This window comes from Roseicyclus sediminis (assembly GCF_025515305.1).
Classification (GTDB): Bacteria; Pseudomonadota; Alphaproteobacteria; order Rhodobacterales; family Rhodobacteraceae; genus Roseibacterium; species Roseibacterium sediminis.
Genome location: NZ_JAOPHT010000007.1, coordinates 54,686 through 167,319 on the forward strand (window position 1 = coordinate 54,686; position 112,634 = coordinate 167,319).

Here is a 112,634-nt window from a genome sequence, read left to right on the forward strand (position 1 = left end):
AGATATCCCAGGTGCCGTTGACCGGGTTGTAGACGTCGATCGACGGGTTGTAGCCGTTCGTATCGTCGTTGAACCACCAGTTGCCGGTGGAATCGTTCACCAGCAGGACCGTGTCGCAGTTGCCGTTCACACGGATGTTGAGACGATTGTAACCCTGGAGCCCGTCGAGCTGGAATTCGAAGTCGGGGCTCGAGATCACGTAGCCGGTGTAATTGAAACCGCAGTTGCGAAGCGCCACGTTGCCGCCCGCGGTGACGGAGTAGCTGTTGGGCGACCAGAGGTCCTGGCCGGTCGTGTAATAGGACTGGACACCGGGGTTCTGCCAGTTCGGGCAGGCCGCGGCGACGCCGGTCATGCCGACAAGGATAAGGAAAGCTGCAAACAATCTTTTCATCTTTTTTTCTCCTGAAATTGCCTGTGTGCTCTTGTTGTTTTTGGGGGATGCCGGGGGCGATCTTGCCGCCCCCGGCGTGTCTTTTGGACCGGGCGAGCCTTACGGCGAGTTCCAGGTCTCGAATTCGACGCTCGCCGGGCAGCTCTGGTTTCCGTAGGTGCCGACCCAGACGTCGATCCGACCGTTCAGCCCAGCCATGTTGCGCAGGTTCAGCGTCGGCATGAGGTTTCCGCCGCTGTCGTCGTCGAAATACCACTGGCCGAAGGCGTCGCGGACCAGAAGCGTGGTGTCGCAGCTCGAGTTCACCTCGATCTCGAGGCGCCCGTAGCTTTCCATCCCGCTCAGGAACATGGTGAAGTTTGGGACAGCGGAGGCGTAGCCCGTGCCGGGAAGCCCGCAGGAGCCGATATCCGCGCCGCCCGAGGCCATGGTCTGGAACGTGTCAGGCCCGTAGAGGTCGCTGCCGGTGGTGTAGATCGGCATCCCCTGCAAGGCGGGGTTCGGGCAACCGCCGGCCGGAGTGGGCTGCGGGACGGGCTGTGGCATCGGCTGCGGCAGCGGCTGGGGAACCGGCTGCGGCATGGGTTGCGCCATGGCCACGGCCTGCATGTAGATCGTCGCCTGGCAGCTATCGCCGCCGAAGGTGCCGATCCACACATCGAGCCGCCCGTTCAGCGAGCCCGAGGGCACGGTGAGACGCGGCTGAAGGCTGCCCGCGCTGTCGTCGTCGAAATACCAGATACCGTCCGGCCCGCGGGCCAGCAGCGTCGTATCGCACTGGGCCTGCACCTCGAGCGTCAGGTCAAAGCCCTGCATGCCGGAAAGGTAGAGGCTGGTCTGCGGCGCGACGGTCGCGGTTCCACCGCCGTTCACGCCGGGGCACTCGGACAGGCGCGTGCTGCTGCCCATGGCCGTGAGGATGTAGCCCTGCGGCTGGAACATCTGCGCCGCGGCCAGCGAGATCGGGGGCCCGCCGATCATCGGGTTGGGGCAGTTCGCCGCCGGGAGCGGGACCGGCACAGGCTGCGGAGCCGGCGCGGGAGCTGGTGCAGGCATCGGGACGGGGACAGGGACGGGCGCCGGTGCAGGTGCAGGTGCAGGTGCAGGCGCAGGCGCAGGTGCAGGTGCAGGTGCAGGTGCAGGCGCCGGCATCGGCATCGGCGCGCCACCGATCGCCTGGTCGGCGACGTTCAACGTCACGGCACATTCGCCGCCCGCGAAGGTGCCGACCCAGACATCGACCCGCCCGTTCAGCGCGGCCGCGTCCGAAATGATCAGGCCGGGGTCGAGACCGTCGTCATCGTCGTTGAACAGCCACTGGCCATCGGCGGTGTTCACAAGCAGCGCCGGGTCGCAGGTGCTGTCGACGTCGAGAACAAGCTCGCGCCCCTGCATGCCCGACACCGAGAAGCTGAAATCGGGCGCGGACCGGAACTGACCCGTGCCGATCATGCCAAGGCCGCAAGCCTCGAGCGTCTGGTCGCCGCCGGCCATGACCGACAGGGTCTGGGCCGGACCTCCTGCCGCCACGGGCATGGGCCCGGAGGCAAGCGAGGGGTCCGGACATGCCATTGCCGCGCCGCCGAGGCACATGAAGCCGATAGCCGGCACAATCAGGTATTTCATGATCGCGGGTCCTTTTGTTTTCCGCTCCGCCGAGGTTCTCCACAAGGCGCCGCGCGCTGTATTGTCCCTCTCTTGTTGGCGTATCTGTGAGAGAGACATGGCGAAACTGCGGAAACCCTGACCTTCGAACCACGGCCGAGGTTAGCGGATTCGCGGCGATTTCCATAGCTGAAACCATTCAGCGTCATAGGTATCGCCAAATCCCGGGACCTGTTCGCACCCCGCGCGCGGGAGAACCCCCGCCTTCTGTCCATCTCACCAGCGCCGGCCTTGCGATTCGAGAAACGCCAGCGCCTCGGCAAGCGGAAGCTCGGCGACGACCGCCCCCGTTCCCTGCGTCCGCACGACCCAGCGCAGCCCCTCGCCCCCTGCCCCGACCGGCGTGGAGGCAGCGGCGACGGAAGACGCCGCCCGCGTCCCCGCGATCCCCGTCTCCGCATCGGGGCGGGGCAGCGGACGCAGGCCCGGGCGCGCAGGTTCGACGGCGGCAACGGTCTGCGGACGGGGCGCCGGACGCAGCGGGTCCGATGAGGGCGACGTTCTAACCGCGGCAGGTGCCGGCGCGGCGACAATCGTGAGGCCGACAGGCTCGGGCGCGTTGATCGTCCAGGCCTCGCCCAGGAGATCGATCGCCGAGGCGGCAACGGGTTCTGCCGGAGCAGGCGCGTCGGGCCCGCGCTGATTGCCGAAGACGAGGATCGCGGCAAGGGCTGCCGAAAGGGGGACTGCAAGTCTCAGGAACATCGGGACATCTCCGCCGGTCGAAGCGGCCATCTTCGCCGCGCCATGACGACGGTGATGACCCCAAAGCCCCGTGTTATCCAATATCAGGGCCCGTCGCCGGGAACCTGCCCGCGACCATCGCCCAGAAAAAAAGGGCGGCCCCGCAGGACCGCCCCTTTTCGCAATTCACCAACCGGCGATGGGGATCACTCGTCCTCGAGCGCGTCCACGGCCTTCTTGAGGTCGTCCTTGCTGACTTCCTTCTCGGTCACCTCGGCCATCTCGAACACGAAGTCGACGACCTTGTCCTCGAAAAGCGGCGCGCGGATCTGCTGCTGCGCGCCCTGGTTCTTCTGGATGAACTCGAAGAAGGCACGTTCCTGGCCCGGATACTGGCGGGCCTGCGCCATGATCGCCTGGGACATCTCGGCGTCCGAGACCGTGATCTCGTTCTTCTGGCCGAGTTCGGCAAGCAAAAGGCCCAGTTTCACGCGCCGCTCGGCAAGCTTGCGGTGCTCGTCCGTCGGCTCGATCTCGGGATGGTCGTGGCCATGGACGTCCGGGTTTTCCTCGTGCCACAGCTGGTGGGCGATCTGGTTCGCCTCGGCATTCACGAGCGAGGGCGGAAGCTCGAAATCCACCTTCTCGTCAAGCTGGTCGAGAAGCTTGCGCTTCATCACCGCGCGCGCGGCACCCGCGTATTCCGCCTTCAGCCGCTCGGAGATCTGGCCTTTCAGCGCGTCGAGATCCTCGGCGCCGTATTTCTTGGCCAGTTCGTCGTCGATCTCGGCGGGAACGGGCTTCTTCACTTCCTTGACGGTGACTTCGAAGACCACGGCCTTTCCGGCAAGGTTCTCGGCGCCGTATTCCTCGGGGAAGGTGATGTCGAGGGCCTTCTCGTCGCCCTTCTTGGCGCCGACCAGCTGTTCCTCGAAACCGGGGATGAAGCTGCCCGATCCCAGTACGAGGGGATAATCCTCGGCCGCGCCGCCCTCGAAGGCCTCGCCGTCGAGCTTTCCGACGAAGTCGATCACGACCTGGTCGCCATCGGCCGCCTTGCCCTTTTTCGTATCGAAGTTCTGGACGTTCTTGGCGAGGTTCTCGAGCGCCTCGTCCACGTCGGCGTCGGCGGGCGCCACGGTCAGGCGCTCCAGCTTGATCACCTTGTAGTCGACATCCGGGATCTCGGGGAGCTTCTCGTAGGCCATGGCCACGATCACGTCGTCGCCTTCCTTCCAGTCCTCGTTCACCATCTTGATGTCGGGCTGGGTCGCAGGACGGTCGCCGGTCTCGTCGAGATGGCCCTGCATGGCCCCGTCGACGGCTTCCTGCATCGCCTCGCCCATCAGGCGGGGGCCGAACTGCTTCTTCAGAAGCGCGATCGGCACCTTGCCCTTGCGGAAGCCCTTCATCTGGATTTCGGGGCGCGCCTCCTCCAGCTTCTCGGCCACCCGGCTCTCCAGATCGCTGCCGGTGATGGTGATCTGGTACTCGCGCTTGAGGCCTTCGTTCAGGGTCTCGGTGATCTGCATGGGGTTCCTCACGGGCTGCTGCGCCGCGGTCCTTTTCCCCCCACGGCGCGCTGGTCGGCTTGAAAATCAGGGGCCCTTCTAGGTCTGGCGCGCGGGGCTTGCAAGCGCAAAGGGGCGAGGGTTCCACCCTTGCCGGATCCACCCCACGAACGCCGCGCCGGGGTCGGCCGGCGCGCCTGCCTTGATGGTGCGGGTGAAGGGACTCGAACCCCCACGCCTTGCGGCGCCAGAACCTAAATCTGGTGCGTCTACCAGTTCCGCCACACCCGCCCGGGATCTTTCCTAGCAGAGCCTTCCTTCGCAGGCGAGAGGCCAAACGCGCCGATCAACCCGCCGCCCCGACGACCCCGCGCAAAACCCCCGGCAGGGCCTCGGGCAGATCCTCGGCGATCAGGCCGGGACCGATCGCGCGCGCGGCCTCGACATGCAGCCAGGCCGCCCAGGCCGCCGCATCCTCCGCGGCGTGCCCCCGCGCCATCAGCCCCGCGATCATCCCGGCGAGAACATCGCCGGATCCTGCCGTGGCGAGCCAGGGCGCCGCGCGGTCGTAGGCGGCCGCATTGATCCTGGTGCGCCCCCCGGGCGTGGCGATCACGGTGTCCATGCCCTTGAACAGCACGGTGCATCGCGCCCGCTCGGCCGCCGCGCGCGTCGCGTCCACCCTCGAGAAGGCCGGCCCGCGCACCGGCGGTTCCTCCAGCCTGTCGGCAAGATCGGGAAAAAGCCGCGCGAACTCGCCGCCATGGGGGGTGAGAACGCAGGCTTCGTCCAGCATGGCAAGAAGCGCATCGGGTTCGTCCGCGAAAGCGGTCAGCGCGTCGGCATCGAGGACAACGCCCCTCCGCCGCCCCCCTGCGCCTCCGGCCTCCCTGCGCCGAAGCGCAGCCGTCACGAGATCGCGCGTCGCCTTCCCCGTGCCCAGGCCCGGACCGAGGCAGATCGCGTTGATCCTGTCATCCGCCAGCAACGCGCCCAGCGCGGTGGCTCCATCGACCTGCCGCAGCATGATCGCGGTCAGTTGCGCGGCGCATTCGGCCATCGCATCGCCCGGCGCGCCCAATGTCACGAGACCGGCCCCGACCCTGAGTGCGCCCCGCGCCGCCAGCCGCGCCGCTCCGCTGCGGCCGAAGCGGCCGGACAGGACCAGTGCATGGCCGTAGCTGTACTTGTGCCCGAGACGCTTCGCCAACGTCGATGCGGGAGGCGACGCGACGAGGCGTACGGAACCGCCTTGGCCCCCCTCGATCAACCCGATATCCGCGACCGCCAGTGCACCGCAAAGGGCGGGACCATCGGCCAGGAAGTGGCCGAGCTTGGGCCGGTGGAAGCTCACCGTCAGGTCGGCACCACCGCAGGCCGCGCGGCCGTCCTCCGCGTCATCGCCATCCGCCGCCAGAACTCGTCCGCTGTCGGCACACAGACCGCTCGGGATGTCGACTGCAACCACGAGCGGCGTCCCAGCTTCGATGCGCCTGGAGATCGGGCGCCCTGCACCACGGTCCAAGCACTCGGCGATATCGCGCAACGCCCGGCGCAGCGCCGTGCCGGTGACAGCACGGGCCAGCCCGGTTCCGAAAAGGGCATCGACGACGACGGCAGTGCCCGTCCTGATCGGCAAACCCTGTTCCGGGACCGGGCGCACCTCGCCGATCGCGCACCAGCGTTCGAAATTCGTCCGCGCGTCCGGCGGGAGCCTGTCGGGGTCACCGTGGAGAAAGACCTCCACCCGCCAGCCCCAGTCCTTCAGGACCCGCGCGATCACGAAACCGTCGCCGCCATTGTTGCCGGGGCCGCACAGCACGACGGCCGCCTGCGGCGCGGCGGCAAGTTCGGGCCAGCGATCGAACGCCGCCGCCACGACGCCACGGCCCGCGCGCTCCATCAGTTCGAGCCCGGTGACCGCACCGGACCCCATCGCTTGCTGCTCGATGGCGCGCATTTGCGCAGCCGTCAGCGCCTCGCCTCCGGAGCCCGATTCAAAATCGCCCATCTTTTATGCGCTCCGCCTAATTTTCGATCTCACGCTTCGGAATCCCGATGGATGCCGCAACTCGATCAGGCTACCCGATGGACGCCCCTCTCACAAAGTGGTGTCACCGGCTACGCGGCGCGGCGGCGAGGAGGAAGAAGCCCCATGAAAAAGATCGAGGCGATCATCAAGCCCTTCAAGCTCGACGAGGTGAAGGAAGCGCTCCAGGAAATCGGTATCCAGGGGCTCAGCGTCACCGAGGTGAAGGGGTTCGGTCGCCAGAAGGGCCATACCGAGCTTTATCGCGGCGCCGAATATGTCGTCGATTTCCTGCCCAAGGTGAAGATCGAGGTCGTTCTCGCCGACGATATGGCCGACGCGGCCATCGAGGCGATCATCGACGCGGCCAAGACCGACAAGATCGGCGACGGCAAGATTTTCGTATCCGACATCAGCCAGGCGATCCGCATCCGGACAGGCGAGTCGGGCGAGGACGCGCTCTGACGCACCTTCGGGGCGCGGCATAGGCGGACGGCACAACCATCAACCCATGCGGGCACCGGCCCGCGGATCAGACCAAACGTCAAGGGAAGGTCACGATGAGCAAAGACAGCGTTTTGAAGATGATCAAGGACGAGGATGCGGCCTATGTCGACATCCGCTTCACCGACCCGCGCGGCAAGCTGCAGCACGTCACGGTGATGGCCGAGCTCGTCGACGAGGACTTCCTTGACGAAGGCTTCATGTTCGACGGCTCGTCGATCGCGGGCTGGAAGGGTATCGAGGCATCGGACATGAAACTCATGCCCGACACCGACAGCGCCTATGTCGACCCCTTCTATGCCGAGAAGACGATCTGCATTCACTGCACCGTGGTCGAGCCCGACACCGGCGAACCCTACAACCGCGACCCGCGCGGCACCGCGCTCCTGGCCGAGGCCTACCTGAAGTCGACCGGCATCGGCGACGCGGCCTATTTCGGCCCCGAGGCCGAGTTCTTCGTGTTCGACGACGTCCGCTATGCCGTGACGATGAACAAGGTGTCCTTCGAAGTCGACGCGGTCGACGGCGCCTGGAACACCGACACCGAGTACGAGATGGGCAACATGGGCCACCGCCCGGGCGTCAAGGGCGGCTATTTCCCCGTGAACCCGATCGACCCCGCCCAGGACCTGCGCTCGGAAATGCTGTCGACGATGAAGCGCATCGGCATGAAGGTCGACAAGCACCACCACGAGGTCGCGTCGAACCAGCACGAGCTGGGCCTGATCTTCGACTCGCTGACCAAGCAGGCGGACGAGCTTCAGAAGTACAAGTACATCATCCACAACGTGGCCCATGCCTACGGCAAGTCGGTGACCTTCATGCCGAAGCCGATGGCCGGCGACAACGGCACCGGCATGCACGTCAACATGTCGATCTGGAAGGACGGCAAGCCGCTCTTCGCGGGCGACAAGTACGCCGATCTCTCGGACGAGGCGCTGTACTTCATCGGCGGCATCCTCAAGCACGCCAAGACGCTCAACGCCTTCACCAACCCGTCGACGAACTCTTACAAGCGCCTGATCCCGGGCTTCGAGGCCCCGGTTCTTCGCGCCTACTCGGCTCGCAACCGCTCGGGCTGCGTCCGTATCCCGTGGACGGAAAGCCCGAAGGCCAAGCGCGTCGAGGCCCGTTTCCCCGACCCGTCCGCGAACCCCTACCTGGCGTTCTCGGCCCTTCTGATGGCCGGCCTCGACGGCATCCAGAACAAGATCCACCCCGGCGATCCGTCGGACAAGGACCTCTACGACCTGCCCCCCGAGGAGCTGGCCGACATCCCGACCGTCTGCGCGTCGCTGCGCGAGGCGCTGGAGTCCCTGGAAGCCGATCACGACTTCCTGCTCAAGGGCGACGTCTTCACCAAGGACCAGATCGAGGGCTACCTCGCGCTGAAGTGGGAAGAGGTCTACGCCTTCGAGCACACCCCGCACCCGGTCGAGTACAAGATGTACTACAGCTGCTGAGCTGCGGTCGCGATCACACGAAAAGGGGCGCCCGAGGGCGCCCCTTCTTCTTTTGTCGGCGGCGTCCCGGGTTCAGTGCCGGCTCGACTGCCATTCGCCGGGGACGTGGCGGACGTTGCGCTGCGCGCGCTCGGCCTGCTCGGCCTTGAACGCCGCCAGTGCGCGGTCATAGCTGCTGCCGCGCGCGATGCGGTTGAGATGAAGGTGCTGCCCAACGTTCTCCGGACGGGGAACGAGTTGCAGGATCCTCTGCACGATCCGTTGCATGCTCTGCCTCATGTTTTTTTCTTTTGTTCTGCGGGTCTGGCCCGGCTCACAGGTGTCCGCGCCAATTGTGGCGGAATCTGGGCAGCCGCCACCGGATGCCGATGGCACGACGACGTGTGTGGCCGCAGCGCCACCGGGGCGCGCGGCCGATGCCACGAAAAGAAGGAGTGCGGAAGGCGCCGGTCAGAAGCGCCCGATACGGCGCGCAAGCCGCATGGCCTGCCGGGCATTGCGCTTGGTATTGCGCACCTGCGCGCGCTGCTCACCGCTCAGTTCGGCCTGCTCGCCGCCACCGCCGGTGCGCCGCGCCATCTGTTCGGCCCCGAAGTCGATGCCCTTGCCCACGACGCGGGACACGACCTGGCGCATGACCATGTTGATGAGACGATCCATCATTCCTGCCCGATGTTTTTTTCCTTGCCAGCATCATAGCGGCAATTGTGGCGAAAATCAGACTTCGTCCTCGTCGCCGGGCTCCTGCTCATCCTCGAAAAGCTCGCCCGTCTCGTCTTCGGGCAGGTCCGGTGCATCCTCGCCCGGGGGCCGGCTTTCCAGCAGGCCCGCCTCGCGCAGTTCCTTCAGCCCCGGCAGGTCGCGCGCGCTCTCCAGCCCGAAATGATCGAGGAAGCCCTGCGTCACGACATAGGTCACGGGACGCCCGACCGTCATGCGACGCCGCCCGAAGCGGAGCCATCCAAGCTCGATCAACTGGTCCACCGTGCCCCGGCTGACGGACACGCCGCGGATCTCCTCGATCTCGGCGCGCGTCACCGGCTGGTGATAGGCGATGATGGCGAGCGTCTCGATCGCCGCGCGGGAGAGCTTCCGCGTTTCCACCGTCTCGCGCGCCATGAGATAGCCGAGATCTGCAGCCGTCCGGATCGCCCAGGCATCTCCGACGCGCGCCACCGTCACGCCCCGACCCTCGTAGCGGCGGCGCAACAGCTGCACCGCCTCCGCCGGGTCGCAGCCATGGGGCATCCGCGCCGCCATCTCGGCCACGCTCATCGGCTCGGCGGAGGCAAAGAGCAGCGCCTCGACCATCCGCTCCTGCTCGGCCAGGGGCGGCGCGCGGAACAGGCTGTCGCGCGGGGCCTCCTCGGTGGTGTCCTCGGGACGGTCGTTCACCTCAATCCCTCCGTTTCAGCTGGATCGGTGCGAAGGTCTCGGACTGGCGCAGCTCGACCTTGCCGGCCTTGGTCAGTTCCAGCGCCGCGGCGAAGTTGGCGGCCGTGGCCGAGCGGCGGCGCTTGGGGTCCGTCTCCCATCCCTGGGGCAGGAAGCTCATGAGATCGGTCCACTCCGCCGCGCTGCCGATCAGCGGGCGCAGCCGGTCGAGCGCCTGCTCCATCGTGAAGACCGACTCCCGGTCCATCGCGTAGGGGCGGAAATCGTCACGCGTGCGCACGCGCGCGTAGGCTTGCAGAAGGTCGATCAATCCCGCCGTATAAACCACGCGCCGCGCCGTCGAGATGCTCTCGGGCATGCCGCGCACGAAGCGGTCCTGCCCCAGCCGGTCGCGCCCCATCAGCCGCGCCGCGCAGTCCCGCATCGCCGCCAGCCGCTCCAGCTGATAGGCCAGATGCGCGGCGAGGTCCTCGGCGCTCGGCCCCTCCTCGCCCGGCTCGGGCGGCAGCAGCAGCCGCGACTTCAGATAGGCGAGCCATGCCGCCATCACGAGGTAGTCGGCGGCCAGTTCCAGCCGCATCGCGCGCGCCTTCTCGATGAAGGCGAGGTATTGTTCGGTCAGAGCGAGGATCGAGATCTGGCGCAGGTCCACCTTCTGGGTGCGCGCGAGGTTCAGCAGAAGGTCGAGCGGACCCTCGAACCCGTCCACGTCGACGACCAGCGCCTCCTCCGCGCGGCGCGAGGCAACGGCATCCCAGTCCTGCGCGTCGTTTGCCGGAACCGGCGTGTCAGCCATGACCGTCCCCATCGAGAAGGTCGGCAAGGTCCGCCTCGACCGCCTCGATGTCAAGCGGCTCGGCCCGGGCCCTGAGCGCGAGCGCCGCATCGCCGCGCGCCAGCTGGTCCTCGTCGAGCGCGCCCGCCTCGGCCAGCACCTCCTCCATCTCCGGGCGCCTGCCGTTGCAGTGCAGGATCAGGTCGCAGCCCGCCGCCCGCGCCCGTGCCGCGCGCTCGCCGATGGGTCCCGGCAGCGCCCCCATCGACAGGTCGTCCGTCATCAGGAGACCGGAAAACCCGATATCCTCGCGGATCAGCCGGATCATGTCTGGCGAAAGGGTGGCGGGCCGCTCCGGGTCGAGCGCCTCGTAGACGATATGCGCCGTCATGCCGAGCGGCAGGTCCGCAAGCGGCCGGAAAGCGGCGAAATCGACGGCCTCCAGTTCCTCCCGGGGGGCGGTGACGCGGGGCAGCGTCTCGTGGCTGTCCACCTCTCCGAGCCCATAGCCGGGAAGGTGCTTCACGACGGGAACCACTCCCCCCTCGATCAGGCCCAGCGCGACCGAAAGTGCGGCCTCGGCCACCGTCTCGGCGTCGTAGCCGTAAAGGCGGTTCAGCAAGACGGGGTGCGTGCCGGCCCGCGCCACATCGGCCAGTGGGGCGCAGTTCACATCGATGCCGACATCCCGAAGCTCCGCCGCGATCAGGCGCGAGCGCAGGTACATCGAAGTCGGCCCGTGCTCGGGCCCGGCCTTCGCCATCTGCTCCAGCGGCGGCGACCATTCGCGCCAGTGCGGGCCGCGCAGGCGCTGGACCCGGCCACCCTCCTGGTCGATCAGGATCGGCGCATCGCGCCCCACGGCCTCGCGCAGGTCGGACGTCAGACGGCGCAGTTGCGCCGGGGTCTCGATGTTGCGCGCGAAGAGGATGAAACCCCAGGGCTGGGCGGCGGCGAAGAAAAGCGCCTCCTCCGCCTCGAGGATCGGACCCTCCAGACCGAGGATCGTCGCGGATACCGGTGTGCTCACCCCCTGCCCGCCCGCGCCCTAGCGAACCGTCACGGGGATGCAGGCGACCCCCTCGGCCACGAGCACCGCGCAGAAACGACGCGAGGCCGCGAGGTCGTCGAAACCGGCGGCCCGCAGCCGGAAGAAGCTCTGCCCTCCCGACGCCGCCTCCTCGATCACCCGGGGCCGGTCGGCGAAATAGTCGGGGAAACGCAGGGCGAGCCGCTCCCATTCAGACCGCGCGATATCCGTCGTGTCGAAGGCGCCAAGCTGAACCAGCCGCGTGCCGTCCGGCAGCTCCGAGACGGGGATTTCCACGACCGCCGCCCGGGCCGCCGCCTCGGTCATCGGCGCGGCGGAAGTGCGGACGACGGCGCTCATCGGCCGGAAGGCGGGGCGCAGCGACCGGGCGACGCCGGGCACGGAGGCCGGGATCACCTGGAGGCTCGCCGGCGCCGCGGCGGGCGGCGTATCGGGCGCGGCGGCGACATCTTCCCCGGCCGCGGCCGGCGCGGGCCCCTGAAGGCCCGGCTGTGCTTCGCGCAGCAGACGCTCGATCAGGGCCGCGGTGTCCGGCGTGGCCGATGTCGAGGCGCTGTCGTCTTCCGGCGCGGGCGCCCCGAGGGCGGCAACAGCGGTCTCCTGGCCGGATTCGGCCACGGGCTCCGCCGCCTGGGGACGTGGTGGCGGAGGCAAGGTGCCCGCACTCCCCGTCTCGAAGCGGATTTCCTGAAGCTCCACGGGCGGCGGCGCCAGCACGAGGCGGTCGGGCACCGGCTGCGCCTCCTCGCCTTCGGCGATACGGTTGACGGCAAGCCCTTGGTGCGGGGCCTGCGTGCCGCCGGGATCGGCGGGCGGCTCGCGCATCGGGCCCTCGATCGCCTCGATCACCGGCACGCCCGAGACATCGCGCATCATCAGCTGGACGGCCCAGACGCCCATGCCGAGCACGAGGCCCAGAGACACCAGGGCCCCCGCCCAGTTCACCAGCGCGCCAAGCCGCGACGCGGCCGGGGCCGCGGCGCTGGCGCGCGCATGCCCGGCGTCGAACTCGAAGCCATCGTCGAAATAATCGGTGTCTGCCATGCCTGACCTCATGCCGCCCGGGTCCCGGACGCATGAAGGATCACGCCCGCCGGATCTGATTATTTCTGCTCGATCCGGCCTGTCGGAGGGTTCGATCCCCTACATCTTGTCGGCCGGTTTGACACCCAAGATACCAAGACCGTTCGAAATGACAATCGCCACGGCCCGGATAAGCGCCAGTTTCGCGCGGGTTGTGGCCACATCGTCCTCCTGGAAGAAGCGGAGCTCGGCCTGCGCGTTGCCGCGGTTCCACAGCCCGTGGAACTCCGAGGCGAGGTCATAGAGGTAGAAGGCGATGCGGTGCGGCTCATGGCCCTGCGCCGCGATCTCCACAAGACGCGGCCATTCCGAGACCTTCGCCACAAGCGCGAATTCCGCCGGGTCGGCGATGGCCGAAAGGTCCGCAGGCTCGCCTGCGTCGATGCCCGCCTCGGCCGCCTTTCGCAACACCGACGAAATCCGGGCATGGGCATACTGCACGTAGAAGACGGGATTGTCCTTCGACTGCTCCAGCACCTTGTCCACGTCGAAGTCGAGCGGCGCGTCGTTCTTCCGCGTCAGCATCACGAAGCGCGTGACATCGGGGCCAACCATCTCCACGACATCGCGCAAGGTCACGAAGGTGCCCGAGCGCTTGGACATCTTCAGCTCCTCGTCGCCACGCTTGAGCTTGACGAGCTGCATCAGCTTGATGTCGAGCGGCACGCGGTTCCCGCTCAGCGCCGCGACGGCGGCCTTCATGCGCTTCACGTAGCCGCCGTGATCGGCGCCGAAGATGTCGATCAGCTCGTCGAAGCCGCGGCGCACCTTGTCGTAGTGGTACGCGATATCCGGAGCGAAGTAGGTCCATGACCCGTCCGACTTCATCACCGGCCGGTCGACGTCGTCGCCGTACTCCGTCGACCTGAACAAGGTCTGGACCCGCGGCTCCCAGTCCTCGGGCGTCTTGCCCTTGGGCGGCTCCAGCGTGCCCTCGTAGATCAGGCCCTTGCCCTTCAGGTCCGCGATCGCCGCCTCGATCAGGCCCGTGCCGTAAAGCGACTTCTCGGAATAGAAGACGTCCATCCCGACGCCCAGCAGCGCAAGATCCTGCCGGATCAGCACCATCATGGCCTTGGTCGCGAACTCCCGCACGGGAACCAGCCAGTCGCCTTCATCTTTCCCCAAATACGCATCGCCCACCTTCGCCTTGAGCGCTTCGCCGACCGGAACGAGATAGTCGCCGGGATAGGTCCCGTCCTCGAAGGCCACGTTCTGTCCGTGCGCCTCGAGGTAGCGCAGGTAGACCGACCGCGCGAGCACGTCGACCTGCGCGCCGCCGTCGTTGATGTAGTACTCCCGCGTCACCGCGTGCCCCGTGAAGTCCAGAAGCCGCGCAAGCGCGTCGCCGAAGACCGCGCCGCGCGTGTGCCCGACATGCATGGGCCCCGTGGGGTTCGCGGAGACGAATTCGACGTTCACCCGCCGCCCCCGCCCGAGGTTCGAGCGCCCGAATTCCGCCCCCTCGGCCAGCACCGACAGGACCACGCCCCGCCACGTCTCGCCCGAAAGCCTGAGGTTGAGGAAGCCCGGCCCCGCCACGTCGGCCGAGGCGATGCGCGCGTCCTGCGCCAGCTGTCCGGCCAGCGCCTCGGCGATGTCGCGCGGTTTCATGCCCGCGGGCTTTGCCAGGACCATCGCGGCATTCGTCGCCATGTCGCCATGGGCGGCATCGCGCGGCGGCTCCACCGCGACATTCGACAGGTCGAGCCCGGCGGGCAGCGTCCCGGCCGCCATCATCGCGTCGAGCGCGGCGATCACGGCCTCGCGGATATCGGAGAACAGGTTCATCTCGGGGATACCTCGGGTTGACGCCCGGCGGTGTATCACGGGCAGGGCCGAGGTCAACGCCGCTCGGGGTCCGCCTCAGGCGTCTTCCAGCGGCGGCTCGGCCCTGCAACTCGACAAGGTCATGCCGAGCCCGCGCAGAACGACGACCACGGACCCGGCCTCCGGCCCCTCTCCGAAGAAGATGCGGGCCTCGAACTCCGTCCCGTCCTCGGCGGTGCAGGCGCCGTCGTAGAGGAACTGTTCGGGCAGGCCCCGCAGCCGCGTGGGGTTCGACAGGGCGCAGCAGGCGCCATCGAAACAGAGCTCGGGGAAGGCCAGGCGCGCCTGCGTCGTACCGGCGGCGCCCTCCCCCTCGCCCGCGCATTCCTCGAAATAGGTGCCGTCGATCGGGAAGGCCGCGACCGTGCGAACGATGGCGACGGCGGCAAGGGCCGCCAACAGCGGCAGAAGGACGATCCGTCTCATTTCGGTGTCTCCGGGGCTCGCTCCTCGGGCGCCAGTGTGCCGAAGGCGGGCTTCGGGATCAACCTCGCTGGCCGGCGTGCACCCTGGCGCCCCGATATCAGCCCTCCGCGCCGCAGACGAAACGTTCCTCCAGCTCGCCCGAGCGCATCACGAGGTCACCGTCGGCATCGAAGAACAGCACCGCCGTGTCGGGTTACGGTCCCGATCCGTGGTCGCAATTCATCGTGTACTGCACCGCGCCCGCGGGGTCGCCAGAGGACGCGCATCGCTCAGCGTGCAGGGCGTCTCTTTGCAGGCGACCGTCTCGCCCTCGATGGTCAGGGCGGCGCAGGGCCGATCGTCACGGAAGCCGCATTCGCAGACGCCGTCGAACCCCTCGGCGAAGGCCACGGGCCCGGCGAGGGTCAGGACGGCGACGGCGCAGATGGTGCGCGGTCCGGACATGACGCGTTTCCCTCCCGACGACACTCGGAACCCAGCGTCTTTTTCGGCAGCGTTCGCTAGAGGTTTTCCATGCCGCCCAGGCCCGGAACGCTGCGTCCGAAGACCCGCGCATGGGTCTGCAGCGCGAAGCGGTCGGTCATGCCGGCGATATAGTCCGAGACGATCCGCGCGAGCGCCGTCTCGTCGCCCGAGATGGCCTCCACATCCTTGCGCCACTGCTTGGGAAGTTCCTCGGGGTTGTCCATGAAGAAGGGGAAGAGGTCGGCCACGACACTCGTGACCTGCGCGCGCATCTCGACCACGGCGGGCGCGCGGTACATCCGGCGGAAAAGGAAGGCGCGGATGACCTTGAGATCCGCGAAGAGCGCGTCGGAGAAACACACCACCGGCCGTCCGGCGGCGCGGATGTCGGTCACGTTCCGGGGGGCGAGTTCGGCGAGGCGCGCGGCGGACTGGGCCAGCACGTCCTCGACCAGAAGGCCGAAGAAACGGCGCAGCGCCTCGTGGCGGCGACGATAGTAGTTCAGGCCGGGATAGGCCCTGTCCACCTCGGCGAAACAGGCATCGAGGATCGGAAGCTCGGCCAGCTCGTCGGTCGAGAAAAGCTCGGCCCTGAGCCCGTCGTGAAGATCGTGGTGGTTGTAGGCGACATCGTCGGCCAGTGCCGCCACCTGCGCCTCGGCGCTCGCATGGGTGGCGAGTTCGAGGTCGTGATGCGCGCAGTATTCGGCCAGCGCCCAGGGCACGGGCTCGGCCACGGGACCATTGTGTTTCGCAATCCCTTCAAGGGTTTCCCAGGTGAGGTTCAGGCCGTCGAACTCGGCATAGTGACGCTCGAGGTGGGTCACGATTCTGATCGCCTGCGCGTTGTGGTCGAAGCCGCCATAGGGCGCCATAGCAGCCGAGAGCGCGTCCTCGCCGGTGTGCCCGAACGGCGGATGCCCGAGGTCATGGGCCAGCGCCACGGCCTCCGTCAGGTCCTCGTCGAGGCCGAGCGCGCGCGCCATGGTTCGGGCGACCTGCGCCACCTCCAGGGAATGCGTCAGGCGGGTGCGGAAATAGTCGCCCTCGTGCTCCACGAAGACCTGCGTCTTGTGCTTCAGCCGCCGGAAGGCCGAGGCATGGATGATCCGGTCGCGGTCGCGCTGAAAGGGCGAGCGAAACGCGCTTTCCTCCTCGGCCACGCGGCGGCCGCGGCTCTGGCCGGGATCGCAGGCATAGATGGCGCGCATGTTCCGTCTCCTGTCGTCGGACCGGCACGGGCGCTCCTTGCCCGGCCTGCCCCTCTCCCATATATTTCATGAGCGCGGAAATCGACCGTTCCCGACAGGAGCCCCCTCCAATGACCCTGACGCTGACCATGCCTCCGAAAGTCACCGACCGCGCCTTCGCGCGTCTGGCCGAGATCAACGAGGCCGCAGGCGAGGCCAAGGCGTTGCGCGTCGCGGTCGAGGGCGGCGGCTGCTCCGGCTTCCAGTACGAGATCAAGCTCGACGAGCCGACCGACGACGACATGGTGCTGGAGGGACAGGGCCAGAAGGTCGTCGTGGACAGCGTCTCGCTGCCGTTTCTCGCGGACGCCGTCATCGACTTCACCGAGGAGCTGATCGGCGCGCGCTTCACCATCGAGAACCCCAACGCCACCTCCTCCTGCGGCTGCGGCACGTCCTTCTCGATGTGATCCCCTGCCCGCTTGGCTTCGCGCGTCCGAGCGGGCAAGACTGGCCCCGAAACACGAGGGACGGGCCATGAAGATCGCGACATTCAACATCAACGGTGTGAAGGCCCGGATCGAGGCGCTTCTCGCCTGGCTTGAAGAAGCGCAGCCTGACGTCGCTCTGCTGCAGGAAATCAAGTCGGTCGACGAGACCTTCCCGCGCGAGCCGATCGAGGATCTGGGCTACAATGTAGAGACCCACGGCCAGAAGGGTTTCAACGGCGTGGCGATCCTCTCGAAGCTTCCGCTCGAGGACGTGGTCCGGGGCCTGCCCGGCGACGACGGCGACGAGCAGGCACGCTGGATCGAGGCCACGGTGACCGGCGACAAGGGGGCGGTGCGGGTCTGCGGGCTCTACCTGCCCAACGGCAACCCCGCGCCCGGTCCGAAATACGACTACAAGCTCTCGTGGATGGCGCGGATGCGCGACCACGCGGCGGCGCTCCTGGAAACCGAGATGCCGGTCGTGCTCGCGGGTGACTACAACGTCATCCCGCAGGACGAGGACGCCGAGAAGCCCGAGGCGTGGCGGGCCGACGCGCTCGCCCTGCCCGAAAGCCGCGCGGCCTTCCGGCGCATCCTGAACCTCGGCTACACCGAGGCGATCCGCACCCGCAGCGCCGCCCCCGGCCTCTACACCTTCTGGGACTACCAGGCCGGCGCGTGGGAGCGGAACAACGGGATCCGCATCGACCATCTGCTGCTCAGCCCGCAGGCTGCCGACCTGATGACCGACGCGGGCGTCGACCGGCAGGTGCGGGGACGCGAGAAGCCCTCCGACCACGTGCCGGTCTGGATCGACCTCGCAGCCTGAAGGCGGCGCCCCTTGCGAGGGGGCCTTGCCCCCTCGCGCTCCCCCGCGCGTATTTTCGGAAAGATGAAGCAGGCGGAGCCCGCAAGCGGATCATGTTGATTCGACGGGATATCGCGGGGCGTGTCCGGCGCGCGCTGGGGGGGGGGCGCACAAGGCGCGAGGCGCGATTCCTTTCTGTCTTGCAAACGAAATCCGTCGCCGTAACACTTCCGTCACATAACACCGATAACGAGACCACCGGGGGCGGCGACTGCCGTGCCCGGCACCTGAAGACATTGTAACCGACAGGATGGCCGGTTGTCCGTACGACCCGGCCGGAGGAGAGACACATGACCTTCCGCGTAATCGCGGCGGCCACGGCCGCCAGCGCGCTGGCCTTTTCTGCGCAGGCCCAGGACCGCACCGAGATCCAGTTCTGGCACGCCATGGGCGGCCAGCTCGGCGAGCGCACCGACGCATTCGCCACGGATTTCAACGCCATGCAGGACCAGTGCACCGTCACCACCGTCTACCAGGGCGACTATACAGAGACCATGACCTCGGCCATCGCCGCCTTCCGCGCCGGCGAGCAGCCGCAGATCGTGCAGGTCTTCGAGGTCGGCACCGCCACGATGATGGCCGCCGCCGCGAACGGCGCGGTCTACCCGGTTCACCAGCTCATGGCCGACCAGGGCATCGACTTCGACGAAAGCTCCTACCTGCCCGGCGTGATCTCCTACTACTCCGACACCGAGGGCAACCTCCTGTCGCTGCCGTTCAACTCGTCGACGCCCGTCATGTGGGTGAACCTCACGGCCTTCGAGGAGAACGGCCTCGAGATCCCGACGACCTGGGACGAGGTCATCGAAGCGGCCCGCGTGCTCAAGCAAGCCGGCTTCGCCTCGCCCTTCGGCCAGGGCTGGCAGAGCTGGACCATGATCGAGAACTACTCGGCCTGGCACGACCTGCCGATCGGCACGATGGAGAACGGTTTCGCCGGAACCGGCACCGAGCTCCTGATCAACAACGAGCATGTCGTGAACCATATCCAGCGCCTCGCCGACATGGCCGAGGAAGGGCTCTATGCCTATGGCGGCCGTCGCGGCGACTCCCGTCCGCAATTCGTCAACGGCGAAGCGGCGATGTGGATCAACTCCTCCGCCTATTTCGGCGGCTTCCTGAACGACATCCAGGACTTCGAGTTCACGCAGGTCCCGATGCCCTACGACCCCGCCGTCCGGTCCGAACCGCAGAACTCGGTCATCGGCGGCGCGACGCTCTGGGTCCTGCGCGGCCATGACGACGCCGAATACGCCTGCACGGCCGCCTTCCTCGACTTCCTGGCGACCGCCGACCAGCAGGCCGAATGGGCCATGGCGACCGGATACGTTCCGATCACCACCGCCGCGGCCGACCTGATGGAGAGCCGGGGCTTCTTCGCCGAGAACCCGGGCACCGATGTCGCCATCACGCAGCTGACGCTCAACGAGCCCACGCCCAACAGCCGCGGCCTGCGCTTCGGCAACTTCGTGCAGATCCGCGACGTGATCAACGAAGAGCTGGAAGCCGTCTGGTCGGGTCAGAAGACCGCGCAGGAAGCGATGGACGCGGCGGTTTCGCGCGGCAACGAGCTTCTGCGCCGCTTCGAAGCCGCCAACTGAGACCGTGATCAAGGAGCCGGGCGGGGGAAGATCCTCCGCCCGGCCTCACCTGCCACGAACGGACCCCAATGCAAAAGCGCGTCGTCTTCCGCAACTGGTGGCTTCCCTACCTTCTCGTCGCGCCGCAGGTCGCGGTGACGCTCGTGTTCTTCATCTGGCCGGCCTACCAGGCGCTCGAATCCTCGCTCTACATCGAGGATGCCTTCGGCTTCTCCCGCAACTTCGTCGGACTTGAGAACTTCGAGGCGCTCTGGCGCGATCCCTCCTACCTGCGCTCGTTCCGGACCACGCTGGTCTTCGGCCTGTCGGTCACGGTGCTGTCGATGGGCATGGCGCTGGCGCTCGCGCTGGCGGCCAACCGAGTGATCCGCGCGGCCACGACCTACCGTACCTTCCTGATCTGGCCCTATGCCGTCGCCCCGGCGCTGGCGGGCGTGCTGTGGTTCTTCATGATGAACCCCTCGCTCGGCATCGTCGCCTACTGGCTCGAGGCGGTCTTCGGCTACGACTGGAACCACTACGTCAACGGCAACCAGGCCCTGATCATGGTGATCATCGCGGCGGCGTGGAAGCAGATCTCCTACAACTTCCTGTTCTTCCTTGCGGGTCTCCAGTCGATCCCGAAATCGCTGATCGAGGCCGCGGCGATCGACGGCGCCTCGCCCGCGCGACGCTTCTGGACGGTGGTCTTCCCGCTCCTGTCGCCCACGACCTTCTTCCTGCTGGTGGTGAACCTCGTCTACGCCTTCTTCGACACCTTCGCGATCATCCACGCGACGACGAGCGGCGGGCCCGCGGATTCGACTTCGATCCTCGTCTACAAGGTCTACAACACCGGTTTCGTCGGCCAGGACTACGGATCCTCGGCGGCGCAATCGGTCGTGCTGATGGTGCTGGTCATCGCCATGACGGCGATCCAGTTCCGCTTCGTCGAGCGAAAGGTCACCTACTGATGGTCGAGAACCGCCCGCTCCTGACGTTCCTCACCCACGCGGTCCTGATCCTCGGGGTCGCTTTCCTGTGCTTCCCGGTCTGGATGGCGCTGGTGGCCTCGACCCATCCGGGCGAGGCGCTCAGCCGGTCGCCCATTCCGCTTTGGTTCGGCGACCAGGCGGTGGAGAACTACACGCAGCTTCTGACCGGCGGCGTTCCCGCCACCGGCGGCGTGCCGCTGTCGCAGATGTTGTGGAACAGCTTCGTCATGGCCATCGGCATCACGGTCGGCAAGATCGCGATCTCGCTGACCACCGCCTATGCCATCGTGTATTTCCGTTTTCCGTTCCGGATGGTGTTCTTCTGGCTCATCTTCATCACGCTCATGCTGCCGGTCGAGGTGCGGATCCTGCCGACCTATGATGTCGTGGCCTCGCTGGGAATGCTGAACACCTATTCGGGCCTGATCATCCCGCTGGTCGCCTCGGCGACGGCGACCTTCCTCTTCCGGCAGTTCTTCCTCACCGTACCCGACGAGCTGGTGGAGGCCGCGCGGATCGATCGCGCTGGGCCCTTGCGGTTCTTCTGGGACATCCTTCTGCCGCTCAGCCGCACCAACATCGCAGCGCTCTTCATCATCCTCTTCATCTACGGCTGGAACCAGTATCTCTGGCCGCTCCTCATCACCACCGACCAGGACCTCTATACCATCGTCATGGGCATCCAGCGGATGGCCAACGTGGGCGAGGAGGTGCCGATCTGGCACTACACGATGGGCACGGCGATCCTCGCGATGATCCCGCCCGTCTTCGTCGTCCTGGCGATGCAGCGGCTCTTCGTGAAGGGCCTCGTGGAAAGCGAGAAGTAAGACATGGCCGAGCTGACGCTGAACAACGTGGGCAAGATCTATCCGGGCGGCGTGACGGCCGTCTCGGGGGCGAGCTTCGACATCGCCGATGGCGAGTTCATCGTTTTGGTCGGCCCCTCGGGCTGCGGCAAGTCCACGATCCTGCGCATGATCGCGGGGCTGGAGGAGATCACCGAGGGCGAAGTCTCGATCGGCGGCCGGGTCGTCAACCGGCTGGAGCCGGGCGAGCGCGACATCGCGATGGTGTTCCAGAACTACGCGCTCTACCCGCACATGACGGTGCGGCGGAACATGGAATACGGCCTGCGCAACCAGGGAATGCCCCGCCCCGAGATCGACCGCCGCATCGCCGAGGCCGCGCGCACGCTCCAGATCGAGCCCTATCTCGACCGCAAGCCCCGCGCGCTGTCGGGCGGGCAGCGCCAGCGCGTCGCCATGGGCCGCGCCATCGTGCGGGAGCCTGCGGTGTTCCTCTTCGACGAGCCCTTGTCGAACCTCGACGCCAAGCTGCGGACCCAGCTGCGCGCCGAACTGAAGGACCTTCACACGCGGCTGGGCGCGACCTTCGTCTTCGTCACCCACGACCAGGTCGAGGCGATGAGCCTCGCCGACCGGATCGTGATCATGTCGGCGGGCCGGATCGAGCAGATCGGCACGCCGATGGAGCTTTACCGAACCCCCGCGAGCCGCTTCGTGGCCGAGTTCATCGGCGCGCCGCCCATGAACGTCTACGACCTCGGCAGCCCCGGCGGTCAGGCGCTGGCCACGCTGGCCGGATCGATCCCTCAAGGGGCGAAACTGGCGGGCGTCCGGCCCGAGGCGCTGTACATCTCGCGCGAGGGGCCTTCGGGCGACGTGATCCTGGTCGAGGCGCTGGGCGCCGAGAGCCTCATCCACCTGCGCATGGGCGAGGACCGGATGATCCTGCGCGGCGGGCACGACAGCCGGACGGTGGAGGGCCAGACGCTGCACATCGGCGCGGACAGCGGGGCGATCACCTTCTTCGACGGAAACGAGCGCGCCATGGAGAACGGGGCGCCGGCACTCCGGGTGGTGGAGTAGGAAAGAGGCCGTTTTCGGTCAGGATGCACCCCGACGGCCCGGGCCCTGCCTGCGGCGCGTCGAGCACGGCAACCGGTGGCCTGCGCCGCGCCAGGACGTGCCGCCCACTGCGGGGCGAACGCGTGCCGGAAACCGCCCGATCCTGTCCGGCCCGAGCCTTGTCGTGCAACGGACGAGCAGGAGCTGCGGGCAAATCCGGGCTGCCTCTTGTCGGCGAGGCGCACCGGTTCCCCGGCCTGTCGCGGACCTTGTCCTACTGCACCCGCTGGAAGTTCACCTCGCTGCTACCGGCGATCGTGGCATGGATCCTCATGCCGTCGAAATAATCCACGATCCACGTTTCCGAAGGCGGCGGGGCCATCGCGCGTCCCAGGTAGGTCTTCGGTTCGTAGTCCGTGGGATAGAAGTGCAACCAGTTCTGTGCGACTTCCCAGTTGCCCCATTGCATCGCCATAAGGTCTCCCAGGACCGACAATCGCTGGTAGGTCCCGTTCGGAAAAAAGATGACCTCCGAGCCGATCGTGGCCCCGCCCATGACGGTTTCGTAGCCCTGCCACCGGCCAGCGAGTCTTCCTGCGTCCAGCATCTGCTGGCCCACGGCCGGACCCGCGACCAGCGCCACACACGCGGCGAGGAGAACGGCACGTATCGCGTCCAACGAAAAAGCACTGCGCATTTCCCACCTCCCAAGTGCACATTCGCCATGACGTTGAAGAATGTCCTTTCGGCGGTTCGCCTGCGTTGATCAATGTCAATCAACCGATCCGCCCGGCAGCGACCTGTGGTCTTCGATCGGTCCAGCTCCGACCGGATGCCTCAGCGCCTGGTCAGGCAGGACCGATGATCTGCGGATGGCGGATCGGCGGCCTTGTGCGCGCGCCACACCGGGTTGCACCTGTCTGGCGAAAGCGGTGGCTCGGCAGAGAGGCTCCCCTCACGCCACCGCCAGCCCCTCGTCGCTCAGCCCGTCCAGCCTCGGCATCAGCGACAGGAGGTGCTGCGTATAGGCATGCTGCGGATCGGCAAACAGCGCCTCCGTCTCTGCCACCTCCACCAGAACGCCGTCCTTCATTACCCCCACCCGGTCGCACATCTGGCGCACCACCGGCAAATCGTGGGAGATGAACAGCATCGTCAGGTTCAGGTGCTCCTGCAGATCCTTCAGGATGTTCAGGATCTGCGCCTGGATCGACACGTCGAGCGCGCTCGTCGGCTCGTCGCAGATCAGGAATTTCGGCTGGGTCGCCAGCGCGCGGGCGATGGAGATCCGCTGCCGCTGACCGCCGGAGAATTCGTGCGGATATTTCAGCCCCGCCTCCGCGCCGAGGCCGACCCGGTCGAGAAGCTCGCCCACCCGTGCCTTGAGCGCGTCGCCTGCGAGAATGCCGTGATGCTTCGCGGGCTCCGCCACGATGGCGTCCACCCGCATCCGGGGATTGAGCGAGGAATAGGGGTCCTGGAAGATCATCTGGATCTCGCGGCGGTACCAGTCGGGCACGCCCATCGGCCCCGCCGTCACGTCCTGCCCCCTGTAGCGCACCGTGCCCCCGTCCACCGGGTAGAGCCCCGCGATCATCCGCGCGATGGTCGACTTGCCCGAGCCGCTTTCGCCCACGAGGCCGAAGACCTCGCCCTGCCGGATCTCGAACTTCGCCTGATCGACGGCGGTGAAATATTCCCGCCGCGACGGCAGGATCGCGGCCTTCGACACGAAGCGCTTTGTGATCCCGTCGGCCTCGATCAGCGCGCGGCCCCGCTCGGAGGTGTCGGTTGGCCAGCTCCGCGCAAGGTCCTCGATGGCAAAGCCCGTGATCCGCCCGCCATAGGCGATGAGCGGGAAGCGGTGAAGCTTCACCGTCGGACGCGGCACGGCGGCGATCAGCGACTTCGTATAGGGATGCTGCGGGCGGCCCAGCACCTGCGCCGTCGGCCCGCTTTCCACCACCTCGCCCTGGTACATGACGGTGACGACATCGGTCGTGTCCGCGATCACGCCCATGTCGTGGGTGATCAGGATCACGCCCACCTGCCGCTCCCGCGCGAGTTCTTTTATAAGATCGAGGATCTGCGCCTGGATCGACACGTCGAGCGCAGTCGTCGGCTCGTCGGCGATGATGACGTCGGGCTCCGAGCACAGCGCAAGCGCGATCACCACGCGCTGTCGCATGCCCCCCGAGAACTGGTGCGGATACTGGTTGGCCCGCTGCGCCGGGTTCGGGATGCCGACCCGGTCGATCAGGTCGACCGCGCGCTTCTCCGCATCTGCGTCGCTCAGGCCCAGATGCGCCTGGATCGTCTCGACGAGCTGCTGCTTGACGGTGAAGAGCGGGTTGAGCGAGGTCAGCGGGTCCTGGAAGATCATGGAGATCTTCTTGCCCCGGAGTGCCTGCATCGCCTCGGCGTCGAGGCCGGAGATCTCTTCGCCCCGGAACCGTATGATGCCCCCGGAGATGCGCCCCGGCCGCTCCAGCAGGCCCATGACGGCGGCTCCGATGGTGGACTTGCCCGCCCCGCTCTCGCCCACGAGGCCGTGGATCTGCCCCGGCTCCACCGTCAGGTGCGCGTCCTTCACCGCGACGAAGGTCTGACGGCGGGTCGGAAACTCGACCGTGAGGTTCTCGATTTCCAGCAAGGCCATCAGCGCAGCCTCGGGTTCAGCGCGTCGCGCAGCCAGTCACCCAGCAGGTTCACCGCGAGCGCAAGGGCCAGAAGAACGCCGGCCGGGAAGAACAGGATCCACCACTCGCCCGAGAACAGGAAGCCCTGCCCGATCCGGATCAGCGTGCCGAGCGACGGCTCCGTCGGCGGCGCCCCCACGCCGAGGAAGGACAGCGTCGCCTCCGCGATGATGGCCAGCGCGAGCGAGATCGTCGCGATCACCAGTACGGGGCTCAGCACGTTGGGCAGGATGTGCCGCATCATGATGGCGAAGGGTGAGCGCCCGATCAGGCGCGCCGCCTGCACGTATTCCTTCGATTTCTCCACCAGCGTCGCCCCGCGGACTACGCGGGCGAACTGCACCCAGTCCGAAAGTCCGATCGCGATGATCAGCACCCAGATCGCCACCTCGTTGCGGTATTCGGGCGGCGTGATCCCCTTGGCGATGCCGAAGATCAGCATGGCAACGAGGATCGCGGGGAACGTCAGCTGCACATCGGCGATGCGCATGATGACGGTGTCGATCCAGCCCCCCACGTAGCCCGCGATCAGCCCCAGGGTCACGCCGAGGATCAGCGCGAAGGCCACCGCGGCGAAGCCCACGAATAGCGAGATGCGAAGCCCGTAGAGGATGGTCGAAAACACGTCCCGCCCCTGGTCGTCGGTACCCAGCAGGAACGTCTCGCCGGTGAACATGTTGGCCTGCCCAGGGGGCGTGAAGCCGTTCATCAGGTTCAGCGTGGCGGGGTTGAACGGATCGTGCGGCGCGATCAGCGGGGCAAAGACCGCCGACAGGATCAGCAGAAGCGTGACCGCCGCCGAGATCAGCGCCACCGGCGAGCGGCGGAAGGAATGGGCCACGTCGCTGTCCCAGGCCATGGCGATGCGGGAACGGGCGCGTTCCGCCTGAACGGTGTTCGGGCTGTCTGTCATGACGTCTTCCCGTCGATGCGAAGCCGCGGGTCGATCGCGACATAGAGGAGGTCCACGACCAGGTTGATCGCCACGAACATCACCGAGATGAGCATGAGATAGGCTGCCATGACGGGGATATCGACGAACTGGATGGCGTTGATGAACAGAAGGCCGACGCCGGGCCACTGGAACACCGTCTCGGTGATGATGGCAAACGCGATGATCGACCCCAGCTGCAGACCCGTCACCGTGATGACCGGCACCAGCGTGTTCTTCAGCGCATGGCGGAAATGGATCGTCCGGTCCTTCAGCCCGCGGGCGCGCGCGAAGCGGATGTAGTCCTGCCGCATCACTTCCAGCATCTCCGAGCGCACCAGCCGCATGATCAGCGTCATCTGGTAAAGGCCCAGCGTGATAGACGGCAGGATCAGCGCGATCAGCCCCGATTTGGTCAGGAACCCCGTGGACCAGCCGCCCAGGTCCACCACCTCACCGCGCCCGAAGGACGGCAGCCAGCTGAGTTCCACGGCGAACACGTAGATCAGCAGGATGCCGATCAGGAAGGTCGGCAGCGACACCCCAAGCAGGGACAGCGTCATGATCGCGTTGGCGGCGAACCCGTCCCGCCGGATCGCCGTGAAGATGCCGAAGACGATCCCGAAGAGCAGCGCGAAGGCCCCCGAGACAGCGGCCAGTTCCAGCGTGGCGGGCAGGCGTTCGGCGATGATCTCCGCCACCGGCCGCCCCTGCCGGTAGGAGATCCCGAGATCGCCCTGCACCGCGCGGACGAGAAAGTCCCAGTACTGGATGAAGAACGGCTTGTTCAGCCCCAGGCTCTCCCTCAGCCGCTCGATGTCCTCCATCGTGCGTTCCTGCCCCAGCATCGTGTCGATCGGATCGCCCACGAAACGGAACATGGCGAAGGCCACGAGGCCCACGACCAGAAGGACGAGCACCGACTGCAAGACCCGTCTCAGGATGTAGCTGAGCATCTGCCTGGCTCTCCCATTCGCGTCCCGCCGTGCTGCACGCTGCCGGCCACGCGGTCAAGTCCCGAGCGGGCCGGCGCCCCCCGCCTCCCCCGCGCTGCCCGTGTTCCAGTCGATCTCCGGCCCGGCGGGCACGATCCCCAGCGGATTGCGAAGCGCGGAGGGCGAGAAATAGCCCCGTTTGTAGATGTCGAAGTCGACGGTCGCCGCGACGCCCGGCCGGCGATGGATGCGCCGCGCATAGTCCCAGAGGCGCGGATAATCCACGAGCCGCCGGATGTTGCACTTGAAGGCGTAATGATAGGCCACGTCGAACCGCGCCAGCGTGGGAAAAAGGCGCAGGTCCGCCTCGGTATACCGGTCCCCGCACAGAAACGGCCGGTCCGCCAGCGCCGCCTCGACCGCGTCGAGCGTGGCGAAGACATCCGCGACCGCCCGGTCATAGGCCTCCTGCGTCCGGGCGAAACCGGCGCGGTAGACGCCGTTGTTGAGGTCGCGGTGGATCCGCGCGTTCCAGCCCTCGATCTCGTCCAGCAACTCCGGCGGCGCGAGATCGGGCCCCGGAAAGGCGTCGTTCAGCATCCGCACGATCTCGGCGCTCTCGTTCGACACCGCGCGCCCGGCCACCTTGTCCCACAGAAGCGGCACGGTCACCCGCCCCGTGTAGGGCGCGGCCTCCCTCGCATAGACCTCGTGCAGCGCCGCGACCCCGAGCGCGGGGTCGGAATACGCCCCCTCCGCATCGAAGACCCAGCCCGCCTCGGTCCGCCTGGGCCTGGCATGGGCGACGGAGACCGCGTCCTCCAGCCCCTTCTCCACCCGCATCAGCAGCGCCCGGTGCGCCCAGGGGCAGTTCCAGGCGGCATAGAGGTGATAGCGCCCCACCTCCGCCGGAAAGCCCGAGGATCCGTCGCGCGTGATCCGGTGCCGGATCGTCGCCTCGGCGCGCCGGAACTCCCCACCCTCGACAGTATCGGGCCCCGGATCCTCCACATGGTAGACCCCGCCGATCATCACGCCCAAGCGCCCGCTCCTTCATCTTTCTCCAAATACGCATCCGGCCGGAGGCCGCCGGCGCGGCGACGGCCCCGCACGGGGCCCGAGCCGGGCCGGGATCCTCACGTCACTCCATACGCACCCGGCGCGGGATAAGGAAGTTGTCGGGCCGCCGCGTCACCTCGACCCCGTTGCGCGCCCCACAGAAGCGGCCGCACGTAAAGCGGCACGTGGACCATGCCCTCCTCGATGATGGGCGCTCGAGGAGCCGCCGAAGTTCAAGGTCCCCGGCGACCAGCCGGGGAGATACGTGTCGGAATTGTCCTCGCGCGGCTGCCGCCAGCCGTTCGACACCGGCATCGCGTCGAGCGTCGCGGTCCCGCGGACAAAAAGGAAGGGGGCCGGACGGTCCACCCGTCCGGCCCCCGCCTTCCGCATCGAAACGGCGTCAGTTGGTCTCGAAGTACTTGAACTTCACCTGGTCGTCGGCATCGACAAGGGTGCTCCAGCCGTCCGAGATGCCCCAGTTGAGGATCTGGTTGTGGATCGGGATGTAGATCGTCTCGGCCTCGGCCATCGCGAACAGTTCGGCGATCGTGGCGTTGCGCGCCTCGAGGTCCACGTTCGAGGCGAGCGACTCGATCATCGCGTCCATCTCGGGGTTGGAATAGCCCGTCCCGTTCCAGCTGCCGCGGCCCTCGTCCCTCGTGTGGTAGAGGAAGTTGAAGATGTATTCCGCGTCATAGGTCGGAACGCCCCAGCCGAGCAGGTAGAAGTCCGTTTCGCTATTGGCGATCAGCGGGAAGTGCTGCGCGCGCGGCAGGGCCGAGAGGTTCGCCGTGATCCCGATCTGGGCCAGCATGCCGACCGCCGCCTGGCAGATCGCCTCGTCGTTGATGTAGCGGTCGTTGGGGCAGTCGAGCTGCACCGAGAACCCGTCCGCATAGCCCGCCTCGGCCATCAGGGCGCGCGCGGCCTCGATGTCATAGGCGGGGTATTCGTCCAGTTCCGGCGTCCAGCCGTTCACCGGCGGCGGCGAGATCACGCCCGCGGGGACCGACTGGCCGCGCATCACGACCTGCTGGATGGCCTCGCGGTTGATGGCGATGTCCATGGCCTGGCGCACGCGGACGTCCGCGAAGGGGTTCGCGCCCTCCACGTTGTCAAGCTCGAGATCGTCCGAAGCCACGTCCATGCCGAAGAAGATCACGCGGTTCTGCGGCGCGGTGATGACCTCGATCCCGTCGGCCTCGGCCACGCGCTGAAGGTCCTGCACCGGTACGTCCTGGATGAAGTCGACCTCGCCCGTCAGAAGTGCCGCGACGCGGGTCGCGGGGTTCTGGATCGGGGTGAAGACGATTTCGGAGGCCGCGAGCGGGAACTCCCCGATGCCCCAGTAGTCGGGGTTGGCGGTCAGGACGGTGCGCACGTCCGCCTCGCGACTCGTGAGGACGTAGGGCCCGGTGCCGTTGGCATTGCGCGCCGAGAACGTGTCCTCGCCCGCGGCGTAGTCCTGCGCCGCTTCGGCGCCGTTCGCCACGGCCCAACCCTCGTCCATGATCATGATGTTGGTGAGGTTGTTCGGCAGCAGTGGGTTCGGTCCGTCCGTCACGATCTCGACCGTGTAGGGCCCGGTCGCGCGCACCTCGGTGACCGAGGACAGGAGTTCCTTGAAGTTCGAGGTCTCCGACATCGCGCGGTTCAGCGAGAAGACCGCGTCGGCGCTGTCGAACTCCTCGCCGCCGTGGAAGGTGACCCCTTCACGGAGCGTGAAGACCCAGACGTTCGGATCGTCCGCCGAAGGCCCCCACGAGGTCGCGAGCGCCGGCTCCATCTCACCGGCCATGTTGCGCAAGATGAGGGGCTCGTAGATCTGATGCATCAGCGTCGTGGTCGGCCCCTCGTTCTGCGCATGCGGATCGAGGGTGAGCGCCTCGGCGGCCCTTGCCCAGCGAAGCGTCTCGGCGGAGACCGCCGTCGCCGTGAGGGCCGTCGTGGCCAGAAGCGCCGCGCCGAAGGCGGCAAAGCGGGTATTCATTGGAAGGCTCCCTGTTCTTCTTGGTTTCCCGGGGCGCGAGTATGGTTAGGAAATCCGGCTTGTCCAGCAACCCCCGCCCATTCCCGGCCGCGGGGTCCGTGTGACGGGGGATGCATTTTGCCTCCGCTCGGAATAGATGCATGATGCGGCATATTTCACCGGGGAGAGGTCCGGACATGGCGGCCATCGCGCAAGACGAGGACTGGACCACCCGGTTCACCGGGCTCTCCCGGCTGGAGCCGCGCATCCGCGAGGTCCTGACCTCGCGCAGCCAGGTGATCCGGGTGCCCGCCGACACCGTCATCTTCGGCCCTGGCAAGTCGCCCGAGAACATGCTTTTGCTGCTGGAAGGGACCGTGCGGGTCCAGCAACTGGCCGAGAACGGGCGCGAAGTTGTGCTCTACCGCGTCACGGCCGGCGAAAGCTGCGTGCTGACCACGGCCTGCATGCTGGCCTACGAGGACTACTCGGCCGAGGGCGTGGCCGAGACCGACATCGTCGCGGCCGCCGTGCCGCGCGCGGTCTTCGACGACCTGGTGTCGACCTCGAAGGAATTCCGGACCTTCGTCTTCACCGCCTATTCGCGGCGGATGACGGACCTCTTCCACGTCATCGAGGATATCGCCTTCCGCCGGATGGACATCCGCCTGGCACAGAAGATCATCGAACGGGCCGATACGGGCGTGCTGAAGGCGACCCATGCCCAGCTCGCCGCCGAACTCGGCACCGCGCGCGAGGTGATCTCGCGCCAGCTGGCCGAATTCCAGCGCCGGGGCTGGGTGACGCTCGGGCGCGGCACGGTCGAGATTCTCGATTGCGACGCCCTTAGAAAGCTCTCCGAAAGCTGAAACCGCCTGTTCCCGGCAGCCGAAAGCCTGGTTTTCGCGCATCTCCGGCGCACGGTTTTCGATTTTCATGCCTTTAAAACAATCGGTTGCCAGCCATTCCCCGCTACATCGGCCGTTATGTGACTAGATCACTGATAGGCCCGCGGAGAATCGCTATTCATCATCCAGCGAACAGGCAGGGGCCGTCGGCGACGCCCCCGCTCACAGATATCGATGCGCGACCGCGCGGGATGGGAGAACCGAATGTTTGAAACCGCCTTTACACCATGGGCCTCGCTCGGAGGCGGCGCCCTCATCGGGCTGGCCGCAGTCCTGCTGATGCTCGTCCTCGGACGGGTGATGGGCGCCACCGGCATCCTGGCGGGCGTCTTCGCCCCAGCCTCGGTCTATGACCTGAGCTGGCGCGTCGCGATCCTGCTGGGCATGTTCACCGGCCCGACCGTCTACTGGCTGGTCACCGGCGGCATGCCCGAGATCACCGTGCCCGCCTCCATGCCCATGCTGATCGTCGGCGGCGTGATCGTCGGCGCCGGCGTCACCTACGGCTCGGGCTGCACCTCGGGGCATGGTGTCTGCGGAATGGCACGGCTTTCGCCCCGGTCGATCGCGGCGACGCTGACTTTCATGGCAACCACCGCGGCGACGGTCTTCGTCGTCCGCCACGTGATCGGAGGCTGACCGACATGCGCCTGATCCTCGTTTACCTCATCGGCGTGATCTTCGGCACCGGGATCGTCGTCTCCGGCATGGCCAACCCGGCCAAGGTCATCAACTTCTTCGATGTCGCCGGCAGCTGGGATCCCTCGCTGGCCTTCGTGATGGGCGGCGCGCTCGTCGTCACCGGCATCGGCTACCGCCTCGTCTTCGGGCGTCAGCGCCCGCTTTTCGAGGGCAGGTTCAACCTGCCCACCGCCCGCAACCTCGACGCGCGCCTGATCGGCGGCTCGGCCGTCTTCGGCGTCGGCTGGGGCATCGCGGGCTTCTGCCCGGGCGGCGCGCTGCCCGCGCTCGGCACCGGACGGATGGACGTCATCGTGTTCGTCGCCGCCATGCTCGCGGGCATCTTCGGCGCCCGCTACCTGCAATCCCTGTCGCGGCCCAAGGCGACCGCGACCTCGTGACCTGACCTGGAGGAGACTGAAAATGTCCGACTTTCCCGTTAACATGAACATCCGCCCCGAGGTCGAGCCCTTCTTCGACCCGGCCACCAACACGATCTCCTACGTCGTGAAGGACCCCAACTCCGACAGCTGCGCGATCGTCGACAGCGTCATGGACATCGATTACGCCGCCGGCCGCATCACCTACGACAGCGCCGACGCCATCATCGCCTACGTCAAGGAGAAGGGCCTCAAGGTCGAGTGGCTGATCGAGACGCATGTCCACGCCGACCACCTCTCGGCCGCGCCCTACATCCAGGAGCAGCTGGGCGGCAAGATCGGCATTGGCAAGAACATCACCGTGGTGCAGGACACCTTCGGCAAGGTCTTCAACGAAGGCACCGAGTTCCAGCGTGACGGCAGCCAGTTCGACGCCCTGTTCGAGGATGGCGACACCTACGAGATCGGCGGTATGCGTGCCTTCGCGATCTACACGCCCGGCCACACGCCCGCCTGCATGACCCATGTCATGGGCGACGCGGCCTTCGTGGGTGACACGCTGTTCATGCCCGATGGCGGTTCGGCACGGGCCGACTTCCCCGGCGGGGACGCGGGCACGCTCTACGACTCGATCCAGAAGGTCCTGAGCCTGCCCGACCAGACCCGGCTCTTCATGTGCCACGACTACGGTCCGAACGGCCGCGACATCCAGTGGGAAACCACCGTGGCCGAGGAGAAGGAGTTCAACATCCACGTCGGCGGCGGCAAGTCGAAGGAGGACTTCGTCAAGTTCCGCACCGAGCGCGACGCGCAGCTCGACATGCCCAAGCTCATCATTCCCTCGCTGCAGGTGAACATGCGCGCGGGCGAGGTGCCGAAGGACAAGGACGGGCGCCCCATGCTGAAGGTTCCGGTCAACGCGCTTTGACCGGCCCCCGGACGGGGGCGCAACCCGCGCCCCCGTCCCGCTTTCCCTGAATAGCGCCAGGTTTCATTGGAGGAGGCTCCGGTCATGGACGCCAGAACGATAACGGCCGGCCTTTCGGTCGCCCCGCAGATTTCCCCCGAGGACGTGCAGACGATCGCCGATCACGGGTTCCGGTCGATCATCTGCAACCGCCCGGACGGCGAAGGCATGGACCAGCCCAACTTCGAGGAGATCGAGGCGGCGGCCCAGGCCATCGGTCTGCAGACGCGCTACCAGCCGATCACGGCGGGCAAGGTGCAGGACGAGGACGCGGAGGCCTTCAAGTCCCTGATGACCGAGCTTCCGGGGCCGATCCTGGCCTATTGCCGGACCGGCACGCGCTCGGCCACGCTGTGGTCGCTGGCCGTAGCGAAGGAAAAGCCGGTCGCCGACATCCTCGCCGCGACGCAATCCGCGGGCTACGACATGGGCGGCGTCGTGCGGCGCATCGCCAATGGCGGCAAGACGCCGACCGACCGGGCCGACGCCCGCTTCGACGTGGTGATCGTGGGCGGCGGTGCCGCCGGCATCGCGGTCGCCTCCTCGCTCCGTGCGCGGCAGCCGAACCTCGAGATGGCGATCATCGACCCGGCCGACATCCACTACTATCAGCCCGGATGGACCATGGTCGGCGGCGGCATCTTCGAGGCCTCGACGACCGCGAAGACCATGGGCAGCCTCATCCCCCGCGGCGTGCACTGGATCAAGTCGGCCGTCGCCGCCTTCGAACCCAAGGACAACGCCGTCATCCTCGATGCCTGCCGCGTGGTGAAGTACAAGCGCCTCATCGTGGCGCCGGGGCTGAAGCTCGACTGGCATCGGGTCGAGGGCCTTGTCGAGACGCTGGGCGAGAACGGCGTGACCTCGAACTACCGCTACGACCTCGCGCCCTACACCTGGGAGCTCGTGAAGGGCCTCAAGAAGGGCCGCGCGATCTTCACCCAGCCGCCGATGCCCATCAAGTGCGCGGGCGCGCCGCAGAAGGCGCTCTACCTCTCGGGCGACCACTGGCACCGCGAGGGCGTGCTCAAGGATATCGACATCCAGTTCATGAACGCGGGCGGAGTCCTCTTCGGCGTGAAGGACTACGTGCCGGCGCTGCAGAGCTACATGAACCGCTACAAGGCCGAGCTGAACTTCTTCCACAACCTCGTGGCGGTGGACGGCCCGGCCAAGAAGGCCTGGTTCGAGGTGAAGAAGCCCGACGAGGACGTCCGCACCGTCGAGGTGGAGTTCGACATGCTCCATGTCGTCCCCCCGCAGGTCGCGCCCGACTTCATCCGCGTCTCGCCGCTGGCCGATGCGGCGGGTTGGGTCGACGTGGACCAGGCGACGCTGCGGCACAAGACCTACGAGAACATCTGGTCGCTCGGCGACGTGATGAATGCGCCGAACGCCAAGACTGCGGCCGCCGCCCGGATGCAGGCCCCGATCGTGGCCGAGAACGTCTCGGACGACATCGAGGGGCGCTCGCCCACGGCGATCTACAACGGCTACGGCTCCTGCCCGCTGACGGTGGAGAGGGGCAAGATCGTGCTGGCCGAGTTCGGCTATGGCGGCACGCTCCTGCCGTCTTTCCCGAAATGGGTGATCGACGGAACCAAGGCGACCCGCGCGGCGTGGTTCCTGAAGGAAACCGTGCTTCCGCCCTTCTACTGGAAGGCGATGCTGCGCGGAAAGGAGTGGATGGTGAAGCCCGAGAAGGTCACCGTCCGCTGAACCGGACAAGAGGTGGCGGCCCCGCGTGAGGGGCCGCCCGAGCACAGAAAAGGCCGACTGGCATGAAGACCGACATCCTCGCCATCGCGAAGCGCTATATTCCCGTCCTCGACTGGGGCCGCGACTACAACCGCGACGCGTTCCAGAACGACATGATCGCGGCGGTGATCGTGACGATCATGCTCATCCCGCAGTCGCTGGCATATGCGCTGCTGGCGGGTCTGCCGCCCGAGGCGGGTCTCTACGCCTCGATCCTGCCGATCATCCTCTACGCGATCTTCGGCACCTCGCGCGCGCTTGCCGTCGGACCTGTCGCCGTCGTCTCGCTGATGACGGCGGCCGCGGTCGGACAGGTGGCCGAACAGGGAACCGCGGGCTATGCCATCGCCGCACTGACGCTCGCGGTCCTGTCGGGGGGCATCCTGCTGACCATGGGCCTCCTGAAACTCGGCTTTCTCGCCAATTTCCTCAGCCACCCGGTCATCGCGGGCTTCATCACCGCCTCCGGCGTCCTGATCGCGGCGAGCCAGCTCAAGCATATCCTCGGAATCGAGGCGCACGGGCATACCCTGCCCGAGATCCTCTACACGCTGAACGAGCACATGGTCGACGTGGACCCGGTGACGCTCGCCATCGGTATCGGGGCGACCGGGTTCCTGTTCTGGGTGCGCAAGGGTCTGAAACCCCTCCTCATTTCGCGGGGCGTGAAGCCGAAGCTGGCAGATGTGGCGCAGAAGGCCGGCCCGGTGGGCGCGGTCGTGGCCACGACGCTGCTGGTCTGGGGCCTCGGCCTTGCCGACCGGGGCGTGGCCATCGTCGGCGAGGTGCCGCAGGCCCTGCCGCCGCTGACGATGCCGGGGCTGTCCTGGGACCTCGTCAGCGCGCTCTTCATTCCGGCGCTTCTCATCTCGATCATCGGCTTCGTCGAGTCGATCTCCGTCGCGCAGACGCTCGCCGCCAAGAAGCGGCAGCGGATCGACCCCGACCAGGAACTGATCGGCCTCGGCGCGGCCAATATCGGCGCTGGCTTCACCGGCGGCTACCCGGTGACCGGCGGCTTCGCGCGCTCGGTGGTGAACTTCGACGCGGGCGCCGAGACGCCGGCGGCGGGCGCCTACACGGCCGTGGGCCTCGCCATCGCGGCGCTGGCGCTGACCCCGCTCATCTACTTCCTGCCCAAGGCCACGCTCGCGGCCACCATCATCGTCGCGGTCCTGAGCCTCGTGGACTTCTCCATCCTGACGCGGACCTGGACCTATGCGCGCGCAGACTTCGTGGCCGTGGCCGCCACGATCCTCCTGACCCTCGGCCTCGGCGTCGAGGCGGGCGTCTCGGCGGGCGTGCTCCTGTCGATCGGCCTGCATCTCTACAAGACGTCGAAGCCGCATGTCGCGGAGGTCGGTCTCGTCCCCGGCACGCAGCACTTCCGCAACATCCTGCGCCACAAGGTCGAGACGCATCCCGAGGTCGTGACGCTCCGCATCGACGAATCGCTCTACTTCGCCAACGCGCGCTTCCTCGAGGATCTCGTGCAGGACCGCGTGGTGGAAAACGGGCCGGTGAAACACGTCGTCCTGATGTGCTCGGCGGTGAACGAGATCGACATGTCGGCGCTGGAAAGCCTGGAAGCGGTGAACGAGCGGCTCAAGAGCATGGGCGTCAAGCTTCACATGTCCGAGGTGAAGGGCCCCGTGACCGACCGCCTGAAACGCTCGCATTTCCTCGACGAGATGACGGGACAGGTGTTCCTGTCGCAATACGACGCCTGGCGGACGCTGACGAAGGAAGACCCCGAGCCAGCGCTCGAAGCCGCGCAATAGGCGCCCTTGCGCCGGGCGGCGTGCCTTGCGACGCTGCCCGGACATTGCGGAGGGGAAGAGCATGCCACAGCCCGATCACGTCTCGATCTACGACCTGCCGGAGTTCGACGCCCTCGACCCGGAGACGCAGCGGTATTTCGAGATCTGCGTCGAGAAGCTCGGCCTCGTGCCGAACGTGCTCCGGACCTTCTCGCGCAATGTCGAGAAACTGCGCGCCTTCTCGCAATACTACAACACGCTGATGCTCGCCCCCTCGGGGCTGTCGAAGCTGGAGCGGGAGATGGTGGCCGTCGTGGTCTCCTCGGCGAACCGCTGCTTCTACTGCCTCGTGGCCCATGGTCAGGCGGTGCGGAAGCTTTCGGGCGATCCGCAGCTGGGCGAGATGCTGGTGATGAACTACCGCGTGGCGGAACTGTCGCTGCGCCAGCGCGCCATGCTCGACTTCGCGTGGAAGCTCACGACGACGCCCGCCGAGATCGTGGAGGCCGACCGCGAGGCCCTGCGCGCCGCCGGTCTCGGCCCCGACGAGATCTTCGATCTCGCCGACGTCATCGGCTTTTTCAACATGTCGAACCGCTTTGCCATCGCGTCCGACATGATGCCGAACCCGGAATATCACGCGATGGATCGCGGGGCGGATTAAACCCTTCGGGTCAGCGCGTTACGGCGCGTTCTTCAGGTAACTTACTGCGCCAGCGCCCGCGCCGCGCCCAGGGTCATCGGCCCGACCTGACCGTCCAGCGCGCCCTGGTAGAGCCCGCGCTCCTGCAAGATGCGCTGGAAGGCGATCGCCGTGGCCGGGTCCCATGGCGGGACGGCTCCGTTCACCGTTCCGCGCATGGTTGCGGGATCGACGCCCCCTGTCTCCAGCGCACGGACATATTCCGCCGCCGCACGCTCGGGATCGGCCACGACGCCGATCCCCCGCTCGATCAGGAAGGCCCGGAGCGCCATCGCCGGCGCGTCGCCCTTGTCGGCGAGGAAGCTCACCCAGCGGAGCTGCCGGGCGGGGTTGGGCGTCAGCCCCTCCGCCCCCGTAGCATAGAGCTCGGCCAGCTCGCGCGCGGCATCGTCGTTGCCCGCCCTTGCCGCGCCCGCCAGCAGCGGGATCGCCCGCACCGGGTCGGGCAGGCCGAGGCCCGCGACCGCGTCATCCGGCACGCCATCGCCGTTGAGGTAGGTCTGCGCCAGGCGGTATTGCGCGAAGTGGTAATCCTCGGCGGCGGCCTGCTGCATCAGAGCGATCATGCGCTCGGGGTCGCGCGGCACGCCACGACCGAGCTGATGCATCATGGCGAGTGTCGCCGCGGCCGCAGCATCGCCCTCCGCGGTCGCCTGCTCGTAGAGTTCGACGGCCCGAGGCACGTCCTCGCCGATCGGGCGGATACCGAAATTGTAGTAGTCGCCGAGCCGGGTCAGCGCCGCGGGCACGCCCGCCTCCGCCGCGCGCTCGTAAAGCCGTACGGCCTGCCGATGCTCGCCCGTTGCCTGCGCGATGGTCGCCAGGTGGTAGAGCGCGGGGCCCGCCTCCGGCAGGGCCTGCACAGCGGCCTCGCAATCGGCGCGTGCCGCCGCAAGCGCGCGGAAAAGGGCACGCTGCGCGTCTTCGGACACCGGCACTTCGGCCGAAGGCGGCCCTGCCGTTTCCACGCAAGCCGCAAGCGTGGCTTCTGCCGCGGCGCGCGCGGCCTCCGCCTCGGCCGCAATCCGCGCCGCTGCCTCCTCGGCGGCTATCCGTGCGGCTTCCTCCTCGGCCGCAATCCGCGCCGCCTCCTCCTCGGCGGCTATCCGCGCGGCTTCCTCCTCGGCCGCAATCCGCGCCGCTTCCTCCTCAGCCGCAATCCGGGCCGCTTCCTCCTCAGCCGCAATCCGGGCCGCTTCCTCCTCAGCCGCAATCCGCGCCGCTTCCTCCTCAGCCGCAATCCGCGCCGCTTCCTCCTCAGCCGCAATCCGCGCCGCCTCCTCCTCGGCGGCTATCCGCGCGGCTTCCTCCTCGGCCGCAATCCGCGCCGCTTCTGCCTCGTCGGCCTCGTCGGTCGGGGATGCCTCTGCCGCCTGGCGCGCGCCGATCGCGGCGGAGAGCGCGGCAATGGCCCCATTCGCGACCCGCCGCGCCTCGGCCGCGGCGTCCGTCAGGCGGGCAAGCTCGGCCTCGGCCGCGGCGCGGGCCGCATCGGCCGCCTCGGCCGCGTCCCAGGCGTCGCGGGCCGCAAGCCGGGCCTCGGCCTCCGCGGCGCGCAGCGCGTCCAGTGTCGCGACCGCCGTTTCCCCGGACGTCCCCCCGACCTCCTGCGCCAGCACATGCGTGGGCGACATCGCCAGCACGGCCACCGCCATCCAACCCGATATGCGACCGATCCGTGCCACGGCAAAAACCTCTTTGAAATCATGAAGCCGGTCGAGACGATAGCGATGCAGATTGGCCATGTCGATAGCGCGATCCGCCAGAAACCTCTGGTCAAGCCATCCCCTTGCGGGCAATCATTCCGCAGGCGACGACCCAGGGAAAAAACGGCATCCTCGAGCAGCAGATGACCCCTGCCCTATCAGCACATGACGATGGCGCGATCCTGCCGGACGCGGCGCGGAGCGGTCTCGTTCTGGCCGTCGACCTCGATGGCACGCTTTTGCGCTCGGACATGCTGCACGAGACGATGTGGGCGGCGCTGGCGACACGCAGCCGGCTGTTCCTGCAATCGGCCGGCGCGCTCCGGAACGGAAAGGCCGCGCTCAAGGCCGCGCTGGCCGACCGGGTCACGATCGACCCCAGGACCCTGCCCTACGACAAGCGCGTGCTCGACCTGATCAAGGCATGGCGCGCCGATGGCGGCGAGGTCGCGCTGGTGACGGCGACGGATGTCCGCCTTGCCGAGGCCGTGGCCGACCATCTCGGCCTGTTCGACATGGTGCACGGGTCGACGCCCGAGCAGAACCTCAAGGGCGCGGACAAGGCGGCGCTGCTTGTCGCGGAATACGGGCCGCGCGGTTTCATATACGTGGGCGACAGCCGTGCGGACCTCGCCGTCTGGGACAAGGCCGCGGGCGCGATCACGGTCGGGGTCTCGCCGGCGGTCCGGCGGGCGGTCGACGCGATGGGCCGGCTGGCCGAACACCTGCCGGCACAGGGCAACGATGTCGCCTCGCTCATACGGGCACTCAGGCCCCATCAATGGCTGAAGAACCTTCTCGTCTTCGTGCCCATCGTCGCCGACCCCGCCCATGGCGGCTGGCAGTGGACGTGGGTTCTCGCCACCTTCGCCGCGATCAGTCTGGTCGCCTCGGCGGGTTACGTCATCAACGACCTGCTCGATCTGGCCGACGACCGCAGCCATCCGCGCAAGCGCAACCGTCCGTTCGCCTCGGGTGCGCTCTCGGTATCGACCGGAACGCGGCTGGCGCCGGCGCTGCTGCTGCTGGGACTGGGCATCGCGGGCATGGTCTCGCCGGCGCTGCTGACGGTGGTGGTGATCTACTTCATCCTGACGATGGCCTATTCCGTCCGGCTCAAGCGCTACGCGATTATCGACATCTGCATGCTGGCGGGCCTCTACACGGTCCGCATCGTGGCCGGCGGCGTTGCCATCGGCGTCGGCCTGTCGGTCTGGCTTCTGGCCTTCTCGATGTTCACCTTCTTCGCGCTGGCCGCCGCCAAGCGGTTGGGCGAGTTGTCTGATGCCGACGCGGCGGGACGCACCGTCACGCGCCGCGGCTATTCGCTGGAAGACCGGCGCATCCTCAGCCAGATGGCGATCTCGGCGGGCTACATGGGGGTTCTCGTTCTCGCCCTCTACATTGACGAGCCCTACGTGCAGGAGCGCTTCGGCGCGCACCGGATGTTCTGGGGGGTCTGCGCGCTGCTGATCTTCTGGATCAGCCGCCTCGTGCTCATCGCCAACCGCGGCCAGATGGACGACGACCCGCTCGTCTGGGCGATCACGGATCCCATCAGCCGCGCGACCGTAGCCCTCATCGCCATCCTGATCGCGCTGGCGGTATTCCTGTGAGCCGCAAGACGCTGATCCTGCGCTATGGCGCTTTCGCGGTGCTGGCCGTTCTGGCCAACCTCGCTACCCAGCGTCTCGCGCTTTTCGGGGCCGACCCCGTGACAGGGCCCCGCCTCGCGGTGGCCATCGGCGCCGGAACGCTGGTCGGGCTGGTCGTGAAATACCTTCTCGACAAGCGCTGGATCTTCTTCGACGACACGACCGGAATGCGCGGGCACGGGCGGCTGTTCTTCCTCTATTCGCTCATGGGTGTCGCGACGACGGCGATCTTCTGGATCACTGAGACGACGTTCTGGCTCCTCTGGCAGACCGAGGCGGCCCGCGAGGCCGGCGCGGTCCTGGGCCTGACGATCGGCTACGTCACCAAGTACGCGCTCGACCGCCGCTTCGTGTTCCGGACCGCGGCGAGGCCGGCATGACGCGCCTTTCGGGATGGGGTCGCACGCCGGTCGCCGAGTGCCGGGTGCGGAAGGCGCGCAGCGAGGCCGACGTGGCCCGTGCCGTGGCCGAAGGGCCGATGATCGCGCGCGGCAACGGGCGGTCCTACGGCGACCCCGCGATGAGCCCGGGCCTGACACTCGACATGCGGGGCATGGACCGCTTCCTGGCCTTCGACGCGGAGACGGGCATCCTGGTGACCGAGGCGGGCGCGCTTCTGTCCGACGTGATCGAGACGTTCCTTCCGCGTGGCTGGTTCCCCTTCGTCACGCCGGGCACGAAGTTCGTGACCATCGGCGGAGCCATCGCGGCGGATGTGCATGGCAAGAACCACCACGGCGACGGCAGTTTCCGCGCCTGCGTCGAGTGGGTCGACGTGATGGAGGCCGACGGGTCGGTGACCCGCGTGACACAGGACGACGACACGGGGCGCTTCGGCACGATCTGCGGCGCCATGGGCCTGTCGGGCGTGATCCTGCGCGCCGCCATCCGCCTGCGGCCGGTCGAAAGCGCGTGGATCGTGCAGGAGACGATCCCGGTCCAGACCGTCGAGGCCGCGGTCGATGCCTTCGAGGCCCGGCTCGACGTGCCCTATTCGGTGGCGTGGATCGACTGTTCAAGCGGCCCTCCGACCCTCGGCCGGAGCCTCGTGATGCTCGGCCGGCACGCCCGCGCCGACGAACTTCCCACGTCGAAACGCAAAGCGCCATTCAAGGTCGCGCGTCCCCGCAAGCTCGCCGTGCCGGTGGATTTCCCGAGCTTCGCGCTGAACCGCCTGAGCGTGCGGGCCTTCAACGCGCTCTACTACCGCATGGGCGCGCGCAACGCCGGCGAAACGCTCGTCGACTGGGACCGGTACTTCTATCCGCTCGACGCCATCTCGGGTTGGAACCGGATCTACGGGCGGCGGGGCTTCTACCAGTTCCAGTGCGCCCTTCCACTACCGACCGCGCGCGAGGGGCTCGAGCGGCTTCTGACCGACATCTCGGCCACGGGTCTCGCCAGCTTCCTGTCGGTGCTGAAACGCTTCGGCCCGGACGACAGCCCACTGTCCTTTCCCTGCGAGGGATACACGCTGGCGCTCGACTTTCCGGCGGGCGCGCGCAGCCTCGCGCTGCTGGAGCGGCTCGACCGCATCACGCTCGAACATGGCGGGCGCTTCTACCTCGCCAAGGACGCGCGCATGACGGGCGAAACCGCACGCGCCGCCGACCCGCGCCTCGCCGCCTTCCGCGACCTCAGGCAGGCGCGCGGCTGGGCCGGGCATTTCGTTTCGCATCAATCTGAAAGGCTGGGATTGTGAGCAGATCCGTCCTCATCCTCGGCGCGGCCTCGGGCATGGCGCGGGCCATCGCGCGCAGTTTCGCCGCCGAAGGCCATGCCATCAGGCTGGCCGCACGCGACCCGGAGCGGCTGAAGGACGACCGCGACGACCTCGTCACGCGCTACGGCGTCGAGGTGACGCTGCACCCTTTCGACGCCCTCGATCTCGCATCGCATGCGGGCTTCGTCGCGGGCCTGCCGGACCTGCCCGAGGTGGTTGTCTGCGCCGTCGGCACGATGGGCACGCAGGAAGAAAATGCCGCCGACCCCGAGGCCGGCGCGATGGTCATGCGCGCGAATTTCGAAGGCCCGGCCTCGATCCTCGGGCACCTCGCAAACGCCATGGAGGCGCGTGGCTCCGGCACCATCGTCGGCATCTCGTCGGTGGCGGGCGAACGCGGGCGGGCCTCGAACTACGTCTACGGCTCGGCCAAGGCCGGGTTCACCGCCTTCCTGTCGGGCCTGCGCAACCGGCTGGCGAAAAAGGGCGTGCACGTGGTGACGGTGCTGCCGGGCTTCGTCAACACGGCGATGACCGAGGGCCTCGACCTGCCCGCGCGCCTCACAGCCGAACCGGAGGAAGTGGGCGCCGCCGTACTCAAGGCCGTGACGTCCCGGCGCAACGTGGTCTACGTCCGGCCGATCTGGCGAATCGTGATGGCCGTGATCCGCGCGATCCCCGAACCGGTCTTCAAGAAGACGAGCCTCTGAGCCTGCAATCCGGGCGCCCGCATGGTGGGCATCGGCGGATATCGGCGCGAATCCACGCCAACCGGGCTTCGCGACCGGCGGGATTCCGCCAAGTGCTCCATCTCTCAAGACATTTCCACCCGGCGTTGTTGCGGGAGCAACACTTTGCGCTTATCGCCGATTCCCATGAATGGGACAGTCTACGCATCGCTCGCGGTGCGTTTCAGGGGCATCACCGGCATAGGCCAGACCAGTGGCCGTGGCACGGGCCAGGCATCGGTCGACGCCGTCATCGCGACGGTGGCCGTTTCCTCCGTCGTGTCGGCGCTGTGCAGCTTCGTGGTCGTGTCGAACGTCTACGACGCGCTTCATGGCGCGCGCGCGGTCCCGGCCGCGGTGGTGGAAACCGCGGAGGCGGAGGCGACGCCCCCGGCCGCCGAACCGCGCCGCTATCCCGTGGCCGAGGCGGCGCCCGCCGCTCTCACCCGCTTCACCGATGCCTTGCCCGCCAGGCAAACGCCGGTCCGCCCGGGCGATGCCGGCGCGATCCTTGCAGCGCTGCCGGACGTAAGCGGCCCGCTTGTCGCGGATAGCCGCGACACTGCGGAGGTCGAACCGCTCCTGCGCGCCGCCCGCAGCCTGTCGCCCGAGATCGCGCTGAGCCTGCGCACCCCGCTCGCGCGCCCCGAGGGCGTGACCGAACTCGCGGCCGTGGCGCCCGAGGTGGCGGCCCCGCAAGCCGCCGTGAACCCACTTCTGCTCGATGTCAGCCCACGCCCCGCGCTGCGGCCCAGCGGCCTCGCCGACCGTGTTCCGGCGGCCATCGCCACGCGCGCGCCGGCCGCGGCCGCCACGATCGAGGTCGCGCGGGCCGAGGCGCCCGACGCGGCCCTTCCCCCGGCACGGCTGGGCGATGCCGACCGCGGCCGCCTTTTCCCGCCGCGCGCGGGCGCCAACCCCTGCTCCAACCGCCTGGCCCGAGCGATCCCGCGCCGTTCCGGAGGCGCGGCCGGCGGATCGGCCATCATGGCGCGGGTCGGCAACGGGTCGGGCTCGAGCCGCGACAGCGCCATCGTCGCCGAGGCCCTGTCAGGCAACGTCCCCACGCATCTGCGCGAGCTCCAGCCCGTACGCTTCACGGGATCCGTGGGTGGACGCCAGACGGAAATCGTCATCTGCGTGACGCCCGACTACCTGGCCGTCGGTTCGGATGGTGACCACGTGCGCGTCCCGCTCGGCCTGCCCGCCGCGCTGCGCGTGGCGGATGCCTTCGACATGATGCTGCCCACGACGCGGATGGTCGATGCGATCTATGCGCAGGCGGATCTGCGCGTGTCGCCTCGTCCCATGCCACCGGGGCCGCAGATGTCCTCCACCGACTATTTCATGCGCCACGACGCGACGCTCGACGCGCAGTTCGCCGAAGCGGGCGCGCGGGACGGCCTCCTCGTCGCGGGGCACAAGAAGGACCTCGTCCTCGCCAACCGCCTGTCCAACAACCGCGGACGCGTCGCGATCTATGGCTGGCACCGCGGCAACGGCGACCCGATCCAGCCGCTGTCGACCGTGCATGGCGAGTACTACGCCGACTACAGCCACGGCATCCGCCTGGTCAGCCGCACGGCCTATGTCGATGGCAGGCCGGTCGACCTGCGCGGCCTCCTGACCGACGGAACCTACGCGGGTCTGCTCAACAGCGAAGGCCCGCTGACTTCGGCGACGATCCGGCTCGCGTCTCTCTGAACCTTTCCGCAGCGCGCCGTCCTTGCAAGGACGGCAGAAGCGTCTTGCAAGACGCTTTCCCGCGCTCCCGCGCGGGAGGCAAAGCCTTGCAAGGCTTTGCCCAAATCCCTTGCACGGGATTTGCCCCGTGCGATCAACGCCTCAGCGGATGTCCCGGAAGCAGCGGAACCCGAGGTGATAGTTGCGGTGGCTCGCCTCCGACATCACCCGGCTGCCATGCCAGAACGGCGCCCGCCAGCGGGCCCAGTGCTCATGCGCGCGGATCGTGTCCCAGATGAACCATGACCCCTTCATCTCGGTCACGCCAAGCGTGGTCGAGCCACGGCTGGCCATCTGGTCCTCCGAAAGGGGGAGGTTCATATGCTCGGCCGCGTTGCCGTCGATGTCGTAGACCCCGAGCGGGCTGCGGCAGTCCGGGAAGGAGCCGGCAGGATAGGTGTTCGAGCCGCATCCGGTGAAGCTGCCGCCATTGCAGGAGGCGTTCTTGAAGCTGCCCGTGGCGCAGACGCCCGAGCGCCAGGCACCGATCGAGTAGGTGCCGCTGGTCGAGGCGTAGCGGTTGTTGTGCCACGAGCGCATCGTGTTCACCGCCGCCGAGCCGCCCATGCCGCGGATCATGTCGAACGGGTAGTCGGGCGGCAGAAGCTGGCCGGCCGCGGCACCTTCCCATTCATGGGCGTCGCCCATCCGCTTGCCCTCGGCAGCACACAGCTGCGCGGCCTCGTTGGCGCGGACCCAGACGACCGGGTAGACCATCGGGATGTTGGGATACTCGAACATGTCGGCGCAGACGGTGGCATCCTCCGGCCGCTGCGTGGCGGGATCGTAGAGCGGCACCATGTAGCGCTCGCCGCAGATCCGCTCGTACTGGCGGTTGCGGTAGCTCTCCTGGATCTGGGCGACCGATCCGCCGAGGCGTGCGGCGGCCTGCTCGGGGCTGAGGGGGTGCTGCGTGACGGCGGGGTTGCCCTGGCCCATCCAGCCATTTGGCGAGGCCGCGAAGATCTGGCGGATGCGCTGGATCTCGCTGCCCGAGACGCCGCGAACCTGCTGCATCTGCTGGAACATGATCTCGTTGCGCTCGGCCAGGGACTGCGCTTGCGCCGCCCCCGCGCCCATCGCCGTCAGTGCCACCAGCGCGGCGCCGAGCGCGCGGCGGCTCCGTCCCAGCAGGTCCATGCCCATCGTTCCCCCCATCAGTCCCTCCTTACCAGGTAGAAGAAGTCTCGGTTGTCCGGTGCGCTGACGAAGCGCGGGATGCGCGTGCCGCGGCTGCCGCGCACATCGACGTCGGCCATGCCGGACACCAGATGGCGCGGTTCGATCTCGTCGCCTTCGTGCAGGTAGAGCGCCATGTACGTCAACTCCTGGCTGTTCATGTCGAGGAGCATTGCGTAATCGCACTGGTAGGCCTGGAACGTGCGCGCCATGGCCGACGGCGTGGCGGTCGAGAAATAGGCGTAGATCAGGAAGGGCCGGTCGCCGACCGTCCGCAGGCAGGCGCCGGCGCGCAGGGTGCGCAGGTTCGCCTCGGCCGAGCCGGACCAGTTGCCGCCGCCCCAGGACGTCACGCGGTCGCCCGGCACGCCGTTCTCGATCAGCGGCACACCGTTCTGCCGCGCCATGACAAGCTCGGGCAGGACCTCGGCGTGGCCTTCCGTCCACGTCTCCATGTGAACCTCGCCGTCATGCGTGACGTAAAGCGTCGCGAGATTGGGCCAGAGCCGCGACAGCATCACGCCCTGCTGCACGAAGCCGTAATGGTGGCCGAAGTTGAAGGTCGCGTAGTCGCCGAAGCGCCACGCCCCGTGGTCGCGCTTGAACCCGCCGGTGAAGGCCGCTGCCACGTCTTCCACGAGCGAGGGGCTGAGCGTTCCGTTCAGGACCAGCGGATCGGGCCGCGAGAACCCGTCGGGCCCGGCGCCGCCATGGCGGTTGGAGGGCCGTGAGGACCAGCCGAGGTCGGGGTGATCGGTGCCAAGCTCGTAGCCGATGTCGAACCGCGCCATGTCAAAGGCGACGAGATAGACGTCCGCCCCGCTTTCGACCCCGTCGAGCCAGTTTGCGCCGGGCACGTCGAAGACCGATTGCGCGATCATGCCGGGCTGCATGACGCTGGCGTAGATCCCGGGCGCGCCGTCGACCTCGTACCAGCTTCCGGCCTGCATGCCGGCCTCGGCGCCGAGAAGGTCGAAGCCCATCGCCGGACGCATCACCGGCGCCCGGTCGAGAAGCGCGGTTCCCAGAAGCTCGACGCCACTGACCTCCTCGGCGGTATCGAGTTCCTCTGAGGAGACCATGAAGGCGTCCTCGTAGAAGGCGCCCTTGATGAGGTTGACGATACTGTCGCCGAAGATGACGTTTTCGCGCAGGAAATCCGAGACCGCCTCGCGCGTGGTGCGGTTGCCCTGCACCGGATTGCGCAGGAAGAGGCTCCAGTCGCAGACCGGCGCATAGGGCAGACCGGTCGCGCGCGCTTCGGCAAGCTCTCCGGCCCAGGGATCGCAGAGGACGACATCGCCCAGATCGTCCTCGAGCCGCAGGCGCGGACCGTTTTCCGTTTCCGCCAGCGAAACCTGCCACAGGTCGGCGTCGGCGTTTTCCAGGTGGTAGAAGGCGGAGCGCCCCCCGGCCGGGGCCACTTCCAGCACGAACCAGGAATTCACCCGCGGATTCAAGGAGGTCAGGCGGTAGAGCGTGCCCTCCGCGTCGGTTGCCTCCTGAGCGTTCATCCAGGGCTGAAGCGCCCAGATCGACCCCGGAACCGGGGAATTCAGAACCTCGAGGCGGGCCTCGACCGTGGCGGCGTCGGGCGGCGCGATACCTTCGGCCACCACCCCCCCGGCAGGGAGGACGAGGGCAAGCGCGGCGGTCGCGATGCGGGAAGCGGCAAGAGGTCTCGGCACGAAAGGCTCCATTCGTAAATGCGGGTTCGGAACCGCCAGTCGTGGCGCAACCGTTGGGTAAAACTCGGGCCGGATTGTTGCAACAACTCGGCAAATGACGCAACGGCGGGAACCCCAACCTCGGGGCTTTTCGCGAAGACGTTACGACGCCGCCCGAAAACCCGGCACGCCGGGCGCAATCGCACCTGCGATCCATCCCGACGCAACGGTCATTAACGAAGTATTAACCGACCGCCGTCTTTTCTAGGTGTCGAGGGAACGCCTCGCGCCACAATCGAACGAGATCCAGCACCGTCTTCTGCGGACGGCATGCCTCGTGCGTCCGGGTGCGCAACGGGTGTGACCGAACTGGGGTGGACACTGGACTTCGGGGGCATTCGATGAGTGGCGAAGCCGGCTCGGCGAGGCGGATCGAGCGGTCGGGAATCACGGCCGCGCTTTCGGAAGGAGATCTGAGGCTGGCCGCGCGCCTGTCCGAACAGGGTCTGGGCACGAGGCCGGGCGATCCGGACCTTCTGCGGCTGCTGCTGCTGACGCAGCTCGGGCTGCGCGAAGTGCAGGCGGCGCAGGACACGGCGGACAGGCTCTCGCAGGCCCCGCTGACCGCGGCGGCGCTCGACGCGCTCATCCCGGCACGGCTGGCCGCGGGACGGGTCCGCGACGCGCGCGATCTGGTCGCCCGCGCCGACCGCGAGCGGACGGCAGACCCAGCATCGCTCGAGGCGGCGCGCGCGCGGATCGCGATGCACCATGACGACCTGATGGCGGCGCGCGCGATCCTCGTCCGCGGGCTGGAACGGACGCCCGAGGCGACTGGTCTGCGCGCGCTCATGGCCGAGGTCCTCATGGCCGATGGCGACGCCGCACACGCCCGCGAGGTGATCGCGCGTCTGGGGGAGCCGCCGACCGCGCCGGGGCCCGAAGCCGCGCTCGGCTCCAACGCGCCATCCCAGCGGCAAAGCCGCGAGGCCTGATCCGCGCGTCAGGCTCCGGCGAGGTTCCGGGCCAGCGCCCAGAGCGCGTCGGGCACCTCGACGGGATCGAGATGTCGGCGCGGCACGCCCGGAATGCGCGCGCCCGGATCCTCGTCCAGCGCCTCGGCCACACGGGCGAACCGGGCGCCGAAGGCCGGGTCATGGGCGCCCGGATCGATCAGGATGTAGAACTGCCCCAGATCGTGCGGCGGCCCATCGGGCGACTTCAGCCCCTTCACGTCGAGCGAATTGACCGACCCGGTGAGGCCCGCCGCGAAAGCCTCGACCATCAGCCCCAGCGCCCATCCCTTGTGGCCCGCGGCCGACAGCAGCGCGCCGGCAAGCGCCGCTTCGGGGTCGGTCGTGGGCCGTCCCTCCGCGTCGACGGCCCAGCCCTCGGGGATCGGCTCGCCCGCCGCTTTCGCCATCGTGATCCGTCCGAGCGCGACTGCGGAGGTGGAGAAATCTGCATGAAGCGCGGGCGCGCCGTCCCCGGGAATGGTCACCGCGAAGGGGTTGGTGCCGAGCACGGGGCGACGGCCGCCGGGGCCCGCCACGATCGCGGAGGCATTGGTCATGCCCATGCCGATCAGCCCCTCGGCGGCGATGCGCTCGGTAAAGAAGCCAAGCGAGGTGCAGGTGTGCGAATGGCAGACGGCGAGGCTCGCGATGCCGCCGGCGCGGGCGGCGGCGACAGCCTCGGGCAGTGCCCGCGAAAAGGCGGGCTGCGCGAAGCCCAAGCGGGCATCGGCGCGAACCACACAGGGGCGGGGATGCGAGACGTTGGGCTCCGCCCGCCCATCGACGCGGCCCGAAACCAGCTGCAGGCAATAGGATTCGAGATAGTAGAGGCCGCAGATCACGTTGCCCGTTTCCTCGGCTCGGGCGATGGCGCGTGCGACCTCCGCCGCCTGCCACGACCCCGCGCCATGGGCGATCAGCGCCGCGCGGCTCGTTTCCTCGATCTCGGCGATGCCGACCAGCATGGGACCTCCTGTCAGGTGTCGGGGCCCGCACCCGCGCGGCGCGAGGCTTCGGTTTCGGGAACGAGCGTCCGCGCGGCGAGCGCCTCGAGCGCGGCCCAGTGGGCGGGATCGACGGGGCGGCTGCGCCAGTCGGGCGGCCGGGGCACCCCGGTGCCGAGCGCAACGGTCTCGACCGACAGGCCTTCGGCGATCGCGGCGTCGAGCGCGCCGTCGGCCACGACGCCGCCGCCGCTGCAACCGATATCCGCCCCCTCCCATCGCAGCATCGCCGCCGCCCCTTTCCGTGCGGCCATCAGGAGCGGCGCGGCCAGCAGCAGTGGCGCGGCGACGTGCCCCTTCGGCACGGCACGCGGATCGTCGGACAGCGCCGCCATCGCCTTCAGCCCGCATCGCGGTGCCGCGCTGCAACCCGGCTGGCAATCCCTCGGCCCCTCGAACAGCCGCGCGAGCACCGACACGCCCGGCAGGCCGTGCGCCTCGAGCACCCGCACCGCGAGGCCCGCCTCCTCGGCCAGGCCCCAGGGGCATCCCGCCCCGCGCGCGGCCTTGGTGCAGGTCGCGCGGATCTCGGCAAGCGTGCGTGTCCCGCTCATTCCGCGGCCTCGGCGAGGCGCGCCCCCGCATGGTGCAGCCACCCATCCGCCGGGATCGCGTGCAACTCGTCGGGATAGGGCGCGCCCTGGTACATCGTGATGCGCAGCCAGCGGTCCGAGCGGGGATCGAAATTCGTCGCCCCGAAGAAGGCGAGCTTGCAGCGCAGCATGTCGATCGGGCGCATGTCGGCGGACAGCAGGTTGTCGCGGATCTCGCGATAGGGCGCGCGGTCGAGCGCCTGCACCCGCCGGACGATGCGGCGATGGCGGGGATACGCGGCCAGGAAACCGGCTACACTCGCCTCGCCTGCGCCGTCCAGATCGCGCTTCAGCGCCGCGGCGGCCCGCGCGATGTCGAGCGGCTGTTCGAGCTCCGCCCCCGGTTCGGCGTAGCGCTCGCCAAGGCGCGGCTCCAGCTTGGCCTCGGAGACATACCAGAACCGCGCAGAGGCCTCCGCCGCCGCGTAATCCGTCCCGAGCGCCCAGCCGAAGCCATCGCTCAGCATCTCGCGCAGCAAAGACAGCGGTATCGCCCCGTCGATCGCGAACCCGGCGATCTCGTCGGCGCCCATGGTATCGGCCAGGTCGTCGACAAGCTCACCATGCGGCTCCAGCATCAGCGACAGGCACATCTCCTGCCCCTCGAGGCCGAGACTGTCCTCGGCCCAGCGCCAGAGAGCGTCCCAGGGGGCTGCCCCGGCGAGGGCGCCGTCGGCGACATGGCTGGAAAGCCGCGCCATGTCGCGGCGTAGGCCGTCCCATTTCGCCGCCTGCACGGGGTCGCGCGTGCGCCAGCGGAGCGCGGCCTCCTGTGCCCCGGCGAGCGCGCGGGAGAAGGCCGCACGACTGTCTGCGGACGCAACGGGCAGGTCCCGCACCCGCCCGAGCGCCGTCTCGCGCGCGGCGATCCAGGCGTGGAGCAGGTCGGGGTGGTTCACGAGGAACGGGGCCATCCCGAGCCCGGTCGCATTGCCGATCCCGAGGCTGCGGCGCAACGCCGGATCGAGCCGCGCGGCGCCCGCACCGCCGCGCACGCGCGCCACGTGCTCGGCCAGGTCGGCGACGAAGGCGCGGATCAGCCAGACGGCCAACATCTCGGCCCGGAACGGCCCGTCCATCAGCGCCCTGCCCTTCAGCGCCTCGTGATCCGCGGCGCCGAACTTGCCCGAGCCATAGACGGCGGTCGTGCGCATGAGGTAGCCGACCTCGTCGATCAGCGCCGCGTCGGGCTGCCGCCCTTCTGCAAGCCGGTCGACCACATGCGCCCAGAGCCGACCCGAGCGGTTGGCACGGGACAGGACAAGCTCGCGGTCGCTGACCCGTCCCGCCTCCTGTTTCGGGACATTGGCCGCGAGCCGGTCGAGATCTTCGGCCGAAGGCTCCCCGTCGACCAGCGCGAAGGTCGCATCCCAGGCCTCCGCGATCACGCGGTCCGAGCGCAATTCGTCCGGCAGGTCATGGGCGAAGGCCACGAGGCTGTAGGTCTGACCCTGCCCGCGCACGCGGTATACCGCGCGTCCGACACCATCGCCGTCCACCTCCCAGAGCGGCCGGTCCGCCGTCCAGCCGCCGTCCGCCAGCCCCCGGAGCAGGACACGCATGAAGCTCAGCCGCGTCGGGTGCGAGGCGCCCATACGCGCAAGCCGCATCACGGTATCGGGAGACCGCAGCGCCGTCATGCGCGCGCCCCGAAGCTCTCTTCGAAGAACCGGAGCCAGTTGCCGCCCATGATGGCGGCGGCCTCTTGCGCATCGAAGCCCACGGCGCGCAGCCCTTCACGCAGGCGGGGGAAATCGCGGTTGTCGGCGAAGAAATCCGGCATCGGCGGAAACCCCGGCGCATCGGCCGAGCCTTCGCCGTAGTCGACGCGCTTGGTCCAGCGGCCCACGCGCATCCACTCCACCACGCTGTCGGGCTGATCCTGACAGAGGTCGGTCCCGATGCCCAGCCGCTCCACCCCCATGATCTCCGCCGTCCGTGCGACCATCTCGCAGAAGCCCTGGAGCGTGCAGTCGCTGCCCCCCTTCAGGTGATGGGGATAGAGCGAGAAGCCCAGCATCCCCCCGCTTTCGGCCAGCGCGCGCAGGACGGTGTCGGACTTGTTCCGCCGCGCGGGGTGCCAGCTTGCGGGGTTGGCATGGGTGATGGCGATGGGCCGTGCGCTGACCTCGATCGCCTCGAGCGTCGAGCGTTCAGCCGAATGACTCATGTCGACGACAAGGCCCACGCGGTTCATCTCGGCCACCACCTCGCGGCCCATGCGGGTCAGCCCCGGGTCCTCCGCCTCGTAACAGCCCGTCGCCAGCAGCGACTGGTTGTTGTAGCTGAGCTGCATGAAGCGCAGGCCGAGGGTGTGGAGGATCTCCACGAGCCCGATATCGTCCTCGATCGGCGCGGGCGTCTGCGCGCCGAAGACGATGGCCGTAACGCCGTCGGCCTTCGCCGCGCGGATGTCGTCGGCCGTTCTCGCGTGGCGGATCAGGTCGGGGAAGCGCTCGAAATGCCGGTTCCAGGCCTCGATATTGGCGACCGTCTCGCGGAACATCTCGTGATAGGCGATGGTGACGTGCACGGCATCGACACCGCCCTCGCGCATCTGCCGGAAGATCTTCTCCGACCAGTTGGCGTATTGCAGCCCGTCGATCACCATGGGTCGCAGCCTGCGGCGGCCCCGCGGCCCGATGCAAGGAAAAAAGGCCCCCGCGCCGGACGCGGAGGCCTTCGGTCCCGATACACGTGGACCTACTCGGATTTCGCCCCGATGGCCCAGAGACGGATGCGTTTGGACAGCCAGTCGATCGCGAAGATGATGACCAGGACGTTCAGCACCACGAAGGCCACCTGGTCATAGAGCGAGGCGCGGAAGCGCTCGATCAGGATCATGCCGATGCCGCCCGCGCCGACGATGCCGAGGATCGTCGCCGAGCGCGTGTTCGATTCCCAGAAATAGAGCGACTGGGAAATGAACACCGGCAGGACCTGCGGGATATAGCCGTAGCGGATCACGGCCAAGGGCCCCGCACCCGTGGCCTTCACGCCCTCGACCTGCTTGCGGTCGATGTTCTCGATGGCCTCGGAATAGAGCTTGGACAGCGTGCCGAGGTCCGAGATGAAGATGGCGAGCACACCCGCCAGCGGCCCTAGGCCCACGGCCCGGACGAAGACGAGGCCCCAGACCAGCTGATCGATGCCGCGCAGGATGTCGAGGAAACGGCGGATCACCTGCCGCACAAGGCGGATCGGCATGACGTTCCGCGCGGCGAGAAAGCCGATGACGAGAGAGCCGATGGTGCCAAGAAGCGTGCCGAGGAAGGCCATCGCCAGCGTCTGCGCGATACCGCGATAGATGTTGGCGTATTGCCAGGTCTCCATGTCCTCCCACACCACGAAGGCGCGCAGGAGGGCCAGCACCCGCTCGGAGGCGTCGAGAAGCCGGCCGAAATCGAAGTACCACATCGAGACGATGACGTAGACGACCGCCGCCGCCAGCCAGCCCCAGCGCCGGACCTGGCCGCCCAGGCTCCCGAAGGCGCCGGGATGGGTTGCGCGGGCCGTGGCGATCTGTTCGGGCGTGATCGCCGCAATGGATGCCATGCTCATGCGAAGTTCTCCCGCCCGATATAGCCGAGGCGAATGCGCTCGGAGATGAGGTCGATCACCGTCACCATCAGGACGACGAGGATCAGGACCGCCAGCACCCGGTCGTCGGAGTAGAACGAGATCACGCGGTTCAGTTCCTGCCCGATGCCGCCCGCGCCCACGAAACCGATGATGGAGGAGGCGCGCACGTTGATCTCGAAACGCAGCATCGCATAACTGAAGAAGTTCGGCAGGACCTGCGGGGTCACGCCATAGGCCATCTTCTCGAACCAGTTGCCGCCGACGGCCGTGATGCCCTCGATGGGCCGGTCGGAGGCGTTCTCGTTCACCTCGGCGAACAGCTTGCCCAGCGCCCCGGCCGTGTGGATCGCGACGGCCATGACGCCGGCAAGTGGCCCGATCCCGATCATGAAGACGAAAAGGAGGGCCAGCAGGATCTCCGGCACGCCCCGGCAGAATTCGAGGAACCGGCGCGAGATCCAGTAGATCCAGCTGTTGGGCGAGAGGTTCGCCGCCGCCGGGAAGCTGAGCGCGAAGGCCACCGCGGTCCCGATCAGGGTGGCGGTGATCGCCATCAGGATCGTTTCCCAGATCAGTTCGACGTAGGTCCAGAAATCGGTGTACCAGAAGGTGAGCGAGCCCGGCACGGCGCGCCCGTCCTCGGTCCGCCCCTCGAAGAGAACATCCCATTGCAGGTCGGGCATGATCGTCCCGAAATACTCGAAGATCCGAGGAACGCCGCTGGCCAGCCGGTCGGGGTAGAAGTTGCTGATCCAGATCGAAAGGCCGAGCGCCAGCGTGAAGGCGCCCAGCGCGACGATGTTCCAGACGCGCCGCGAGGCCTTCAGTTCGGCGCGATGCGCCTCGAAGACGGCAACGGCGTCGCGCGGGGCGCCGCCCGATGCGCCGGCGGAGCCGCCCAGCATGGGGATGTCGGTCATGTGAGGATGTCCTGTCAGGCCGGAACGGGCATGGCGGCGGGGATCGCGGTCGAGGTCGCGGCCTCGTTGAAGGCCTCGTCGGCCTCGGCCCCGTAGATCTCGCGCGCCATGGCGGTGGTCAGGAGGTCCGGCGTCCCGTCGAAGACGATGCGCCCGTCCTGCATCCCGATGATCCGGTCGCAGTAAGTCCGCGCGGTGTCGAGCGTATGCAGGTTGCAGATCACAGTGATCCCGTCCTGCCGGTTGATGTCGCGCAGTGCGTCCATCACGATCTTGGCGTTCATCGGGTCGAGCGAGGCGATGGGCTCGTCGGCCAGCAGGATCTTGGGTTCCTGCGCCAGCGCGCGGGCGATGGCGACGCGCTGCTGCTGACCGCCCGACAGCGTCTCGGCCCGCTGGAGCGCGGTATGCGCCATGCCGAGCCGGTCGAGCGCCTGGATCGCGAAGGCGCGCTCGCGCGGCGTGAAGACCTGCGTCAGGGACCGCCACGCGGGCAGGTCGTAGAGCCGGCCGGTCAGCACGTTCGTCACCACGTCGAGGCGGCCGACGAGGTTGAACTGCTGGAAGATCATCGCGCAATCCGAGCGCCAGGCCCGAAGCTCGCGGCCGTTGAGCTGGGCGATATCGGTGTCGCCGAACAGGATCTGTCCCTCCGACGGGTCGATCAGACGGTTCAGCAGGCGCAGAAGCGTCGATTTCCCGGCACCGGACCGGCCGATGATGCCGACCATCTGGCCATCGGGAATGACGAGGTTCGCGTTGTTGACGGCGAGGTTGTCGCCGAAACGGCGCGTCAGCTTTTCGAGTTTCAGCATGGGTGCCCCAAGGGTTCAGGTGTCACGAATGACCCGGGCCGGCGCTCTCCCCCGCGAGGCCCCGGAAACGAGACGCGGGGGCCGGTGTCGCATACCGGCCCCCGCGCCTTTCGGCGGCTCAGCGCGTGCCGGCGGCCTGCCGGCGCATGTTGATGATCGGCTCGTAGAATTCCTGGCTGATCGGCCAGTAGCCCATCGACTCGCCGTCGTTGATCGCGTCGAAGCAGTCGCGGTCCACGACCTGCAACTGCATCATCGCCCCCATGACGAGGTCCTTCAGCTCCTGCGGCAGGTCCGAGCGGACGACGCGGGGGCCGTTGGTGATGAGGTTGGACTGCCAGATGATCTGGATTTCCGACATGTCGAGCATGTCCTTGTCCACCATCGAGCGCAGGTTGCCGCGGCTGTAGCCTTCGTCGATGTTGCCGACGCCGGAGGTCCAGGTCACGCCCGCGTCGTACTGGCCCTGCAGAACCGCGATGACCGCCTGCTCATGCCCACCGCCGAAGCCGGTCTCGGAGAAGTAGGCATCGGGATCGATGCCCATCTCGGTCAGTTCGGCCAGCGGCACGAGGTAGCCAGAGGTCGAGTTCGGATCTGCGAAAGCGAGGCTGCGGCCCTCCATCTCCTCAAGCGAGGTGATGCCGCTGTCGGCGCGCGTGTACATGACCGAATAATAGCCGAGCGAACCGTCGATCTGCATCGTGGTGTAGAGCGGCTCCACCGCGTCGGGGTCCTGCAGGTAGATGCCGGCATAGCCCGCCGAGCCGAGGCCCGCGAATTCCAGCTGACCGGCCAGAAGGCCCTGCATGACGCCCGCGTAGTCCGATGCGGGATAGAGCTCGACCGGAACGCCAAGACGCTCTTCGAGAAAGGCTTGCTGGCAGGAATGCTCGCGCAGCCGGTCGGCCTCGTTCTCGCCGCCGAGCAGGCCGATCCGGAACACCGGAACCTCGTCGCGCCAGTCCTGTGCGAAGGCGGCGGTGGAGGTGAGTGCGGTCGCGCCCATGGCGAGCGCGGTCATGGTCTGTCTGATCATCGGGTAGTCCCCCTGGATGTGTGTCAGCGCGGAGGCGGCCCTGGCCCGACCCCGTCGACGCCGTGGCTAGGGACGGAGTGTGATGGCAGCGCAAAGGATTGGTGAAAGATGTGTGACGGCCCGCCAGCGCCTTGAATTGACGCTGATTCCCCCGCCCGCAATGCCCCGAGAACGCGCCCGGGCGCAGGGCCGGGCAACCGACAACAGGGCGCATTTGTTGGATTATTCGCCCCTCGGGCGAGCCGGAAGCCAGCCATTCCCGCGCCGCCGCGAAAGAATCGCCCGAGGTGGCGCAATACGACCTGCGCGGGGTCGCGCGATGTCATGCAAACGTCACCGCGCCTCCATATGCCTGTCACGCAACGCGCCTCTTGGGTGGGGCGACGCGACCCGGAGGCGACCATCATGTTCGACCACCCGACCCTTCCCGACCTCACGCTCCGCAAGGCGCGCATCGTCACGCCACGCGGGGTGGTCGAAGGCGGCCTGCGGATCGAGGGCGGACGCATCGCGGGACTGACGCAGGCCTCTGACGGCATCGATCTCGGCGGCGCCTTCCTGATCCCCGGCATCGTCGATCTGCACACCGACCACGTGGAACGCCACACCCACCCGCGCACGACCGTTCTCTGGCCGTTTCTTCCGGCGCTCATGGCCCATGACGCCGTGGTGATCTCGGGCGGCACGACGACCGTGCTCGATTCGCTCTCGGTCGGGGCATCGATGAAACGTCCCGAGCGGCGCGAGATCCTCGAACCGCTGGTCGCGGCCCTCGATGCCGGCCAGCGCGCCGGCGCCTTCCGCGCCGAGCATCTCCTGCACCTGCGCTGCGAGATCTCGGACCCCGCGACCATGGCGCTGGCCGATGCCACCATGTCCCATCCGCTGACGCGCCTCGTCTCGATCATGGACCACACGCCCGGCGACCGGCAAAGCCCGGACATCGACCGCTGGTTCAACCACATGATCCACGAGATGGAGGTCGACGAAGCCACGGGCCGCGCGATGATGGACGACCTCTTCGAGCGCTCGCGCACACGCGGCGCCGAGGTGCGCGCCCATGTGCTCGCAGCCGCGAGACGCGCCGGTATCCCGGCGATGAGCCACGATGACCGTACCGTCGAACACGTGGACGCCGCCGTGGACGAGGGCCTCCACGTTTCGGAATTCCCCACGACGATGGCCGCCGCCGCCCGCGCGCGCGCAACCGGAATGGCCATCGTCGCGGGCGCGCCCAACTACCTGCGCGGCGGCTCTCAGTCGGGCAATGTCGCGGTGGCGGAGCTTCTCGCCCACGACCTCGTCGATGCGCTGGCCTCGGACTACGTGCCGCGCTCGCTGCTGGATGCCGCGTTCCGTCTTGCCGCCGATCCCGCGCTGCCGCACGATCTGCCCGCCGCGATGGCGCTCGTCTCCGGCACGCCCGCCCGGATCGCCGGTCTCGACGACCGCGGCCGGATCGAGGAAGGCCTCCGCGCCGACCTCGTGGCGGTCCGGATGGCGGGCGACCAGCCTCTCGTCCAGGCCGTCTGGCGCGAGGGGCGGCAGGTCTTCTGACGGCGAGAGGAGCAGGCACAGATGACACCGATCCGCATCGGCGCGGCGCTCCCGGTGAGCGAACTCGCGACCTACCGCGACTGGCTGATCGAGGGACAGCGCGACCTCGAGATCCAGGATTTCTTCTCGACCGAGGTCCTGCTCGGCGACTGGCGCGGCCGGGTGGCCGAGGCGAAGGCCGCGCTCGACGGCTTCGGCGGGCGGCTCGGCATCCACGGCCCCTTCGTCGACGTGCCGATGAACTGCAACGACCCCGAACTCATGCCGATCGTCACCCGGCGCTTCCTCACCGGGCTAGAAGCCGCCATCGCGCTCGGCGCACGGCAGATGGTCGTGCATTCGCCCTTCACGATCTGGGACTACCGCAACTTCGGCGACAAGCCCGGCGGCGGCAACCGTCCCTCGCTCAAGGACAGCATCATCGCCGCCTGCCACGACGTCATGGCCCCCGTCGTGAAACGCGCCGAGGATCACGGCGTGACGCTGGTGATCGAGAACTGCGACGACATCTCGCCGATGGACCGGCTCGACCTCGCCCGCAGCTTCGACAGCGCGGCGGTGCGGCTTTCGATCGACACCGGCCATGCCCACAACGTCCATGTCGCGGAAGGCTCGGTGCCGGTCGATTACTTCGTCGTCGCCGCGGGCGACTGGCTCGACCATGTCCACCTGCAAGATACCGACGGCTTCGCCGACCGGCACTGGGCGCCCGGACGCGGCACGATAAACTGGGCCTCGGTCTTCGGCGCCCTCGCGGCCCTGCCCCGGCGCCCGCACCTGGTCCTCGAACTGCGCGACAGCGCCCATATCCCCCAGGCCATGGCCTACCTGGAGCGCGAAGGCCTTGCCTGCTGACAAGGTCCCGCCCCTTCATCTTTCCAAAAATACGCAACGCGGCACCGGCCGTCCCGCGCGGCCGCGGGCGTCAGGCGACGCGGCTCCCGGCCGACCAGACGCCGCGCAGGACGGGCACGCCCTCCACCGTGCGGAACCGCACCATGTCGGCCCGCATCCCCTCGGCCAGCCATCCCCGGTCCACAAGCCCCGCGGCATGGGCCGGCGCGGCGCTGACGGTGGCCATCGCCCGCGGCCAGTCACGCCAGATCTCCGCCAGCCGCACCGCGGAATACAGCAGCGCCGAAGGCACGTAGTCGGAGGACACGATGTCGAGCAGGTCCGCCTCGGCGAGGCGCGCGGCGGAGACGTTGCCGGAATGCGATCCGCCCCGGATCAGGTTCGGCGCCCCCATCATCACCGCGATGCCATGCTGCCGGCAGGCGCGCGCGGCCTCCTCGGTGGTCGGGAACTCGGCGAGCGCGATCCCGTGCGCGGCCGAGCGCGCAACGTGGCCCGCCGTGGTGTCGTCGTGGCTCGCCAGCACCGCCCCGAAGCGCTGCGCCGCCTCCACCGCGGCCCGTTCATGGCCCTCGCGCACCCGCGCGCCCAGCGCCTGCCGCGTCTCCACGTGCTCGCGGAACACCGTCTCGGACATCCCGTGCTTGCCCATCATGTAGGTCCGGTACTGCCCGATATCCGCGAACTGCCGCTGCCCGGGCGTATGGTCCATGAGCGAGACGATCCCGATCCGGTCCTCCGGGCCGAACTCCGCCAGCTCGTCGATCAGCGAGTGCGAGCACATCTCGGCCCTGAGATGCAGGTGATGGCTGATCTTCAGCGCCCCGGCCTCGCGCATCGCCAGAAGCTCGGAGGCGAGGTTGCGGGCATAGCGCGACCAGCCGATGCCGCCCTTCCCCTCGATCGAGCCCACCCGGATCGCGTCGTAGACCGTGGTGATCCCGCAGGCCGCCAGTTCCGCGTCATGGCCGACGATGGCCGCAGCGTGGGGCCAGTCGGCGGAGGGGCGCGGACGGATATGGCGTTCGAGGTTGTCGGTATGAAGCTCCACCAGCCCCGGCGCGAGGATGTCGCCCTCACAATCGGTCGCGCCCGCGGGCACGTCCGCGCCCGTCGCGATCTCCACGATCTCGCCGCCCGCGAACGAGATGCGCCCGCGCACCTCGCCGCCGGGCAGGATCAGGCGCGCATTGGCAAGGGTCCGGGTCTCGGGCATCAGGGGCTGGTCTCTGGGCATGGAGGTCTCAATGTCGGCTGAAGGATACGGGCGCTACGGAATATATGTCCTGCCCGAGGGCAGGTTCCACGACGCGGGCGCGGAATGGCTGGGATGGGACTGTGTCGCGGGCCGCGAGGTCGGGCATCCGGAGGTCGCGGGCCTGCCCGGACCGGCCGACGCCCTGACCGCGACGCCGCGCAAATACGGCTTCCACGGCACGGTGAAACCGCCTTTCCGCCTGGCGACCGGCACCGACGCGGCCATGCTCGACGAGGCCGCGCGGGCCTTCTGCTCCACCCGGGCCCCGGTCGAGATCCCGCTGCTGGAGGTGCGGCGTCTGGGCAATTTCATCGCGGTGGTTCCGACCGCACCGAGCGCGGCGCTGGCGGATCTCGCCGCCGAAACGGTCATGGCGCTCGACCGGTTCCGCGCCCCGCCCGCCGAGGCCGAGCTTGCCCGGCGCCGCAAAGCGAACCTCACCGCGCGGCAGGAGGAGAACCTGCTCCGCTGGGGCTACCCTTACGTGATGGAGGACTTCCGCTTCCATCTCACGCTGACGGGAAGGCTCGGACCGGAGGCCGCGGACATCGCGCGCGACGCGCTCGCGGCACATTTCGCGCCCGTCCTGCCGCGCCCCTTCCGGATCGGCAGCCTCTGCCTCGTGGGCGAGGACGACACGGGTCGTTTCCACCTCGTCCATCGCTACACCCTCTCGGGATAGAGCGCGGCCATCGCCGCCTCGACGGCACCGTCCAGCGCCCCGGAATTGTCGATCTCCGTCACCTGCAGCCCCGGGGGAAAGTCCGGTGCCGGACGGGCGAGGCGCCGCGCGATCTCACCGGGGCTTTCCCGACCGCGCCCCGACAGCCGCCGCGCCAGCACCTCGGGCCGCGCCGTGACGTGCAGCACATGCAGGCTTCCGAACCGGACCGCCGCCTTCGCAAGCACCCCGCGCGAGAGGTTCACCAGCGCATCGCGGCCAAGCGAGAGGACATCGTCCACCGCCACCGGAACGCCGTAGCTCAGCCCGTGGGCCTGCCAGTGCAACGCGAAGTCGCCCCCCGCCGCGCGCGCCGCGAAAAGCGCGGGGCTCACCGCCTCGAACTCCTCGCCGCCCGCCTCCGCATCGCGCGTGATGACGCGGCGCACCCGGTGCAGGTCCGGCCGCCGCGCGCAGAGCGCCTCCATCAGGCTGTCCTTGCCCACGCCCGACGGCCCGACAACCGCGATGAGCCGGCCGGCGCTCATGCCGCCCGCCCCGGCGAGAAACCCGTCACGTCGATCTCCCGGTCGGCGACGCGCGCCCGGGCCTCGAGATCGTGGAAGATGCCGACGATCGCCGCGCCCGAGGCCTTGGCCTCCTCGATCAGGGACAGAACCGTCTCGCGGTTCTGCGCATCGAGGCTCGCCGTCGGCTCGTCGAGCAGAAGCGCGGGGTAACGATGCACGAAACCGCGCGCGATGTTCACACGTTGCTGCTCGCCGCCCGAGAAGGTCGTGGGAGACAGCGACCAGAGGGCCTCGGGGATGCGCAGCCGGGTCAGAAGCGCGCGCGCGCGCTCCCGCGCCTCCTCCTCGGCCACGCCCAGCGCCAGAAGCGGCTCGGCCACGACATCGAGCGTCGGAACCCGCGGCACGACGCGCAGGAACTGCGAGACATAGCCCAGGGTCTCCCGCCGCAGCGCGAGGATCTCCCGCGGCTCGGCCCTCGTGATGTCGAGCCCCCCGATCCTGACCGCCCCCGCCTGCGCCAGGTAGTTGCCGTAGAGGATGCGCATGACGGTGGACTTGCCGGCCCCGCTCTCGCCGGTCAGCGCCACGCATTCGCCGGGCCGCACGCTGAAACCCGCGCCCGTGAGCACCGGGATCGTCACGCCGCCCTGGTTGTGCAGCGTGAAGGACTTGCCGAGATTCTGAACGTCGATCATGGGACCCTCACACCTGCAGGACAGAACTGACGAGAAGCTGCGTATAGGGCGCCTGCGGATCGTCGAGCACCTGGTCGGTCAGGCCGGTCTCGATGACGCGCCCGTCCTTCATCACCATCAGCCGGTCCGCCAGAAGCCGCACCACGGCCAGATCGTGCGTCACGACGATCGCCGACAATCCCATGCGCCGCACGAGGCCCCGGATCAGGTCCAGAAGCCGCGCCTGCACGCTGACGTCCAGACCGCCCGTGGGCTCGTCCATGAACACCAGCCGCGGACCCGTCACCAGGTTCCGCGCGATCTGCAGCCGCTGCTGCATGCCCCCCGAGAAGGCGGCGGGCCGGTCGTCGATCCGGCTTTCGTGGATTTCCACCCGATCGAGCCAATCGAGCGCCGCGCCCCGGATCTCGCCGTAGTGACGTGCGCCCACCGCCATCAGCCGCTCGCCCACGTTGCCGCCGGCGCTGACACGCATCCGCAACCCGTCGCGCGGGTTCTGGTGCACGAAGGCCCAGTCGGTGCGCCCCAGCATCCGCCGCTCGGGCTCGGACATCGCGAGCACGTCGCGCGGCCCCCCGGCGCGCGTGTCGAAGATCACCTCGCCCCGATCGGGCGGCAGATGCCCCGCCAGGCAATTGAGAAGCGTCGATTTTCCCGACCCGCTTTCGCCCACGATACCCAGCACCTCGCCGGGGTAGAGCGTGAAGGACACGTCGGTGCAGCCGATGCGGCCGCCATAGGTCATCGTCAGGGACTTCACGTCCAGAAGCGGTGTCATGCGCGCCCCTCCTTCATCTTTCCCAAAATACGCATCGCGGCGCCCGACGCCGGGCGCGCGGCCTGCCTGCGGTGCGCCCCGTTTTCTCCTGCGAAAACGGCCCCGGTCCGCCGGCGGTTCCGCCCGCCCCTCATGCCGCCTCCCCGCGCCTCCGGGCACAGAAATCCGTGTCCGAGCACACGAACATCCGCCCACCCGCGTCATCGGTGATGACCTCGTCGAGATAGGTGTCCTCCGCCCCGCAGAGCGCGCAGGGATGCGGCGCCTTGGAGGGGTCGAAAGGATGGTCCTCGAAATCGAGGCTGACGACCTTCGTGAAGGGCGGCACCGCGTAGATCCGCTGCTCCCGCCCGGCCCCGAAAAGCTGCAGCGCGGCCGATTCCAGCTTCGGGTTGTCGAATTTCGGGATCGGCGAGGGATCCATGACGTAGCGCCCCTCGACCTTCACCGGGTAGGCATAGGCGGTGGCGATCTCGCCGTGGCGCGAGATGTCCTCGTAGAGCTTCACGTGCATCAGCCCGTATTCCTCGAGCGCGTGCATCTTGCGGGTCTCGGTCTCGCGCGGCTCAAGGAACCGCAGCGGTTCGGGGATCGGCACCTGGTAGACGAGGATCTGGTCCTCCGTCAGCGGCGTCTCGGGAATGCGGTGACGGGTCTGGATGATCGTCGCCTCCGCGGTCTTCTCGGTCACCGCGACACCGGCGGTCTTCTCGAAGAACTTGCGGATCGAGACGGCGTTCGTCGTGTCGTCCGCGCCCTGGTCGATGACCTTGAACGTGTCCTCGGGCGTCAGGCAGGCCGCCGAGACCTGCACGCCGCCCGTGCCCCAACCGTAGGGCATGGGCATTTCGCGGCTGGCGAAGGGCACCTGGTAGCCCGGAACCGCCACGCCCTTCAGGATCGCGCGGCGGATCATGCGCTTGGTCTGCTCGTCGAGATAGGCGAAGTTGTAATCGGTGTCGCTCATGTCATCCTCGCGATGCCGCCATGATGGTGCCGGATTGGTCGGCCAGACCTGCGACCCAAGAGGTGTCTTTTGCCGGGGTCGCGATGTTTCCGCTGATCTTTTCGATTCTCTGGACCGTCGCCAGCACGGTCATCATCGCCACGAACTTCGAAGGTCTCTCGCCGTTCGAGCGCGCGTTGGCCGTGCTCTTCCCGCTCTTCGGGCTCTTCGCGGTCCGAACGAGCTGGCTGCACTGGCGCCGCCGCAGCAGCCTTCGCATCCAGGAGAACGATGGCGCGACCTGGTATGTCTGGATCGAACTCGACGGCAGCGAGCGCCGCTCGACCAGGGACCCGCGCGACGACTGGGACAGCGACAGCGGCGGGGATGGCAGCGGGGATGGCGGGGGCGACTAGGCTCATTCCGCGGCCTCCCGCCGTGTGGCGGCCATCGCCTCGCGCCTGAGCCGCCGGATCAGCTCCAGCTCGGACTGGAAGTCGACGTAGTGCGGCAGCTTGATGTGCTCGAGGAAGCCCGTCGCCTGCACGTTGTCGGAATGGTAGAGGACGAATTCCGCGTCCTGTGCCGGCGCGCCGACATCGTCCTCGCCCAGTTCCTCCCACCTCAGCGCCCGGTCGACGAGCGCCATCGAGATCGCCTTGCGCTCGGTCTGGCCGAAGACGAGGCCGTAGCCGCGCGTGAATTGCGGCGGCTCGGTCTTGGAACCCTTGAACTGGTTCACCGTCTCGCATTCGGTCAGCACGACCTCGCCCACATCCATCGAGAATCCGAGCTCGGGGATGTCCATCTCGACTGTGACCGTTCCGATGCGAAGCTCGCCCACGAAAGGATGGTTGCGCCCGTATCCGCGCTGCGTGGAATAGGCCATCGACAGCACGAAGCCCTCGTCCCCGCGTGTCAGCGCCTGGAGGCGCAGGGGCCGGTCGGCGGGAAAGTCGAGCGGCTCGCGCGTCAGGTCGCGGGGCGTCTCGGCGCCCTCGGGCTCGGGCTGGATCAGGTCCTCCCGGGCGAGAAACCCCGTCACATGCGGCATCGGCCCCTCGGCAGGGGCGCCGCGCTCGGCCTCCGGCACCGCCAGCCCCTCGGCGGCCAGCGCGAAGTCCAGAAGGCGGTGCGTGTAGTCGAAGGTCGGCCCCAGGACCTGCCCGCCCGGAAGGTCCTTGAAGGTTGCGCTGATGCGCCGGTCGCATGACATCGCGCCGGTATCCACCGGGCGCGAGGCCCCGAACCGCGGCAGCGTCGTGCGGTAGGCGCGGATCAGGAACACCGCCTCGATCAGGTCGCCGCGGGCCTGCTTGATGGCGAGCGCGGCGAGGTCGGGGTCGTAGAGCGACCCTTCCGCCATCACGCGGTTGACCGCCAGAGACAGTTGCTCGCGGATCTGCGCGACCGACAGCTCGGCCACCCCCGGGTCGCCCCGCCGCTCCTCGGCCAGCCAGGCATGGGCGTTGTCGATAGCGCGTTCGCCCCCCTTCACAGCGACATACATGGCTCAGCCCTCCGCGACGATGGTGGAGCGCGGCAGGCCGGCCACCCGGTCGCCGCAGGTGAAAAGACAATCGAAACCAAGGGGGAAACGGGCGCGATTGACGCGGAATGCGTCCACCTCCGGCAAGGACAACGCGGCCTCGGTCTCGATCCCCGGTCCGGTCAGCCGCGCGCCCCCGGCCGCGAGCGTCTCGACCTCGACGATCAGCGTCGCCGAGCGGTCGGGATATTCCGACGTCCCCACGGAAAAGCGCCCCACCGGCTGCAGCGCGCCCCAGGTGCCGAGCGCGAACTGCGCGGTCTCGGGTCCGCAGAGCGGCGCGGCGGTATGGAAGGCGATCCATGCGCGCACGTCGTCCGTGTCGTGGGACGGCGCGAGGAACAGGGGCGTCGTGGGATCGCAGAGCGTCATCAGGACGGCGCCTGCGGCGGGCGAACAGGGCGAAGGCGGCGCGGCGCCCGCGATACGCTCGATCCGGCCGGGCCGCGACAGGGCCTGCAGGACCGCGCGGAAGGCGTGGGCGGCCTCCACCGGCGGATCGGCGAAACCGCCGTCGAGTGCGGACAGGCTCATGCGTTGTCTCCCCGGACCATGGTGAAGAACTCGACCTTCGTGGCGGCCGCACGGGCGGCGCGCCCGCTCCGCACCGCCTCGGCCTGACGCCTCAGCGGGGCGAGGATCGCGGCGTCGAGCGCCTCGGCCTGCCCGGCCTCGGAGAGCGCATCGATCAGCGCCGCGACGAGCGCCGCGCGCTTGCTTCGCCCCTGGACATGGCCGTGGCCGACGGCGCCATCCGGCAGCCGCACCGCCGCGCGGGTCACCGTCATCTCGCCGAGGTTGAAGGGGGCGCCCGTCGCCCCGGCCCGGCCACGCACCATCACTGTCCCGATCTCGGGCGGGCGCAGGACCTCGTGCGCCGGATCGGCCCGGTCGCCGAGCCAGGACGACCAGAGCGCCAGAAGCTCCGCCTCGGGCGCGCGGGCCAGTGTGGAAAGACGCGCGCGGCGTGACGCCTGCGCCCCGTCTTCCACCGATTGCATCGCCGAATTCGACATCTTGCGCGTTTGTCCATTTATTTATACAACTATACAAGTTGATACATCCCGCGAGGCCACCGTGCAAGCGGCGCCGCATGAAACTTTGGTGACAGCATGGGACGTCCCGCACTCTGGATCTCGATCCGCGACCGGCTGGCCGAGGAGATCGCGCTTGGCCATTACGGGCCCGGCGACCGCCTGCCGACCGAGGCGCAGCTGGCCGGACGCTTCGGCGTGAACCGCCACACGGTCCGGCGTGCGCTGGCCGCGCTGGCCGAGGCCGGGACGGTCCATGCCCGCCGGGGTGCGGGCGTCTACGTGCAGCACCGTCCGACCCCTTACGCCATCGGCCGGCGCGTGCGGTTCCACCAGAACCTGCTGGCCGCCGGGCGCGTGCCGGAAAAGCGCGTCCTGTTGATCGAGACGCGCGCGGCTGGCCCCGACGAGACCGGGGCGCTGGCCCTCCCGCCCGAGGCGCCGGTGCATGTCTACGAGGGACTGAGCCTGTCGGACGGCGTCCCCATCGCGCTGTTCCGCTCGGTCTTTCCGGCCGACCGCCTGCCGGACCTTCCCAGGGCGCTGTCGGAAACGGGATCGGTGACGGCGGCGCTGGCGGCGGCGGGCGTCGACGATTACACCCGCGCGCGCACGGAGATCACGGCCAAGCCCGCGACGCCGACACTTGCCGCGCAACTGCGCCTTGCGGCCGGCGCACCGATCCTGCGGACGGTCGGCGTGAACGTGGACCGGGTGGGCATTCCGGTGGAATACGGCCGCACCTGGTTCGCCGGGGATCGCGTGGCGCTGACGCTGGGCGCCGACGATCTGTAGCCAAGGAAGCTCATGCGGCACATGAGCGTCGTCGGCTTATGGATTGTAATTCATGACTCTTGCAGGCGCTCAGTCCACGAGGAACCGCGCACTCAGCGGCAAGCTGGCCGCGCCGAGCGCCCTTGCATCGGCGCCGATCGTCCCGCTCCGGATGGCGGGCCGGCGGATGCCCGAGAGGTCCAGGCCGTCGAGCGCCGCCTCCACCCTTACCCTGAGGTCGGCAAGAACCCGGCGCGGCAGCCAGCCGTCGAGCAGGATCGCGTCGAGATCGAGAAGCGCCTGGGCTGCAAGCACCGCGTGCGCCAGCGCCGGGGCCGCATGATCCAGCCAGTCCTCCAGCGCCGCCTCGGGGATGTCCCAGCCCTCGGCATCGTTCCAGATATGCGTCGCATCCTGCCCCATCTCTACAAGCCGCCGCTCCAGCTTGGATAGCGACGCAAGCTCGATGAGCGGGAGCATTCTTCCGTCGGTGTCGGGCACGACCAGCGGACCGAGACCCGCCGCATTGCCCGTCGCACCGGTATAGAGCGAGCCGCGCAGCACAAGGCCGCCACCGATGAAGAAGGCGACGAAGAAACTGAGGAAATTGGGCGGTCGCGGCGAAGCCCCGAAGACGAGTTCCGCACTGCAGGCCGCCGTCGCATCGTTCTGGACGAAAAGAGGAAGGTCGATCCGCTCGGCCAGTTCCGCCCCGAGGTCGCGGGTCTCCCAGTTCGCCATGCGCGCCGGGTCGACCCCGATCTGCGCGGCCCAGTTCCACAGGTGGAACGGCATCGCGATGCCCATTCCCGCCAAGCGCCCCCTCAGCGCCGGGGCGAGCCGGTTGCGGATCGTTCCGCAGCCCGAGACGGTGAAGGCCAGCACGTTGTCGAAGTCGGGATAGGAATGGATCTGCTTTTCCCGGTCGATGATCGTGCCGAGGAAATCCGTCAGCACGAGCTCCAGCGACCGGCGACCGACCTTCAGACCGAGGAAGAACGCGCCCGTCGGGTTCAGCGACAGGGGAACGGAGGGTTGCCCGACGCGCCCGCGCTGCGGCGCGCCCCGCCGGATCAACTGATCGGCCTCGAGCGCCCGAATCAGCCGCGAGACGGTCTGCGCCGACAATCCCGTGCGTCGCGCGACCTCGGCGCTCGCCAGCCCCGAGGACCGGCGCAGAAGCGTCAGGACAAGGCGCTCGTTCTGCTCGCGCATGCCGCTCTGGTTCGTCCCGAGCTGGGTCGATCCGCCCGGGATGTTCTCCCGCTCGCTGTCCGTGAGGTGTTCCATCCTGGGCGAGTCTTCTCTCTCCGGGGCCGGTCTGGCAAGGTGCGTTAATAAATATCTCTCTGGAAGTTATTTATTGACTCGGCCCCGGCCCTGCGTAAAGACTCGTGTTGTCAGGCCGAATGGCCCGAGCTGGACCGGGAGGGTCCGGACGACAGTGGAGGAGACCAGAATGAAAAAGATGAAGCTCGCGCTGCTCAGCGGCGCGGTCGCGCTTGCCGGCAGCGGTGCAGCCTTTGCAGATGCCCATGGCGGCGTTACCGCGTGCCTGATCACCAAGACCGACACCAACCCCTTCTTCGTGAAGATGCGCGAAGGCGCGACCGCGGCCGCGGAGGCCGCCGGCATCACGCTGCAGACCTATGCGGGCGCCATCGACGGTGACGTCGAGTCCCAGGTCGCGGCCGTCGAGACCTGCATCGCGGCAGGCGCCTCGGGCATCCTGATCACGCCGTCCGACAGCCGCGCGCTCGCGCCGGTGATCGGCCAGGCGCGCGAGGCCGGCCTTCTGGTCATCGCGCTCGACACCCCCTTCGAGCCCGCGGACACGGCCGACGCGACCTTCGCCACCGACAACTTCGAGGCGGGCCGCCTGATCGGCGCATGGGCCGCCGCGACGCTGGGCGACGCGGCCGCCGACGCGCGCATCGCGACGCTGGACCTGAACGCCTCGGAAGTTTCGGTCGACTACCTGCGCAACCAGGGCTTCATGACCGGCTTCGGCATCGAGGTGAACGACCCGACCGACATCGGTGACGAGGACGATCCGCGCATCGTCGGCAGCGACGTGACCAACGGCAACGAGGAAGGCGGCCGGACCGCGATGGAGAACCTTCTCCAGATCGATCCGAGCATCAACGTGGTCTACACGATCAACGAACCGGCCGCGGCCGGTGCCTACGAGGCGCTGAACGCCTTCGGGCTCACCGAGCAGGCGCTGATCGTGTCGGTCGACGGCGGCTGCCCGGGCGTCCAGGACGTGGCCGAGGGCATCATCGGCGCGACCGCCATGCAGTTCCCGCTGCTCATGGCTTCGCTCGGGGTCGAGGCGATCATCGCCCACGCCGCGGACGGGACCATGCCCGAGAACAGCGAAGGGCTGGAGTTCTTCAACACCGGCGTGATGCTGGTGACGGACCAGCCGGTGGACGGGATCGAGTCGATCACGTCGGCCGAGGCGCTGGAACTCTGCTGGGGCTGAGGCCCATCTCCTGACGGGCGGCGCCGGACAACCTGCGCGCCGCCCGTCTGCCATCCCCCAACGATCATGCGATTTCTGGTGTCCCGCCTTGCCGCGAGCGGCCGGGCCGTGGCACCCTCCCCCATGGAGGACGAGATGTCGGACAGCCCCCAACCCGGCGGCCAGGACTACGAGAGGCGCCTGAACGAGAGCGCGGCCGCGGTGGCCGAGTTCGAGCATACGCCGCGCGGCTTCCTGGGCACGGTCCAGCACGTCCTGCACGCCAACCCGACCTTCGTGCCGGTGATCGTGCTCGTGGCCTCCATCGCCGTCTTCGGCGTGATCGCGGGCGAACGCTTCTTCTCGCCCTTCAACCTGACGCTCATCATGCAGCAGGTGTCGATCATCGGCATCCTCGCCGCGGCGCAGACCCTCATCATCCTGACCGCGGGCATCGACCTGTCGGTGGCGGCCATCATGGTCCTGATGAGCGTGATCTCGGGCAAGCTCGCCGTCACGCTGGGCGTGCCCGCCCCCATCGCGCTCGCCGTCAGCTTCGCCGGCGGGATCGCGGCGGGCTACCTCAACGGCTGGCTGGTGACGAAGGTCAAGCTGCCGCCCTTCATCGCCACGCTCGGCACCTGGAACGTGTTCTTCGCGCTGAACCTCTGGCTTTCGGGCGCGCAGTCGATCCGGGGCTCCGATATCGACGAGGTCGCGCCGCTTCTGAAATTCTTCGGCAACAGCTTCGAGATCGGCTCGGCGCGGCTGACCTTCGGCACACTCCTTATGGTCGTGATCTTCGTGGTGCTCTGGTACATCCTGAACAAGACCGCCTGGGGCCGCCACGTCTACATGATCGGCGACGACAAGGAGGCCGCCGAGATGGCCGGCATCCGCACGGACCGGACGCTCCGGCAGGTCTACATGCTGGCCGGGTTCATCTGCGCTCTGGCGGCATGGGCCTCGATCGGGCGGGTCGGATCGATCTCGCCGCAGAGCTTCTACGAGGGCAATCTCGAAAGCATCACCGCCGTGGTGATCGGAGGCATATCCCTCTTCGGGGGGCGCGGCTCGATCATGGGCGCGCTCTTCGGGGCGCTGATCGTCGGCGTCTTCCAGTCGGGTCTCCGGCTCGCCGGGGTCGACGTGCTCTGGCAGGTCTTCGCGATCGGCTGGCTCATCATCATCGCGGTCGCCATCGACCAATGGATCAGAAAGGTGTCGGCATGACGGAGCCCCTTCTGAAGGCCCGCGGCCTCGTCAAGCGCTACGGCCGCGTAACCGCCCTCGACCACGCGGATTTCGACCTCATGCCGGGCGAGATCCTGGCCGTGATCGGCGACAACGGCGCGGGCAAGTCTTCGCTCATCAAGGCGATCTCGGGGGCGACGACGCCCGACGAGGGGACCATCACGCTGGAAGGGCGCGAAGTCCGCTATGCCTCGCCGCTGCAGGCGCGCGAGGCGGGGATCGAATGCGTCTACCAGACGCTTGCCCTCAGCCCCGCGCTGTCGATCACCGACAACATGTTCTGCGGGCGGGAACTGCGCAAACCCGGCATCCTCGGCAAATGGTTCGGACTGCTGGACCAGAGGGCGATGGAGGAATTCGCGCGGCAGAAACTGACCGAACTGGGCCTGATGACGATCCAGAACATCAACCAGGCGGTCGAGACGCTGTCGGGCGGACAGCGGCAGGGCGTGGCGGTGGCCCGCGCCGCCGCCTTCGGGTCCAAGGTCATCATCCTCGACGAGCCGACGGCTGCACTCGGCGTGAAGGAAAGCCGCAAGGTGCTCGACCTTATCCGGGACGTGCGTTCGCGCGGGACGCCGGTGGTCCTGATCAGCCACAACATGCCCCATGTCTTCGAGCTGGCCGACCGGATCCACATCCACCGGCTCGGCCGGCGCCTGACGGTGGTCAAGCCGGGCGACGTGTCGATGTCCGACGCCGTCGCCCTCATGACGGGAGCGATGACGCCCGATGCCATCCACGCCTGAAGCGCTCGCCGATGCGGCGGCGCGGCAGCTCTGCACCCTGCCCGGACCGCGCAGCCTCGTGGCCATCGCGGGGCCGCCGGGTGCGGGCAAGTCGACCGTTTCCGACCGTATCCTGGCCCGCCTCGCCGACGAGGGCCGAACGGCCGCGGTGGTGCCGATGGACGGTTTTCATCTCGACAACGCGCTTCTGGCCGCGCGCGGCCTTCTGCACCGCAAGGGCGCGCCCGAGACCTTCGACGCCGATGGCTTCCGGCACCTTGTCGCGCGGATCGCGGCGGGCGAGCCCGAGGTGATCTATCCCGTCTTCGACCGCAGCCGCGACATCGCCATCGCCGGGGCGGGTGTCCTGAAGGCGGACGTGGAATTCGTGCTGTTCGAGGGAAACTACCTTCTGCTGCGGGAGGCGCCCTGGTCCGGGCTCGCGCAGTACTGGACCCGCACGATCTGGATCGACGCCCCCCTTCCGACGCTCGAGGCGCGGCTGATGGAGCGCTGGCATGCCGAGGGCCTGGGAGAGGACGAGGCCCGCACGCGTGTCCAGGGCAACGACCTGCCCAACGCGCGCCGCGTGATCGAAGGCAGCCTGCCGGGCGACATCGTCCTGCGCGTGGCCGCACCGTCCTGATCCGCCGGGACCGGGGGCGCAAAGGCCGCCTCCCTTGATCCATGTCATCGCGCGCAAGGCCGCCTGGGGGTGAAACCGTCGCCCGTCACGACCCTGCGGACCGTACCATGAAGATCGTTCTCTTTCTCCTGGCAGCCCTCTGCCTGTGCCTTCTGGCGCTTGGCATCCTGCGCTTCCTCGACTGGCGCGGGGACAGGCAGGAATGGCAGCGTCTCGCCGCCCTGCAACCTGCCGCCCCGCCGATCTACGGCTCCGATCGCGTGGCCGGCCTGCCGGACCCCGCGAGGCGCTATTTCGGCTTCACCATCGCCGAGGGCACCCCGCTCCTGCCGGTGGCGGAGATCGACATGGGAGGGCGCTTCAGCCTCGGGACGAAAGAGGCGCCGAACTACCAGCCGATGGAGGCGCGCCAGATCCTCGCCGCGCCCGAGGGCTTCGTGTGGTCCGTGCGCCTGCGCGGCGGCATGCCCATCTCGGGCTCGGACACGGGAACGTGGATGCGGTTCAGGATCCTCGGCCTCGTTCCCGTGGTGCGGGTCGGCGGCACGGATGATCACCGCCGCTCCGCCTTCGCGCGCTTCGCGGCCGAGGCCGTGTTCTGGAGCCCCGCGGCCCTTCTGCCCGGTCCCGGAGTGACATGGTCCGAGTTGGACGAGGACACCGCCCGCGTGACCCTTCGCCGGGGCGACCTCGAACAGGCGGTCGATGTCACCGTCGACGCCGAAGGCCGCCCACTTCATGTCTCGATGCAGCGCTGGACCGACGCCAACCCGGAGAAGGTGCACCGTCTGCAACCCTTCGGCGGATACCTCTCCGACTTTCGCGAAGTCGGCGGCTACCGCCTGCCCTTCCGCGTCGAGGCGGGCAACATGTTCGGGACAGACGCCTATTTCCCCTTCTTCCTCGCCGAGGTGACGGACATCCGGTTCCCCCCTCCGGAGTGAAGAAACGGTCGCGGTGGCCGCGCCGAGTTGCTACCAGTCGGATCGAACCACCATCCCGCGACGCCATGCCCGATACCGCACTTCCCCCCGCCTTCACCGGTCCCGCCGCCTGGATCGGCGCCGACCTGCGCGCCCGGCCCGAGGACTGGCGGACGGAACTGGGCCCCGCCGACATCGCCGATCTCGAGCAGGCCGCGCGCCATTTCCTGTCGCTCGGCCGCGATATCGGCACGATCAGCTGGGCGGACTTCCCCCTCGGTCCCTTCGCGCAACACCTCGACGCGCTCCGCGAGAAGCTTCTTCACGGCATCGGCTTCGAGGTGATCTCCGGCTTGCCGGTGGAACGGTACACGCGCGAGATGTCGGCGGCGATCTTCTGCGGGATCGGCGCGCATCTTGGCTCGGCCCGCTCGCAGAACCGGGACGGCCACATCCTCGGCCACGTCCGGGATACCGGCGCCGATCCGGCCGACCCGAACGCCCGCATCTACCAGACCAACGCGCGCCAGAGCTTCCACACCGACAGCGCGGACGCCGTGGGCCTGCTGTGTCTGCGCGAGGCGAAAGCGGGGGGCGATTCCCTCCTCGTGAGCGTGGAGACGATCTTCAACCGGATGCGCGAGACGCGCCCCGATCTTCTCGAACGCCTGTTCGATCCGATCGCCACCGACCGGCGCGGCGAGGTTCCGCCGGGCATGGCGCCCTTCATGACGATCCCGCCGCTCAGCTGGCATGACGGCAAGCTCACCGTCTTCTACCAGCGCCAGTACATCGACAGCGCCCAGCGCTTTCCCGAGGCGATGCGGCTGACGCCAGCGCATGTCGAGGCGCTGGACCTTTTCGACAAGCTGGCCGACGACCCCGAGTTGCACCTGTCGATGCGGCTCGGGCCCGGCGATATGCAGTTTGTCTACAACCATTCGCAGCTGCACGACCGGACCGGCTTCACCGACTGGCCCGAGCCCGGCAAACGCCGCCATCTCCTTCGGCTGTGGCTGTCGCTCGACGGGGACCGGGAGTTGCCCGACTGCTTCCGCCAGCGCTACGGCAGCATCGAGATCGGCAATCGCGGGGGCATCGTGGTCGAGGGAACGAGGCTTCATGCGCCGCTCGACTGACGCCTCCCGACCAGCCCGAGGATGCCGCCAATGACCGATTTCGACATCGCGGTCGCGGGCGCCGGCATCGTCGGCACCAGTACCGCGCTCTGGGCACAGATGCGCGGGCATCGCGTCGTCCTGCTCGACCCGGCACCGCCCGGCTCGGGGACGAGCTCGGGCAATGCCTGCACGATCGCCACCTATGGCTGCCTGCCCGTGAACGACCCCGCGGTCCTGACCGCCCTGCCCCGGCTGCTGTTTGCGCGCGACAGCCCGCTGTCGGTGTCGTGGTCCCATGCGCTGCGCAATCCGCGCTGGATGCTCGGCTTCCTCGCCAATTGCAGGCGCGGCCCGTCGCGGCGCATCGCGGGGCATCTGGCCGACCTCCTGTCCCACGCCGATGCCGGGCTGAACCCGCTGATCGCCGAGGCCGGGGCGGAGGACCTGATCCTCGCGCGCGGTCAGCTCACGATCTGGTCCACGGCCGAGGCCGCGCGGGGCGCCGACGCGGGCCTCGCGCGACGCCGCGAACTGGGTGTCCGGGCCGAGGAGATCACCGTCGCCGAAGCCCGCGCGCTGGAACCCGGCCTCGCCCTGCCGATCGAGCGGGCGGTCATGTTCCCCGAGGCGCGCCACGTGCAGGACCCCGAGCGACTGGTGCAACGGTTCCACGCCCGTTTCGAGGCGCTCGGCGGCACGACCGTCTCGGCGCGGGTCACCGCGACGCGCGCGCAGGGGGACCATGTGCGCATCACGGCGGATGGGCGGACCCTGACGGCGGGGCGCGTCGTCCTGGCCGCCGGGGCCTTTTCGGGCGCGGTCGCGGGATCGGGCGCCGAGCGCCTGCCGCTCGGAACCGAGCGCGGCTATCACCTCCTCTACTCCGGCGAGGCGCACAGGATCAGCCGCCCCGTGGGCTGGGCCGAGGGCGGGTTCTACGCCGTGCCGATGGCCCGCGGCCTGAGGCTGGCGGGGACGGTCGAGATCGCGGGCCGGGACGCGCCGCCGAACCCTGCGCGTCTCGCCTATCTCGAACGCCGCGGGCAGGAGATGTTCGGGACACTTCCCGCCCCGACGTCGAGCTGGCTCGGCTTCCGCCCCACCATGCCCGACTCTCTCCCCGTGATCGGCCGCAGCCCCGCCTCCGAGCGCATCATCCACGCCTTCGGGCACCAGCATCTCGGCCTCACGCTCGGCGGCATCACGGGCCGCATCGCCTGCGACCTCGCCGAAGGGCGGCAACCCAACATCGCCATCGACGCCTACAGGCCCGGACGGCGCTACGCCTGATCATCCGGCGCGGCAAGACGCGCCCCGGCGGCGAGGCTCTGGCTCAACGCCACGCCGCTCTGCCCCGTGCGCCGCATGGCAAGGATGAGCCGACAGGCCTGGTCGGAGGCCGCCTCCACGCCCATGCCCGCATCGCGTATGTTCGAGATGCAGTTGCGCGCGCTGTCGGGCGTCTCCGCTAGCGGGCGATGGGTGATGTAGACGCCGAGACTGTCGGAGGCCGACAGGCCCGGCCTCTCGCCCAGAGCCACGACGACGGTTTCCGCGCCCATGGCGCGCGCGATCCCGTCGCCCAGCGCCACCCGCGCCTGGTGGGCGAGGATCACCGGCCCGACGCTCAGGCCCTCCGCCGCGAGCCGCCCGGCGAGCGTGGCCACGAAGGCCACGCCGTTCAGCATGACCGCCGTCGCCGACAGCCCGTCGCCCAGCACCAGCGCGACGTCAGCCGGGCCCGCATCGGCCAGCGCGGCCTCCGCCTCGCCGGACAGGCGCCGCCCGAGGTCGGGCCGACGGATGAAGGTCTCGCGGGTTCCCGCAAGGCTCGTGACCGTCCGGTGCGCCAGCCCAGACCGCCCGAGCGCCGCCGAAAGCGCGGCCTCGTCGAGCCCCGCCAGAACCGCCGCCCGCGCCTGCGCGTGGTCGAGCGCGAAGTCGAGCGTCGCGCGCGTGTCGGGTGCGCGTCCCCTTGCGCCGAAGGTCAGCCGCGCCTCGGTCAGCGCGCGAATCTCCTCGCGGGATATGACATCGCGCCCCGTCATGCCGCCGGCAGCCGCAGACGCCCCAGCGCCTCGCCCAGCGCGGGCAGCGCCGCCTCCCCGGTGCCGATCCCGTTTGCTTCCATCCAGGCCGCGAACTCGGGCGCGGGCGGGCGGCCCAGCGTGTCGCGGATGAACCCCGCATCGTGGAAGGAGAGCGACTGGTAGTTCAGCATGATGTCGTCGGCGCCCGGCACGGTGATGACGAAGTTCACCCCCGCCGCGGCCAGCGCGGTCAGAAGGATGTCCATGTCCTCCTGGTCCGCCCAGGAATGGTTGGTGTAGCAGATATCCACCCCCATCGGCAGGCCGAGGAGCTTGCCGCAGAAATGGTCCTCCAGCCCCGCGCGGATGATCTGCTTGCCGTCGGCGAGGTATTCCGGCCCGATGAAGCCGACGACCGTGTTGACCAGGAGCGGATCGTAGCGGCGGGCCACGGCATAGGCGCGCGCCTCCATCGTCTGCTGGTCCATCCCGTGATGCGCCTCGGCCGACAGCGCGGCACCCTGCCCCGTCTCGAAATACATCAGGTTGGCACCTTGGGGCGCCCGGCCAAGGGCGCGGACGGCGTCATGTGCCTCGTCCAGCATGGCAAGCGTCACGCCGAAACCCGCGTTCGCCTTGCCCGAACCCGCGACGGACTGGAACACGAGGTCGACCGGCGCGCCCGCCTCCATCGCGGCGAGCGCGGTCGTCACGTGCCCCAGAACGCAATGCTGCGTCGGGACGGCAAGCTGCGTGCGGATTGCCTCCAGCACCTCGCAGATGCGGATGTAGTCCGGCAGCGTGTCGGTCGCGGGGTTCACGCCGATCACCGCGTCCCCCGCCCCGTGCAGCAGGCCGTCGAGCGCCGACAGCGCGATGCCCCGGCTGTCGTCGGTGGGATGGTTCGGCTGGTTGCGGGTGGAAAGCCGCCCGCGCAACCCGATCGTCGAGCGGTACCGCGTGACCACCTCGATCCGCGCGGCCACCGCGATCAGGTCCTGCGCGCGCATGATCTTGCTGACGGCGGCGGCCATCTCGGGCGTGATGCCCCGGGCTACCCCCGAGATTTCGGTTGCGTCCGTGGCCGGGTCGAGCAGCCAGTCGCGAAAACCCCCGACCGTCAGCGCGGAGACGGGCGCGAAGGCCGCCGGGTCGTGCTGGTCGGCGATCAGTTCGCTGACCGGGTCGCCGTCCACCTCCAGCACGTCGCCGAGGAAATCCGACAGGGCCACATCGGCGAGGCAGCGCTGCGCGGCGATACGCTCCACCGGGCCCTCGGCGGCAAGACCGGCCAGCGCGTCCCCGCTCCGCTCGGGCGAGGCGCGGGCGAGCAGCGTCTTGAGCGAGGCAAAGCTGTAGCGGGTGCCCTGGATGTCCGCGCGGTAGGTCATGGCCGAAACCTCAGCATGCCGCCCCGCGCGGGACAAGAGCCGAAGCGCGCCGCCCCGGGGCCCGCCTTGCCCGGGGGCGCATCCGGGGGGCAAAGAGTGGAAAACCCGTGCAATCCCGCCGCAGGACATCTCCGACGGAGGCCGGCGGGTTGCCTACGGGCCCGCGACCCGTTAGCGGGAGGCGACGAACCCGGACCCGGCCGAGATGCCGGGTGGCTCTTCCGGCCGCCTATCCGCCGGACAACGCTACGCCAGGCAAGACGCAAGGACCGGTGCCGCACAGCGCCGCCGGACTCGGACAGCTTTCATGTTTTCATTCGACGCCTACCGCCGCCAGTGGCTGGGCAACGTGCGCGCCGACCTTCTCGCGGGTCTCGTGGTCGCACTGGCCCTCATCCCCGAGGCCATCGCCTTCTCGATCATCGCGGGCGTGGACCCGAAGGTCGGGCTTTATGCCAGTTTCTCCATCGCCGTGATCACCGCCATCGCGGGCGGGCGTCCCGGCATGATCTCGGCGGCGACGGCGGCAACGGCGGTCCTGATGGTCACGCTGGTGCGGGACCACGGGCTGCAATACCTCCTGGCCGCGACGGTGCTGGCGGGCCTCCTGCAGATCGGGGCGGGCGCGCTGAGGCTCGGCTTCGTGATGCGCTATGTCTCGAAATCGGTGATGACGGGGTTCGTCAACGCGCTCGCCATCCTGATCTTCATGGCGCAGCTTCCCGAACTCGACCCCAGGGAGGTCACCTGGCTGACCTACGCGCTGGTCGCGGCGGGGCTGGCGATCATCTACCTCTTCCCGCTCCTGACGAAGGCCGTGCCCTCGCCGCTGGTCACGATCATCGTGCTGACCGCCCTGACGGTCGCCTTCGGATGGGACGTTCGCACGGTGGGCGACATGGGCGAGTTGCCCGATACGCTGCCCATGTTCCTCCTGCCCGACATCCCGCTGAACCTCGAGACGCTGCGGATCATCCTGCCCTACTCGGTCGCGGTGGCGGTCGTGGGCCTGCTCGAAAGCCTGATGACCCAGAACATCGTCGACGACCTGACTGACACGAAGTCGAACCGCAACCAGGAGTGCATCGGCCAGGGCCTCGCCAACACGGCCACGGGCTTCATCGGCGGCATGGCGGGCTGCGCCATGATCGGCCAGTCGATCATCAACGTGAAATCGGGCGGGCGCGGGCGGCTGTCGTGCTTCGTGGCCGGCGTGTTCCTGTTGATCCTTGTTGTGGGCCTCGGCGATCTGGTGCGCATCATCCCGATGCCCGCGCTCGTCGCCATCATGATCATGGTCTCGATCGGCACATTCTCGTGGTCGTCGATCCGCAACCTCGCGGTACACCCGCGCTCTTCCTCGGTGGTGATGCTGGCGACCGTGGCGACCGTGGTCTGGACCCACAACCTCGCCATCGGGGTGCTGGTCGGAGTGCTCCTGTCGGGGATCTTCTTCGCCGGCAAGATCGCGCAGCTTTTCCGGGTGACGAGCGAGATCAGCGCCGATGGCCGCGTGCGCACCTACCGTGTCGAGGGGCAGATGTTCTACGGGTCGGTCGAGGACTTCATGGACGCCTTCGACTTCCGCGAGGCGCCCGAGCGCGTGGTGATCGACGTCTCGCGCTCACACATCTGGGACATAAGCTCGGTGCAGGCGCTAGACATGGCGATCCTGAAGTTCCGCCGCGACGGCGCGGAGGTGGAGGTCGTCGGCATGAACGAGGCGACCGAGACGCTGGTCGACCGGCTCGGCGTGAGCGACCGGCCGGGCGCGCTCGACAGTCTCTCGGCGCATTGAGGGGGAAGAAGACATGACGACCAAGATCATCGCGCTGGTGGACGGTTCGATCTATTCCGAAAGCGTCTGCGACCATGCCGCCTGGATTTCCGGGCGGACCGGATCGCCGGTGGAACTCATCCACGTGCTCGGCCGCCGCGAGGCGGCGGAGACGCGCGACCTCTCCGGCTCGATCCGGCTCGGCGCACGTTCGGCGCTGCTGGAAGAACTGGCCGCACTCGATGCCCAGCGCGCGAAGCTGATCGCCCATCGCGGCCGCGCCATCCTCGAGGATGCGCGCGCCATCGTCGCGCGGGACGGCGTGGCCGAGGTCACGACGCGTCTGCGCCATGGCGACATCGTCGAGGCCATCGCCGAAATAGAGGCCGAGGCGCGCGTGATCGTCGTCGGCAAGCGTGGCGAGGCGGCGGATTTCGCGAAGGGGCATCTGGGCTCGAACCTCGAACGGATCGTGCGCGCCGCGCATCGGCCGGTTTTCGTCGCCTCGCGCGCGTTCCGGCCGATCGGGAAGGTCCTCGTGGCCTATGACGGCGGGCGCTCGGCGATGAAGGCGGTGGATCATATCGCGCGCAGCCCGCTTTTTGCCGGGCTTTCGGTCACCGTGGTGACGGTCGGTTCCGACACGGCCGCCGCGCGGCAAGGGCTCGGCGATGCCGCTGCCCTTCTGAAAGCGGCGGGGATCGAGGCCGAGACGCGCCTCGTGCCGGGCCAGCCGGATGCCGAGCTTGGCCGGATGGTCGAGAACGAGGGCTTCGGCATGGTCGTGATGGGCGCCTATGGCCACAGCCGCATCCGGAGCCTGGTGATCGGGTCGACGACCACCGAGATGGTCAGGTCCTGCAAGGTTCCCGTCGTCCTGATGCGCTGAGCGTCCTGGCGGGTAGCGGCGAATGAGGGATCGACCTCATGTCCCCGCGCAGCCCGCGTCTGGCATCAACGGGTCATCGGACGGGCCATGACGGTCCGTCGCCAGACCGAAGGACCCGGACCATGACCACGAATTCCATCCGCCGCGCCGCCCTCCGCCTCGCCGCCGTCACTGCCGTCGCCCTCACCGCGATGGGCGCCGGCACCGATGAGGCCGCCGCGCAGGAGCAATTCTTCAGCTACTGCTTCTACGACAACAACAACGTCAACGTGTTCGTCGGCGATCTCTCCGTCGGCTTCCAGGCCTATCCCGCCGGGCGGCCGGGCAACGCGCTCTACTACCAGCGGGTCGGCAATACCCACCGCTATGTCGGCCAGACCGGCGCCATCTACGCGCTGTTCCAGAACGGCGATGCGACCTGGAGCGACGGCAACCAGACGATCCGCCTCTATCGCTGCTGAAACCCGCGGCCCCCTCCCCCCGTCGAAAGGCGGCGCAGGCACCCCTGCGCCGCCTCTCGCATCTGTCCGCATGGTCGCGCGCGCGCCCCGAAGCGGCGCAGTATGAGGGATTGACCTCATGGGGCCGATGCGCGGCGGCGGCTAGGGTCAATTCATCGGCACAGAACGCCACACCCCATGAACCCGAAGGACCTCACCCATGACCCTCCGCATCAAGACCGCCCGCCTCCTTACCGCAGCCATCATCGGCGCCTCCGCCATCACAGGCACCTCCGCCACCCCGGCCGCCGCGCAGAACGCCGAGCTGGAAGCCGCCCTGATCGGCGCCATCGCCGCGATCATCATCGGCCAGCAGACCGGCCCGGCGCCCGCCCCGGCCCCTCCCCCCCAACCGGTCGTCGAGACGCGCCAATATTGCTTCGGCGGCAACATCAACGTCCTGACCGGCAATTTCGACGAGGGGTTCTATGCCGAGGGCCTCGGCCGCGGCGGCAACATCCTCTACTACACGCGCAGGGCCGGCACGAACCGCTACGTCAACAACGCGGGCCACATCTACATCATCTACGACGACAACTCGGCCGCCTGGCTCGGCTCGACGACGGCGGTGGACATGCGCCGCTGCTGATCGCGGGCACGATCCCCACGGATGACGCGGCGCAGACCCCTGCGCCGCGTTCCGCTATTCGGGCGGTGCCTCGCGGAGGCCCTCGATCGCCATGGTCGTCCCCCGCCCGGGCGCGCTGCGGATGACGAGGGAGAGCCCATGGTCAATCGCCAGAGCCTCGACACTCGCAAGGCCTACCCCCTCCCCTTCGGCGGCGTGCGATTGCGCGCCCCGCGCATAGCTCCCGCGAACGGCGGCCACCTCATCGGCGGACATGCCCGGCCCGCTGTCGCGCACTTCGAGGGCGATGCGCCCGTTGCGGCGGCGCGCGCCGATCACGACCGCCCCGGCATCGGTGTACTTCACCGCGTTCGAGGTCAGGTTGGACAGCATCCGGATCAGCGGGACGGGATCGGCCTCGACGATCAGGCCGCTTGGCGCGGCGCGCAGGGTCAGGCCCTTCGCCCGCGCCTCGTCGCCGAACATGCGCACGACGTTCTGCGTCAGCACCGAGACCGGGATCGCCTCGCGCGCGGGGGCGGGTCCGTGACCGGCGTCGATGTCGCTCGGCCGCGCGGCCACCATGCTGTCGGTCAGGACCGAGCGCAGGTAGTCGAGCCCGGTACTCAGCCGTTCCTTCAGCGCGGCCGGGGCGGCTTCCGCCTCCTCCAGCGCGAGCCGCAGCGACATCAGCGGCTGCCGCAGGTCGTGGCTAGTCAGGGCGAGGCGCGAGCGGTGCTGCTCGGCCAGGGTCCGGGCGCGGTCGAGGTCGCGGTGCGCGGCCAGCAGCGTCTGTGACAGGCGCAATTGCTCCTGCGAGGCGGCAAGCTCGGCCTCGCGGGCGATGTCGCGCTGGTTCCGCAGGCCGAAGGTCTGGCGCACGATGGCGGCGGCGAAGATCATCGCATCGGTGAACCACAGCACGTTGACGACCGACTGCGTCCAGATCGCGTCGATCCCCGCCGCCGCCGGCAGGTTCCGCGCCACGAGGGCGACGCCCAGCACGAGGACCATGACGCCGGCCGCGAAGAACCCGCTTCCGTCCGTTCCGAGCCGCCAGAGCAGCACCGCCGCCCAGAGCGCGTAGAGGAGAGACGCGGCGAAGATCGCGCCGCCGAAGGCCTGCCCCACCAGCGCGCTTGCCGCGATCATGCCGGCATAGAGGCCGTCGGGGTCCTCGATTGGCACCACGCCCGAGGTCATGAGCACGATCAACGCGATGACGCCGAGAACGAACACGACGACCGCAAGGATCGCCCAGAGCGCCAGCCGCACCAGCCGCCCGCCGACGCGCGCCATTTCGTGGCCCGGCGCGGCATCCTCGACGAAGGCGGCGACGAACCGGTAGTGCGCGAGGCTGAGCAGGATGACGACGATCACCGAGACGCCGTTGATGATCTGTCCCGCATTGTAGGGCACGAGCGCCGCGACATAGCCCTCGCGCGCGGCCATGGTCAGCCAGATGATCCCGAAATACACGGCATAGAGCCGCGCGGGCCGGGATTGCAGCAGGTAGGCGAAGGCGGTGAAGAACAGGATCAGCAGCGCGGATCCAGCCAAGAGGCCGCCATAGAGATGGGACCGGCCCATCATCTCGGCGTCGAGCTGAAGTTCCGGCCGCAGCATCGGCGCGGACCCAGTGATCAACCCGGCCAGGTCGAAACTGGCCCAGATCTCGATGGTCTCGCCCGCCATGATCGGAATGGGCAGCGAGACGACCCGGCGCGTCCCGGTCTCGCGTTCGCGGATGCCAGTCTCGGCCCGGTTGGTCAGGACCGGCTGATCCTCGGCCGCGCGACGCACCCACCAGGTCGCGCGCACCGCCGTCACGTCGCCCATGTCGATCCGCCAGACGCCCGAGGTGGCCGACGCGTTGACGACGCGCAGGCACCCCCAGACATCCGAGCCCAGCGCCTCGGTATCGACAAGCGCGATGCCGTCGGCCACGGGACAGGGCGCATCGGGATCGGTGGAGCGCACCATGCGCAGATGCAGGTTGCGCACCGGCGCATCGGCAAGCGCCACGACGATCGGACTGTCGTCCGCACCACGAGTGATCCCCGGCCGCGCGAGGTTGTGATACGTCAGAATCGCGATACTACTGAGGAAGGCGATGGCGAAGATCACCAGCGCCGCTCGGTTCGCGTTCAGAGAAAAGACAGACAGTGCAAGGCTCTCCGAAGAAGATCGTGATCGCCGACGACCATGCGTTGGTTCGCAACGGGCTCAAAGACATTATTGCCCGCATCGACGGCGCCGAGGTCGTGGGCGAGGCCGAGAACGGCTTCGAGGCCATCGCGCTCGGCAAGACGCTGCGCCCCGATCTGCTGCTTCTGGATGCCGGCATGCCCCTGTCGCGCGGCATGGAGGTCTTCGGCGAGGTCCGGCGCTGGTCGCCCGACACCCGCATCGCAGTCGTGACCGGGTTCACCGCCGCCCAGAGCCTGGCCGACTGGATGGCCGTCGAGGTCGATGGCCTGTTCCTCAAGTCCTGCCCCCCCGACGAGATGCAGAAGGGCTTCGAACTCCTGCTGCGGGGAGAGCGATACGTGGCACAGGAAGTTGTGCGCATCCTCGAGAACGCGACGACGGTCGAACCCCTGACGCAGCGGGAGCGGCAGGTGCTGCACCTGATCGCGCAGGGCTGTTCGAACGCGGCCATCGCCGAGCGCCTGTCGATCAGCGCCAAGACCGTCGACAACCACCGCACGCGGCTGATGGCCAAGCTCGAGGTGAACTCCGTCGCGCAGCTTCTGGCCTATGCGCTGAAGGAAGGTCTGCTGGATTCCTCGTCGCAACTCTGAGTTGGGCGTTCGCGGCGCGGGGCCGCGCGCGCCGCATGATCCCGGAGGGGGGCTTGCCGCAACGGGCGGGTCCGTCGCGAAGAGAGGCGCGCGGCCTCCGATCATCCGAACCGCTGCCGCTTCGGCCGGTGGATTGACGCGGCGATACCCTGCCAAGGGCCGCGCGGGGCATGTTTTTGGTCCTGCGGCGGCCTCCACCCATGTAGTGTCCGGCCCATGGATATCGTTCTTCTCACCACGATCATCGCGTCGCTCTTTCTCCTGATCGGCGCGGCCGAGCCGATGGCCGACCGCCTGCGGCTGCCGATGAGCGTGATCCTCGCCGTTCTCGGCGTGCTGATCGGGGTCGGCGCGCTGTTCTTCCTGCGCACGGAGCTGACCGATGTCCTCAACCCGGTGGCGGAGGCGATCCTCGGCCTGCCGATCCGGTCGAACGTGTTCCTCTACGTCTTCCTGCCGACGCTCCTGTTTCAGGCGACGCTCGGGATGAATCTTCGCCGGATGCTCGACGACTGGGTTCCGATCCTCGTGCTGGCCATCGTGGCGGTCGTCGTGGCGACGCTCAGCGTCGGCTACGCGTTGTCCTGGGCCAGCGCCTTGCCGCTTGCCGCCTGTCTGCTGGTCGGCGCCATCGTGTCGACCACCGACCCTTCGGCGGTCGTGTCGATCTTCCGTTCCATCTCGGCGCCCCGGCGGCTGGCGCGGATCATCGAGGGCGAGAGCCTTCTGAACGACGCCGCGGCCATCGCGCTCTTCGGGGTGTTCATGGGCTTCGTGATGCTGGGTGTGCCCGACCCCGACCTCGGTGCGGCGATCGCGCGCTTTCCGGTCCTGCTGGCGGGCGGCGCCCTGACCGGGTGGTTCGCGGCAAGGCTGGCCGTCTGGGTCATGGGCCTGTTCGCGCGGCACGAGCGGGCGCAGATCTCGATCTCGGTCGCCCTGCCCTACCTCGCCTACATCCTGGCCGAACAGAGCGTCGGCGCCTCCGGCGTGATCGCCGTGGTGACCGCCGGCCTGACGCTGAACCTTACGGGTCCGGGTCGCCTGCCGCCGCAGGCCTGGACCAACCTGCGCGAGGTCTGGGACCTGCTCGCTCATTGGTCCGGCGCGCTGATCTTCATTCTCGCGGCCCTCCTGATCCCCCGCCTCCTCGAAGAGGCGCGGCCCGGCGATTTCGTCCTGATCCTCGTGGTCGTGCTCGCCGCGATCGCCGCGCGGGCGGTGATCCTGTTCGGGCTCCTGCCGCTTCTCACCGTGCTTCGCGCCTCGCCGCAGGTCGAAACGCGCTACCGGGCCGCGATCCTCTGGGGCGGGCTGCGCGGGGCCGTCACGCTGGCGCTGGCGCTCGCCGTGACCGAGAGCATCCGGGTGCCGCTGGAGACCAAGCGCCTCGTCGGCATCCTGGCCACGGGCTTCACGCTCTTCACGCTCATCGTCCAGGGCACCACGCTGCGCTGGGTCATCGCCCGGCTGGGCCTCGACCGGCTCCCGCCGCTTGACGAGGCGCTTTCGCGGCAGGTCGTGGCGGTCTCGCTGCAGACGGTGCGCGAGGACCTCGCCACCAGCAACGAGAACTATGAACTCACCCGCGAGATCGTTCGCTCGGAAGCCAAGGCTTTCGGCGAGCGGCTCGACGAGGCGGTGAAGGCGGCGGAGGACAGCCACGACATCCTGGACCGCGACCGCATCACGCTGGGCCTGATCGCGCTGGCCGGGCGCGAACGCGACCTGATCCTCGAACGTTTGCGGGAACGCACGCTGTCCTCGCGGATGGCCGAGCAGGTCCTTTCGGACGCCGACCGGCTGATCGAAGGGGCGCGGACGGGCGGGCGCAGCGGCTATCAGCGCGCCGCGCGCCGGAGTGTCGCCTACGACCGCGGCTTTCGCGCCTCGGTCATCCTTCAACGCCGGCTCCGCCTGTCGGCGCCGCTTGCGCGGATGACGGCGGACCGCTTCGAGTTGCTGCTATCGCAGCGGCTGATCCTGCGCGATCTCGGAGCCTTCATCGACGGGCGTATCCGGCGCATCCACGGCCGGCGCGTGGCGGACCTGCTGCAGGAACTGCTCACACGTCGGATCGAGGCGCTGGAGACCGCGCTCGAGGGACTGCGCCTGCAATATCCCGGCTACGCGGAAGAACTGGAGCGGCGGTTCATCCGGCGCACGGCGCTTCGGCTCGAGGAGCGGGAATACGAGGCGATGCGGGGGGACGGCCTGATCGGCGCCGAAGTCCATTCCGCGCTGATGCAGGATCTCGCGAAACGCCGCGCGGCTGCGGAGATGCGCCCGCGTCTCGACATCGCGTTGCAGCGGACGGAACTCGTACGGCAGTTTCCGCTCTTTGCCGATCTCGACGACGCCACGTTGAGGCGCCTCGGCCGAGCGCTGCAAACACGCTACGCCAATGCCGGCGAGACCGTGATGCGCAAGGAAAGCCCGCCGCACAGCGTCTTTTTCATCGCCTCGGGCGCGGTGGAGCTGGAAACCGCCGGTCAGTCCTGGCGCCTGGGACGCGGCGAGATGTTCGGGCAGATGGCGATCCTCTTCAACCGGGCCCGCCGCGCCGAAGTGCATGCCATCGCGCCCTCCACGTTGCTCGTGCTGGACGAGGCGCGGTTCAGGCGCCTGCTGGATCGCAGCAAGACCCTGCGGGAGGCTGTCCGCGCAAGCGCCGAGAAGCGGGGGATTTCGTCCGATCAGATCCTGCTCGAGGAAAGGTGACGCGGCCTGCAGGGACCCCGCGGCCTTCGGTTGTGGCGGTTGCACACGGACGCAGGCCTTCCTATGCCTTGTCGGACCCGCGGGCAGGACCGCCCGCAGCAGCGAGACGGAACACAGACATGAGCGTGGCGGTATCGATCATCGGGCTGGGCATCATGGGGCGCCGCATGCTCGAACACATGCTCCGGCATCCCGGATACGAGCCGGTTGCCCTGTGGGACCCTGACCCGCAGGCCTGCCAAGCCGCCGCGGCGCTCGCGCCGGACGCCAGGATCGCCTCTTCCGCGGAAGAGGCCATGGCGGCCGCCGATCTTGTCTATCTCGCCTGCCCGCCGGTGCCACGGAAAGCCTACGCGCTCGCCGCCGCGGCCGAGGGCAAGGCGGTGTTCCTCGAAAAGCCGCTCGGCGTGGACATCGCCGAAAGCGAAGCGCTCGTCGCCGCGCTTGCGGCAAGCGGCGTTCCGGCGGCCGTCAATTTCACCCAGGCGGCCGGGGCGGCATTGACCGGGGTCGCGGAGGCCGCACGGAGCGGCGCGCTCGGCGAGGTGCTGGGGGCCGACATCGTCGTGACCTACGCGGCCTGGCCACGCGAATGGCAGAAGGCGGCCGACTGGCTCCGCTTCCGCGACGAGGGCGGGATGACACGCGAGGTGATCTCGCACTTCCTGTTCTTTTCGGAACGCATCCTCGGCCCGCTATCCGTGGTCTGGGCGCGGCCGTCCTACCCGGCCGATCCGGCGCTGTGCGAGACCCACATGCTGGCCCGGCTGGAGAACGCCGCGGGCCTTCCCGTCACGATCATGGCCAGCGTCGGCGGCGCGCAGCCGGACCGGCAGGAACTGACCATCAAGGGCTCGGCGGCAAGTCGGCGGATCACGGATTTCTACGTCGACGCGCGCTCGGATGGCGGGCCCTTCGAAGAGCTGACCGAACGGCCCGCCGATCCCCGCGCGGTCAGCCTCCGGGCGCAACTCGACGACCTTCTCCTTTGCATGCGGGGCGAAGCCAGCAGACTTGCGACACCCGCGGAGGCGCTTCGGGTGCAGAAGCTCGTCGAAGCGATGCTGGCGGCGCCGGCCTGAACGCAGAAAGACGCGGACCTTCGTCCTTGCGGCGCTCCGGGTCGTTGGCCTGGTCCGGTGCGCCCTCTAGCTCAGCACGTAATTGCGCCAATCGTGTTCCGGGCTGAAGCCGAGCAGGTCCCTGGCCTTGCGGTTGGAGTAGAACGTCTCGCGCTCGCCCATCCCGCGGTTCACGGGGACGCCTGCATAGAACTCCTCGATCAGCTGCGCGGTGGTGCGGTCGACGGAATGGCTGTCGTTCGACACGTTGAAGACCTGGTAGCCGAGCCCGTTCACGCTCAGGCACCGGTCGACCATGTGGCCGAGATCGCGCGCGTCGATATAGGCGAAGAAGTTCCTGCGCCGGAGCGCGGGATCCGCGATGTAGGCCGGAAAGTTCTCCGCGTATTCATGGGGTTCCACAACGTTGTTGATCCGGAGGCCGTAGATGTCGAAGCCGCTCCGGCGCTGGAAGCTGCGGGCCGTGGCCTCGTTGACGACCTTGGACATGGCGTAGCTGTCCTCGGGGATCGTCGGGTGCTCCTCGTCGACTGGAAGATAATCCGGCTTGCGCTCGCCGTCGGCGAAACAGACGCCATAGGTCGTCTCGGACGAAGCGAAGACGATCTTGCGCACTCCGAATTTCACCGCCGCGTCGATCACGTTGTAGGTGCCGAGCGTGTTGACGCGGAAACACTCGTTGTCTGCCGTGATGAGGATCCGCGGAACGGCGGCGAAGTGGACGACCGCATCGAAGCGCGGCACGCCCTGCCCCGGCTCCAGTTCGTCGAACCCGGCATAGCTTGCCATGACGTCGAACATCTGACCCGCGTCCGTGATGTCGGCGATCCGGTTGTCCACGCCTTCCATTTCTAGCGGCGTCAGATCGACGTTCAGGACGCGATGCCCTCGTTCGACAAGAAACCGGACCGCGTGGCGCCCGGCCTTTCCCGATCCACCGGTGAAAAGGACCCTCATCGCAACCTCCATCCAAAAGGACCTCCCCATGGCCTATCAGGCCAGCGCCGCGGGGTCGACCGGGGCGACGACGGTCAGCGCCCCCCGCCGGCGCCCGCCGCGATGGCGAGGCCGGCCGCGACGCCGGAGGACCAGGCCCACTGGAAGTTGTAGCCGCCGAGCCAGCCGGTCACATCGACAGCCTCGCCTATGGCGTAGAGCCCCGGCACGTCGCGCGCCTCCATCGTCTTGGACGAAAGCGCCGCGGTCGAGATGCCGCCCGCCGTCACCTCGGCCTTGGCATAGCCCTCGGTGCCCGTTGGCCGGAAGGTCAGCGCCGTCAGAACCTCGGCGGCCGCGTCGAGCTCGGCATCCGAGCAATTTCCCAGCTCCCGCCCGAGCCCGATGCGCGCCGCGAGCACGTCGGCAAGGCGGGCCGGCAGGTGGCGGGAGAGCGCGGCCTTCAGATGCGTCCGGGGCATCTCCTGCCGCGCGGCGCGCAGGACTGCGCCCGCATCGGGCAGGACACGGAGCGACACCGCCTCGCCCGGCGCCCAGTAGGAAGAGACCTGCAGGATCGCGGGCCCCGAGAGGCCCCTGTGCGTGAAGAGCGCGGCCTCCTCGAAGGCGACGTCCCGCACCCGGGCGACCACGGGAAAGGCCACGCCCGGAATGCCCTTGAAGGGGGCATCCTCTTCTCCGAGCGTGAAGGGCACGAGCGCCGGGCGGGGCGTCACCACATCGAGGCCGAAGCGACGGGCGATGTCGTAGGCCACGCCACTCGCACCCATCTTCGGGATGGAGGGCCCGCCCGTCGCGATCACGAGCGCCCGCGCCGTTGCGCCCGCCACGCGGAACCGCCCGTCGGAATGTCCGATCTCGCCGATCGCGGTGGACAGCCGGACATCGACGCCACCCTTCCGGCATTCCTCCAGCAGCATGGCGACGATCTGCCGGGCCGACCCGTCGCAGAAAAGCTGCCCAAGCGTCTTTTCATGCCAGGCGATGCCGTGACGCTCCACCAGCGCGAGGAAATCCCATTGCGTGTAACGGCTCAGCGCCGATTTCGCGAAATGCGGGTTCTCGGACAGGAAGTTCTCCGGCTCGGTTCCGGTGTTGGTGAAATTGCAGCGCCCGCCGCCGGAAATGAGGATCTTCTTTCCCGGCTTCTCGGCATGGTCGATGACGAGGACGCGCGCGCCGGCCTGCCCCGCGGTCGCCGCCGCCATCAGGCCCGCGCCCCCCGCCCCGAGGACGATCGCATCGTAGTCCCGTTCCGCCATTCAGGTTCCCTGTCCCGCCCGCTTGTTCCCGCCCGCTTGTCCCGACCCGCCAATCCGGCTACGCCGCCCATATGTTGTCCTATCAGCACAGTTTCCACGCAGGGAACATGGCCGACGTGCACAAGCACGCGCTTCTGGCCGTGATGCTGGACTACCTGACGCGCAAGGACAAACCGCTCAGCTACATCGAGACCCATGCCGGCCGTGGGCTCTACCGGCTGGACGCGGCAGAGGCGCTCAAGACCGGCGAGGCGGCGGTCGGCATCGGCCGGCTCGCCGCGGCCTTCCCACCCGAGCATCCCTATGCCCGCTGCCTTGCCGCGATCCGCGCACGATACGGGGCGACGGCCTATCCCGGATCTCCCCTGATCGCGGCGGACATGCTGCGGCCCGGCGACGTGATGCACCTTGCGGAACTGCACCCGAGGGAACACGAGGCCCTGAAGGAGGTGATGGCCCCCTTCGGCGCCCATGTCCTGCGCCGCGACGGCCTCGCGGCGGCGCTTTCGCTCTGTCCGCCGACACCCCGGCGCGGCCTCGTCCTGATCGACCCGTCCTGGGAGGTGAAGGACGACTACGCGACGATCCCGAAGACAATCTCGAAGCTGCGGGCGAAATGGAACGTCGGGATCATCGCACTCTGGTATCCGCTCCTGCTGGGTGGCGCGCATGGGCCGATGCTCGACGCGCTGTCCGCCCTCGATCCGGACGGGCTCCGCCACGAGGTCGTCTTCGGCCCCGCGCGCGAGGGGCACCGGATGGTCGGATCGGGCCTGTTCGTGGTGAACCCGCCCTACGGCCTTGCCGACGAGGCCCAGCGCATCGAAGCCCTCTTCGACGCGCGGCCCAAGTCCTCGTGACAGGCGGTTTCATGGCGGGGTGACGCGCCCCCCACGGTCCAAGACCGCCGGACCCTGAAGCCATTGCCGGGCGGGGACGGGACGGCGTCTCGAAGGGCTGGCCCCGCGCGCGGTGGCGAAGACGCCCGGAGACGAGCATGCGAAGCTCAGGAAGCGGCTGGCCCACGCGCTCCTCGGCCATGCGAAGCCGAGGGACCTGGCGGCGAAGAAGGTGGCGCAAGACGTGAGGCAATGGCGCCCGGAGTGGAGATCCCCGGAGTGGGTCGGCGCGAGGCGCTCGACATTGCCCTTGCCGGGCCGCATCCGACCGGATGACTTTCGCGTCCATGGGCCGCTTCCTGAAAATCGCGCGCCGCCGGACATCCGCATCTTTCCAGGCCTTGATCCAGATCATCGCTGCGACGGCCGTGTTGGCATGGATGGGGGCATCCCTTGCCAAGCAGCAGCACGATGAACTTCCTTCTCGCTTTCGCGGCCGCCGTCCTTGTCGCAACCGGAGCACTCGGGGCCTTGCGGGCGTTCGACCGGCGCGCCGATCGTGTGGAATGGCAACGCCTCAGGGCGCTTCAACCGCAAAAGCCGGATGCGTTCAGCCGGGACATGGTCGCCCATCTGCCCGGCCCCGCGCGGCGGTATTTCGGGTTCGCCATCTCGGAGGGTGCACCGATCTTGCCGGTTGTGGAAATCGACATGGGGGGTCTCTTGAGCCTCGGCACGAAAGAGGCACCGAACTACCGGAGGATGGACGCGCACCAGATCCTTGCGGTTCCCGAGGGCTTCGTCTGGTCCATGCGTTCCCGCGGCGGGATGCCCGTCGCGCTTTCCGATTCAGGGATGTGGACACGGTTCTGGGCCATGGGGCTTTTTCCGGTCGCAAGGCTCGGCGGCGATCCGGACCACGCGAGGTCCGCCTACGGGCGCTATGCGGCAGAAGCCGCGATCTGGGCGCCCGCCGCACTGCTGCCGGGTCCCGGCATCGCGTGGTCGGAAGTGGACGGGAACACCGCCCGCGTGACCGTCAGGCACGGCGCGCTGGAGCAGTCGGTGGATGTGACCGTTGAGGCGGATGGAAGGCCGACCGTCGTGCGCTTCGACCGCTGGAGCGATGCCAACCCCGATGGCATCCACAGGCTGCAACCCTTCGGCGGCCATCTGTCGGACTTTCGGGAGGTCGACGGCTACCGCCTGCCCTTCCGCGTGGAGGCCGGCAACATGTTCGGCACCGACGACTACTTCCCCTTTTTCCTCGCCGAGGTCACCGGCATCCGTTTCCCCAGGGCGCGCAAATGACGGGGTCAGGTGCACCTCGGGCCAGCAGGCCAGGCGCGCGGGACGCGACGCCCGCCAGCGATGCGGCGGAGGCGAAAAGCCCCGGTGCCTGCATGCGACAGGCGGTTGTCTTCTCGATACTGTCGCTCGCCCTCTCGTGGTCGGCCTGGGGCTTGGCCATCCTCACGGACAGCAGCGCGGCGGGTTGGCGGGTCGCGGGTGCATTCGGGCCTTCACTCGCGGCGCTCGGTCTCGCCGCCATCTCCGGCCGAAGCGATTTGTCCCGGCTCCTCTCGGGGTTCTCCCGGTGGCGGGCTTCTCCTTGGGCCTGGGTCTTCGCGCTTCTGAGCACGGCCGCAGTCGGCGTGACGGCCCTGTTATTGGACATGGCCGCCGGAGGGGAAGTGGACTGGCCGGCTGCGCAGGTCCTGATGCTCGCCCCGGTCATCTTCCTTTGGGTCCTCGTGTTCAGCGTGGCCGGAGAGGAAACCGGCTGGCGCGGATACCTGCTGCCGCGGCTGCTCTCCCTGACCGGGCCTGTGCGCGCGAGCCTCGCTCTGGGTCTGGTCTGGGCCCTTTGGCACCTGCCGCTCTGGGCACTGCCCGGAGACTTCCATGCCGCGATACCGGCGTGGCTCTTTGGCGTGCAGATCCTCGCCGTCTCCGTACTCTACACCTGGCTCTGGCTCAGAAGCGGCGGAAGCCTTGTCCTCGCCCATGTCTTTCACGCCGCCTCGAACACGACGCTGGGCCTCCTTCCCCTGATACCCGGTGAAGGGGCCGATGGCCTGCGGCCTCTGACGATTGCGATCGGGCTTCTGTGCGTCGTGTCCGTCTTTGCCGGCTGGCGCCTGTCCCGAGCGCGGTAGGGCAAGGCGCGAAGGACAGAAGACGATCAGGTGCGTCGCCATCTCGCGGCGGCAAGCGCCAAAAGCGCCAGACCCGAAAGGATCGACGCCACGGCCAGCAGGGGCCAGAGTCCCGGAAGGATCGAAAACAGGAACAGGTAATCCTGCCGAGCCGCCCAGATCGGCCAGCCGATCAGGACAACGCCCGATATGCCGGCGGCAGCTGCACCGCCCGCCCCGCCACCAGCGCCCCTGGCCGCGCTCCAGGCGGCAAGCACGCCCGCCGCAAGAAGGGCCGCGACCGCAACCTTCGCGACCGTCTCGGCCCAGAGAACGCGCGCCATGCCGACAGGCTCGACGCCGAGGCTACCCGACCATTCCCGCAGAACCGCCGCGAAGAGCGGCCAGGCGCGCTGGCTGTTGGACAGGATCACAATGCCGTCGCCGGTTTCGGGAACGACATGCATGTGGCTCATCCAGCCATAGCCCTGCCCTCCGTGCCAGATGGCAGCGCGACCATCCGAGAGCGTCTCCGTGAAATGACCGAGGCCGTATCCCGCGGCCGCGAAGCCGAACAGGCCACCGACCTCGATCCGGGGGGCCTGCATCAGCGCGACCGTCCCGGCCGGCAACACCGCCTGATCCGAACCCGCCATGGACGCCGCGGCGAGGCGCGCAATGTCCTCCGCCGTGGCGAAGAGGCCACCGGAACCCCTCGCGGGATAGACATACGGCGCCACGGCCCGCCCGCGCAGGTCATGGCCCACCGGCATAGCGGCCGCGCGCCAGTCATAGCCTGCCCCGGTCATGCCGAGCGGCCGGAGTATCTCGCGCGCCATGAACGCGCCGAACTCCTCGCCGGCGCAATCCTCCACCACGAGCTCAAGCAGGTTGTATCCCGTGTCCGAGTAGGCGAACCCCTCCCCCGGAACACCGACCATGCGGAAATCCCCTTCGAGAAAATCGGGAAGCGTCGGCCTCGGCGCGCCGGGTCGATACCGCGCGGCGTAGTCGCCGATCCCGATACCCGCCGAATGCGAGAGAAGCTGCCGCACCGTGATGGCCGGCACGCCGTCCGGCGGCCTCCAACGAAGGAGGCAGTCCGCGATCGGCCCGTCGAGGTCCAACCGGCCGGTCTCGGCCAGCCGCATCACGCCCCAGGCCGTCACCGGCTTGGAAATGGACTCCACGCGGAAGAGCGCATCGGCGGTCATCTCCCGGCCCGCCGAGGGATCGGCCAGTCCCAGGGCGACCGGGCCGAGGAGGATACCGTCACGCAGCACCGCGATCACGACGCCCGGCACATCGTCCGCTTCCATCCGGTCTCGGGCGGTCGCCGCGAGACCCTCCAGAAGCGGGTCGCCCGCGGGCTGGGCAGCGACCGAAGATTGAGCGCAGACCGCTGCGAGCGGAGCCATCACGACCAGGAGGAACGCCGCGAGGACGACGATCGCGGCGCTCATGATGTGCGCGAACCGGGAGCGCGGCCAGATGCCGAGCCGGGGCCGAGTTGGTCTGTCCCTTGGCATTCGGCACCTCCCGGCCAGAGGCACGGCATCACGGCGCGCCGCGCGCCAGAAGCTCGGCCTCAAGGCTGTCGAGCGCGGCGCGGTCGAGGACGTGGCCATGGGCGATCACCAGCCGGGGCCGACGCAGCGTGCCCAGGTCCTCAAGCGGGTTGCCGTCGAGGAGCAGCAGGTCGGCACGGCGACCTTCCGCGATGGTGCCGTCCTGGTCCGACAAGCCGAAGAAGCGCGGCGGAGCGACGGTCGCGGCATAAAGCGCATCTTGTGGGGTCAGGCCGATCTCGACGTAGAGATCCAGCTCGTCGAGCAACGAGAACCCGTGAAACAGGTAGGGGTTGGCGAAGGAAGCGTCGGTCGACGCGAGGATCGGCACCCCCGCCTCGTGCGCCATGAGAAACGTCCTCCGGTCGAGCGCGATCGTATCCTCGGCCAGGGCGCGCACCTCGTCGGTCATGGCTTCCAGTCGGAAATCCGGCCGCCCCCAGGCCTCGCGGACTTCCGGTGGGGTCATCCGCATCCTTGGCGCGTCCCCGGAGGGCCAGTTGCCGGTGTAGAAATCCGCGACGACGAGCGTCGGGCTGACATGCATCCCCGCCTCGGCGATCCGCGCGAGCGTTGCGTGGCAGAGCGCCTCGTCCCATGTCTCCAGGATGATCAGGTTGCGCGCGGCCATGAGCCCGAAGATGCGCGCCTGGTCGGCACCTTCGTCCATCGCGTCGCGAAGGTCCGAGAGCATGCGTTCCTCGGCGGTCGAACAGGCCATCGCGACCCGGCCGAAATGCTCCATCCCGGCCTGGCCGGCCTCGATCGCCGTTCCCAGAGAGACGCGCTCGGGGATGTGGCCTACGAGTGGCAATCCATGTGCCTCCGCCGCCTCCGCAAGCGCGACATAGGTCGCCTCGTCGAGCATCGAATAGGCCTTCACCGCGGCCCAGCCCTCGGCCTCGATGCGCGCCACGACGGAGCGGGCCTCCTCCGGCGTGTCGGCGAGGAACATGCCCGGCCAGGAGCCGGGGCTTGCATCGACCCACGCGCCGGACAGCACCAGGCGGGGCCCGAGCACCTCGCCGGCCTCGATTTGCGCCTGCAGGTCCTGTTGCGCCCCGATGGGCCAGAGCGCGCCCATGTCGCGAATGCCCGTCACACCGTTGATCAGGTAGAGCGACAGGGCCGTTTCAGGCTCGTCCGGTGTCGAGAAGAGGTGCACGTGCGCGTCCCACAGACCCGGAACGAGAAACCCGCCGCCGGCATCGATGCGGGTTGCGCCGGGCGCCTCAAGGTCGGTGCCGATCTCGGCGATCACGCCGTCCCGGATCAGGACCGACCGTCCGGGGCTGAGGGTGCCCTGCTCCACGTCGACGATCGTGGCATCGACCAGAAGCGTCTCCTGCGCGATGGCCTCGGCCCCGGCGAGCAGGCCCAGGAACAGCGCGGTGGCGGCAGCGATGGTCCCCCTCATGGCTCCGAAACCCTCAGCACGAGCTTGCCCGCGACCGCGCCTGCCTCGATGCGCTCATGCGCGGCCCGCGCCTCCTCGAGCGGCAGCACGTCCGCGACCACCGGCGCGATGCGGCCGTCCTTCAGCATTGCGAACAACGCCGCCAGATCCTCCCTGAACCAGTCGGGATGCTTCCTACGCATGGCTCCGATCGAGTAGAAGGCGGTCGCGTGACCGTTGGGAAGCCAGTCCCACAGCTTCAGCTTCACGAAGTCCATGGGGATCGAGCCGCCCTGGCCCATGACCTCGTTCTGAAAGCCGAAGGCGACGAGAATCCCACCGGCCTTCAAGGCGTGAAGGGACCGTGACAGGCTTTCGCCGCCGAGCGGGTCGAAGACCGCATCGACGCCACCGCCCGTGGCATCCGCCATTGCCTCCCCGCTCACGCCGGGATCAACCGGTCTGCCGCCGAGGCTTCGGATCAGGTCATGCTTGGCGGGTATGTCCGTCCCGTAGGTCTCGATCCCGGCATCCCTTGCGAGCTGGAGCATCGCCGTGCCGACAGCGCCGCCCGCCCCGTGGATCAGAAGGCTCTGGCCCGCCGTCAGCTTCGCGACCCGGTGGAGCATCTGGTAGGGCGTCACGGCGGAGAGGATCATGGCAAGCGCATCCACCTCCGGAATACCCTCCGGCACCGGGGTCAGCCGGTCCTCGGGCAGGCAGAGGTAGTCGGCATAGGCCCCGATGGTGGTCAGGTCCGCGACGCGGTCGCCGGGCCGGAAGCGCGCAGCGCCGGGTCCGGTTGCGTCCACCACGCCGACCATGTCGTAGCCGGGGGAAAAGGGAGGCTTCTCCTTCACGTCGGGATACATTCCCTTGCGGATCATCACGTCGGTGAACGCCGCACTCGTCACGAGGACGCGGACGCGCACCTCGCCTTTCCCGGGCTCGGGGACCGCTTCGGCCTCCCGCAGTTCGAGACATTCGGGTCCCCCGAACTCGGTGATGACAACACGTCTCCAGGTCATGGTCGGTCGCTTCTCCGTTGATGTGTGGGACTGCCGCTCAATCCGCCGCCGCGATCGCGAGATCGGCCAGCGCCGCCTCGAGGCTCGGGACGACATCGCTCGAGTCGTCGACAACGCCGGCGTCGGTGTTGATCTGGAAGGTGACGGTGACGCCGTGATCGGCATAGTGGCGCAGGCTCGACACGTAGGCCGGGATCCAGCCGCCATGCCCATAGACCGGACCGCGCGATGTCTCGGAATAGACGGCGACGCCGGCCCCGTAGAGGATGCCCGGCGCGTCCGGTGCCACGGGCACCGCGTCGAGGAACCGGTCTAGATAGGGCGCGCCCAGCGCAGCGCCGCCGAAAAGCAGATGGCCCCAACGCGCCAGGTCGGCCGAGGTCGAGGCCAGACCACCGCCGGTCCATTCCACGGCCGGATCCCACAGAAGGCGCCCCTCCGGATCGGCGGTGCGCAGCCGCAGGTCGAAGGGATTGCCCTCGGTCGTGTAGCCGACGGCCAGACCCGGGATGTCGGTCCTGTCGGAAGGTGTCGTGGCATCCAGGCCCAGCGGCTCCAGGAACGTCTCGGACAACAGATCGTAGTAGGCCCTGCCGGTGACCTCCTCGATCACGAGGCCCAGCAGGATGTAGCCGGTATCGCTGTAGGCCCACCCCTCTCCCGCGGCGAAGAGCGGCTCGGTACCCCGCACGAAGCCGAGGATTTCTTCGGGCGCGAAGGCCGCTTCGCCGGCCGCGAACCGCGCGCCGGCGGCCCGCTGGAAATCCGGCATGTGCGGATGGTCCGGCAGCCCGGATTGGTGGTGCAGGAGATGCCCCAGCGTCATCGTGTCCGCGTTTGGAAGCTCCTCGAACCATGTCTCGCCGCCGAGATATCCCGAGACGAGATCGCCTTGAGAAAGAAGGCCCCGCCCCTCGAGCGCCAGAAAGGTCATGGCGACGAAGGTCTTGCCGATACTCGCGGCGAGCATCGGCGTCTCGGGGGCCATCAATCGTCCGTTCTCGACGTCGGCGAACCCGGTGGCGACCGTCACGACCGAGCCGTCAGGCAACGCGATCGCGGCTGTGGCCCCCGGCAGCGCGTAGGTCTCCCCGAAGGCATCGAGCGTGGCCTGCAGGTCCGCCTGAAGCCCGGTCATGTCGGCCTCGGCCGAGCCGACCGCCAGGCATGACAAGGCTGCGGCGATGACATTTCTCGTTCCCATGGGACTAGACGATCGCCGGACGCAGACCGCCATGCCCGGACGGAACGACCTCGGTCACGGCGCCCCGGCGGGTCAGCATCTCGTCCCGTTTCCACCAGATCACCACGACCGCGATAACCGCGAGGATCCAGGTGTCCCATGGCTGCGCATCGGGCCAGAACGGATTGATCAGGAGCCAGTGGAACAGCATCGGCAACAGAAGGCTGCCCCTCGCGCTGTTGAAGATCGGCGTGACGAGGACGGCGAGCGTGACGTTGCCGATGAAGAACGGCAGGAAGCTCCAGTTCTCGTAGACTACGCCGGCAAGGTAGAAAGCCGGCAGGTGCCAGAGCCCCCAGGCCGCACCGATCAGCGCACCGGCGAAGACCGGCGCCATGTGCCGCTGCAGGATCGGCTGCGCGACCCCACGCCAACCGAACTCCTCCACCGGACCGAGAAACAGCATCATCGCCATGACGGCGAACATCGGCCCCGCGCCCTCGGGCGGCAGAGGCGCCAGAAGCGGCCCGCCCTTGATCAGGGACCCCGCCATGAAGACCAGCGGAAGACCGACGAGGATGAAGGCCCACCATCCGGGCGCACAGCGCCACATCAGCAGACGCGAGAAAAAGGCGCGAAGCCCGGCGAGACCGGTGAAGGCGAAAACGACGGCGATCCCGGCGATGGCCGGCGCCCAGGTGGCGGCGAAGTAGAGCGGATGACTTCCGCTGATCTCGCCGAACAGACGCACGGCCGTCTCGGGAAAGAAGATGTAGCCGCCGATGATGCTCCAGGTGATGGCGAAGGTTCCAAGAGCGAAAAAGACGACCGCCCACGACGGCACGCGGTGGCCGGACTGGTTACCAGACGAGGACATGGTCCACTCCTTCGATGCAATGATGCCCCCGTCTAGTTCGCCCCCGCCCCCCGAAACATGATTTCGATCAATATTGCTGACAGATTGTACCTTTTCACGCGGTGAGGTTTCCATCGCGGCGCCCTCCGGGCGGGCGAGACCTCGATCGAGGTGCCGGGCGGCGCAGGGTCGTTCGCATGGGCCACGGCGATCGGAGACATCGGGAAATCGGCCGTGCCGAAGACCCCCGGGAGCAGGAGATCGAGCACGCGCCTCGACCCGCCAGCGGCGGTTGGAGATGCACCGTGGAGAGCGCGGACAGGTCGGTCCGCGCGGCCCGGACGCTGCCCGACATTGCACCGCCAAGATACCGCCCGCGACACAGCGGACGCTGCGCGCACCGATCCGGTATCGTGGACGCGAAGAACGGGCGTTACGGACCATCGTGTGACGGTCGTGGGCCTCCTATGGGATGGCCGCGACCCAGATCGTGTGTCGACTGCCGCGCCCGTTTCGGCCCGCCCGAACGACGTGGGTCTCGGCATCGAAGCCACAGGAAGACAGAAGCCTTCCAAAGCTCCGGTCCTGCGCGGCCGACCACACGGCAAGCACGCCTCCGGGCGCGAGCGCGCGGCGCGCAGCTTGCAGGCCCGCCGCACCATAAAGGGCGTCGTTGTCCGCGCGGGTGAGGCCGTCCGGGCCGTTGTCGACATCGAGCAGGATGGCGTCGAATGTCCCACGGGCGTCCCGGATCATCGCGCCGACGTCACCGATCCTGACTTCGACCCGGGGGTCCGATAGGCTGTCGCCGAACACCCCGGCCATATGCTGCGCGGCCCATTCCACCAGGTCTGGCACGATCTCCGCCACGATGAACCGAGCGTCGGGTGGGGCGATGGCCTGCGCGGCCCGCAGGGTGAAGCCCATGCCAAGCCCTCCGATCAGCACGTGGGGCGCGCGGCGTCCCGCGAGACGATCCAGCGCCAACGACGCTAGCGCCTCTTCCGACCCGCCCAGCCGGCTGTTCATCAACTCGTTGCCGTCCTCGAGGCGGATGGAGAATTCGTCGCCTCGTCGAAGAAGCCGAAGTTCGCTCCCTTCTGGCGCTCGCGCCGTCGCCAAGTGTTCCCACGGTTTCATTCAGACCCCCCGCCGCTTTGTCCTCAGCCGGAAAAGACGGTCGGACGAAACTATGTGCACCGGGAGGTCACGGACAAAGGATTTTCAAGCGCAAGATCCGCACCTCCGGCCGCGTCTACGTCGCACATAAGCGATGTCGAGCCAACACGCGCGCTCTGCACGTTCCGGACCCTCCGGGGGCGCCCAGGGCTGGCGCCGGTGAAACGATGCGCTGAATCGCTTTGCGGACGCGAAGACTTGGTGCCGTGAATTAAGCCCACGCAGCACCTGCTCCAGCAGACAGCGGGCGTTTTCATCGAGGTGCAGCTACCCCGCCGCGCAGGTCTCAACGGTGATCCTTTGTAAACAATACCGATTTACCGCCACGATATTGCCAGTTTGCCGGTGTCAATCGAAACGATGACCAGAATGCCGGACAATGTCCGCACCAATATCGGCCGCAACGCAAACCCGAGCTCCTGATGAGCTATTCCAAGCATGATCACGCGGTCATTCCCGATCCGCTAACCGCTGCCGTCTCAATCGACCTCGAGGTCGATCCGAAGACGGCGCGGATCTTCGCGTTTGCTGCGCTGGATGGCTCTGGCGACCGCGTGCTTCGCCACGAACGGGGTGACCTCGATGCGGCGCTGGACCGGCTGGAGGCATTCTGCGCCGGGACCAGATTCCTCGTCGGCCACAACATCCTTCGGCACGACCTGCCCCACCTCGTGGCGAACCGCACTCGTCTCGCCGCACTTGGCGCGGCGCCGATCGATACTCTGTGGCTCAACCCGCTCGCCTTCCCGCGCAACCCCTACCACCACCTCGTGAAGCACCATCACGACGGTCGGCTCGAAGCGGGCCACGTCAACGATCCCGAGCTTGACGCGCGCCTGGTCTTCGACGTCCTGGCCAACCAGATCGCCGCCTTCCAGGCCCTGGCCAAGACCTCGCCAGGCGCGATGGCCGCCTACCATTTCCTGGTCACCCGCGGCGAGAATACGGACGGTTTCGACACACTCTTCCGACAGATACGCGGGACCGACGCGCCGGAGGAGGCCGCGGCCTCGACCGCGATCCGGCGCCTGCTTGACGGCCAGGTCTGCACACATCGGCTGGAACAGACACTTGCGCGCCTTTCAGACCCGCACCTGGGCTGGCCGATGGCCTACGCGCTGTCATGGATATCGGTGGCCGGCGGCGACTCGGTCATGCCGCCCTGGGTGCGCCACCAGTTCCGCGAAGCATCGCTGATCGTGAAGCATCTGCGCGACAGGCGCTGCGCGCGGACGGACTGCGCCTGGTGCGCCCAAATGGGCGATCCGACCGGGGCGCTCGAACGCTGGTTCGGCTTTCCATCATTCCGGCCGGAACCCGTCGACCCGGAGGGTCGCCCGCTGCAGGAGCGTATCGTTTCCGAGGCGATGGAGGGCCGAAGCGTCCTCGGCATCCTGCCGACCGGCACGGGCAAGTCGATCTGCTACCAGATCCCGGCCCTGTCGCGCTTCGACAAGACCGGGGCGTTGACCGTCGTGATTTCACCGCTCGTGGCGCTCATGGCCGACCAGGTGCAGGGGCTCGCGCGCGCCGGGATTTCATCGGCGGTCACGGTCAACGGGATGCTGTCGCTGCCCGAGCGGCACGACGCGCTGGAGAAGGTGCGTATGGGCGACGCCGCCATCCTTCTGATCTCTCCCGAGCAGCTGCGATCGGTATCGATCAGGTCGGCGCTGCAGCAACGGGAAGTCGGACTTTGGGTTCTCGACGAGGCGCATTGCATCTCGAAATGGGGCCATGATTTCCGCCCGGATTACCGCTATGTCAGCCGTTTCATCCGCGAATATTCCGGCGACGACGCCCCCGCGCCCGTCCTTTGCCTGACGGCTACGGCGAAGCCGGAGGTTGTGCGCGACATTCGCGAGCATTTTCAGTCTCGCCTCGGGGTGGATCTGATGCTGCTCGATGGAGGTGCGGTGCGAACGAACCTCACGTTCGCGGTGAAGCCCACGCAGACCACCACGAAGCTCGCCGACATTCTGGACGCCATCGAGTCCGGTCTGCCGGCGGATGGCGCCTCCGGTGCCGTGGTCTATTGCGCCACACGCAGCGGGACGGAGAAGGTCGCCGAGTTTCTCAAGATGCAGGGCCTCGCGGCGGAACGCTTCCATGCGGGTCTGCCGGCCGACGAGAAGCGCGAGATCCAGGAGCGTTTTCGTGTCGGCGAGCTGCGCGTGATCGCGGCCACCAACGCTTTCGGAATGGGCATCGACAAGCCGGACATCCGCCTCGTCGTGCATGGCGACGTACCCGGGTCGCTGGAGAATTACCTGCAGGAGGCCGGACGCGCCGGACGCGACCGCGCCCCGGCCAACTGCGTCCTGCTGTTCAACACCGACGACGTGGAGCGTCAGTTCAGCCTGTCGGCCCGCTCGCGTCTCGCGCGGCATGAGATTGGCGCCATCCTGAGGGCGCTAAGGCAACTCGACCAACGGCTCAAGCAGGACGGCACAGTCATCGCCACCACAGGCGAGATCGTCCGCGAGGACCACGACGCCGAGTTCGTGCGCGACAGCAACACGGACGATACGCGCGTGAAAACAGCCGTCGCGTGGCTGGAGGAGGCGAACCTTCTGTCGCGCGAGGAGAACCGGGTGCAGGTCTTCCCCTCGTCGCTGCGTGTTCGCACGATGGAGGAGGCGACCGGTCTCATCGGAAGGGCCAACATCACCGGCACGCGCCGGAAGCAGTTGCTGGATATCGTGCGGCACCTGATGACGGCCGACGCCGATCAGGGGATCTCCACCGACGAATTGACCGGCGCCAGTGGGTTGAACAGCGCGGCGTTGCGCAAGGCGCTCTCCGATCTGGAAGCCCTTGGTATCGCCAGCAACGACACCGCGGTCACGGTCTTCGTTCACGTCGGCGTCGAAGACGCATCGCAAAGGCGGCTGGAACAGGCAGCACACCTCGAAGCCGATCTGATCGCCCTGATGCGGGAGGCGGCGCCCGACGCGGCCGACACCGAACCGCAACCGCTCAACCTCACCGAAACCTGCCAGGCCCTGCGCGATTGCGGTCACGCGAAGGTCCGCCCCGACCTCGTGGAAAAGCTCTTGCAGGGCATGACATTCGACGGGCGCGACCAGGACGGGGGACGTGGCAATATCAGCCTCCGCAAGCTGAGCCGCACGACCCTTTCGGTGCGCTTGCAGCGGACTTGGAGCGTTCTGGAACGGACGGCGGCGCTGCGGCGGCAGGCGGGTGAGCGGCTCTTGTCGCACTTGCTGGAAAAGGTGCCGAAGGGCACGCGCGGCAAGGACATTCAGGTGGAAACGACGCTTGGCGACCTGCTTGGCGCGCTGAGTGGGGATGCGTTCCTGCGCGGCGAGGTGCGGGACATCAACCGGCTGATGGACAGGGCGCTTCTGTGGTTGCACGAACAGCAGGTCATGACGCTCGGCCGGGGCCTGACCGTGTTCCGCTCCGCCATGACGGTGCATGTCAATCCGAAGGGCGGGAAGTTCACCGTCCAGCACTTCGCGCCACTGGATGAACATTATGCCGAGCAAACGATCCAGACGCACGTGATGGCCGCCTATGCCGAGCTCGGTCTGGAGGAAATCAAGAAGGCCGAACGGCTTTCGGAAGATTACTTCGTCCTCGACCGCGACTCCTTCGTCCGGCGCTGGATGCCGGGGCGCGGGCCCGAGTTGCGGCGCCAGACCACGGGGCGGTCGTGGAAGACGATCGTCGATGCGCTCGGCAACCCGGTGCAGGAGCAGATCGTCAAGGACGACCGCGAGCAGACAAACGTCCTTGTCCTGGCAGGCCCCGGCTCGGGCAAGACACGGGTTCTCGTGCATCGCATCGCCTATCTCGTCCGCGTGCGACGGGAGGATCCGCGCGGCATCCTCGTGCTCACCTACAACCGCCACGCGGCGGCGGAGATCCGGGAACGGCTGCGCCGCCTGATTGGCAAGGACGCGACACGCGTTACGGTCTCGACCTGCCACGCCTTGGCCATGCGCCTGATGGGCGCGAGCTTCGCCGGGTTGGCCGAGGGCCAGCGCGACTTCGACGGGATCGTGATGCAGGCCGTGGCGGCCCTGCGTGGCGAGGGCATGTCCAGGACCGAGGCGGAGGCGCTGCGCGACACCCTGATCGAAGGTTTCAGATGGATTCTGGTGGACGAGTACCAGGACATCGGCCCCGAGGAATATGCCCTGATCTCGGCCGTGGCAGGTCGCAGTCTCGACGACCCGGATCAGCGCCTGAGCCTCTTCGCCGTCGGAGACGATGACCAGAACATCTATGCCTTCGCCGGCGCGTCCATAGAGTTCATCCGCCGCTTCGAGGCGGACTATAACGCCAGGCCGACGTTTCTGACGGAGAACTACCGCTCGTCCGGGCACATCGTCGCCGCATCCAACGCGGTCATCGGCCCGGCGCGGAACCGCATGAAACTGGGGCACGACATCTCCGTCGACGAGGCGCGGCGCAAGGAGGCCCCCGGCGGGCGAATGACCCGGATCGACCCGGTCGGACAGGGCCGCGTGACGCTGCTCGATATCCCCCCGGGGGACGACGCCCAGGCGGTCGCGATCCTGGACGAGTTCAAGCGGCTCTCCGATCTCGACCCGGACTGGCAGTGGCGCAACGCGGCCATCATCGCCCGTGACTGGCGCCGTCTCGAGCCGGTGCGCAACTATGCAGAGCATCTTGGCATCCCGGTCGAGATGGCAAACGAGAGCCTTCCGAGCTTGTGGCGGCTGCGCGAGATGCAGGCCCTGGTCCGCGACCTCCTGGCCGACCGGACACGCCTGATGACGATCGCGGACCTGCTCGATACCCTGAAGCGCCAGCCGACCACGTTCTGGACTGGCGTCATCGGCGAGGGCATCGGCACGCTTGCCCGCGAGATCGACGAGAAAGCCATGCCGGTGCCGGATATCGTCGAATGGCTCGGCGAATGGGCGCGGGAGGCAAGGACCGAGCAGCGCGGCCTCCTGCTCCTGACGGCGCATCGCGCAAAGGGTCTCGAGTTCGACCACGTCGCAATCCTCAATGGCGGCTGGGACCGAGCATCCCGGAACGAGGACGCCGACGCGCCCCGCAGGCTGTTCTACGTCGCCATGACGCGCGCAAGGCAAAGCCTGACCCTTCTCACACAGGGCGGTCACCCGTTGGTCAAGGACGCGGGAGCGGCGCTGCTGCGGCGATCGGTTAAGCCCGACGTGACCGCGGTGCCGGAACTCCGCAAGCGCTATGTTGCGGCCGATCCGAAGCTCGTGGATCTCTCCTTTGCCGGACGGCTCTCGGACCGTAACCGAACCCTCCGTGCGATCGCGGCAGCGCGCCCGGGCGATCCGGTGCGCCTGGTGCGCGAGGATGACAAATGGCTGATCCAGAACGAGGCAGGTGACACGCTGGGCCGCATGGCGCGCGCCTTCTCTCCCCCAGATACCAGCCGGTTCCTGCATGGTCAGGTCGCGGCCATACTGCGATGGCGCGCAGACGACAGCGAGGAGTGTTTCCAGACATACCTGAAGCGACCGGAATGGGAGGTCGTGCTTCCTGAGCTCGTCTTTGGCGACCCTGCGTGACCTGGCAGAAGACGTCGAGTTGCACGACGATGAGTGTGCGCGGAGCTTGGCTTGGCGCTCAACGCGCGCGCCACAGGCATGATAGTGCCCGTTTTCGGGCGGCGCCTGCTCCAGGCGGCCATAGCGCATGCACCCCCTTTCCGGGGCTCCATGCCATTGACGGAGGGTCGGCCGTGTTCGCCGTCGCAACGGCGCATCTGCGGGCGGGCAGGCTTCGAAACCCCTGCAATACTGCGTCCCGCTTGCCTCGCGCGAAACGCGAGGCTCACTCCGGGGCGCCGCAGCGCCTGCCTTTTCAGACAGACGCCACGACGCGTGTCACCGGCCGGGGCCGCCCCTCACCAGCTGTTGTAGGCGAGGAACTTGCCCGACATCTCGAGCTTCACGCGGTCGCCCTTGGGGTGCTCGACCTTCGTGATCTGCATGTCGAAGTCGATCGCCGACATGATGCCTGTGCCGAACTTCTCCTCGATGATCGCCTTGATGGTGGGTCCGTAGACGCCGACGATCTCGTAGAGGCGGTAGATGCAGGGATCGGTCGGCACCGACTGTTCCCAGACCTTGGTGGGCGGCTCGACCATGACGGAGGCCGCCTCCTGCGGCAGGCCCATCTTCGCGACCAGAAGCTCCGCCTTTTCCTTCGGGAAGGCGTTCATGCCCATGCAGGCGGAATGCGTCCAGACAGGAGACATGCCGATCATGTCGGCGATGCCCTCCCAGGTCAGGCCGGCCTGCTTCTTGGCCGACAGGATCATGACCGTCACGTCCTCCTTGGACATCATGACGGGGCGCTCGAACGTGTCCTTCATCTTGGTCTCTCCTCTCGCGTGAAATGGGGCGGCGTCAGTCGTTGACAGCGCGCAGCAGGGCCTCGGGCTCGGGGTCCTCGGCGGGCTTTGTCTTGTCGATCACCACGGTCTCGGGCGATTGCGTCGCCCCGCCCGAAGGCTGGCCAGACAGCGCCTTGGACCGCTGGCCGAGGAACTGCACCAGGTGGTTGCGGATCGCGTAGTAGTTGGGGTGCTCGACGATTTCCGTCCGGTTGCGGGGGCGCGGAATGGTGATCTGCACGCTTTCGGCGACGCGGGCATAGGGACCGTTGGTCATCAGCAGGATGCGGTCGGCCAGAAGGATCGCCTCGTCGATGTCGTGGGTGATCATGAAGACGGTCTGCTCCGTCTTGCTCCACACCTTCAGGAGCTCCTCCTGGATCGTGCCACGGGTCAGCGCGTCGAGCGCGCCGAAGGGCTCGTCGAGCAGGAGCAGCTTCGGCTGGTTGGCGAAGGCGCGCGCGATGGACACGCGCTGTCGCATCCCGCCCGAAAGCTGGCTGGGCTTGCGCAAGACCGTGTCGCCCTCGAGCCCCACCATCGCGAGGAACTTGCGCGAATGCTCCTCGACCTGCGCCTTGGACCAGTCGCGGTGGCGCGCGGCCACCCCGAAGGACACGTTCTTCAGCGCCGAGAGCCAGGGCAGGAGCGAGTAGTTCTGGAACACCACGCCCCGGTCGAGCGAGGGGCCCGAGACCTCGGCCCCGTCCATCGTCACCGCGCCCGACGTGGGCGAGGCGAGACCGGCGAGGATGTTCATGATCGTCGACTTGCCGCAGCCCGAATGGCCGAGGATGCAGACGAACTCGCCCCGCTCGATCCCGAAGCTCGCGTTCTCGAAGACGGTCGTCGTGCCGCCCGACCCGTCGGGGTAGGTCTGGGTCAGGCGCTCCACGCTGAGGAAGGGTTTGGTCATGGGAACGCTCCTTATTCCGCGTAGGCGACGAGGCGCTGGAGCGCCCCGAAGGCCGTGTCCAGCAACATGCCGACGACGCCGATCATGAGGATCGAGAAGATGACGGAGGTCAGGTCGAGGTTGTTCCACTCGTTCCAGACGTAGTAGCCGATGCCGGTCCCGCCCACGAGCATCTCGGCGGCCACGATGACCAGCCACGCGATGCCGATGGAAATGCGCATCCCCGTGACGATGGTGGGGGCGGCGGCGGGCAGGATCACCTGGAAGGCGGTGCGGAACGGACCGAGTTCATGGGTGCGGGCGACATTCACCCAGTCCTGCCGGACAGCGGCCACACCGAAGGCCGTGTTCAGCAGCATGGGCCAGATCGAGCAGATGAAGATGACGAAGATCGCGCTCGCCTCGCTGTCGCGGATCACGAAAAGCGCGAGCGGCATCCACGCGAGCGGCGAGATGGGCCGCAAGACCTGGATGAAGGGGTTCAGCGCCCTGTAGGCGACGGGCGACATGCCGATCAGGAAGCCCAGCGGGATCGCGACCAGCGCGGCGAGGAAGTAGCCCGACAGGACGCGGTAGATCGAGTAACCGATCTGGATGCCGATCCCCTTGTCGTTCGGGCCCGCGTCGTAGAACGGGTTCGACAGTTCCTCCCACGCCTTGGCGAGGATGTCGGACGGCGGCGGGATGGCGGCGCGGGGTGCGCCGCCGCCCATCAGGCGCTCGTATTCCGTCATCTCGCTGGCGAGTTGCTGCTCGGGGATCGCGGCCTCCCAGAACAGGAGGCCGACGATCAGGATGAGCGCGGACAGAAGCGCGCCGCGCTGGTTGATGCTGAGGGCGACCATGGATCAGGCCCGGCGGATCGCGAAACTGTCGATGTAGCCGATTGGGTCCGCCGGGTCGAAGGTCTTGCCCATGATCGTGTGGGTCCGGTAGGTCTCGGCCGGCGCCTCGTAGCCGAGGTCCTCCATGATCCGGCGCGCGTCGGAGGCGAGATAGACCTGCTCGGCCACGGCACGGTAATCGACATGCTCCTCGATGTAGCCCCAGCGCCGCATCTGGGTCAGGATCCAGACGCCCATGGAATGCCAGGGGAACGGGTCGAAATCGATCCGGTCTGGCACGCGCTGCACGTTGCCTAGGCCGTCCGCGAAGGTGCCGGTCAGCACCTGCTGGATCACCTCGACCGGCTGGTTGAGGTAGTTCTCGGGCGCGATGGCGGCCGAGATCTCCGCGCGGTTCTCGGCGGCGGAGGCGTATTGCGTCGCGTCGATGATCGACTTCAGGAGCGCGCCGTAGGTGTTGGGCAGTTCGGTGGCGAAGGACAGGGGCGCCGCGAAGGCGCAGCAGGGGTGCCCCTCCCAGATGTCCTTGGTCAGGAGGTGGATGAAGCCGATCCCCTCCCAAACCGCGCGCTGGTTGAACGGGTCGGGCGAGAGGAAGCCGTCGAGGTTGCCCGCGCGCAGGTTCGCGACCATCTCCGGCGGCGGCACGACGCGGATCTGGATGTCGGTGTCGGGGTCGAGCCCGTGTTCGGCCACGTAGTAGCGAAGCAGGAAGTTGTGCATCGAGTATTCGAAGGGCACCCCGAAGGTGAAGCCGCGCCACTGGCTTGGGTCGCGCCGCTCGAGGTGGTCGTTGTGAAGCACGATCGCCTGGCCGTTGATGTTCTCGACGGCGGGCATGATGTAGGGGGCCGCGACCGAACCTGCCCCCAGCGTCATGGCAAGCGGCATGGGGGTCAGCATGTGCGAGGCGTCGTATTCCCCCGACAGCGACTTGTCGCGCGCCACGGCCCAGCCGGCGGTCTTGATGACCTGCGCGTTGAGCCCGTAGCGGCCGTAAAAGCCCATCGGCTCGGCCATGATGATGGGCGTCGCGCAGGTGATGGGCACGAAGCCGATGTTGAGGTCGGTCTTCTCTGGCGGCCCCAGCTCGTCGAGGAGCGCGGCCTTGGCCGCCTCGAGCGGGAACACCGAGGCGAGGATCGACGCGAAGGCGCCGCCGCCGAGCATCCCCATGAAGGACCGGCGCTGGATGTCGTTGTGTCCGAAGACGGAGCGGACGACCGCGCTCTCGATGGCGCGTTCCATGATCTCGTCGGAAGACATGGGCGCCGCGACTTTCGCATGGTCATCCCTGTGACCCGCGCAGCCGTCGCAGCCGCAATCGGCGCCGTGGCGGAGGTCGGTCTTGTCTGAGAACGGGTTTCCGAGGCTCTTGACGGACATGGTGCATCCCCTGTGCTGGCTGTCTTCCAAGATCATGGAAGCCCTTCGTCCAACGGAGAAGCATGTGCCCAAAATTTGCGCATTCGTGATATTCCAATTTATTTCAATATCTTGACCATACCCTATCCCCTGCAATCTTTACGAAATTCCGTAATTTACGAAATTTCGAGAGACCGTGCTGCAGCGCGGCACTAAATTTCGGCCATGCTGGACACACCTCCGCTCCACGATTCGCTGGTCGCCACCGTCCCCGAGGCGGCGCTGGTTCTGGACACCGCGACGGACCGCATCGTCGCGGCGAATGCCGCCGCCCGCCGGATGCTGGGTGCGGCCCCCGGGGCGGTGTTCTCGGACTGGCTCGGGCGCGCCCTGCCCCGCTTCATCGTCTTCATGGAGGAGACGGACCATCGCGGCGAAGCCTGGACCCGCGACGTGGATCTCCTGGTCGCGGGCGAGGCCCTGCCCTGCGAGCTGCGCGCCCGCCGCATCGCCGGAAGCGCCAGCCACGTGTTCATCATGCTGCTGGACCTCGCCGAGCTGGAACGCCGGGCGCAGATGGTCGAGACCGTGCGCCTGCACCGGGCAGGCATCGAGGAATGGAAGCGGGCGCACGACTTCTTCGCCGAACTGGAGCGCCAGAACCAGCTGATCCTGAACGCCGCTGGCGAAGGCATTTACGGCGTGAACGCCGAAGGCAAGACCACCTTCGTCAACCGCGCCGCGCAGGAGATGCTCGGCTGGACCACCGAGGATCTGCTGGGCAAGCCGATCCACGACATGATCCACCACCACCACCTCGACGGCGAGGTGTACCATGCCCACGACTGCCCGATCTACCGCTCCTTCCGCTTCGAGCAGGTGAACCGGATCGAGGACGAGGTGTTCTGGCGCAAGGACGGCCGCCCGATCCGCGTGGAATACGTCTCGACCCCGATCTACGATCAGCAGGTGCTGGCGGGCGCCGTGGTGATCTTCCGCGACATCACCGAGCGCAAGGAGAACGAGAAGCGGCTCCACGACGCGCTGGAGGAGATCGCGAGCCTGCGCGACCGGCTGGAGCAGGAGAACGCCTACCTTCAGGAGGCGATCACCACCGAACGCGCGCATCACGACATCATCGGCACCTCGCCGGCCGTGCGTCAGCTCCTGACCCGGGTGGAGCTGGTTGCCGGCACCGACGCCACGGTGCTGATCTCGGGCGAGGCCGGGACCGGCAAGGCGCTGGTGGCCCACGCCATCCACAACGCCAGCCCGCGGCGGCGGCGACCGCTCATCCATGTGCGCTGCGGCTCGGTGGCGCCAGGCGCGATGGAGGCGGAGCTATTCGGTCAGATCCGGGGCGCCTACCCCGGCGCGCTCCGAGACAAGCCCGGCAAGCTCGAGCTTGCCCATGGCGGCACGCTGTTTCTCGACGACGTGGAGGAACTGCCGGCCGAGGTTCAGGGCCAGCTCCTGCGCGCGCTGCAGGAGCGCGAGGTGACCCGCCTCGGCGACACCCGCAGCCGCAGCCTCGACGTGCGCGTCATCGCGGCCTCGACCAAGCCGCTGGAGAAGGAGGTGGCCGCCGGCCGCCTGCGCGAGGACCTGTATCTCTGGCTCAACGTCTTCCCGATCCTGTGCCACCCGCTGCGCGAGAAGAAGGAGGATATCCCGGCACTCGCCACGCACCTCCTCGGGCTGGCGAGCAAGCGCATGAACCGCCGCCCGCCTGTCATCACGCAGCACGTCATGCAGCGGCTGATGGACTATCCTTGGCCGGGCAACGTGCGCGAGCTGCGCAACGTGATCGAGCGGGCGACGATCGTCTCGCAGGGGGGCAAGCTGATCGTGGACCTCGGCGAACCCGGCACACGGTCGCGCAGCGCGCCCGGACCGATCCGCACCGAGGCCGATCTCGAGGCGGAGATGCGCCGCACGCTTGTCGATTGCCTGCGCGAGACCGGCGGCAAGGTTTCCGGCACAAGCGGCGCGGCGGAGTTGATGGGCATCCCGGCGACCACCTTCTATTCCCGGATCAGGAAATTCGGCATCAAGCCGGAGGAATGGCAGATCACGACGCCCGACAGCCCGCCGGGGACCGGCGCCTGACGGATCCGCCGACGCTTTCCTTAACCGCGGCAGCCAGTGGAACCGAAACCGGGCCACTTCGCAGGGCCAGGTCGGTCAAACCTGGGGACCAAGAGGATCGAACCCGATCCGAATGAGGACCGGACGTGGCGATGAAAGTTGAACGTCTCGGCCGCTTTCGTGGTGCCGAGGGGCGAAATCGAACCACCGGCACGAGGGCTTTCAATCGGTCCGTGAGCACGTTTGCTTGAGGGCCGACGACGATTGAACACTTGCCGGGACCCGTTGAAGGCGCGGGTCGGTGGGCGGGCGAGAGAAGCCTCAAGAGAATGCAGACCCCACGCTCGCTATTGTGATCGATTGAACCACCGGGAATGCGCAGTCGAAGGCTCAACTCGAGCATCTGCAACTTCAGAACAGATCAAGTTCTTCATCGATCGCGGAAAGCGTTGCTATGCGCTGGCCGACCGCATCGGTGTTTTGGCCGAGATAGGCGACGGCGATCAGACGAAGCACCGAAAGCATTGTCGCATGTGTTGGCAGCACCCCGTAGCTCGCGACATGGCATGGCAGCACCACATCCGAGAAGCGATCTGCCTGCGCGGCGTATGCGTGGTCCGTTATTGTGACAATCCTCATACGCGTCGTCCGCGCGTAGGCCAAAAGCGGACGAAGCACCTTGGGCCGAGGTTCGAAGGTAAGTAGGA

The 112,634-nt window shown here is 68.3% G+C and carries 102 protein-coding genes, 1 tRNA gene and 1 other annotated feature (2 of these 104 running past the window's edge); of the genes, 45 read left to right on the top strand and 58 right to left on the bottom strand.

What is annotated here, in order from left to right:
• From N8I71_RS10970 to N8I71_RS10995, 6 genes are all read right to left on the bottom strand, one after another.
• Positions 1–394, bottom strand: the 5' portion of a protein-coding gene (locus N8I71_RS10970) for a hypothetical protein (RefSeq protein WP_262878027.1). 59 nt of this gene lie to the left of the window's left edge; 394 of the gene's 453 nt are visible here — the first part of the coding sequence; the start codon lies at positions 392–394; its stop codon lies off the left edge, out of view.
• Positions 395–493: 99 nt separating this feature from the next.
• A complete protein-coding gene (locus N8I71_RS10975; RefSeq protein WP_262878028.1) occupies positions 494–2,020 on the bottom strand; it encodes a hypothetical protein in 1,527 nt (508 codons plus the stop codon).
• Between the two features lie 255 nt (positions 2,021–2,275).
• Positions 2,276–2,764: a hypothetical protein gene (locus N8I71_RS10980; RefSeq protein ID WP_262878029.1), complete on the bottom strand. Its 489-nt coding sequence runs from the start codon at positions 2,762–2,764 to the stop codon at positions 2,276–2,278.
• A 185-nt stretch (positions 2,765–2,949) separates the two neighbouring features.
• The gene (gene tig, locus N8I71_RS10985; protein WP_262878030.1) at positions 2,950–4,275 is read right to left on the bottom strand and encodes a trigger factor; all 1,326 of its coding nucleotides are present in this window, start codon (positions 4,273–4,275) and stop codon (positions 2,950–2,952) included.
• A gap of 185 nt (positions 4,276–4,460) precedes the next feature.
• Positions 4,461–4,545, bottom strand: a tRNA-Leu gene (locus N8I71_RS10990).
• A 55-nt stretch (positions 4,546–4,600) separates the two neighbouring features.
• Entirely contained in the window at positions 4,601–6,265 is a 1,665-nt protein-coding gene (locus N8I71_RS10995; RefSeq protein WP_262878031.1) for an NAD(P)H-hydrate dehydratase, read from the bottom strand.
• Positions 6,266–6,409: 144 nt separating this feature from the next.
• Here N8I71_RS10995 and N8I71_RS11000 point away from each other — a divergent pair, with 144 nt between their 5' ends.
• Both N8I71_RS11000 and glnA read left to right on the top strand, forming a co-directional pair.
• Positions 6,410–6,748 carry a P-II family nitrogen regulator gene (locus N8I71_RS11000; protein ID WP_262878032.1) on the top strand — a complete coding sequence of 113 codons (339 nt, stop codon included), beginning with the start codon at positions 6,410–6,412 and terminating at the stop codon, positions 6,746–6,748.
• 95 nt (positions 6,749–6,843) lie between these two features.
• Positions 6,844–8,250, top strand: coding sequence for a type I glutamate--ammonia ligase (gene glnA, locus N8I71_RS11005; RefSeq protein WP_262878033.1), 1,407 nt, complete (start codon positions 6,844–6,846; stop codon positions 8,248–8,250).
• A 72-nt stretch (positions 8,251–8,322) separates the two neighbouring features.
• On the opposite strand, the gene N8I71_RS11010 is transcribed toward glnA, so the two are convergent.
• The 10 genes from N8I71_RS11010 to N8I71_RS11055 form a co-directional block, all read right to left on the bottom strand.
• Positions 8,323–8,517, bottom strand: a complete 195-nt coding sequence (locus N8I71_RS11010) for an urease subunit beta (protein ID WP_262878034.1) — start codon at positions 8,515–8,517, stop codon at positions 8,323–8,325.
• A 183-nt stretch (positions 8,518–8,700) separates the two neighbouring features.
• Positions 8,701–8,913: a hypothetical protein gene (locus N8I71_RS11015; RefSeq protein ID WP_262878035.1), complete on the bottom strand. Its 213-nt coding sequence runs from the start codon at positions 8,911–8,913 to the stop codon at positions 8,701–8,703.
• A 54-nt stretch (positions 8,914–8,967) separates the two neighbouring features.
• Complete coding sequence (scpB, locus tag N8I71_RS11020; RefSeq protein ID WP_262878036.1) at positions 8,968–9,645, bottom strand: SMC-Scp complex subunit ScpB; 678 nt, start codon at positions 9,643–9,645, stop codon at positions 8,968–8,970.
• A 1-nt stretch (position 9,646) separates the two neighbouring features.
• Positions 9,647–10,441 carry a segregation and condensation protein A gene (locus tag N8I71_RS11025; protein ID WP_262878037.1) on the bottom strand — a complete coding sequence of 265 codons (795 nt, stop codon included), beginning with the start codon at positions 10,439–10,441 and terminating at the stop codon, positions 9,647–9,649.
• A complete protein-coding gene (locus N8I71_RS11030; RefSeq protein WP_262878038.1) occupies positions 10,434–11,450 on the bottom strand; it encodes a glycoside hydrolase family 3 N-terminal domain-containing protein in 1,017 nt (338 codons plus the stop codon). Before N8I71_RS11030 ends, N8I71_RS11025 begins: the two co-directional genes overlap by 8 nt.
• An 18-nt stretch (positions 11,451–11,468) precedes the next feature.
• Positions 11,469–12,515, bottom strand: a complete 1,047-nt coding sequence (locus tag N8I71_RS11035; protein WP_262878039.1) for an SPOR domain-containing protein — start codon at positions 12,513–12,515, stop codon at positions 11,469–11,471.
• 99 nt (positions 12,516–12,614) lie between these two features.
• On the bottom strand, positions 12,615–14,345 hold the full coding sequence (gene argS / locus N8I71_RS11040) for an arginine--tRNA ligase (protein WP_262878040.1): 1,731 nt from the start codon (positions 14,343–14,345) through the stop codon (positions 12,615–12,617).
• Positions 14,346–14,420: 75 nt separating this feature from the next.
• Positions 14,421–14,810 (bottom strand): hypothetical protein, encoded by a 390-nt coding sequence (locus tag N8I71_RS11045; protein ID WP_262878041.1) that lies wholly within the window; start codon positions 14,808–14,810, stop codon positions 14,421–14,423.
• A gap of 219 nt (positions 14,811–15,029) precedes the next feature.
• Complete coding sequence (locus tag N8I71_RS11050) at positions 15,030–15,254, bottom strand: hypothetical protein (RefSeq protein ID WP_262878042.1); 225 nt, start codon at positions 15,252–15,254, stop codon at positions 15,030–15,032.
• A 56-nt stretch (positions 15,255–15,310) separates the two neighbouring features.
• Positions 15,311–16,486, bottom strand: a complete 1,176-nt coding sequence (locus N8I71_RS11055; protein ID WP_262878043.1) for a deoxyguanosinetriphosphate triphosphohydrolase — start codon at positions 16,484–16,486, stop codon at positions 15,311–15,313.
• 122 nt (positions 16,487–16,608) lie between these two features.
• Here N8I71_RS11055 and N8I71_RS11060 point away from each other — a divergent pair, with 122 nt between their 5' ends.
• The 6 genes from N8I71_RS11060 to N8I71_RS11085 all read left to right on the top strand — a co-directional run bounded on the left by N8I71_RS11060 (position 16,609) and on the right by N8I71_RS11085 (position 22,288).
• A complete protein-coding gene (locus N8I71_RS11060; RefSeq protein ID WP_262878146.1) occupies positions 16,609–16,935 on the top strand; it encodes a HesB/IscA family protein in 327 nt (108 codons plus the stop codon).
• Between the two features lie 67 nt (positions 16,936–17,002).
• Positions 17,003–17,785 carry an exodeoxyribonuclease III gene (xth, locus tag N8I71_RS11065; RefSeq protein WP_262878044.1) on the top strand — a complete coding sequence of 261 codons (783 nt, stop codon included), beginning with the start codon at positions 17,003–17,005 and terminating at the stop codon, positions 17,783–17,785.
• Positions 17,786–18,114: 329 nt separating this feature from the next.
• The gene (gene ugpB / locus N8I71_RS11070) at positions 18,115–19,425 is read left to right on the top strand and encodes a sn-glycerol-3-phosphate ABC transporter substrate-binding protein UgpB (protein WP_262878045.1); all 1,311 of its coding nucleotides are present in this window, start codon (positions 18,115–18,117) and stop codon (positions 19,423–19,425) included.
• A 68-nt stretch (positions 19,426–19,493) separates the two neighbouring features.
• Positions 19,494–20,378 (top strand): sn-glycerol-3-phosphate ABC transporter permease UgpA, encoded by an 885-nt coding sequence (gene ugpA, locus N8I71_RS11075; RefSeq protein WP_262878046.1) that lies wholly within the window; start codon positions 19,494–19,496, stop codon positions 20,376–20,378.
• Positions 20,378–21,226: a sn-glycerol-3-phosphate ABC transporter permease UgpE gene (gene ugpE / locus N8I71_RS11080; protein ID WP_262878047.1), complete on the top strand. Its 849-nt coding sequence runs from the start codon at positions 20,378–20,380 to the stop codon at positions 21,224–21,226. The genes ugpA and ugpE overlap by 1 nt, the downstream gene beginning before the upstream one ends.
• Positions 21,227–21,229: 3 nt before the next feature.
• On the top strand, positions 21,230–22,288 hold the full coding sequence (locus tag N8I71_RS11085) for an ABC transporter ATP-binding protein (RefSeq protein ID WP_262878048.1): 1,059 nt from the start codon (positions 21,230–21,232) through the stop codon (positions 22,286–22,288).
• Positions 22,289–22,541: 253 nt separating this feature from the next.
• Here N8I71_RS11085 and N8I71_RS11090 read toward each other — a convergent pair whose 3' ends face one another.
• From N8I71_RS11090 to N8I71_RS11115, 6 genes are all read right to left on the bottom strand, one after another.
• Positions 22,542–22,964, bottom strand: coding sequence for a hypothetical protein (locus N8I71_RS11090; RefSeq protein WP_262878049.1), 423 nt, complete (start codon positions 22,962–22,964; stop codon positions 22,542–22,544).
• Positions 22,965–23,222: 258 nt separating this feature from the next.
• Positions 23,223–24,926: an ABC transporter ATP-binding protein gene (locus N8I71_RS11095; RefSeq protein ID WP_262878050.1), complete on the bottom strand. Its 1,704-nt coding sequence runs from the start codon at positions 24,924–24,926 to the stop codon at positions 23,223–23,225.
• Positions 24,926–25,879, bottom strand: a complete 954-nt coding sequence (locus tag N8I71_RS11100; protein WP_262878051.1) for an ABC transporter permease — start codon at positions 25,877–25,879, stop codon at positions 24,926–24,928. Before N8I71_RS11100 ends, N8I71_RS11095 begins: the two co-directional genes overlap by 1 nt.
• Complete coding sequence (locus N8I71_RS11105; RefSeq protein ID WP_262878052.1) at positions 25,876–26,853, bottom strand: ABC transporter permease; 978 nt, start codon at positions 26,851–26,853, stop codon at positions 25,876–25,878. The genes N8I71_RS11100 and N8I71_RS11105 overlap by 4 nt, the downstream gene beginning before the upstream one ends.
• 54 nt (positions 26,854–26,907) lie before the next feature.
• Positions 26,908–27,864, bottom strand: a complete 957-nt coding sequence (locus tag N8I71_RS11110) for a glutathione S-transferase family protein (protein WP_316249250.1) — start codon at positions 27,862–27,864, stop codon at positions 26,908–26,910.
• Between the two features lie 430 nt (positions 27,865–28,294).
• Entirely contained in the window at positions 28,295–29,884 is a 1,590-nt protein-coding gene (locus N8I71_RS11115) for an ABC transporter substrate-binding protein (RefSeq protein WP_262878054.1), read from the bottom strand.
• A gap of 176 nt (positions 29,885–30,060) precedes the next feature.
• Between N8I71_RS11115 and N8I71_RS11120 the strand changes: the two genes are divergently transcribed.
• From N8I71_RS11120 to N8I71_RS11150, 7 genes are all read left to right on the top strand, one after another.
• On the top strand, positions 30,061–30,732 hold the full coding sequence (locus N8I71_RS11120; RefSeq protein ID WP_262878055.1) for a Crp/Fnr family transcriptional regulator: 672 nt from the start codon (positions 30,061–30,063) through the stop codon (positions 30,730–30,732).
• Positions 30,733–30,894: 162 nt separating this feature from the next.
• Complete coding sequence (locus tag N8I71_RS11125) at positions 30,895–31,410, top strand: YeeE/YedE family protein (protein ID WP_262878147.1); 516 nt, start codon at positions 30,895–30,897, stop codon at positions 31,408–31,410.
• A 5-nt stretch (positions 31,411–31,415) separates the two neighbouring features.
• Positions 31,416–31,853, top strand: coding sequence for a DUF6691 family protein (locus N8I71_RS11130; RefSeq protein ID WP_262878056.1), 438 nt, complete (start codon positions 31,416–31,418; stop codon positions 31,851–31,853).
• Positions 31,854–31,875: 22 nt separating this feature from the next.
• Positions 31,876–32,760, top strand: a complete 885-nt coding sequence (locus tag N8I71_RS11135) for an MBL fold metallo-hydrolase (RefSeq protein ID WP_262878057.1) — start codon at positions 31,876–31,878, stop codon at positions 32,758–32,760.
• An 84-nt stretch (positions 32,761–32,844) separates the two neighbouring features.
• Positions 32,845–34,518, top strand: a complete 1,674-nt coding sequence (locus tag N8I71_RS11140) for a bifunctional protein tyrosine phosphatase family protein/NAD(P)/FAD-dependent oxidoreductase (RefSeq protein WP_262878058.1) — start codon at positions 32,845–32,847, stop codon at positions 34,516–34,518.
• Positions 34,519–34,580: 62 nt separating this feature from the next.
• Positions 34,581–36,338: a SulP family inorganic anion transporter gene (locus N8I71_RS11145; protein WP_262878059.1), complete on the top strand. Its 1,758-nt coding sequence runs from the start codon at positions 34,581–34,583 to the stop codon at positions 36,336–36,338.
• Positions 36,339–36,399: 61 nt separating this feature from the next.
• On the top strand, positions 36,400–36,981 hold the full coding sequence (locus N8I71_RS11150) for a peroxidase-related enzyme (RefSeq protein ID WP_262878060.1): 582 nt from the start codon (positions 36,400–36,402) through the stop codon (positions 36,979–36,981).
• Positions 36,982–37,022: 41 nt separating this feature from the next.
• Here N8I71_RS11150 and N8I71_RS11155 read toward each other — a convergent pair whose 3' ends face one another.
• The gene (locus N8I71_RS11155; protein WP_262878061.1) at positions 37,023–38,765 is read right to left on the bottom strand and encodes a tetratricopeptide repeat protein; all 1,743 of its coding nucleotides are present in this window, start codon (positions 38,763–38,765) and stop codon (positions 37,023–37,025) included.
• A 104-nt stretch (positions 38,766–38,869) separates the two neighbouring features.
• Between N8I71_RS11155 and N8I71_RS11160 the strand changes: the two genes are divergently transcribed.
• The 5 genes from N8I71_RS11160 to N8I71_RS11180 all read left to right on the top strand — a co-directional run bounded on the left by N8I71_RS11160 (position 38,870) and on the right by N8I71_RS11180 (position 44,536).
• Entirely contained in the window at positions 38,870–40,342 is a 1,473-nt protein-coding gene (locus N8I71_RS11160) for a UbiA family prenyltransferase (RefSeq protein WP_262878062.1), read from the top strand.
• Positions 40,339–40,761, top strand: a complete 423-nt coding sequence (locus tag N8I71_RS11165) for a GtrA family protein (protein WP_262878063.1) — start codon at positions 40,339–40,341, stop codon at positions 40,759–40,761. Before N8I71_RS11160 ends, N8I71_RS11165 begins: the two co-directional genes overlap by 4 nt.
• Positions 40,758–42,083, top strand: a complete 1,326-nt coding sequence (locus tag N8I71_RS11170) for an FAD-binding oxidoreductase (RefSeq protein WP_262878064.1) — start codon at positions 40,758–40,760, stop codon at positions 42,081–42,083. Before N8I71_RS11165 ends, N8I71_RS11170 begins: the two co-directional genes overlap by 4 nt.
• Entirely contained in the window at positions 42,080–42,814 is a 735-nt protein-coding gene (locus N8I71_RS11175; RefSeq protein WP_262878065.1) for an SDR family oxidoreductase, read from the top strand. Before N8I71_RS11170 ends, N8I71_RS11175 begins: the two co-directional genes overlap by 4 nt.
• Before the next feature lie 165 nt (positions 42,815–42,979).
• On the top strand, positions 42,980–44,536 hold the full coding sequence (locus tag N8I71_RS11180) for a serine/threonine-protein kinase (RefSeq protein ID WP_262878066.1): 1,557 nt from the start codon (positions 42,980–42,982) through the stop codon (positions 44,534–44,536).
• A gap of 141 nt (positions 44,537–44,677) precedes the next feature.
• On the opposite strand, the gene N8I71_RS11185 is transcribed toward N8I71_RS11180, so the two are convergent.
• Together N8I71_RS11185 and N8I71_RS11190 are read right to left on the bottom strand one after the other, a co-directional pair.
• Positions 44,678–45,733 (bottom strand): formylglycine-generating enzyme family protein, encoded by a 1,056-nt coding sequence (locus tag N8I71_RS11185; protein ID WP_262878067.1) that lies wholly within the window; start codon positions 45,731–45,733, stop codon positions 44,678–44,680.
• On the bottom strand, positions 45,733–47,442 hold the full coding sequence (locus N8I71_RS11190) for a hypothetical protein (RefSeq protein ID WP_262878068.1): 1,710 nt from the start codon (positions 47,440–47,442) through the stop codon (positions 45,733–45,735). The genes N8I71_RS11185 and N8I71_RS11190 overlap by 1 nt, the downstream gene beginning before the upstream one ends.
• A 380-nt stretch (positions 47,443–47,822) precedes the next feature.
• Here N8I71_RS11190 and N8I71_RS11195 point away from each other — a divergent pair, with 380 nt between their 5' ends.
• Positions 47,823–48,416, top strand: a complete 594-nt coding sequence (locus N8I71_RS11195; protein ID WP_262878069.1) for a tetratricopeptide repeat protein — start codon at positions 47,823–47,825, stop codon at positions 48,414–48,416.
• Between the two features lie 8 nt (positions 48,417–48,424).
• Here the strand turns inward: N8I71_RS11195 and N8I71_RS11200 are convergent, their stop codons facing one another.
• The 8 genes from N8I71_RS11200 to phnD all read right to left on the bottom strand — a co-directional run bounded on the left by N8I71_RS11200 (position 48,425) and on the right by phnD (position 56,390).
• Positions 48,425–49,402: an Ldh family oxidoreductase gene (locus N8I71_RS11200; protein WP_262878070.1), complete on the bottom strand. Its 978-nt coding sequence runs from the start codon at positions 49,400–49,402 to the stop codon at positions 48,425–48,427.
• Between the two features lie 11 nt (positions 49,403–49,413).
• Positions 49,414–49,995, bottom strand: a complete 582-nt coding sequence (locus N8I71_RS11205; RefSeq protein WP_262878071.1) for a DUF3726 domain-containing protein — start codon at positions 49,993–49,995, stop codon at positions 49,414–49,416.
• Entirely contained in the window at positions 49,992–51,674 is a 1,683-nt protein-coding gene (locus N8I71_RS11210) for a hypothetical protein (protein WP_262878072.1), read from the bottom strand. The genes N8I71_RS11205 and N8I71_RS11210 overlap by 4 nt, the downstream gene beginning before the upstream one ends.
• Entirely contained in the window at positions 51,671–52,645 is a 975-nt protein-coding gene (locus tag N8I71_RS11215) for a dipeptidase (protein ID WP_262878073.1), read from the bottom strand. The genes N8I71_RS11210 and N8I71_RS11215 overlap by 4 nt, the downstream gene beginning before the upstream one ends.
• A 92-nt stretch (positions 52,646–52,737) precedes the next feature.
• Entirely contained in the window at positions 52,738–53,595 is an 858-nt protein-coding gene (gene phnE, locus N8I71_RS11220) for a phosphonate ABC transporter, permease protein PhnE (RefSeq protein ID WP_262878074.1), read from the bottom strand.
• On the bottom strand, positions 53,592–54,536 hold the full coding sequence (gene phnE / locus N8I71_RS11225; protein ID WP_262878075.1) for a phosphonate ABC transporter, permease protein PhnE: 945 nt from the start codon (positions 54,534–54,536) through the stop codon (positions 53,592–53,594). Before phnE (N8I71_RS11225) ends, phnE (N8I71_RS11220) begins: the two co-directional genes overlap by 4 nt.
• Before the next feature lie 14 nt (positions 54,537–54,550).
• Complete coding sequence (gene phnC / locus N8I71_RS11230; protein ID WP_262878076.1) at positions 54,551–55,351, bottom strand: phosphonate ABC transporter ATP-binding protein; 801 nt, start codon at positions 55,349–55,351, stop codon at positions 54,551–54,553.
• 118 nt (positions 55,352–55,469) lie between these two features.
• Complete coding sequence (gene phnD / locus N8I71_RS11235) at positions 55,470–56,390, bottom strand: phosphonate ABC transporter substrate-binding protein (RefSeq protein WP_262878077.1); 921 nt, start codon at positions 56,388–56,390, stop codon at positions 55,470–55,472.
• 405 nt (positions 56,391–56,795) lie between these two features.
• Here phnD and N8I71_RS11240 point away from each other — a divergent pair, with 405 nt between their 5' ends.
• Together N8I71_RS11240 and N8I71_RS11245 are read left to right on the top strand one after the other, a co-directional pair.
• On the top strand, positions 56,796–57,947 hold the full coding sequence (locus N8I71_RS11240) for an alpha-D-ribose 1-methylphosphonate 5-triphosphate diphosphatase (protein ID WP_262878078.1): 1,152 nt from the start codon (positions 56,796–56,798) through the stop codon (positions 57,945–57,947).
• A gap of 21 nt (positions 57,948–57,968) precedes the next feature.
• Positions 57,969–58,802, top strand: a complete 834-nt coding sequence (locus N8I71_RS11245; RefSeq protein WP_262878079.1) for a sugar phosphate isomerase/epimerase family protein — start codon at positions 57,969–57,971, stop codon at positions 58,800–58,802.
• 70 nt (positions 58,803–58,872) lie between these two features.
• Here N8I71_RS11245 and N8I71_RS11250 read toward each other — a convergent pair whose 3' ends face one another.
• Complete coding sequence (locus N8I71_RS11250; protein WP_262878080.1) at positions 58,873–60,039, bottom strand: alpha-D-ribose 1-methylphosphonate 5-triphosphate diphosphatase; 1,167 nt, start codon at positions 60,037–60,039, stop codon at positions 58,873–58,875.
• Positions 60,040–60,049: 10 nt separating this feature from the next.
• Here N8I71_RS11250 and N8I71_RS11255 point away from each other — a divergent pair, with 10 nt between their 5' ends.
• On the top strand, positions 60,050–60,742 hold the full coding sequence (locus N8I71_RS11255) for a DUF1045 domain-containing protein (protein ID WP_262878081.1): 693 nt from the start codon (positions 60,050–60,052) through the stop codon (positions 60,740–60,742).
• On the opposite strand, the gene phnN is transcribed toward N8I71_RS11255, so the two are convergent.
• The 4 genes from phnN to N8I71_RS11275 all read right to left on the bottom strand — a co-directional run bounded on the left by phnN (position 60,724) and on the right by N8I71_RS11275 (position 63,694).
• The gene (phnN, locus tag N8I71_RS11260) at positions 60,724–61,269 is read right to left on the bottom strand and encodes a phosphonate metabolism protein/1,5-bisphosphokinase (PRPP-forming) PhnN (protein ID WP_262878082.1); all 546 of its coding nucleotides are present in this window, start codon (positions 61,267–61,269) and stop codon (positions 60,724–60,726) included. The genes N8I71_RS11255 and phnN overlap by 19 nt on opposite strands.
• Positions 61,266–61,949: a phosphonate C-P lyase system protein PhnL gene (phnL, locus tag N8I71_RS11265; RefSeq protein WP_262878083.1), complete on the bottom strand. Its 684-nt coding sequence runs from the start codon at positions 61,947–61,949 to the stop codon at positions 61,266–61,268. The genes phnN and phnL overlap by 4 nt, the downstream gene beginning before the upstream one ends.
• Positions 61,950–61,956: 7 nt before the next feature.
• Positions 61,957–62,727, bottom strand: a complete 771-nt coding sequence (gene phnK / locus N8I71_RS11270; RefSeq protein ID WP_262878084.1) for a phosphonate C-P lyase system protein PhnK — start codon at positions 62,725–62,727, stop codon at positions 61,957–61,959.
• Positions 62,728–62,857: 130 nt separating this feature from the next.
• The gene (locus tag N8I71_RS11275) at positions 62,858–63,694 is read right to left on the bottom strand and encodes an alpha-D-ribose 1-methylphosphonate 5-phosphate C-P-lyase PhnJ (RefSeq protein ID WP_262878085.1); all 837 of its coding nucleotides are present in this window, start codon (positions 63,692–63,694) and stop codon (positions 62,858–62,860) included.
• Positions 63,695–63,777: 83 nt separating this feature from the next.
• Between N8I71_RS11275 and N8I71_RS11280 the strand changes: the two genes are divergently transcribed.
• Positions 63,778–64,089: a hypothetical protein gene (locus N8I71_RS11280; protein ID WP_262878086.1), complete on the top strand. Its 312-nt coding sequence runs from the start codon at positions 63,778–63,780 to the stop codon at positions 64,087–64,089.
• 2 nt (positions 64,090–64,091) lie between these two features.
• Here the strand turns inward: N8I71_RS11280 and N8I71_RS11285 are convergent, their stop codons facing one another.
• The 3 genes from N8I71_RS11285 to phnG are packed head-to-tail and all read right to left on the bottom strand — an operon-like array spanning position 64,092 to position 66,238.
• A complete protein-coding gene (locus N8I71_RS11285; protein ID WP_262878087.1) occupies positions 64,092–65,183 on the bottom strand; it encodes a carbon-phosphorus lyase complex subunit PhnI in 1,092 nt (363 codons plus the stop codon).
• Positions 65,184–65,186: 3 nt separating this feature from the next.
• On the bottom strand, positions 65,187–65,756 hold the full coding sequence (phnH, locus tag N8I71_RS11290) for a phosphonate C-P lyase system protein PhnH (protein WP_262878088.1): 570 nt from the start codon (positions 65,754–65,756) through the stop codon (positions 65,187–65,189).
• A complete protein-coding gene (phnG, locus tag N8I71_RS11295; RefSeq protein ID WP_262878089.1) occupies positions 65,753–66,238 on the bottom strand; it encodes a phosphonate C-P lyase system protein PhnG in 486 nt (161 codons plus the stop codon). Before phnG ends, phnH begins: the two co-directional genes overlap by 4 nt.
• A gap of 96 nt (positions 66,239–66,334) precedes the next feature.
• Between phnG and phnF the strand changes: the two genes are divergently transcribed.
• A complete protein-coding gene (gene phnF / locus N8I71_RS11300) occupies positions 66,335–67,051 on the top strand; it encodes a phosphonate metabolism transcriptional regulator PhnF (protein WP_262878090.1) in 717 nt (238 codons plus the stop codon).
• 69 nt (positions 67,052–67,120) lie between these two features.
• Here phnF and N8I71_RS11305 read toward each other — a convergent pair whose 3' ends face one another.
• Entirely contained in the window at positions 67,121–68,320 is a 1,200-nt protein-coding gene (locus N8I71_RS11305) for an ROK family transcriptional regulator (protein ID WP_262878091.1), read from the bottom strand.
• A 178-nt stretch (positions 68,321–68,498) separates the two neighbouring features.
• Here N8I71_RS11305 and N8I71_RS11310 point away from each other — a divergent pair, with 178 nt between their 5' ends.
• The 7 genes from N8I71_RS11310 (at position 68,499) to N8I71_RS11340 (ending at position 75,459) form a co-directional block, all read left to right on the top strand.
• Positions 68,499–69,518 (top strand): substrate-binding domain-containing protein, encoded by a 1,020-nt coding sequence (locus N8I71_RS11310; RefSeq protein WP_262878148.1) that lies wholly within the window; start codon positions 68,499–68,501, stop codon positions 69,516–69,518.
• Between the two features lie 135 nt (positions 69,519–69,653).
• Positions 69,654–70,730 carry an ABC transporter permease gene (locus tag N8I71_RS11315; RefSeq protein WP_262878149.1) on the top strand — a complete coding sequence of 359 codons (1,077 nt, stop codon included), beginning with the start codon at positions 69,654–69,656 and terminating at the stop codon, positions 70,728–70,730.
• On the top strand, positions 70,727–71,500 hold the full coding sequence (locus N8I71_RS11320; RefSeq protein ID WP_262878092.1) for an ATP-binding cassette domain-containing protein: 774 nt from the start codon (positions 70,727–70,729) through the stop codon (positions 71,498–71,500). The genes N8I71_RS11315 and N8I71_RS11320 overlap by 4 nt, the downstream gene beginning before the upstream one ends.
• Positions 71,484–72,125, top strand: a complete 642-nt coding sequence (locus N8I71_RS11325) for a nucleoside/nucleotide kinase family protein (protein ID WP_262878093.1) — start codon at positions 71,484–71,486, stop codon at positions 72,123–72,125. The genes N8I71_RS11320 and N8I71_RS11325 overlap by 17 nt, the downstream gene beginning before the upstream one ends.
• A gap of 107 nt (positions 72,126–72,232) precedes the next feature.
• On the top strand, positions 72,233–73,069 hold the full coding sequence (locus N8I71_RS11330; protein ID WP_262878094.1) for a DUF6544 family protein: 837 nt from the start codon (positions 72,233–72,235) through the stop codon (positions 73,067–73,069).
• Between the two features lie 65 nt (positions 73,070–73,134).
• Complete coding sequence (locus tag N8I71_RS11335; protein ID WP_262878095.1) at positions 73,135–74,187, top strand: TauD/TfdA family dioxygenase; 1,053 nt, start codon at positions 73,135–73,137, stop codon at positions 74,185–74,187.
• A gap of 30 nt (positions 74,188–74,217) precedes the next feature.
• Complete coding sequence (locus N8I71_RS11340; protein WP_262878096.1) at positions 74,218–75,459, top strand: NAD(P)/FAD-dependent oxidoreductase; 1,242 nt, start codon at positions 74,218–74,220, stop codon at positions 75,457–75,459.
• Here the strand turns inward: N8I71_RS11340 and eutC are convergent.
• Together eutC and N8I71_RS11350 are read right to left on the bottom strand one after the other, a co-directional pair.
• Positions 75,450–76,217, bottom strand: a complete 768-nt coding sequence (gene eutC / locus N8I71_RS11345; RefSeq protein ID WP_262878097.1) for an ethanolamine ammonia-lyase subunit EutC — start codon at positions 76,215–76,217, stop codon at positions 75,450–75,452. The two genes, N8I71_RS11340 and eutC, sit on opposite strands and share 10 nt — an antisense overlap.
• Positions 76,214–77,590, bottom strand: coding sequence for an ethanolamine ammonia-lyase subunit EutB (locus tag N8I71_RS11350; protein ID WP_262878098.1), 1,377 nt, complete (start codon positions 77,588–77,590; stop codon positions 76,214–76,216). The genes eutC and N8I71_RS11350 overlap by 4 nt, the downstream gene beginning before the upstream one ends.
• 189 nt (positions 77,591–77,779) lie before the next feature.
• Positions 77,780–77,836, top strand: a sequence feature (sul1 is cis-regulatory element that is thought to sense ions involved in sulfur or methionine metabolism; They are found in Alphaproteobacteria).
• A 61-nt stretch (positions 77,837–77,897) separates the two neighbouring features.
• On the opposite strand from N8I71_RS11350, the gene N8I71_RS11355 reads away from it, so the two are divergent.
• From N8I71_RS11355 to N8I71_RS11370, 4 genes are all read left to right on the top strand, one after another.
• Positions 77,898–79,388, top strand: coding sequence for a SulP family inorganic anion transporter (locus N8I71_RS11355; protein WP_262878099.1), 1,491 nt, complete (start codon positions 77,898–77,900; stop codon positions 79,386–79,388).
• Between the two features lie 13 nt (positions 79,389–79,401).
• Positions 79,402–80,256 carry a universal stress protein gene (locus tag N8I71_RS11360; RefSeq protein WP_262878100.1) on the top strand — a complete coding sequence of 285 codons (855 nt, stop codon included), beginning with the start codon at positions 79,402–79,404 and terminating at the stop codon, positions 80,254–80,256.
• 122 nt (positions 80,257–80,378) lie between these two features.
• Entirely contained in the window at positions 80,379–80,717 is a 339-nt protein-coding gene (locus N8I71_RS11365; protein ID WP_262878101.1) for a hypothetical protein, read from the top strand.
• 199 nt (positions 80,718–80,916) lie between these two features.
• On the top strand, positions 80,917–81,345 hold the full coding sequence (locus N8I71_RS11370; RefSeq protein WP_262878102.1) for a hypothetical protein: 429 nt from the start codon (positions 80,917–80,919) through the stop codon (positions 81,343–81,345).
• A gap of 54 nt (positions 81,346–81,399) precedes the next feature.
• Here N8I71_RS11370 and N8I71_RS11375 read toward each other — a convergent pair whose 3' ends face one another.
• The gene (locus N8I71_RS11375) at positions 81,400–83,451 is read right to left on the bottom strand and encodes a sensor histidine kinase (RefSeq protein ID WP_262878103.1); all 2,052 of its coding nucleotides are present in this window, start codon (positions 83,449–83,451) and stop codon (positions 81,400–81,402) included.
• 38 nt (positions 83,452–83,489) lie between these two features.
• Here N8I71_RS11375 and N8I71_RS11380 point away from each other — a divergent pair, with 38 nt between their 5' ends.
• The 3 genes from N8I71_RS11380 (at position 83,490) to N8I71_RS11390 (ending at position 87,931) form a co-directional block, all read left to right on the top strand.
• Entirely contained in the window at positions 83,490–84,128 is a 639-nt protein-coding gene (locus N8I71_RS11380) for a LuxR C-terminal-related transcriptional regulator (RefSeq protein WP_262878104.1), read from the top strand.
• Positions 84,129–84,344: 216 nt separating this feature from the next.
• Complete coding sequence (locus tag N8I71_RS11385) at positions 84,345–86,849, top strand: cation:proton antiporter (RefSeq protein ID WP_262878105.1); 2,505 nt, start codon at positions 84,345–84,347, stop codon at positions 86,847–86,849.
• Positions 86,850–86,968: 119 nt separating this feature from the next.
• Positions 86,969–87,931, top strand: a complete 963-nt coding sequence (locus tag N8I71_RS11390) for a Gfo/Idh/MocA family protein (protein WP_262878106.1) — start codon at positions 86,969–86,971, stop codon at positions 87,929–87,931.
• A gap of 66 nt (positions 87,932–87,997) precedes the next feature.
• Here N8I71_RS11390 and N8I71_RS11395 read toward each other — a convergent pair whose 3' ends face one another.
• Both N8I71_RS11395 and N8I71_RS11400 read right to left on the bottom strand, forming a co-directional pair.
• Positions 87,998–88,888 (bottom strand): NAD-dependent epimerase/dehydratase family protein, encoded by an 891-nt coding sequence (locus tag N8I71_RS11395; RefSeq protein WP_262878107.1) that lies wholly within the window; start codon positions 88,886–88,888, stop codon positions 87,998–88,000.
• 74 nt (positions 88,889–88,962) lie between these two features.
• Positions 88,963–90,150 (bottom strand): BaiN/RdsA family NAD(P)/FAD-dependent oxidoreductase, encoded by a 1,188-nt coding sequence (locus N8I71_RS11400; RefSeq protein ID WP_262878108.1) that lies wholly within the window; start codon positions 90,148–90,150, stop codon positions 88,963–88,965.
• A gap of 71 nt (positions 90,151–90,221) precedes the next feature.
• Here N8I71_RS11400 and N8I71_RS11405 point away from each other — a divergent pair, with 71 nt between their 5' ends.
• From N8I71_RS11405 to N8I71_RS11415, 3 genes are all read left to right on the top strand, one after another.
• A complete protein-coding gene (locus tag N8I71_RS11405; protein ID WP_262878109.1) occupies positions 90,222–91,010 on the top strand; it encodes a 23S rRNA (adenine(2030)-N(6))-methyltransferase RlmJ in 789 nt (262 codons plus the stop codon).
• A 450-nt stretch (positions 91,011–91,460) separates the two neighbouring features.
• Complete coding sequence (locus N8I71_RS11410; RefSeq protein ID WP_262878110.1) at positions 91,461–92,300, top strand: DUF6544 family protein; 840 nt, start codon at positions 91,461–91,463, stop codon at positions 92,298–92,300.
• 365 nt (positions 92,301–92,665) lie between these two features.
• On the top strand, positions 92,666–93,148 hold the full coding sequence (locus N8I71_RS11415; RefSeq protein WP_262878111.1) for a CPBP family intramembrane glutamic endopeptidase: 483 nt from the start codon (positions 92,666–92,668) through the stop codon (positions 93,146–93,148).
• A 26-nt stretch (positions 93,149–93,174) separates the two neighbouring features.
• Here the strand turns inward: N8I71_RS11415 and N8I71_RS11420 are convergent, their stop codons facing one another.
• The 6 genes from N8I71_RS11420 to N8I71_RS11445 form a co-directional block, all read right to left on the bottom strand.
• Positions 93,175–94,590, bottom strand: coding sequence for a serine hydrolase domain-containing protein (locus N8I71_RS11420; RefSeq protein WP_262878112.1), 1,416 nt, complete (start codon positions 94,588–94,590; stop codon positions 93,175–93,177).
• Positions 94,591–94,684: 94 nt separating this feature from the next.
• On the bottom strand, positions 94,685–96,112 hold the full coding sequence (locus tag N8I71_RS11425) for an amidohydrolase family protein (protein WP_262878113.1): 1,428 nt from the start codon (positions 96,110–96,112) through the stop codon (positions 94,685–94,687).
• Positions 96,109–97,119 carry a medium chain dehydrogenase/reductase family protein gene (locus N8I71_RS11430; RefSeq protein WP_262878114.1) on the bottom strand — a complete coding sequence of 337 codons (1,011 nt, stop codon included), beginning with the start codon at positions 97,117–97,119 and terminating at the stop codon, positions 96,109–96,111. Before N8I71_RS11430 ends, N8I71_RS11425 begins: the two co-directional genes overlap by 4 nt.
• Positions 97,120–97,156: 37 nt before the next feature.
• Positions 97,157–98,257 carry a serine hydrolase domain-containing protein gene (locus N8I71_RS11435; RefSeq protein WP_262878115.1) on the bottom strand — a complete coding sequence of 367 codons (1,101 nt, stop codon included), beginning with the start codon at positions 98,255–98,257 and terminating at the stop codon, positions 97,157–97,159.
• Positions 98,258–98,327: 70 nt separating this feature from the next.
• Entirely contained in the window at positions 98,328–99,179 is an 852-nt protein-coding gene (locus N8I71_RS11440; RefSeq protein ID WP_262878116.1) for a CPBP family intramembrane glutamic endopeptidase, read from the bottom strand.
• Between the two features lie 444 nt (positions 99,180–99,623).
• Positions 99,624–100,187 (bottom strand): spermidine synthase, encoded by a 564-nt coding sequence (locus N8I71_RS11445; RefSeq protein ID WP_262878117.1) that lies wholly within the window; start codon positions 100,185–100,187, stop codon positions 99,624–99,626.
• 572 nt (positions 100,188–100,759) lie between these two features.
• Between N8I71_RS11445 and N8I71_RS11450 the strand changes: the two genes are divergently transcribed.
• Positions 100,760–105,883 carry a RecQ family ATP-dependent DNA helicase gene (locus N8I71_RS11450; protein WP_262878118.1) on the top strand — a complete coding sequence of 1,708 codons (5,124 nt, stop codon included), beginning with the start codon at positions 100,760–100,762 and terminating at the stop codon, positions 105,881–105,883.
• 338 nt (positions 105,884–106,221) lie between these two features.
• Here the strand turns inward: N8I71_RS11450 and cynS are convergent, their stop codons facing one another.
• The 4 genes from cynS to N8I71_RS11470 are packed head-to-tail and all read right to left on the bottom strand — an operon-like array spanning position 106,222 to position 109,860.
• The gene (gene cynS / locus N8I71_RS11455; RefSeq protein WP_262878119.1) at positions 106,222–106,692 is read right to left on the bottom strand and encodes a cyanase; all 471 of its coding nucleotides are present in this window, start codon (positions 106,690–106,692) and stop codon (positions 106,222–106,224) included.
• Positions 106,693–106,726: 34 nt separating this feature from the next.
• Complete coding sequence (locus N8I71_RS11460; RefSeq protein ID WP_262878120.1) at positions 106,727–107,629, bottom strand: ABC transporter ATP-binding protein; 903 nt, start codon at positions 107,627–107,629, stop codon at positions 106,727–106,729.
• 11 nt (positions 107,630–107,640) lie between these two features.
• On the bottom strand, positions 107,641–108,474 hold the full coding sequence (gene ntrB, locus N8I71_RS11465; protein WP_262878121.1) for a nitrate ABC transporter permease: 834 nt from the start codon (positions 108,472–108,474) through the stop codon (positions 107,641–107,643).
• 3 nt (positions 108,475–108,477) lie between these two features.
• Positions 108,478–109,860: a CmpA/NrtA family ABC transporter substrate-binding protein gene (locus N8I71_RS11470; protein ID WP_262878122.1), complete on the bottom strand. Its 1,383-nt coding sequence runs from the start codon at positions 109,858–109,860 to the stop codon at positions 108,478–108,480.
• Between the two features lie 204 nt (positions 109,861–110,064).
• On the opposite strand from N8I71_RS11470, the gene N8I71_RS11475 reads away from it, so the two are divergent.
• Positions 110,065–111,948 (top strand): sigma 54-interacting transcriptional regulator, encoded by a 1,884-nt coding sequence (locus N8I71_RS11475; RefSeq protein ID WP_262878123.1) that lies wholly within the window; start codon positions 110,065–110,067, stop codon positions 111,946–111,948.
• Positions 111,949–112,338: 390 nt separating this feature from the next.
• Here the strand turns inward: N8I71_RS11475 and N8I71_RS11480 are convergent, their stop codons facing one another.
• Positions 112,339–112,634 carry the end of a MurR/RpiR family transcriptional regulator gene (locus N8I71_RS11480; RefSeq protein WP_262878124.1) on the bottom strand. Its footprint extends 550 nt past the window's final position, so 296 of the gene's 846 nt are visible here — the last part of the coding sequence; the start codon falls outside the window, past its right edge — the gene reads right to left on this strand; the stop codon is at positions 112,339–112,341.

Excerpts from the sequence above, each read along its gene's own strand:
- N8I71_RS11315 (WP_262878149.1), top strand. The coding sequence starts at position 69,654 with ATGTCGGACAGCCCCCAACCCGGCGGCCAGGACTACGAGAGGCGCCTG.
- N8I71_RS11130 (WP_262878056.1), top strand. The coding sequence starts at position 31,416 with ATGCGCCTGATCCTCGTTTACCTCATCGGCGTGATCTTCGGCACCGGG.
- phnF (WP_262878090.1), top strand. The coding sequence starts at position 66,335 with ATGGGACGTCCCGCACTCTGGATCTCGATCCGCGACCGGCTGGCCGAG.
- tig (WP_262878030.1), bottom strand. The coding sequence starts at position 4,275 with ATGCAGATCACCGAGACCCTGAACGAAGGCCTCAAGCGCGAGTACCAG.
- N8I71_RS11385 (WP_262878105.1), top strand. The coding sequence starts at position 84,345 with ATGGATATCGTTCTTCTCACCACGATCATCGCGTCGCTCTTTCTCCTG.
- N8I71_RS11435 (WP_262878115.1), bottom strand. The coding sequence starts at position 98,257 with ATGACCGGGCTTCAGGCGGACCTGCAGGCCACGCTCGATGCCTTCGGG.
- N8I71_RS11010 (WP_262878034.1), bottom strand. The coding sequence starts at position 8,517 with ATGCAACGGATCGTGCAGAGGATCCTGCAACTCGTTCCCCGTCCGGAG.
- N8I71_RS11245 (WP_262878079.1), top strand. The coding sequence starts at position 57,969 with ATGACACCGATCCGCATCGGCGCGGCGCTCCCGGTGAGCGAACTCGCG.
- N8I71_RS11440 (WP_262878116.1), bottom strand. The coding sequence starts at position 99,179 with ATGTCCTCGTCTGGTAACCAGTCCGGCCACCGCGTGCCGTCGTGGGCG.
- N8I71_RS11305 (WP_262878091.1), bottom strand. The coding sequence starts at position 68,320 with ATGGAACACCTCACGGACAGCGAGCGGGAGAACATCCCGGGCGGATCG.
- N8I71_RS11310 (WP_262878148.1), top strand. The coding sequence starts at position 68,499 with ATGAAGCTCGCGCTGCTCAGCGGCGCGGTCGCGCTTGCCGGCAGCGGT.
- phnK (WP_262878084.1), bottom strand. The coding sequence starts at position 62,727 with ATGACACCGCTTCTGGACGTGAAGTCCCTGACGATGACCTATGGCGGC.
- N8I71_RS11135 (WP_262878057.1), top strand. The coding sequence starts at position 31,876 with ATGTCCGACTTTCCCGTTAACATGAACATCCGCCCCGAGGTCGAGCCC.
- N8I71_RS11330 (WP_262878094.1), top strand. The coding sequence starts at position 72,233 with ATGAAGATCGTTCTCTTTCTCCTGGCAGCCCTCTGCCTGTGCCTTCTG.
- N8I71_RS11350 (WP_262878098.1), bottom strand. The coding sequence starts at position 77,590 with ATGACCTACCGCGCGGACATCCAGGGCACCCGCTACAGCTTTGCCTCG.
- phnG (WP_262878089.1), bottom strand. The coding sequence starts at position 66,238 with ATGTCGAATTCGGCGATGCAATCGGTGGAAGACGGGGCGCAGGCGTCA.
- N8I71_RS10980 (WP_262878029.1), bottom strand. The coding sequence starts at position 2,764 with ATGTTCCTGAGACTTGCAGTCCCCCTTTCGGCAGCCCTTGCCGCGATC.
- N8I71_RS11280 (WP_262878086.1), top strand. The coding sequence starts at position 63,778 with ATGTTTCCGCTGATCTTTTCGATTCTCTGGACCGTCGCCAGCACGGTC.
- N8I71_RS11160 (WP_262878062.1), top strand. The coding sequence starts at position 38,870 with ATGACCCCTGCCCTATCAGCACATGACGATGGCGCGATCCTGCCGGAC.
- phnN (WP_262878082.1), bottom strand. The coding sequence starts at position 61,269 with ATGAGCGCCGGCCGGCTCATCGCGGTTGTCGGGCCGTCGGGCGTGGGC.
- N8I71_RS11120 (WP_262878055.1), top strand. The coding sequence starts at position 30,061 with ATGGCGGCCATCGCGCAAGACGAGGACTGGACCACCCGGTTCACCGGG.
- N8I71_RS11360 (WP_262878100.1), top strand. The coding sequence starts at position 79,402 with ATGACGACCAAGATCATCGCGCTGGTGGACGGTTCGATCTATTCCGAA.
- N8I71_RS11105 (WP_262878052.1), bottom strand. The coding sequence starts at position 26,853 with ATGCTCAGCTACATCCTGAGACGGGTCTTGCAGTCGGTGCTCGTCCTT.
- N8I71_RS11470 (WP_262878122.1), bottom strand. The coding sequence starts at position 109,860 with ATGTCCGTCAAGAGCCTCGGAAACCCGTTCTCAGACAAGACCGACCTC.
- N8I71_RS11355 (WP_262878099.1), top strand. The coding sequence starts at position 77,898 with ATGTTTTCATTCGACGCCTACCGCCGCCAGTGGCTGGGCAACGTGCGC.
- ugpB (WP_262878045.1), top strand. The coding sequence starts at position 18,115 with ATGACCTTCCGCGTAATCGCGGCGGCCACGGCCGCCAGCGCGCTGGCC.
- N8I71_RS11210 (WP_262878072.1), bottom strand. The coding sequence starts at position 51,674 with ATGACGGCGCTGCGGTCTCCCGATACCGTGATGCGGCTTGCGCGTATG.
- N8I71_RS11250 (WP_262878080.1), bottom strand. The coding sequence starts at position 60,039 with ATGCCCAGAGACCAGCCCCTGATGCCCGAGACCCGGACCCTTGCCAAT.
- ntrB (WP_262878121.1), bottom strand. The coding sequence starts at position 108,474 with ATGGTCGCCCTCAGCATCAACCAGCGCGGCGCGCTTCTGTCCGCGCTC.
- N8I71_RS11155 (WP_262878061.1), bottom strand. The coding sequence starts at position 38,765 with ATGGCCAATCTGCATCGCTATCGTCTCGACCGGCTTCATGATTTCAAA.
- N8I71_RS11320 (WP_262878092.1), top strand. The coding sequence starts at position 70,727 with ATGACGGAGCCCCTTCTGAAGGCCCGCGGCCTCGTCAAGCGCTACGGC.
- ugpA (WP_262878046.1), top strand. The coding sequence starts at position 19,494 with ATGCAAAAGCGCGTCGTCTTCCGCAACTGGTGGCTTCCCTACCTTCTC.
- N8I71_RS11200 (WP_262878070.1), bottom strand. The coding sequence starts at position 49,402 with ATGCTGGTCGGCATCGCCGAGATCGAGGAAACGAGCCGCGCGGCGCTG.
- phnD (WP_262878077.1), bottom strand. The coding sequence starts at position 56,390 with ATGATCAGACAGACCATGACCGCGCTCGCCATGGGCGCGACCGCACTC.
- N8I71_RS11215 (WP_262878073.1), bottom strand. The coding sequence starts at position 52,645 with ATGGTGATCGACGGGCTGCAATACGCCAACTGGTCGGAGAAGATCTTC.
- N8I71_RS11410 (WP_262878110.1), top strand. The coding sequence starts at position 91,461 with ATGAACTTCCTTCTCGCTTTCGCGGCCGCCGTCCTTGTCGCAACCGGA.
- phnH (WP_262878088.1), bottom strand. The coding sequence starts at position 65,756 with ATGAGCCTGTCCGCACTCGACGGCGGTTTCGCCGATCCGCCGGTGGAG.
- xth (WP_262878044.1), top strand. The coding sequence starts at position 17,003 with ATGAAGATCGCGACATTCAACATCAACGGTGTGAAGGCCCGGATCGAG.
- N8I71_RS11025 (WP_262878037.1), bottom strand. The coding sequence starts at position 10,441 with ATGGCTGACACGCCGGTTCCGGCAAACGACGCGCAGGACTGGGATGCC.
- phnL (WP_262878083.1), bottom strand. The coding sequence starts at position 61,949 with ATGATCGACGTTCAGAATCTCGGCAAGTCCTTCACGCTGCACAACCAG.
- cynS (WP_262878119.1), bottom strand. The coding sequence starts at position 106,692 with ATGAAGGACACGTTCGAGCGCCCCGTCATGATGTCCAAGGAGGACGTG.
- N8I71_RS11145 (WP_262878059.1), top strand. The coding sequence starts at position 34,581 with ATGAAGACCGACATCCTCGCCATCGCGAAGCGCTATATTCCCGTCCTC.
- N8I71_RS11055 (WP_262878043.1), bottom strand. The coding sequence starts at position 16,486 with ATGCGCGCCATCTATGCCTGCGATCCCGGCCAGAGCCGCGGCCGCCGC.
- N8I71_RS11050 (WP_262878042.1), bottom strand. The coding sequence starts at position 15,254 with ATGTCCGGACCGCGCACCATCTGCGCCGTCGCCGTCCTGACCCTCGCC.
- N8I71_RS11095 (WP_262878050.1), bottom strand. The coding sequence starts at position 24,926 with ATGGCCTTGCTGGAAATCGAGAACCTCACGGTCGAGTTTCCGACCCGC.
- N8I71_RS11015 (WP_262878035.1), bottom strand. The coding sequence starts at position 8,913 with ATGATGGATCGTCTCATCAACATGGTCATGCGCCAGGTCGTGTCCCGC.
- N8I71_RS11445 (WP_262878117.1), bottom strand. The coding sequence starts at position 100,187 with ATGAACAGCCGGCTGGGCGGGTCGGAAGAGGCGCTAGCGTCGTTGGCG.
- N8I71_RS11000 (WP_262878032.1), top strand. The coding sequence starts at position 6,410 with ATGAAAAAGATCGAGGCGATCATCAAGCCCTTCAAGCTCGACGAGGTG.
- N8I71_RS11430 (WP_262878114.1), bottom strand. The coding sequence starts at position 97,119 with ATGACCTGGAGACGTGTTGTCATCACCGAGTTCGGGGGACCCGAATGT.
- N8I71_RS11150 (WP_262878060.1), top strand. The coding sequence starts at position 36,400 with ATGCCACAGCCCGATCACGTCTCGATCTACGACCTGCCGGAGTTCGAC.
- N8I71_RS11275 (WP_262878085.1), bottom strand. The coding sequence starts at position 63,694 with ATGAGCGACACCGATTACAACTTCGCCTATCTCGACGAGCAGACCAAG.
- N8I71_RS11450 (WP_262878118.1), top strand. The coding sequence starts at position 100,760 with ATGAGCTATTCCAAGCATGATCACGCGGTCATTCCCGATCCGCTAACC.
- phnE (WP_262878074.1), bottom strand. The coding sequence starts at position 53,595 with ATGAGCATGGCATCCATTGCGGCGATCACGCCCGAACAGATCGCCACG.
- N8I71_RS11475 (WP_262878123.1), top strand. The coding sequence starts at position 110,065 with ATGCTGGACACACCTCCGCTCCACGATTCGCTGGTCGCCACCGTCCCC.
- N8I71_RS11420 (WP_262878112.1), bottom strand. The coding sequence starts at position 94,590 with ATGAGCGCCGCGATCGTCGTCCTCGCGGCGTTCCTCCTGGTCGTGATG.
- N8I71_RS11185 (WP_262878067.1), bottom strand. The coding sequence starts at position 45,733 with ATGGGGGGAACGATGGGCATGGACCTGCTGGGACGGAGCCGCCGCGCG.
- N8I71_RS11340 (WP_262878096.1), top strand. The coding sequence starts at position 74,218 with ATGACCGATTTCGACATCGCGGTCGCGGGCGCCGGCATCGTCGGCACC.
- ugpE (WP_262878047.1), top strand. The coding sequence starts at position 20,378 with ATGGTCGAGAACCGCCCGCTCCTGACGTTCCTCACCCACGCGGTCCTG.
- N8I71_RS11115 (WP_262878054.1), bottom strand. The coding sequence starts at position 29,884 with ATGAATACCCGCTTTGCCGCCTTCGGCGCGGCGCTTCTGGCCACGACG.
- N8I71_RS11285 (WP_262878087.1), bottom strand. The coding sequence starts at position 65,183 with ATGTATGTCGCTGTGAAGGGGGGCGAACGCGCTATCGACAACGCCCAT.
- N8I71_RS11045 (WP_262878041.1), bottom strand. The coding sequence starts at position 14,810 with ATGAGACGGATCGTCCTTCTGCCGCTGTTGGCGGCCCTTGCCGCCGTC.
- N8I71_RS11205 (WP_262878071.1), bottom strand. The coding sequence starts at position 49,995 with ATGAGCGGGACACGCACGCTTGCCGAGATCCGCGCGACCTGCACCAAG.
- N8I71_RS11415 (WP_262878111.1), top strand. The coding sequence starts at position 92,666 with ATGGCCGCCGGAGGGGAAGTGGACTGGCCGGCTGCGCAGGTCCTGATG.
- N8I71_RS11100 (WP_262878051.1), bottom strand. The coding sequence starts at position 25,879 with ATGACAGACAGCCCGAACACCGTTCAGGCGGAACGCGCCCGTTCCCGC.
- N8I71_RS10995 (WP_262878031.1), bottom strand. The coding sequence starts at position 6,265 with ATGGGCGATTTTGAATCGGGCTCCGGAGGCGAGGCGCTGACGGCTGCG.
- eutC (WP_262878097.1), bottom strand. The coding sequence starts at position 76,217 with ATGACGGGGCGCGATGTCATATCCCGCGAGGAGATTCGCGCGCTGACC.
- N8I71_RS11365 (WP_262878101.1), top strand. The coding sequence starts at position 80,379 with ATGACCACGAATTCCATCCGCCGCGCCGCCCTCCGCCTCGCCGCCGTC.
- N8I71_RS11035 (WP_262878039.1), bottom strand. The coding sequence starts at position 12,515 with ATGGCAGACACCGATTATTTCGACGATGGCTTCGAGTTCGACGCCGGG.
- N8I71_RS11170 (WP_262878064.1), top strand. The coding sequence starts at position 40,758 with ATGACGCGCCTTTCGGGATGGGGTCGCACGCCGGTCGCCGAGTGCCGG.
- argS (WP_262878040.1), bottom strand. The coding sequence starts at position 14,345 with ATGAACCTGTTCTCCGATATCCGCGAGGCCGTGATCGCCGCGCTCGAC.
- phnC (WP_262878076.1), bottom strand. The coding sequence starts at position 55,351 with ATGCTGAAACTCGAAAAGCTGACGCGCCGTTTCGGCGACAACCTCGCC.
- N8I71_RS11195 (WP_262878069.1), top strand. The coding sequence starts at position 47,823 with ATGAGTGGCGAAGCCGGCTCGGCGAGGCGGATCGAGCGGTCGGGAATC.
- N8I71_RS11110 (WP_316249250.1), bottom strand. The coding sequence starts at position 27,864 with ATGATCGGCGGGGTCTACCATGTGGAGGATCCGGGGCCCGATACTGTC.
- N8I71_RS11325 (WP_262878093.1), top strand. The coding sequence starts at position 71,484 with ATGCCATCCACGCCTGAAGCGCTCGCCGATGCGGCGGCGCGGCAGCTC.
- N8I71_RS10975 (WP_262878028.1), bottom strand. The coding sequence starts at position 2,020 with ATGAAATACCTGATTGTGCCGGCTATCGGCTTCATGTGCCTCGGCGGC.
- glnA (WP_262878033.1), top strand. The coding sequence starts at position 6,844 with ATGAGCAAAGACAGCGTTTTGAAGATGATCAAGGACGAGGATGCGGCC.
- N8I71_RS11400 (WP_262878108.1), bottom strand. The coding sequence starts at position 90,150 with ATGGCGGAACGGGACTACGATGCGATCGTCCTCGGGGCGGGGGGCGCG.
- phnE (WP_262878075.1), bottom strand. The coding sequence starts at position 54,536 with ATGACCGACATCCCCATGCTGGGCGGCTCCGCCGGCGCATCGGGCGGC.
- N8I71_RS11405 (WP_262878109.1), top strand. The coding sequence starts at position 90,222 with ATGTTGTCCTATCAGCACAGTTTCCACGCAGGGAACATGGCCGACGTG.
- N8I71_RS11370 (WP_262878102.1), top strand. The coding sequence starts at position 80,917 with ATGACCCTCCGCATCAAGACCGCCCGCCTCCTTACCGCAGCCATCATC.
- N8I71_RS11425 (WP_262878113.1), bottom strand. The coding sequence starts at position 96,112 with ATGAGGGGGACCATCGCTGCCGCCACCGCGCTGTTCCTGGGCCTGCTC.
- N8I71_RS11390 (WP_262878106.1), top strand. The coding sequence starts at position 86,969 with ATGAGCGTGGCGGTATCGATCATCGGGCTGGGCATCATGGGGCGCCGC.
- N8I71_RS11180 (WP_262878066.1), top strand. The coding sequence starts at position 42,980 with ATGAATGGGACAGTCTACGCATCGCTCGCGGTGCGTTTCAGGGGCATC.
- N8I71_RS11395 (WP_262878107.1), bottom strand. The coding sequence starts at position 88,888 with ATGAGGGTCCTTTTCACCGGTGGATCGGGAAAGGCCGGGCGCCACGCG.
- N8I71_RS11335 (WP_262878095.1), top strand. The coding sequence starts at position 73,135 with ATGCCCGATACCGCACTTCCCCCCGCCTTCACCGGTCCCGCCGCCTGG.
- N8I71_RS11085 (WP_262878048.1), top strand. The coding sequence starts at position 21,230 with ATGGCCGAGCTGACGCTGAACAACGTGGGCAAGATCTATCCGGGCGGC.
- N8I71_RS11255 (WP_262878081.1), top strand. The coding sequence starts at position 60,050 with ATGTCGGCTGAAGGATACGGGCGCTACGGAATATATGTCCTGCCCGAG.
- N8I71_RS11460 (WP_262878120.1), bottom strand. The coding sequence starts at position 107,629 with ATGACCAAACCCTTCCTCAGCGTGGAGCGCCTGACCCAGACCTACCCC.
- N8I71_RS11240 (WP_262878078.1), top strand. The coding sequence starts at position 56,796 with ATGTTCGACCACCCGACCCTTCCCGACCTCACGCTCCGCAAGGCGCGC.
- N8I71_RS11140 (WP_262878058.1), top strand. The coding sequence starts at position 32,845 with ATGGACGCCAGAACGATAACGGCCGGCCTTTCGGTCGCCCCGCAGATT.
- N8I71_RS11090 (WP_262878049.1), bottom strand. The coding sequence starts at position 22,964 with ATGCGCAGTGCTTTTTCGTTGGACGCGATACGTGCCGTTCTCCTCGCC.